This window comes from Paenibacillus sp. PastF-3 (assembly GCF_029893135.1).
Taxonomy (GTDB): Bacteria; Bacillota; Bacilli; order Paenibacillales; family Paenibacillaceae; genus Paenibacillus_AQ; species Paenibacillus_AQ nitricinens.
Genome location: NZ_JARXWM010000008.1, coordinates 57,672 through 173,014, shown reverse-complemented (window position 1 = coordinate 173,014; position 115,343 = coordinate 57,672). Strand labels below are relative to the sequence as shown.

Below are 115,343 nucleotides of genomic sequence, written 5' to 3'. Positions count from 1 at the left end.
ATGTGGAGCTCATTCCGCTTTCGTACCTGGACACGAGACACCGCACTTCTACCGTTGAGGTCTCTGCGGAGGCAACGCAGGAACCCAACTGTGTAGAAGCGGGCGTATCGCCAGGCGGAGGCAGTGTGACGCTTCGCGTAGAGCGCGAATTCGAGGTGGAGTTGGTGGCTGAGACCAAAGTCCGTGTGTATGTCACTGAGCAAAGCGATGATCCGGAAGACAAGGATTATGATTTTGAAGGTGATAGCTTCGATTACGATGATCTGGACCCTGACAATCTGGATGATGAGCTGTAAGGAAGGATACGCCGCCGCTAACTGAGTACTGATGGGTTATGGTCCATTATATGTAGGGAGGGCGGCGGCGTAGAGGGCGAATGCCCTCCTTTTTTTTATTTATTTTTAGAATTAAAAATGGAATCAGAGCGGATTATGAACAACTTGATTCGTATGAATGGGCAAGAAGTGCTAATGCAGGGCTTTCAATCTTAGGCTGCGATGGATGGAGGGTCAGAAGGATGAATGAGGGCTTTAAGGTGTATTCGGGATTATCAACAGCACAGAGAGTGTCCAGATTATTACGGAGTGGGATTGAAGCGGCTCTTACTTCGTCTAGTAAGCAGGAACTATTGCAAATGAAGGGCTCAGAAGTATCTCTGCGGAGAAAACAGATCACTGGTGAAAGAAATCGCTTAGAAGTTACATATGATTCTCTGTCTTCCCATAAGGCCCATAAACAGTGTTATAACATACTCGTGTATAATTTGAGTGTTCTGCAGATCACTCCACTAGGAGCAGGTCCGGGTATGCGCGCAGCCTCCGATGTGCTAGCCGGGGCTGTACCAGGAGAGTGGCGTGGAGTAATGAAATTACTTCAGCGTATTGCGGTCCGGACTTTGTACAGCTTGGGGCTGGATAGCGGTGAGGTCGTGCTGAGGGCAATGGGGAACCGGAGGTATGTCGTGGAGGGAGTCACTCCACTACTACAAGGTTCCGGCAAATCATTGCCAGAGCCTTACCGTTCCGCAGCATTAGCGCTGGAACGTAGCCTTGCTCTGGAGCAGCCAGGCCGCAGCGGCATGCTCATGGGCATGGACCCGGAGTTTATCATCCTCCGGGAGTCCACAGGCCGCGTCGTGCCTGCGTCGCGGTACCTGCCCACGGACGGCGTCGCAGGCTGCGACGCCGGACCTCCGGGAACACGCGGCGCGTTCCCGGTCGCCGAGCTGCGCCCCCAGCCGCGCGGGGAACCGCGCGCGCTGCTGGCGCAGCTGATGTCCGCCGCGGCTACGGCGGACCGGCTTATCGCCGACCGCTCGCTGCGCTGGCGGGCGGGAGGCATGCCGCTGACGGGCTGGGCCCTCGGCGGCCATTTGCACTTCAGCGGCGTGACGCTGACGGCGCCGCTCTTGCGCGCGCTCGACAACTATCTCGCGCTGCCGATGCTTTTGCTTGAGGACGTCCGCGCGGGAGCGCGTCGTCCTCGTTACGGCGTGCTCGGCGATTTCCGGATTCAGCCGCATGGCGGCTTTGAGTACCGGACCTTGCCGAGCTTCCTGGTATCCCCGGTCATCGCTAAAGGCGCGGTCTATCTGGCTCACCTAATCGTGAGCCATTATGAAGACCTGACGCTGCGCCCGCTCGACCGGGAAGAACTGCATATCGCCTACTACGGAGGCGATAAATCCCCGCTGCGCGACGCAGTACCCCCTCTGCTGGCGCAGCTGCGCTCTCTAGGCGGCTACGAGAAGGCAGCCCAATACATAGAGCCTTTATTTCAGTATATCGCCGCTGAACGAACTTGGGATGAATCTCGCGATATCCGTGAGCTGTGGTGCAGCAAAGTTAAAGCTTGAGAATATTAGAAAGTATAAGTTTTTCACATCTCCCTTATATCTAATATTTCTCGCATAACGTTTACCGTCCTAATAAGAACGCCGAGGGCGTTTATGCTTGTCTACATGTACACGATGCTCCAAGAACCGATATCTTGGAATCCAAGTCGTTTGTATATGACCCCGGCATGAGGGTTGTCATAAAAGAGGCATAAAGTTTTCCCTTCAGAGAGTAAGTCTGTGCATAGCTGTGCAACTACGCTTGTAGCTAATCCTTGCTCTCTGAATGCTTGATGAGTGGCAACCCCTACGATCATAGCTGACATGGAATTTTCCGCTGATGTTGAGGCCGTTGTAATCACTTGATCTTCACGTTTCATGTAATATGTGCGGCCAGTGCCAGTAGACAATGTTTTACGTAGGCTTGTCCTCGATCCATCCCGACTGCTTTCAAACTCTTCGATTGTATCTGTAAGCGAACAAATCGCCTCCACATCCTGAATGGTTGCTCTATTAATGTCTTCAGCGGAAGAAGAGTACCGTTTAATTTTGGAGTTCATTTCCTTTAATTCAGCAAAGTACAATTGCTTTTCTTGTTTAAAGTTAATTACTCCGTCAAAGGCTTTTACCACTTCGGTTACACCGGAAATCATATGGATATCGTTATCTTGTCGCATGATTGTTGCGAATCCTTCCACATCAAACGGCCCATCTGCGTAAGGAAGATAGCTTCTATAGAAACGTAATAGAACGGCTTTTATAAGGCCATCAGATGGATCTATCTCTCCCCACAATGCCATAAAATCCTGTTCAAACCCGAAATTCTCTACATCTCCAAGGATGAACAAATTAAGAGCAGGCTCTTTTTGTAGCAACGCCATTAGAAGTTCCCGGTCATCCTCCGTAAGTCTTCGTATCATTTGATATTCTCCTTTGATTTTCTTATGATTTAACGCTCTGTGTTAAGATTCTACAATATTAAAATGCAGAAGAATACACCTCTGTCTAATGAATAATGGATGCTTGAAAGATAAACAAAAGGTACTACCCTTTGAGCTTCAGTAATAGTGTCGGATTTTGTGTTTTTTTGTCTGAGGACCGAGAAGAATGAACTTTTAAGCGGTTGCAGGGTGATTTTGTATAAATTTAAGATAGTATAAGTTTCACCCTATACATAATCCTTATATTTCTCGCACAAACGCTTAACGTCCTTAAAGGGACGCCGAAGGCGTTTTTGCTTGGCCTACTTTCTGTTATAATGGAGGACAGCAATAAATAGGCTTGGAGGTTGACCATGGCACAATATACGCCGATGATTGAGCAATATTTAAAAGTGAAGGAAGGGGCAAAGGATGCCTTCCTATTTTTTAGACTGGGCGATTTCTATGAAATGTTCTTTGAAGATGCCATTTTGGCTTCCAAGGAGCTTGAAATTACGTTGACAGGTCGCGAAGGCGGGGGCGCAGAGAAGATTCCGATGTGTGGAGTACCTTATCACGCCGCCGAGGGTTATATTCAACGCCTGATTGAAAAAGGATATAAAGTCGCTATTTGTGAACAGTTAGAGGATGCTTCTGTCACAAAGGGAATGGTGAAGCGGGATATCGTACGTGTCGTGACACCTGGAACGGTTATGGATGGAAAAATCATTGCCGACAAAAGCAACAATTATCTTGTTTGTGTAACCGAAAGTGATGGGATGATGGCATTAGCTGCATGTGATTTAACTACAGGTGAATTGTATGTTACTTCAGTTTTATCTGGTGCAGAGTGGCTGCGCGATGAGATTGGCATTTATGAACCGGCTGAGATCATCGGGGACCCGACGTTATTGGAGCTTTTACGTAGTGAAACGCCTCTGTTGGCGAAACCTGTTGTGTACACACCTTGGGAGAAACGTGAGGAGGAGCTGGCACGTAGACAATTCGGTGAAGCCGCATGGGTTCGTCTGGAGAAAGAACGTGGACAATGTCTAGCGCTGCTAATCTCCTATCTAAACGAGACGCAACGGCGTTCAATGGGACAACTTAGTCAAATTTCTCCTTATGAACCAGGTAATTATATGATTCTTGATCCCTTCACACGCCGGAATCTGGAGCTGACAGAGACGGTCCGAGAACGTTCTAAAAAAGGATCTCTTCTGTGGCTGCTAGACCGTACCGAAACATCCATGGGTGCGCGATTGTTACGTCGCAGAATAGATAAACCGCTGTTGCAGCGCGCTCCGATCGAACGCCGCCTAGAAGCAGTTGATTATTTGTACAATCAGTTTATTGTTCGAGAGGACCTGCGTTTAGCGTTGAAGGAAATTTATGACTTAGAGCGGCTGGTAGGTCGTATTGCCTTTGGTAGCGCGAATGGTCGTGACATGAATGCCTTAAAGCTATCGCTGGCACAAATCCCTGCTTTGAAGGAATTATGTATGACTTCGGGATCTGCAACCTTACGCGAGATCGGTGCTAGCATGGATGAATGTGCCGAGATACGGGAGGATATAGATCGAGCAATTGTTGAAGATGCGCCGGTGTCCGTGCGAGACGGAGGGATTATCCGTTCTGGTTATCATGCCAGGTTGGACGAGCTGCGGGAAGCTAGCAGTAATGGTAAACGTTGGATCGCCGAACTGGAAGCGAAAGAACGGCAAGCCACAGGTATCAAATCATTGAAGATCGGCTATAACAAAATCTTCGGTTATTTCATAGAGATCACCAAATCCAATCTGGCTTCGTTGCCGGAAGGGCGTTATGAACGTAAACAGACGCTTGCAAATGCAGAGCGATTTGTTACACCTGAGCTTAAAGAGAAAGAGGCTCTGATTCTTGAAGCGCAAGATAAAATGACGGATTTGGAGTACAGCCTGTTTACTGAACTGCGTGATCGAATCAGCGGCCAAATTCCGCGACTGCAGAATCTTGCGGAAAAGGTAGCTGAGATTGATGTGTATCAATGTCTGGCAGCCGTCAGTGCCGAGCATCGCTTCGTAAAACCTGTCCTATCGGATGGGTACGGTCTCCGGCTTGAAGGTGGTCGTCATCCTGTCGTGGAGGCTGTGTTAAAGGATTCGGCATTTATAGCAAACGGAAGCACGCTAAGTAAGGAAGAAGGAAATATTCTTTTGATCACCGGTCCTAATATGGCTGGGAAAAGTACTTATATGCGGCAGGTTGCACTTATTTGTATTATGGCTCAAATTGGCTGTTTTGTTCCGGCCGCCAGTGCGGAAGTTCCGCTTATTGATCGAATCTTTACACGTATTGGGGCAGCTGATGATTTGATCGGAGGTCAGAGTACGTTTATGGTAGAAATGGCCGACATTCAGGTCATGACAGAAAAAGCAACAGCCAGGAGTTTGATTATTATTGATGAGCTTGGAAGAGGAACCTCGACCAGTGAGGGCATGGCGATCGCACAAGCGGTAATTGAGTATGTGCATGATACCATTTCTTGTAAAGCTTTAGTTTCGACGCACTTTCATGAATTGGCCCACTTGGAAGAAAGTCTTAAGGGGCTTAAGAATTACTCTATGGCCGTACAGGAGAGCGGGGATAAAGTAAACTTCCTGCGTAAGCTTGTTCCGGGAGCGGCAGACAGTAGCTATGGGATTTATTGTGCACGCCTAGCAGGGCTTCCTGAAGGGATCATTGATCGTGCTTACGGTCTGCTTCAGAGTATCGAGCAGGCGGCTCATCCAGGTGGTTCCTCTATTCATTATGGGGGTGGACTAGAAAGTCAGGCCGCTGCAAAAGAGATCGCGACTACATCTATCCAACAACCCGAAAATGTCATCGCAGAAACTTCGGGCATTCCTGCGGACTCCTATTCATCAGTAGCAGATGAAGTAGTTCAACTGTCTATCTTTGGCGAGGAAGAACCGCGTAAGAATCGGAAAGGTAATGCGAATCAGTCGGCTGTAGTAACTGAAGTACAAGAGGATCCTGCGATAAAAGAATTCATCACTTCTGTGCGTAACGCAGACCTTATGAATATGACTCCGCTTCAAGCTATGAGTCTGCTGAACGACCTGAAGATGAAAGCAAAGGATCTTTAATTATTGATTGCCTAAATAAGAGGTGAATGAAATTGGCCAAAATTCATATATTGGACGAGCATATTGCCAACCAGATTGCTGCAGGTGAAGTTGTAGAGCGACCAGCTTCTGTTGTGAAGGAGCTAGTTGAGAATGCTATTGACGCAGGAAGCACAAGGATTGAGGTTTCGGTGGAGGAGGGCGGTTTACAGAGCATCCGAGTAAAAGATAACGGCTCGGGGATCGAGCCTGAGGATTGTGAGACCGCCTTTTATCGTCATGCCACAAGTAAAATCGCTAATGGGCGTGATCTATTCCAGATCACTAGCTTAGGGTTCCGTGGTGAGGCACTCCCCAGTATTGCTGCGGTATCCAAAGTCTCTCTTCTAACGGCTACTGCCGATGACGGCAAAGGACGCCTGATTGATATTGAGGGTGGTAATTTAATTCGGAATGAGGATTCCCCTTCGGGCCGCGGGAGCGATCTAGCGGTGCGTGAATTATTTTTTAACACACCGGCACGGCTGAAATATATGAAGAGTATCCAGACAGAGCTTGGTCATATATCGGATGCCATGTATCGAATGGCGCTTGCCCATCCGGGAATCTCTTTTACCTTGCATCATAATGGCAATCAGCTGCTGCACACGCTTGGTAATGGTGATCTGCTGCAAGTGATCGCAGCGGTGTACGGAACCTCCGCAGCCAAGGCTATGCTGCCGATTACGGCAGAGGATTTGGATTATCGTATTTCTGGTTATATAAGCCGTCCGGAATGGACACGCTCAAATCGAAACGCTGTCACTACCATTGTGGGAGGACGATATATTCGCAGCAATGGTCTGAACGCAGCGATCATGCGTGCTTATCATACTTTGCTTCCGATTAACCGCTATCCACTGCTGGTGCTCGAACTGGACATGCATCCTTCACTTGTGGATGTCAATGTTCATCCAGCTAAGCTGGAGGTTCGGTTTAGTAAGGAGAATGAGCTATACACGTTTGTTGAACAAGAAATTCGTAAAGTGTTGTTAGGGCAAAGTTTGATCCCGCGTCCAGGTAAAGAAACCATTGGGCCAAAGGGCAGCAGTTCATTTATACAGGAGCAGTTTGCTTTTTCTAAAGGGTCAGTTCCGGTACCCCCACCGTCTGAGGTAGGCAAGGATTCAGTTCCTCAGGGATCTGGTAGTTCCTTTAGTAGACAACAACCATCAAATGTTGAGCAGAGCGCCAGTGAGTTCAGAAAAGAGGGGCAGATTGATACTCCGATGACCCGTGAAACGGCTCCATCCTATGGGTCAGGATACCCGTCTTCCTCTTCGCAAGGACGTCAAAATAATGTAAGCAACAATTATGCTAATAGCTATCGCCCGCAAGAGAATTTAAGCTCGCCCAAGCAGATTCTTTCTGCGCAAGCGATATGGGCACCGCCAGCCGAGGAAGAAGCTGGGCTTCCTGCCTTCCCGGAACTAAATTATATCGGACAGCATCATGGGACTTATATTATCGCTCAGAATGACGGCGGGCTGTATCTCATTGATCAACATGCGGCTCACGAACGCATAAATTACGAGTTTTTTTACGAGAAGTTCGGTCGTCCTGAAGACGCTTCTCAGGATCTGCTTTTGCCAATTACGCTTGAGTTCACGCCTTCGGAAAGTCGTCAGCTTAGTGAACGTCTACATTGGTTTCAACAGGCTGGAGTGTACCTAGAACATTTTGGAGGTCAGACTTTTCTGATTCGATCTTTGCCGTATTGGTTTCCTGAAGGCGAGGAGAAAGCGATCGTAGAAGAAATGGCGGAGTGGGTCTTGAGTGAACGATTGATTGACCTAGCAAAGCTACGAGAGAAATCGTCTATTCTATGCTCGTGTAAAGCCTCCATCAAAGCCAACCAGAAACTAACAGAACAGGAAGTCGAGGCGTTGTTGTCTCGTCTGGCAGTATGCAGACAGCCGTATACTTGTCCACATGGGCGTCCGATTGTGATTTCTTTTTCATCCTATGATTTAGAGAAATTGTTCAAACGGGTGATGTAATTGTACGATTAGAAATTTGTTGTAAGTATGACTGGAGGCAACATGATTATAACTACGGGTTATAGCCCGATAATGGAAATTGTAGAGCGAGCTCAGCATCTCGCAGAGAGAACGGGCTGTAAATACGCTCCACGCGAGAAATTCTCCATACCCAAGATGGTGGAACATTACGGAGATGAGGATATACTAATTATTTCTCAAGAAGCCGTTCGTTTACACCGTTTAGGGATGGAGCCAATGGAGTTTCACCCAAGCATGGGTTTCGTTCGTGCGAAACGGATTCTGAAGGGTGATATAGAACCGATGCTTGTCGCTGCTCGAATGCTTCCCGGAGATAGCGTACTAGATTGTACAGCGGGTCTAGGCGCTGATTCCTTGCTGTTTGCTGTGCATGGGGGGGAGTCCTCGGTGATAACCGCTCTGGAGAGCTCATTGCCGCTGTACGCGCTGCTCTATGAAGGGATGCGGCACTATACCTCTGGACAAGTAAGGGTAAATGAGGCCTTGCGTAGAATTAATGTCGTGCATAGTGAACATTTAGACTACTTACGTGCGCAACCGGATCGAAGTATAGATATTGTGTACTTCGATCCGATGTTCCGCGTGCCACTGACTGGTTCAGCTTCGATTTCCCCGTTGCGGCAGTTTGCTAATCGTGCAGCGTTATCACCAGAGAGTGTAGCTGAGGCAGTGAGAGTTGCTCGTAAAACTGTTCTTTTGAAAGAAAAGGCTCTGAGCGGCGAATTCGAGAGGCTGGGCTTTACAGAGCTGCTCCGGAGCAACTCCAAAACATCGTACGGGGTGATACACATTGACAACTAAAGAGAGACATAAGGTTCTAGTCTTACTAGGACCAACAGCTGTTGGTAAAACCAGGTTAAGTTTGGAGCTTGCTGCTGCATATAACGCAGAGATTATTTCTGGCGATTCGATGCAGGTTTATCGTGGTATGGATATTGGTACAGCTAAGATTGCTCCAGCTGAGATGATGGGAATTCCTCACCACCTAATCGACATTCATGATCCACAGGACCCATATTCTGCTGCTGAATTTCAGGAACAAGGGAGCAGACTTATCGAGGAGATAAGCAGTCGTGGGAAACTTCCATTTATTGTTGGTGGAACGGGTCTCTATATTGAGTCCTTGTGTTACGGTTTTCAATTCTCTGAAGCTGTGGCTGACGAAGCTTTCCGGAAAGAACAGGATCAATTTGCAGAAGAACATGGAGCGCTTGCACTGCATGCCAGACTTGAAGCCGTTGATCCGGTCAGTGCAGCGAAATTGCATCCGAATGACCGTCGAAGAATTATACGGGCACTGGAAATTCATCACCAGACAAATACCACACTTTCCGCTTCTCATGCAGCTCAAAAGAAGGAGTCGCCCTATGACTTAGGCCTTATCGGTTTGACAATGGACCGGAAAATACTATATAAACGTATTGAGGACCGAATTGATAGCATGCTTGCGGATGGTCTTGTTGCTGAGGTGAAGGGACTGCTGGAAAACGGCTACAGCAGAAGCCTTGTGTCCATGCAGGGATTGGGCTACAAGGAGATTGCCGCTTACCTCGCAGGGGAACTGACGCTTGAGGAGGCTGTGATACTGCTTAAACGCGATACTCGCCGATTCGCCAAAAGACAGTTGTCATGGTTTCGCCACATGAAGGAAATCGAGTGGATCGATGTCGAAGGTGAGCAAAACTTTTCTGAGAATTTCTCGAAAATACGTGCTATAATAGCAGGAAAGTTTCTCTCAGGTCTTGAATATACTTCTGAACAATATAATTGAACCATTGGGGGTACGTCATATGAACAAGTCCATTAACATCCAAGATACATTCTTGAACCAACTACGCAAAGAAAATATCCCTGCTACAGTATATTTGACCAACGGCTTTCAAATCCGGGGAATTATTAAAGCATTCGACAATTTTACAATCGTTATTGACAGTGATGGACGCCAGCAAATGGTGTATAAGCACGCGATTTCCACCTTTACACCACAGCGCAGTGTGTCGCTTATGCAGGACAATAGTAACGAAGAATAACATTAACAAAATTGAAGTGAAACCTTTCTTGTTAATAAATCGTTTGAATAGAGTGTGAGAGAGCAACCTGAGAAGGTTGTTCTTTTCATTCAGAGAAGTCCATACATGATTTATTCAAGGAAGGGAGTCAGGAGGCATCATGTCTAGAGATGATACATCAAGGACGAACAACAATAGAAATAGAGGATCGTCCGGTTCCAATTCAAAACCAAAACCGAAAAGTAAGAAGAAAAAGAAGTTTTTGACTAAAAAGCGTGTGCTGTGGAGCTTGTTCTTTGCTACAGCTTTGGCCATTTTCTGTGCGCTTGGCGGTTATCTGTTCATTATGCTGAATGGGCAAAAACTACTCCTAGAGAACCAAGATAAGCTAACTGTTAATGAAACGACAAAAGTATATGACCGCAATGCTAATTTAATCGGTGAATTATCACTTGAGAAAAGTGATCCTGTAGAGTATGAGAAGATTCCACCGTTATTGATCAATGCCTTTGTGGCTACGGAAGATAAACGCTTCTTTGAGCATTCTGGTGTGGATTTATGGTCAATCGGCCGGGCAGCGGTAAAAGATATTGCTGCACGCAGCATGGTAGAAGGTGGTAGTACCATTACTCAGCAGTTGGCCAAAAACATCTTTTTGACACGGGATAAAACATTTTTCCGTAAAGCCACTGAGGTGTCCATTGCTGTAGCATTGGAGAACCAGAAATCTAAAGAAGAGATCATTACGATGTACCTGAACCGAATAAACTTTGGGGGTACGATCTACGGAATTAAAGCAGCATCGGAAAGATATTTTGGTAAGAGTAATCTGAATGATCTTAAGGTTTGGGAAATTGCGACATTGGCTGCGATGCCTAAGGGGCCGTCGCGTTATAACCCTCTGCGTAATCCAGAGCTTTCAAAGGAACGACGCGCAGTAGTACTTCAGCTTATGAATGAACAAGGGTATATTACGGAACAAGAGAGAGACGAAGCACAAGCCGTGGATTATAATTATAAGCCACCTGAAAAGAAACAGCGTTATCAAGCTTTTATTGACTTCGCTGTGGAAGAAGCAGAAGAAAAGTTTGGACTATCCGAAGATGATCTGAATATTGGTGGTTACAAGATTTACACTACCATGGATAAGCACGCTCAAGAAACCGTAGAGGATGCTTTTGCAGACAGTGATAACTTCGAGAAGAGTGTAGACGATGAGCTGGTACAAGGTTCTATGACCATCGTGAATCAGGAGAATGGCGGCATTGTCGCACTTCTAGGTGGACGGAATTATGAGAAAAAAGGCTACAGCCGTGTAAATGGCAGCCGACGTTCTCCAGGTTCAGCCTTTAAACCAATCGTTGCTTATGCTCCAGCACTGGAAACTGGAAAGTACGACATGTATTCTACGTTAAGCAACGAGAAGCAGTGTTTTTCTAACTACTGTCCAACTAACCTTCACGGGTATTCCAAGAGCATCAGTATGAGTGATGCTATACAGAAATCAGAGAATATTCCTTCGGTCTGGTTGCTTAATGAAATTGGAGTGAATACCGGATTTAAGTTTGCTAAGAAATTGGGGATTGGACTGGAAGATGAGGACAAGAACCTCTCTTTGGCTCTCGGTGGCATGAGCAAAGGAACGAATACACTGGAAATGGCACAAGCCTACAGCGCTTTTGCAAATGGCGGTGAACTTCGAGAATCGTATTCCATTAAATCGATCACTGATAGTAGTGGAGAGACCGTCTTCAAAGCAAATATTTCACCTGAGCGTGTTATGAGTCAGGAGACGGCTTTTCAAATGACCGAGATGATGCAAAAGGTTGTAGAGAGTGGTACGGGCAGAAAAGCAAGGATTGATCGTCCAGTTGCTGGTAAGACCGGTACGACTCAAAGTGGATATTCTGGAATCAGCTCAAACCGTGATGTTTGGTTTGTGGGCTACACACCTGAATGGACAGCTGCGGTGTGGATGGGTTATGACAAGCCAAGCAAGAAACATCTGCTTAAGAATAGCAGTGGGCTTGCCGCAGCATTCTGGGGTAAGGTGATGGAGGAAGCGTTAAGGGATGTTCCTAAGAAGTCCTTCCCACAGCCGGACAATGAAATCCCTCCTGCACCTACAGAAACACCTGAGCCAGCTAAGAATGTTAGTGGACTTACTGCAGCTTATGATCCATCTACGATGACAGTAAATCTAAGCTGGCAGGCAGTTCCTGTTGCAGGTGTAGAATATCGTATTTATCGCAGGGAGACATCCGAGGCTGATTTCGGTTTACTGTTAAATACGGTCACGACTAGTGCAGGAGACTTTAGTGCTATGCCTGGTCTGGTTTACGAGTATTATGTTACTTCCTACGATCCTGCAACCCAAGTAGAAAGTGAACCATCGAATGTGGTAACTGTCGCTGTGCAGGATGAGATGCCAACACCTGAGCCAACCATTGATCCTAATCTTCCGACACCAACCCCTGAGAATGGTGGAGATAATGGCTGGGATAATGGCAACGGTGGTAATAATGGTGGTGGTAACGATGGAAGCGGGAATAATGGTGGAACAGGAACCTTGCCTGAGTTCACTACGCCTCCACCGTCAGCAACACCGATACCTACCGCTCCGCCAGATGTACCTTCTGGAGGCGGAAGTTCGGGGAATGACAGTGGTAATGCAACACAAAGCCCTGATCAAGAGGCTAGTAATGTGAATGGCGATACTTCTGTTCAATAGTGACGCTTTGAATTTATGAAGTTAGCTTTTCTTTTCCTGAGGCTGTCTCAAAAGTAGTGAATGCTACTTATGGGACAGCTTCTTTTTTATAACTCCATATGTTCTATTATGATCAGTGATAAAAATTTGCTGTATTTTGCGGGATGTTTTGAGTGTATCCTCTAAATGTGGTAAGCTGAAGAAACCATACTGGAGAGGGTAATTTCTATGAAACGTAAATTCGGAGACCGGGCCAACTGGCGCCGGATTACGCGTCGCCATTTTGCCTGCCGCTATGTGGAGAGCCGGGAATTCAGCGGATATATTACGCTTTATACCATCTACGGGCTGAAAGAACCACTGTGGAAGAGCTATGGACGGCATACATATCGTATTGCGGATAAAGGTTATTCCTGGCTGCAATATTTCCCCAAAGACAGTCACTATATTGTGACGGCTATGTTCGACGAACGGCAAAATATCATTCAATGGTACATAGACACCTGTAAGGTTCAAGGTGTCACAGACCAAGGCGTTCCATGGTTTGATGATTTGTATCTGGATGTGGTTGTGCTTTGGAACGGCGAGGTGTTCTTGCTTGATGAGGATGAATTAGAGGAAGCGCTGGAGAGGGAAGATATTTCCGAAAGTGATTATAAACTCGCCTGGGAGACAGCCAATACTATTTTACGCGGCATCGATGCTCATGCTTTCCCTTATTTCTCACTATCTTTGAAGCATCGTGCCGAATTATTTCATCATGGAGAATTCAGGAGGAAATAAAGAAATGGAATGGTACGTCTACGGAAGAGGTTCTTCCCCGATTCGGATTGTTTCCAAAAAACGAAAATTCTGGACTAAACGAACGTTGTTTGTTGCTTTAGCGTTTATTGTAATTGCTGGATTGTTGTGGTGTGCTTATGCGTTAAACAATATAAACAAAGCTGCCACGACAGATCCTATGCAAAAGGCGGATGTTGGGATCATTCTTGGCATGTCGATGTGGGGGGATGAGCCTAGCCCTGGTCTGAAGGAACGGCTGGATTACGGGCTGAAGCTTTATCAAGAAGGAATGTTCCCGCATCTTATTGTATCTGGTGGTTTAGATAAACCTGATTTACAATACACCGAAGCTCAAGGAATGCGTAATTATTTGGTTGCTAAAGGCGTGCCAGATAGCGCCATTTACGTAGAAAATGAAGCTACCAGCACTTACGAGAATCTTTTGTTTAGTAAAGAGATTATGGGACGTGAGGGTTTGTCTTCGGCAATAATCATTACGCATACTTATCATGGGTGGCGGGCTCATGAAATTGCTGACGAGCTTGGATTTGTGAATTCTGAGCTGGGACTTACAGAATCCACCGTTCTATCGATGACAAGACATAAAACACGTGAGGTTCTAGCCTATACGAAATGGAAGCTTCAGCAGCTATTCCTGTGATTTGTCCAAAAAATCCCGAATCTTCTAATAACACTTCATTTACTGGAATAGACTTGATTAGAGAAGTCAGCCCTGGATAATGAGGTGATACCGATGAGCGGACGCGTAGCAGCGGCCAGTGGACGGGAGGAAGAAAGACCGTCCCGACAAATCAATATTGTATTGCGGAGTCAAGAGCCTCCGGCTATAACAAACCCTTCTGGAGAGAGTCGGCCGGTACCTCCCAAAAATCACGGCCACACTAGCCTGTTCCAAGAGTTAACGCAAGAATTGGAAGGTTTAGTGGGTCTGGACAATATCAAAGAGCTAGTCTTTGAAATCTACGCCTTGTTACAGATTGCTCAAATGCGAACTGAGGCAGGCCTTGCAAGCGGCGGGCAAGCTTATCACATGGTTTTTAAAGGGAATCCCGGAACTGGCAAGACAACCGTGGCTAGAATCGTAGCTAAGCTGTTCCAGCGTATGGGTGTACTGACCAAAGGACATCTCATTGAGGTGGAAAGAGCCGACCTTGTAGGAGAATACATCGGTCATACTGCACAGAAGACTCGCGACCTGGTAAAAAAGGCTTTGGGCGGTATTTTGTTTATCGATGAGGCTTATAGCCTTGCTCGCGGTGGAGAAAAGGATTTTGGAAAAGAAGCGATTGATACGCTCGTCAAGGCCATGGAGGATCATCGCAGTCAATTTATACTTATCTTAGCAGGGTACTCTGGAGAGATGGAGTATTTTTTGATGAGCAATCCCGGATTGCCTTCACGGTTTCCGATACAGGTCGAATTTCCTGATTATACGATCGATCAACTGCTGCAAATTGCTGAACTGATGGCTAAAGATCGCGACTATATTTTGATGCCACAGGCGATACTCAAATTAAAGCAGCATTTGTTAGTAGAGAAGACGGAGAGTCTTCATGCTTTCAGTAATGCGCGGTATGTTCGCAACGCCATTGAGAAAGCTGTTCGGGGTCAGGCTGTAAGACTGTTAAACCAGTATGAAAGTACCAGCCCTGGCAAGCAGGAATTAATGACGCTTCGAACTGAGGATTTCAAATTATGAACTACAGGATACTATCACCGTCATAAGGAGCATGACATACATGGCAATAACTACGCATGATACGGAAACAGATGTACAAGATCGGGCGATATTGGTAAGTCTCGTCACAGATAAAATTAAAAGAACCGGAATTGATCCGGAACTTTCACTACAGGAATTAGTACAATTAGCTGAAACGGCTGGAGTTGAAGTTCTGGATGTGCTGCGTCAAAACAAGGAAACGCCTGATTCTAGATGGTTTATTGGTAAAGGTAAAGTAGAAGAGCTACGGATGGCTGCAGATGCTCTCGGCGCTAATACAGCTATCTTTGATCAAGAATTGTCCGGAGCCCAAGTACGGAACCTTGAGGAGGCTCTGGATCTTAAGATTATTGACCGGACGCAGCTTATTCTGGATATTTTTGCGGGGCGTGCGAAGACGCGAGAAGGAATTATTCAGGTAGAGCTGGCACAATTGTCCTATCTGTTACCTCGGCTTTCCGGCCAGGGGAAGAACTTATCCAGACTAGGTGGAGGAATTGGTACCAGGGGGCCGGGTGAAAGTAAACTGGAAACCGATCGCCGACATATTCGTGATCGGATTACAGAGCTGAAACGCCAGCTGGATGAGGTTGTTAAGACTCGTGAGCTGCATCGGGAGCGTCGCCGCAAGGCAGGAGCGGTGCAAGTCGCACTTGTTGGGTATACGAATGCAGGGAAATCAACGCTGCTTAAGCAACTAACCGATGCGGATGTCTATATTGAAAACCAGTTGTTTGCCACACTGGATCCTACTTCTCGTGTACTTGAGCTAGCAGGTGGTAAAGAAGTTGTGCTTACGGATACTGTAGGCTTCATTCAGAATCTTCCGCATGATCTTGTCGCATCTTTCCGTGCAACGCTGGAGGAAGTGAATGAGGCCAATCTGGTGCTACATGTGGTGGATGCCTCTTCGCCAATGCGTGAGGAGCAGATGGAGATTGTCCAATCCATCTTGCAGGATCTAGGTGCATCTGGTACTCCGCAAATCGTACTTTTTAATAAAATTGATCTATGTCAGCCTGAGCAACTGGAAATGTTGCCTACAGGTACAGGGTACTTGAAGATCAGTGCATTTAATCCTGAAGATTTAACTCGAATTACCGAAATGATCGCCGATGAACTGGCTGGCGACACACTCAATTTCCGCATTCCCGGAGACCGAGGAGATATTTCTTCCTTGCTCTACAGGGTGGGAGAGGTTTTGGAAACAACTTATGATGAGAACGATGTGCTCTATAACGTTCGTCTCAATAAAGAGGATTATGAAAAATGGGGTTACATGCTTGCTGATTTTGTAGACCAGCAGTAATCTTGTCAGTCATTCCTAAAGTGAAATGCTTCGTTTATAGGTATAAAATAATAGCTAATCTAGAAAGCGTCAGTTTACTGCCGCTTTCTGTCATTATGATGGCAAGTAAATGTAAGGAGCGAATAAGAACGAATGGTAGTTTTTGCAGAGGATATTTTGAGCGCGGCAGAGGCCGCAGAAGTTGAAATAGAAGGCGCTGTCAAAGCCCTTGATCGTATTGTAGATAAGAATCAGTGGAAGGTTATAGAAGCATTCCAGCGTCATCAAGTCAGTGATTTTCACTTTGCCGGTTCAACGGGGTATGCGTATAATGACCGTGGCCGTGAAGTGTTGGATCTTGTCTATGCTGACGTTTTTGGTGCGGAATCTGCTCTGGTGCGCCCGCATTTCGCTTCAGGAACACATACCATATCAACAGCCCTGTTTGGAGTACTGCGTCCAGGAGATGAGCTGCTATACATCACAGGACGTCCGTACGATACCTTACATAAGGTGATTGGTCACCTAGGGGATGGGACAGGTTCTCTCGCAGATTTCGGAATTACTTATCGAGAGGTCGCTCTTACAGCAGATGGTAAAATCGATTGGGATGAGGTAGCTCTCGCTATTAACGAAAATACTAAAGTGATTGGTATCCAAAGATCTCGAGGATATGATTGGCGTGCTTCTTTCACGGTAGCTGAAATTGGTGAAATGACTTCGAAGGTAAAGGTATTAAAACCGGAAGTGATTGTCTTCGTAGACAATTGTTATGGTGAGTTTACTGAGGAGCTTGAGCCACCTCAAGTTGGTGCAGATCTAGTGGCTGGCTCCTTAATTAAGAATCCAGGTGGAGGCATTGCTGAGACGGGCGGTTATATCTGTGGCCGACAGGATCTCGTGGAACTGGCAGCTTATCGATTAACTGCTCCTGGCATAGGTGGTGAAGTAGGCGCTATGTTAGGAACAACTCGTGGGCTTTACCAAGGGTTGTTTATGGCTCCTCACACTGTCGGACAAGCTTTAAAAGGGAGTGTTTTTGCTGCATCCGTATTTCAGCGTTGCGGTTTTGAGACAAAGCCAGCGTGGAATGAGCCTCGTACAGATTTGATTCAGGCGGTTTCCTTTGATGGACCAGAACACTTAATTGCCTTTGTTCAGGGCATACAACGCGCTGCGGCTGTGGACAGCCATGTGGTACCAGAGCCTTGGGATATGCCAGGTTATGAACATCCTGTTATTATGGCTGCAGGTACGTTTATACAAGGTGGAAGCTTGGAGTTATCTGCAGATGCGCCTATACGAGCTCCTTATATTGGCTATATGCAAGGTGGATTAACCTATTCACATGTTAAATATGGCGTTTTGATGGCACTTCAAACTATGCGTGAAAGAAAATTGCTGTAAGAATATCTCACATACCATTGACACGCTGTATTAGGAAATGTACAATGAAATCAGAAAAAGATCATTGGAAGGTTGGATGAGTCATGGGTGATGAAATCCGCAGAAATATGGCACTATTTCCTATTGGAATTGTAATGAAGCTGACAGATTTGTCCGCGAGACAAATTCGTTATTATGAGCAGCACAGTCTGATCGTACCAGCACGTACGTCGGGGAATCAGCGTTTGTTCTCATTTAATGATGTTGAGCGCCTATTAGAAATTAAAGCTCTGATTGAGAAGGGTGTTAATATTGCTGGCATTAAGCAAGTAATGAATCCTGTCTCTAAGGAATCCGAGGAAGCTACTGTTATTACCCCTGACACAGAGGTTAGACGTAGAGAGCTATCCGATTCCCAGCTTCACCGAATGCTGAAGCAAGAACTAGTTTCCGGTAAAAGACCGGGACAAGTGTCTCTGATTCAAGGTGAGTTATCCCGGTTTTTTAATAAATAATAATATATAGAAGTTCGAAAGGGAGAGGATCACATGAGCTTTTCTAAAGAGGATATTATACGCATTGCCAAGGAAGAGAATGTTCGTTTTATTCGTCTGCAATTTACGGATCTATTAGGTACTATCAAGAATGTAGAGATTCCAGTTAGCCAACTGGAAAAAGCACTTGATAACAAAATGATGTTTGATGGTTCTTCCATCGAAGGTTACGTACGGATTGAAGAATCTGATATGTATCTCTTCCCTGACCTAGATACATGGGTAATCTTCCCTTGGGTGACAGATAGTCGTGTAGCTCGTCTGATTTGTGACGTCTACATGCCAGATGGTACACCTTTTGCCGGAGACCCGCGTGGTATCCTCAAACGTTGTCTGAAGGAAGCGGAAGAAATGGGTTTCACAGCTATGAATGTTGGACCAGAACCTGAATTCTTCCTATTCAAGACAGACGAAAGAGGCAATCCTACAACGGAATTGAATGACCAAGGTGGTTATTTCGATTTAGCGCCAACAGATTTAGGGGAAAATTGTCGTCGTGAAATCGTCTTGACCCTTGAAGAAATGGGCTTTGAAATCGAAGCTTCCCACCATGAAGTAGCTTCCGGCCAGCATGAGATTGACTTTAAATATGCTGACGCGATTACTGCTGCTGACCAAATTCAAACCTTCAAGCTCGTCGTGAAGACGGTAGCCCGTCAACACGGCCTGCATGCAACTTTTATGCCTAAACCATTGTTCGGTATCAACGGATCGGGTATGCACGCTCACCAATCCTTGTTTAAAGGCAAAGAAAACATGTTCTACGACGAAAGCGACAAGCTGGGTCTGAGCAAAACTGCACGTTACTACATGGCTGGTATTTTGAAGCACGCTCGTGCTTTTGCAGCAATTACTAACCCAACAGTGAACTCATACAAACGCCTTGTTCCTGGTTATGAAGCACCTTGCTACGTAGCATGGTCTGCAAGTAACCGTAGCCCAATGATTCGTATCCCGGCTTCTAGAGGTCTTAGCACACGTGTTGAAGTTCGTAACCCGGACCCAGCAGCTAACCCATACCTTGCACTTGCTGTTATGTTGAAAGCAGGTCTAGACGGAATTAAACGTAAGCTTGATCTTCCAGCTCCGATTGACCGTAACATCTATGTGATGTCTGAAGAAGAGCGTATCGAAGAAGGCATTCCAAGCTTGCCATCCGATTTGAAAGAAGCACTTAGCGAAATGATCCGCAGTCATGTGATTACCGAAGCTCTCGGCGAACATGCTTTGGCTCACTTCTACGAGCTAAAAGAAATCGAATGGGATATCTATCGCACACAAGTTCACGAGTGGGAAAGAGCGCAATACATGACTCTTTACTAGAATGAATCAGCCCTTGGCGCTCTAAGCGTTAAGGGTTTTTTTCTGTGGGGGGTAAGGTTAGGGTTTTTTGTAGAGGTTTATGAGCGCCCCCGTAATGCCCCCTAAAAATGTAGTTTCATTCGAGGATACTTCTCATATGAGCTTCAAATTTCTCCATACTGCTTTCATTTATTTTCTTTGAAATATGTGTGTATATGTCTGCAGTGATTCTCATACTACCATGACCTAAACGTTCTTGTACGTACTTCATATCGTTACCAGCCTCAAGTAAAAGGACAGCATGAGTGTGACGAAGAGAATGGATCGGCATCGCTGGGAGACCAATACGTTTCAAAATTCGCGAATAAGAATTGAATAGAGAGGATTTCGGCATGAAATTACCATCATCTCTACAAAGTACTAGATTTAAGTTGTGCTTATATAACTCATTCCAAGCTAATTTGTTCTGGTTTTGATGTTTAAAATGTTGTTTCAAATCTTGAATAAGAGATGTGCTAATTTGTATTGTTCGTTCTGAATTAAAAGTCTTTGTATCCCCGAAAAGTTCCTCATCACTATCAGCGGAAAAATCCAGTGTTTTGTTAATGGTTATCATACCTGTTTTGAGATCTACATCATTCCAGGTTAGCGCGGCAGCTTCACCTTTTCTCATACCCGTTTCAATTAATACACGATAGAATATCCAATAAATATAACCATATTGGTGGGCAGCTCTAAGAAACGCAGGTATATTTTCGGATTCTATAAATTTTAAACCTTTAGGTTTTACGGAACCTTTTATTGTGACTCCCTTACACGGATTTTTCTCTAGTTTTCCTATAGTAACAGCTTTCTCTAGTGCACTATTCATGGTATTATGCACAATCTCAACAGTGCTTTTACTATAGCCCTTATCCGCCAATTGATTTAGGAATTTTTGATAAAGAATAGGCTTAAGCTCTGTCAATTTAATCGATTGGAAGAATGGGGCAATATGAGTTTTAATATTGTTCTGATGCTGAATAAGTGTGTTTTTTCGAATTGTTCCCACCTTATATTCCTGAAGCCATTCATTCAAAAACGACAATAACGGTAGATCGCTTTGCTCGTAACCTTCTGCTAACTTTCTCTCAAAAGCTACTGCAGCTATTTGCGCTTCTTTTTTTGTTTCAAAACCTCTTTGAGACTTTTCTTTAATCTTTTGGGTAATCGGGTCTCTATACTTTAATCGAAATTCCCATCCTGTTGGATGTTTCTTGAAATTTGCCATTAGTACACCTCCGTTAGAACTTATGTTCTATTTATGTGTATGTTAAACCGCTTTGCAGCGGTGAGAGCGCAAATACTTAATTAAAAGCACCTTTATAATAAATAACCATTTCTTTAGGGACTTCTATTCTGCTAAAGTACGAAGAAATTGATTCTCCTTGTTCTATGGTGCCTATTGAAGTTAGAAGCATTACTGCAAAAATATTAGCTTGTCTTTCGTATTTTCCTGAAATAAGAAAGGTATGATCATCAATAAAAAAACGATTTGTGCCCGCATGTAGGATATTGTGACCTAATTCGTGGGCACATATCAAGCGCTGCCATTCATGGCTTAGTTGATTGTTAATTACAATGTACTTCTGACGAAATTTGGTATAAAAAATCCCTTTCGTTGATTCGCCAAGATCCTCAAAAATTATTTTAATTCCTAGACCTTTTGCGATTTGAAATGGACAAAAAGTACGATACTTTCGTATGAGTTTATCTACGATTGTCTGCAATTTGAACCATCCTCTACACGCTTAATTATCATCTTTTTTATAGCGTTTATTGGTGAACTTCTCCTTGCTCGTTTTCTTCGCATCCCAAAATAAACCTGTTAGAATGTCCATGACACGTTGTCGTGACTCTCCATCAATTGGCACACCATCAAACATGATTGCACCTTCGCCTTCAAGCAATTTTTTAAAATCCTTAATGTCTTTTGAGTTGGCCCATTCGGGGATATTATTCATGCTTCTTCCAAGAATAAAATCTGTTGACACCTTGTGAATTTCAGCAAGTTTATCAACGAATTCGATGTCTGGTTTAGCGATATTATTCTCCCAAGCATTATAACGGGCGCGCTTAATACCTAACTCTTCTGCTATTTGATCTTGCGTCCAACCCTTCTTGATCCTTAATTCTGTCAATGTTTGACCTATCCTCATTTCGACAACCTCCAACGAATTGATAAATAAAATATCAAAAAACTTATTGACGATAATATAATTATCAAATATAATCAGAGGTACAAAGGAGGTGCATATTGAAATGTCTTCAAAGCGCCATTTCTTCTCGGAATGTCGTAAGTTGAAAGGTACCCAAGCACAAGTGGCTGTGGATAATCGCATTTCAACTGTTTATGTTCGCATGATCGAGAACGGAACATTTACTCCTGGCAGAGACTTGATGTTCCGGTTATCAAGCTATTTTCAACAATCAGCAGAAGATTTGTTTCCTGATTATTTTGACGGGCTTATTTATTATGCCAATAGCGATAATTAAATTATCTATCGCTAGTATAATAGATAAATAAATTATCGTCAATAATTTACAATTGTTTTTTTTAACCTAATTGATAATTAAATTATCAATAAAGAGGGTGTGGTGATATTTAATGCTAACAGTTCAAATTGATGAAGATGCAACTAAAGATTTTATAAAACAACGTATATTTGAACTCGTAAATGCAGTAGATGCAGAACTTGTTTTCTGGGATACGAATGAATTAAGACGTAGGACATGCATGAGCATTGAATCAATTCATAAATCATTCTTCTACGATTCAAGATTTCCTAAACATAAAATCGGTGGTAAATGGTACTTTCCAGCACGGGAAACTCGAAGATTCTTGGAGTTGTGGCTTGAGGAACAGTCTCGTTAGCTCTATCAATCATTCTAAACAACACAATCGGTTTTATGCCGGTGAGGAAAATGCGGGATTTTAAGGAGGTTGTAAATGAATAAAAAACGTTCTGATTTAGATGTAATATTACAAAACTGTCTTGATCGTGGTTGCACAAGACGACAACTACAAGACTTCATCGATCGGGCTCGAATCTACAATAATGATCGTCTGAATGTGTTAGCACTTATAGATGACTTAGAAGTAAGGTATATAACCTCTTTTGATTTACTGGAAGGAGTGGAGGTATGAACCGGGTAGACGAACAGCGTATTCGGGAGATCATCCAAGAAGAGTTACAGAAGGAACGGGAAATCATGCTCGAACTCATTCAAAAGCGAGTTGAAAAAGGAACAGCCGCCGCAGGAACGGCAGCTTTGGATAGGGCCATTAAGCAAAGTATGGAATTGAAAAGTAAAGGGATTTACTAATCAACTTCTTCGTACACCGCAAAACCAATTCTGCGTGCTGGTTTATCTGGGTCCGACTTAGGTCTGGCCATCAATAAAAAACTCAATTGGTTAATGTGCTGGATGAGTTGAGAATATTGGCCATCGACATATCCATAAAAAAGTAGAATTGAAGGCTCGGAATATCCAATTTCCACAACACTCATAAGAATTGACTGGCCGAAAGATGCCAACCGGACACAAACTTCTTCATCGTCATTAAGCTCTGATTCAAAGGCTTTAATCTCAGTAATCAAGATTTCGTATTGATAGTCACTATTTCGGTAATCTCGATGGAGCGAATCAATATCGAAATCAAAATGTGGCTTCGAAGGGTTTAGCATCTTATCTCTTTTTGTTTGAGATTCAAGATATCTTTTCATACCGCCCAAAATTGAAGTCTCCTTTCATTGTTATTAGTGAGTCTGGACAACTACCAATATTCGACAGAAGGAATGAAATACCTACTAGAAAGGATGTGACAGCATGGATAACAGATTGCAAATATTTAATCATTCTGACTTTGGGGCTATTCGGACCGTGGATATTCTAGGGAAACCGTATTTTGTAGGGAACGATGTTGCTAGTGCGTTGGAATATTCTAGACCTTACGAGGCAATATCGACCCATTGCAAGGGGGCGGTAAGTTACCGTGTCCCTACAAATGGAGGAGATCAGGAAACGAGAGTGATTCCTGAAGGTGATATTTACCGTTTGATCGTTAAAGCCGCAGATCAATCACGTAGTCAGGTGATAAAAGCAAAGGCGGAAATGTTTGAACACTGGATATTCGATGAAGTGCTTCCATCCATACGGAACACAGGGATGTATGCTGCTGATGAGCTTCTAGATAACCCTGATTTACTGATTCAAGCAGCAACAAAACTAAAGGAAGAGCGTTCAGCACGGCGAGCTCTGGAGGCTAAGGTTAAAGAAGATCGTCCAAAGGTAGTTTTTGCGGAGGCGTTAGAGGTTTCTAAGGATTCAGTGCTTATAGCTGATTTAGCCAAGATCCTAAAGCAGAACGGAATTAATATCGGAGAAATCAGACTCTTTAAAGAACTGAGAGAGCGAGGATATCTAATTAAGTCCGGATCAGAATACAACATGCCAACACAACGATCCATGGAGCTGCAGATTATGGAAATTAAGGTTGGGCAGCGCGGAAGCGCCAGTGAAGGAATGAAGGTGACTCGTACCCCTAAGATCACGGGTAAGGGTATTGGTTACTTTATCAATAAATACAAAGGAGATTTATCATGAACAGAAAACAACGCATAAGAGTCTGTGGGAACCTGCAACAACTTATCGAAACGGCTCCTTCAACTAAACTTCGGGAACGGTATCGTAAGCAATATGTATCAACCGCAAGTCGTATAAATGAAAAACAGCCCACCGGGGTAGGAGCCGGGGAGCCAGTCACGCACATAACAAATTTAATTACAAGTAGTTTAACATGCAATGGGGGCGAACGCAATGATGATATCACATGCGGATATGTATCGTCCTTATGAAGGCAGCAATACACATCCTTATGCCGTACCATTTTACGATACCTATTTTCACGATCATGAAGAAGGAGTTGTATGGAGTAATTCGTATTTATCAGCAATTGTAGTGGTAATTGCATATTACCATCCTCAGACAGAGGTGGACTTTTCTAAAATCGAATTAACGACTGAACAAATGAGGGTTGTGGAATTAGCCAAGGAAATAAGAAGACGTAGGAACCTTCTTGATCGACATCATAATTTTTGTATTGATGTCCCTTTACATCATTACAAGATGGAAATGCAAAAGATGAAGGAACACCTAGCCTTTTTAGATGAGATTGAACCAAGAGTAAAAGTAAATCTCAAAGAATCATTATGTCCAGGATGTGAAGGGTTACTAAAGTCCGGCGAAAAAAATCTGCACTTACCTAATGGCAATGTATGCTGCAATTATGATTGTTATTCTATCATTCTAGCAAAAGAGCACGATCATGGACATTGATATCAAGCAGTATATCAAGGAAATCAAGACACTACGCGCCCAAGCTGATCAGTACGATGGGAATGCCCCGGGCGCGGACATTATGAAGATTGAACTACTGACTAAAGCACATATGCTCATGGGACGTGTGGCAGCTGTGAGAGAGGGTGAGTATTGGCGGATATATGCACTTCGTAAATCCACCTATGCTCGCGCCAAGATGGAACCAGGGCCCGGAGATAAAGAAACACGCGCTGAAATAGCTGTAGAGGAATTGAGAATGTTAGAGGCTGAAGCTATGGAAGAAAGAAAGATGTGGAAAAACGAGCATGAATCGCTGCTACAACAACTATTTGAACTACACCTTAAGGCTAACCGTGAGAATAGGACTCTAGGAGGTGGGCTTTGATGAAAGATGAATCTGCCATTAAGACTATACAAGTTACGGCCATTAGGAGACGTATTAGAATTCTCAAGGCTGAAATGGATAGAGGAACAAATCTTAGCCGGAATCGTGTGATTCAAATTGAAGGAGAAATTTCTGAGTTAAGACAGAAGTTAAAAGCTCTCAATAAAACACACCGTCCTAAACCTAAACACAAATCTCTTGGAAATTGCATTAACCCCAAGTGTCGCAAAAGAATAATGGTTGGACAATCAGTAGTCAAATACGGTCATTTGGGGCTGTGTTGTGATTTTAAGTGTCTGGTTGGTGCAATGAATGGAAGCTAATGAAAGGGGTCTGACATCATGGCAAGGCCATTAAAAGAAGGCCTAGACTATTTCCCGTTGGATATTGATTTCGATCAGGATGATAAATTGATCGTTCCAATAGCTAAATATGGAATGCAGGGACTCGGAGTTATCGTGAAAATTATGATGAATATTTACCGCAATGGATACTTTTATCCATGGGAGGAGCGTGAGCACTACGCCCTTTCTAGCAAGGTTAATGCTGACATTAACACGGTAAGAGAGATCGTAAATGAGTGCATTAACTGGGGATTCTTCAACGAAAATGTATACAAGAATTACAAGGTGTTGACATCAAGAGGGTTTCAGAAAAGGTATATCGAGGCAGCAAAAAGACGCAAAGAGGTTACTTTATTTGAAGGTCATTTACTCATTGATCCATTAGAAGAAAGTAAAAAGGTCTCACATTCGATCGTGATAGTCAGTGCTGAAAGTATACCAGTTAATGTTTACATTAATCCCGACAAACAAGGGAAAATGTCAACAGAAAGTACACAAAGTAAAGTAAAGGAAAGTAAAGGAGAGGAAAGTAAAGAAAAAGAAAGTGAAATAAAACCAACAGAGATACTAGTGCCGCTGCCAGTAAATCCGTTCCGGATGTTTGAAGCTGAAGGATTTGGCACAATCAGTTCTGTGATATCTGATCAGCTTAATGATTTTATAAATGACTATGGTGAAAGATGGCTATGCGAGGCTATGCGAACTTCGATAATTGCAGGCAAGCGAAATCTTAGTTATGTTCGTGCCATTCTGAAACGATGGAAATCCGAAGGCATAGACGAGCCATGGACAAAGGAAAAAGATATACGAAGCAATGCTGCCAGTAATGGATATAGGAATGGTCGGGGTGGACAAAGCGGGAAACCACAAATTGAAATTACTAAGAACCCTGTTGCTCCTCCTACACAAGAAGAAATCGAACTTCATGAGAAGTCAATGGCTGAACTTCTTGAGAAAAGAAGACGAGCTGAGGAGGAAAAACGGCTATGAAATTTCTAAACTGGAAGACTGACATTGAACTTTTGCAGATAAGCAACAATGACTCTTTTGACTATGACATACGCATCCATGCTACTAAGGAACTTATAGCTAGAGAAAAAATAAAAAAGCTCATAATGGTGCTCGTCGATCGCAAACATGCAGAGGTGTGGTGACTATGATTGCTGCCAAACGGCGAGAAAAGGGAGGAGAGGCTTGAAGTGACACATTACGAGGTAGGTAAGAAATATAAGAAAATCATAACCGTTGCAAAAATGTACGAGGATCTGCCAAGCGTACTTGTGATCGATGACAAGCGATATGTTTTCGATCCGCCGCGTCCAGACGGAAAAGGGGGGCTAAAAGATGGTAGGACAAGGAAACCGCGGGGCGGCGTTCGAAAATCTGATTAATTACACAAATGAATCATACGAGCATCGGGGAGTAGCGGTTATCAATAAACGATCAACCCCAGTAAAGGTAACAAGAAGTAAAGGAACAAAGGTACTCGCTGGATTCTTTGAGGCAAAATCAACTGTTGACTATGATGGGATTTATCGTGGAAGAGCTATCTTCTTTGAAGCAAAGTCAATTCAAGAACTTGATCGATTTGACCTTAAGAGGGTTGAGGATCATCAATATGACCATCTGGATAAGTGTCATAAGTTCGGAGCTCTATGCTTCGTACTAGTCGAGTTTAGAAAACAACGTAAAACATACCTTTTACCCTTCACAGCATTACGTGCATACAAGGTTGAGGCTTCCAGAGGTGGCCGCAAAAGCATGACGTTGGATAACTTCGAGATTGACGCATTTGAAGTTAGGACAGGCCGTGTCCCTCTTGATTATCTGGCTGCTGTAGACCGGGTGTGGTTTACAGAAACAGCGTAGGTACCCAGTATGACAGGGGATCGGGCACCGCCGCAACCAAAAATAGAACTGGTGTACCCATTTATACAAATTTTAGAAAATGGAGGATTTTAATATGAGTAAAGAAATTAACTTTAATAATCTAGCTGAAGGTGCTGTCGGTGAACGTCTGAACATTGAAATGCAGAAACTGGCCGCTAATGTGCTGGACCCAAACACTAACTGGAAGAACGTTCGTAAGTTAACACTGACTATTGCTATAAAGCCGAATGAAAAGCGAGAGATCGGTTCTGTTGATATTGATGTGAAAACAGCATTGGCACCGGCGAAGGGCGTATCTACAACAATTATCTTCGGAATGGATAACGAAGGTAAAGCACAGGCAGCAGAGCTTGTGTCCGGCGTTAAGGATCAAATGATGATCGATAATGACGGGGATGTAGCTGATGATAGAGGCAACAAAGTTAATCATGTAGAGCAAAAGGAAAGCAATGTAGTTAATTTCAAATAATCTATTTATCCCTTAGGAGGAATCATTCATGTTAAAAGAAGCATTTCAATATATCGTCGGACTTGGTAATAAGGAAATTAAAACTGTTGGAGAACAAACCTATGCTACTGGGAATTTGGAATTAGTGGCGGAGGCAACTACAACAACCCTCAAGGTTCGCAATTTATCCGGAATCGTAGAATACATCCAAAATGATTATGATAGTCAGCCACCGGTATTGATCCATATCGAAAGCCCAACGGAAGTTAGGGTCCTTAGTACATTCAACCGGGACAAGCGTCGCAATATCCTTGTTCAAGCAGAAGCGCTATTGCCAACTATCCCCTTCAAGAATTTTATATCTGTCGAGGAATTCATTATCCTTCTGCAATCATGCTTTGTTCAGAGTGTTGATCGAGACACTCTTCTAAAAGTAGTTGGAAATATCAAAGAAGATAACGTAAAAACTACAGGTGATGATGGAATCTCTCAAAGCGTTACCGCGAAAACAGGTATCACAGCGGTAGCAGATGTTAAACTTCCTAACCCCGTAACTTTAAAACCGTTCCGCACCTTTGTTGAAATTTCTCAACCAACTTGTTCTTTTGTCTTCCGTATGCAGGATGGTCCACGAGCGGCGTTGTTTGAAGCGGACGGAGGGGCTTGGAAGTTACAGGCAATGGCGGATATCAAAGAATACCTGACCAAATCACTTGAACAAGAAATTAAGTCTGAAAGAGTAGTAATTATTGCTTAACACACTCATTACGGGGCGGCTTCGGCTGCCCCATCTTAAAAGGAGTGATCCTATATGCCAAATAGAAAGGGATACTTCACAAAAAATGAAATGATGGATACCGGAGCAACGTGTTTTATCCCTGATGCAGCAGGTTCATTGACAGGTAGGTGGTATGGATCAATGCCAGAGGATGGAATAGCACTTACCCGTAAACGATGCGCTGAGCTGGGCGCACCAGTCAAAGACCGTGAAGATGCAATTGCTTTTATATATCGAGTGGAGATCAAAGATGAATACAGGTACGTACCTTTTTATCATAGACAAATTGAAGAGTTAAACTGCAAGAAAATTAACCACTTAGAAGATCGGGTGCTGCAAAGAAAAGTACGTAACAAAACTGAGGCTAATCATGAATAATTTTAGTTGGGATAAGGCTACTATGACAGAGTTGTACGCAGTCCTTCATGATGAAGGGGCTCAGTTAATCTACAGGCAACAGGCTTGTGAAGAAATTCAACGTCGTACAGGTAGGCGATATGCGTTAATAAATTTCAAAATCAAAGAGAAATATTAACTGGACGTCAGGAGGTGGGAAGCAGTGACCCATCAGACTTTTTGGAAGCCTCAGAAGCAAGAGAAGCCCAAGAAGACAAGTAGCTTAGGCCAGCGGAAGAAGGAGAAGAAAGAGGTATCTCCTTTGAAACAAAAGATATTCGTAGATCATAAACCTGGTAAAAGCTCAAAACAGCGTTGTGAGTTCCCAGCGTCAGTAATTAAGGAATTGATTGCAGAGGCTGACGGTAAATGTTCACATTGTAAAACTGCCCCGGATTCAACAACACATCATGTCATGCCACGAGGACGAAAGGGCAGGGGAGTAAAGACAAATGGGTTACGCCTTTGTGGGATGTGTCACGACATTATCCAAACGGATGAAGAGCTCTTACAATACTGGATTTCAGTATTTTGGAATAAGTACGGTGATTACTTTTGGTTTGATGAACAAGACTGGAACGAACATAATCACAAGCTAAATAAGCAGATGGAACTAGAGAAGGTAAAAGAAGAACGATTGCAGCAGATTGAACCTTTAGCTGATTTAATCATAACAGCTGCTGGCAGGGATCTCCGAGCAAAGGAAATTAGATTTCTGGAATCATTAGAAACCAAGGACTTAAATACCTTTACTGCAATGTTTACTGATGCTCTTAATGGCTATGCTGCTCAGGGATCTTTCCATCAAAATGACCGATTTGAAGATTAGATAATTCATATAACAACGTAAAAAGATTTTTTTAAATGAGAGAGATCATCATTAATTACTTGATAAGCCTCCACTGGCAGGGTAGGTATGGCAACAACGGTAGTACTTGCCCAGTAGGGCCATAGCTCATTAATACCAGCGTATCGATGGCACTGATAAGCAGGACCGCCAGAACCTGTACCGTTAGGGCATCCGCCTTTAATAGAAAATTCTATTTCTCATCTTGATGCTTATAGTCAATCACCATAGGAAATGCCGAATCAATCGCTATAGTCATTGTCTCAATACCATATGGAGGATTATGAGGGCCTGTAAAAGTTTTTACTCTGACGGTTACATTGAACAAGAAGGCTCCATTTCGTTCACGTTCGATTTTAATTACCTCTGCGTCATAGAGTCCATATTGCTGAGGAAAGCCATAATATCCATTTACTGCGTTGCTGATAGTTGGGCCCAATGCAGTGAGTAAAGCTTCCTTACAAAGCAGTTCCTTGTCATTTGGGTCAGCACTTATTGTAGGAGATAGCAAAAGGCTACTTAACAATATAACAACAGAAATCTTCTTCTTCAAAAGATCAGCCTCCTTTTGTAACAGTATTTCCGCAACTAATAACTTTTACCAAAAAAAGTGATAAACCATAAATTCTTTAAACATTCGGGCATAGCCCATAAGGAGAGATAAAGAATGCAAGTTAAAATCATTGATCCAAATCATCCATGCTACGGGCAAGAGCTTGGAGGTTCCCGTATCTATTTCGACTATTACCACCGAGGTGGCAAGCCAGACCTATACCAAGCTGAAGCGCCTGAAGGTGGGTTTTATCGCTTACTGACTAACCAGATCGATGAGGAGCATTACGAAGCTCAAGAGCTTGCTCGAGAGGTTGAACGACTTAGTGCTAATGTAGGCGATACGGTGATGATTACACGCATGGGTAGCGGAGGCTCTAAGGCTAATTTCGACATCAAAGAGCCGCATGTAATAACCAAGATTACACCATCGGGAACAGTTTACTTCGATGATGGGGAAGCCAATGGATTCCGACCGGATGTAATAGTCATTTCTAAAGATAAGTTACAGCCATGAGCGAAGGAAAAGTTTCCTTACCAACACCAGAACGGATAGAAGAGATCAAACATTATTTCACGGATGAGCAGTTAGACGAAATGAGTCGTGAGTATCGGACAATGCCCACAGATGGCGAAGGATATGCCATTGAACCAGAGTATGAAGGGATGGTAGCGCGTGGAAATATCGTAAAACTAATATCTGATGTTAAAACTGCGAGGGCTGCTCTAGAAGAGTCACAACAACGTATTGGGAAACTCGAATTGTATGTTAAGTCACTTGAATTTAACCGCGAGGATACTCAAAAACGTGTTAATGAGAAGTTAAGAGAACGCGACACTAAATTAGCAGAGGCACAGCAGACCATAGCCCTCAAGGACGAAGCTCTCCGCGATTATGAGCATAACCGCAAGATATATCAGCAAGAGCTACGGGCTGCATATATGACACTACAGGCATACCAAGTAGATAAGCAGTAGACGAAAACTATTCAGGAAGGTGCGATTTTATGAAATATGTAATATACGTGGAAGGTCTAAGCGAATTTTACAGGGGAAACACATACATTCACCAAGGGGAAACATTCCCCGCAGGGTGTATATTATCTGAGGCTAAACGCTACTCTTCAAAAAAACGTGCAGAAAATACTGTGACGGTACTAGAAAGAAAGTGTGATGATAAATTTTGCGTCCATGAAATTGAAGAATGATGCGCAGTACGAAGATACACCACAATACCAATCTATTAAGGGGTGAGAGGATGATACGTATACACAGTTTCAGCGGTGGCGTTGGCAGTATGGCGGCAGCAATCAGGGATGCTGAAGCTAATGGTACGGCAGATATGATACTGCTGTTCACCGACACTTTGATCGAGGACAAAGACCTCTACCGCTTTATGATCGAGTCAGCCGCCTACCTATTCGGCCTACCTAAGCCCGTTAATCTCTTGAAATTATGCGGAGCTATCCCGGATGTAGATAAGGACATTGACGCGCGGCGGGATTATCTGACGTCACTGGCGGTGAACGTGATGGAATATATTCCGCAGTTTCAATGGATATCAGATGGCCGGGAACCGTGGAAAGTGTTCCGGGATCGTAAGTGGATCGGGAACAGCCGAGTGGCGCAATGCAGCGAAGAACTAAAGCAAAAATTATCACGGCGCTGGGTGAAGGAACGGTACAAGCCAGATGAGGCGATTATATACTTCGGTATCGATTGGACAGAAATGCACCGGATAGGCGGCATAGAGAAGGGCTGGGCACCGTACAAGTGTAAATTCCCAATGACGGAAAATCCGTACTTATACAAATCGGATATGTTGCATGGACTTAAGCAATATGGTATCCCAGCCCCACGGCTGTATAACATGGGATTTGCTCATAACAACTGTGGAGGATTCTGCGTCCGGGGGGGGGACAAGGGCATTTCATAAACTTACTCCAAGAAAACCGGGACTTGTATTTGTACCACGAAGCGAAGGAACAGGAAATGCAACAGTATCTTGAACGTACAGACATAACAATTCTGACCCGCACGATTAACAAGGTTGATTATCCGGTATCTCTTCAGGAGTTACGCGAAGAGTGGGAATCAGGTCTAGGTTTGCAAGTGAGGATTGATTTAAGTGATATAGGCGGCTGCGGCTGCTATATATGATACTCCCCTGGCCGTTAGGCCATCGAATCGACCGAACAAGCCCAAGCCGTATAAGGGGTAGAGAGGAATAATACCTCTCTATCTACACAAGGAGGATACACATGGGAAAGGTACAGAGAATGCCAAAGTATCCATGCACCTTTTGCAAGAAGAACGAAGCCACTCAATTGTGTGATTTTGTAGTCGGTTACTCTTGGACATCAGCTAAAGATGAACGAGGTCGGATGATAGGCGGACATCATGAAACTTGTGATAACGCTATCTGTAAAGATTGTGCAACAACGGTTTCAGGGTTTGAGTTTTGCCCATCTTGCAACAAACTACATGTTCAGGTCCAAAAGCAACACGATCAAAAGCAAAGTGAACATTGATATAGCATTTGGAAGATACGAACCAATCCATGAGGTATAAGGGGGAGAAGAGGATGAGGTATAAGGACACTCAAAATGCATTAGCAGCAGGGCATAGACAGTTTATCTTCACTGCTAGCCCGGGCTTACCTGTAAATGTACTAGCTTGGGGACCAACCTGGGTTAGATTTAAGGATGCATACAACACCTATCCTATTAGCACAAACATGAAGATGTTTTCTATGATGGTGGAAGGTATTTATACAGAAAAAAGCCCTGACGCATCAGGGCAATAGCAGCTTTTATCCTCGACCAAATTATACCACAAAGGGGAATGAGGATGAACATCGCCAATAGCAAGGCTCCTGTAGTAAAGGTAACGGACTTAGGTCCAGCAACTGCCCTAAACTATCAACTCTCCCTCAAAGGCGCGGAGCGAGCATACAGAAAGGCTGACGCTGATGATAAGAAGGTTATCTCAGGTATGAAATCAGATTGCGAGTTTGCCATTGAGTGGCTGTCTACAGGACGGCGACCAGGTAATAAGAGAGGTATAGAACGGCGAGCTGGATATGAGCGCGAAGTACTACTTGATCCAATACGAATGCAGGCTTTCGCTAGTGATTCAAAGGCGGGAAGCCCGGCCAATCTTTCAGACGAACAACGGTTCCAACTAGAATATGCACTTAATCAATTAAGCGAGCGGGAACGAGAATGCTATACATTAGCACATGGTCAATGCTTTCCACATTCTGAGATAGCCAAGATGCTCGGGATTACTTACGGGAGTGTGAGTGAATATGTGCAGCGAGCCCAGCGAAAGATTAGTGACATAGTAGATAACTCTTTGTTTTTTATCTAGATTACACTATATAGAAATATATAAAAGCTATCAGCGATAATATGTTGATAGCTTTTATATATGGAAATTTAAAGTATTTTCCAAAGTTTAACAGGAAAAAATAACATGTTATGCTACTATTGTCCTAAATGCAGTATTATTCGACGGGAGTGGTTAAGATGAGCAAAGATATATTGAGAGATTTACAACCAGAGAGTAGCGAGGAGGCACCAGAAAAAAATGAAAAAAAGAAGCTTTCGAAAGAGGAACGTCGACAAAAGGAGATGAGTAACCTTAATAACGCTTTAGCAAGCGGGAATTTGACTACTCTAATTTCAAAAGTAGCCTCTATTTTGAATAGGTTTGAAGAGACCAGAAATTCAGATATGGCGCTTAAAATAAAGTATTGGGAGATATTCGAAGGGTTTACAGGAAACTTTGTGGATGTTAGTCAGATGTTCAAACTAACAAGAGATACATCAATTTCTAGGGCACGCGCTAAAATTCAAAATGAATATAAGCTTTATCAAGCTAATGATAGAATAAAAGCATATAGAAATGATAAGGAAGAATTAGAAAAAGAAATTCAACTCTCAACCAAACCTGGAACTCCTAGTATTACTCTTTATACCGACGAAAGCGGAAAAAGTAACGCCGATAAATACATGATTATTGGCGGTCTTTGGATTTTGGAGAGTGATAGGGTTGCATCGTTACATAGGCACTTTGCTGAATGGCGTTCAGAAAGAAAGAATGAAAGAAATATGCCTAAAGAGTTTCATTTTACCGAGATGCGAGGTGGACAATTACAGCACTACAAGGATTTTTTCTCAGAAATGATATCAATGTCTGATATGTTAAGTTTGAAGGCAGTTGTTTTTGATAGAACCAGTAGTAAGTTTAAATCCATTGATGAGATGATATATGCACTATATTATCAGCATGTCCATCATGGTGTTCAACATGAAGTCAATTCAGGAAGAATAACATTGCCCAGAACGGTTAACTTTTGGAAGGATCAGGAGATTGGTGCCGATAACCTCTTTATGAATGAATTAGAACAACATCTTGTCACACACTTTGAGGGATACTTTAAAAAGAACTTGACTCTCAATACATTCAGCGCGATTGATTCAAAATGGAGTACATTAATTCAGCTCGCTGACTTATATACAGGGTGCATAAATAGGGCAATAAACTCACCTAAAGACGTAGTGAAAAATCATAAAGATGAATTTGCAGAGTTTGTCTTTGATATTCTTAATCTGGATTTAAGTGATCTCAAAAATCAAGAACAAGACATGGCAATGATTCATTATATATAAACTGTGAGCCGCCTTAGAGTAGGCTGTTTTTGTCTAGTAAACGCCCACTGTATATAGGAGGAACCTATTACATAAGGTTCCTTTATAGCGAATATGCATCATAAAGGGACCCAAATCCCATTATCGCGGTATATAGGATATTCGATCGGTATGTTGCTACTTATTAAGGTTGAGTTAGCGCATGCCGATTATTAATTATCAGGGTGTATTATGTACGAAAAACTCCAATTTCCTTTATCCAGAACGGCTATACTGTATACTTCTGTTTTTCTTATAGGGGGATTACCAACAGAATCTATATACTCATAGGTAACTTTAATTAAAGTTGGATTTTTATTGCTAGCTTTAGTGCTGATTATCTTAAATTGGTATTTGTCTTTTATCTCATTCAATTTTTCATCAAGAACATTTTGTGGATCTGTAATTGATCCACGCATTATCGCGAAGTCAATTACTACTTCATGTTCCAAACTGTTTATATTGTGTTCAAATGTCATTGGTTGTCCAATTAGTTGCTTTACATGTGCTAAATATTCGATATATTCACTATAATATTGCTTTTCTAAGTAGTAAAAACATTGATTAATATATTCATATAATGACTTATCATTGTAGTCTGCTGATTCATCATTAAACTGAGAATCAAAATCATCCTCCTCTAAATAGCTATAAGGTTCAAGTAAGGATCTTAAATTCATTATTTCACTTTCAGTAAAGAATTGTTTGTTTTTAAATTTTTCATCAAACTCTTTTACAATTTCTTTAGAAATTTTAAGCAAGTCTTTACTAACATATCTTTCATATTTCGAAGACAGGTCAAGTGTAAAAGTCAAATCCGAGGTATTCTCGACTTGTGCTGGTAATTCTACTCCTTTTATATCAGCTACCACTTGGAGACTCTTTTGATGAAATGCTTGTAATGGGGAACATCCAGTTGCAATTATTATTGATGAAGTAGTGGAAATGATAAGCAAAGCATTTTTTAATTTCATAGAAAAGATAACTCCCTTTTATGTAAAATAATAAAAAAGACATAGGTCCTACTAGTTTAACATCATTAGTAGGAAAAATGTACCAGTATTATAGTTTAAGATAAAAGAATGGAAACCTTTGATTTCTCTTTAACTCCAAAAGCTGCAGAGGTGACGACGAAGTAAGGTACATGGGTAAATAGTAGCAGGAAAATACTTCCTTTACGTCGAAATATGATGTCGAAGGGAGGTGGAAATATTGTTAGAGGAATTAATAAGTCAGGGGCAAGCATTTACTGAAGAAGTGAGCGGACTTGTAGGGACCCAAAGTCTTTCAATTGAGATAGAAAAGTGGGCTTCCCAATCTGTCATGTATCTCAATAAGGAAATTAAAGTTGATGCTGTGACTGATCGAGTGAATAGTGCTTATAAGACTCTGAATGTTAATGCTCATATGAAGCACTCACAAATTCTTGGTGCATTACTTGCTGCTAAAGAAATAAAGGATAAGCATAATGATTTTGCCAAAAAAATATGGGACATGAACAAATAGTGAGAGCGCCTTCGGGCGTTTTTTTTAGTGTCTTAAATACGGAGGTGGTGATAATGTAATGCCAAGAGCACGCGATCCAAACCGTGACCGCGCACTAGAGATATGGCGTGAACACGGTGGGGAAATAACAAACAGGCAGATAGCGGAGCAACTGGACATTGACGAAAAGAAGGTAGCGGTCTGGAAGCAACGTGACAAATGGAGTGTTGTACAACAATCATCAAATAACGTTGTACAACAGCCAAAGAAGAATGTTGTACAACAAAATAAACCAAAGTCCAGTAAACAGAATAAAGAGGTGGCTCGGGGCGATCCGCCGGAAGTAGAAGCTGAGCTAACTGATAAGCAAAGAATGTTTGTCCTTGAATATATGCGAGACTTCAACGCAACTAGAGCTGCATTAGCTGCCGGTTATTCAAAGAGAGCAGCTTATTCCATTGGATGGGAAAACCTGAGGAAACCTGAAGTTCAGGCAGAAATCACAAGGTTGAAGGATCAGATGGTTGGTGAGCTTGGGTTGAGCGTTCATCGGGTCATAGCCGAGTACCTTAAAATCGCATTTGCTGATACTACTGATTACGTAGACTTCGGTACCACGGAAGAGCCAGTAATCGGTATAGATGGACCTACTTATGATGAAGAGGGCGACCCGGTAACCAAAACAGTTAGTTTTGTTCACTTTAAGTCAGCTTATGAGGTAGACGGTACGTTAATTAGTGAAGTGAAACAAGGACGTGATGGTGTAAGCATCAAGTTTTACGATAAGATGCGAGCGCTGAAAGAGCTGGAGAAGTACCTAGGTTATATGGATGAAGAAACTAAGCTTCGCGTTCAGAAAATGCAGCTTGAGGTTACGGCTATCAGTAAAACGGTAGAATCAGAGGTTGTATTCATAAAGGATGATCTCCATGAGTAAAGTTATTAGCTTACAGGAGACCGTCGGCAAGGGATACGCAAAGTTTTGGCATTTTAAAGGACGTTATCGAGTAGTCAAAGGCGGTCGGGGTTCGAAAAAAAGCGTAACAGCCGCTTTATCTATTATTGCCAAAATGATGGAATACCCATTAGCCAATACTTTAGTTCTACGTAAGACGTTCAATACTCATAAAGACTCCACCTGGGCACAGCTTAAATGGGCAGCTAATAGGTTGGGGGTAGCAAACAAGTGGCAATTCAAGAAATCGCCACTAGAAGCTATATATAAGCCAACAGGACAAAAGATATTGTTCCGTGGTCTTGATGATCCGATGTCAATCACCTCTATTACGGTGGACACCGGCTATTTGTGTTGGGCGTGGTTTGAAGAAGCCTATCAGATCCTTAATGAAGATGATTTCGATAAGGTGGATATGTCTATCCGTGGTCTGTTGCCAGATGGGTACTATAAGCAGCTGACGATAACCTTTAACCCGTGGAATGAAAAACATTGGTTAAAACATCGTTTCTTCGATACCGAGAACCCAGATACATTCGTGGATACTACAACATACCGCTGTAATGAGTTCCTGGGAGACGAGGACCGCAAGCTATTTGAATGGATGAAGAAGCATAAACCAAAGCGTCATAGGGTAGAGGGTGACGGAGATTGGGGTATCGCTGAGGGTGCTATATATGAAGACTGGCGGGAAGAAGAGTTTGATTACCGAGCTATTGCCAAGCAAAAGGGTTACAGGGCAGTGTTTGGACTCGACTTTGGTTATACGAATGACCCTACCGCTCTTGTATGCGCTCTGGTTAACAAAGAGGAGAAGAAGCTGTATATCTTCGATGAACACTATGAGCATGGCATGCTGAACGATGATATTGCCGATATGCTGAAAGAAAAGGGCTACTCTAAGGAGCGTATCATTGCGGATTCCTCAGAGCCAAAATCCATTGCTGAAATCCGCGGTTTCGGGATTGGTAGGATTAGAGCCGCTGAAAAAGGCGGGGATAGCATCAAGGTTGGTATTCAGACCATTCAGCAGTATGAAATCATCGTTCATAAATTCAAATGTCCGAATGTCAGCATAGAGCTATCAAGCTATGTATGGGAACAGAATAAAGCTGGGAAGTTCACGAAAAAGCCAGTTGATGACTTTAACCATGCTATGGATGCGTTACGTTATGCTATGGAGCAAATCCGTAAGCCTGATGCATTCTCATTTGATTAATAGGAGAGGAGGAAACCTATTTGAGTACAACAGAAGAGGTTATCCAGATCATTGAAAAAGGTGCAAAGTCGGCTATGACAGACGAAGAAATTATTAAGCAGGGAATCGATGACTGGTTACCTTCTCAGGAACGTAGGGATATGCTTGCTGGTGAACGCTACTATCAGAATAAGGCAGATATTTTAGAACGTAAGCGAATGACCATTGGAGAAGGCGGGGCGCTAATAGAAGCTAAAAACCTAGCTAATAACAAGATCGTCCATGGATTCTTGCGGAAGCTTATTGACCAGAAAGCTGGCTATCTGTTGAGTAAGGAAATGAGCATACAGACCAAGAACAAAGTTTATGATGAACTTTTGACAGGAATATTTGATAAAGGGTTTAAGCGACTCTTAAAAAGCCTGTTGAAGGAAAGTAGCAAGAAGGGTCGCGCCTGGTTGCATGTTTATTACGACGAAGAAGGCCGTTTCCGGTTTAAGAAGCTGCCATCTGAAGAAATCATACCACTATGGAAAGACGCCGCTCATACCGAACTAGATGCAATTATCCGCGTATATGAGGTTGACGAATATGAGGGGAAAAAGAAAACAACTATCCAAAAGGTTGAATTCTGGCACTCTAAAGGCGTTAACCGCTATGTGATCGGTACGGGTAGTTTAGCGGTACCGACAACAAGCGGACTGATACCGGATGTGGAATTGGGTGAATTCAGCAGTCATTTTGCTGCTATAGACGGGATTGAAAAAGCTGAACATGCCTTAAACTGGGAGCGCATCCCTTTCATTTGCTTTAAATACAATGAGGACGAGTTACCGCTGATCAGCTTACTTAAATCGCTGATAGATGACTATGATAGAAGCAAGTCTGATAACAGCAATAACTTAGAAGACATTCCCAACAGCATATTTAAACTTAAGGGATATGATGGAACTGATCTTGGTGAGTTCCGGAGAAACTTGATGATTTATAGATCTGTTAAGGTAACTGCAGAAGATGGCGCTGATGTCGAAACTATGGATGTCAATATCAACACTGAGGCTTACAAGCTCCATACGGAGATGACCCGGTCTGATATATATGAATTCGGTCGCGGGGTAGATACTCAAGCGGATTCATTTGCAACAGCACCGAGCGGGGAAGCTTTGAAATTCTTATATGCTGATTTGGATATGGATGCTAACGATATCGAAAACGAGTTCCAAGCAGCACTTGAGCAACTTTTGTGGTTCGTTGATAAACATATCTTTAATACCACGGGGAATGACTTCTCAGATGAGACAGTCAATTTCCTATTTAACCGGGATATTGTCATTAATGAGACCCAAGTTATCACTGATGCCAAGAACAGCGTAGGGATCGTCTCTGATGAAACCATACTCGCTAACCATCCATGGGTGACAGATACCAAGGAGGAAATGAAGCGCAAGGAAGCCGAAGAAAAGACTTCTCTGGATCGCGCACAGGAATATGGAGGTTTGACCGATGATAAGCCCCCTGTAGAGGCTGGAGTTGATGAGAAATGAAGTCTGAGGCCTACTGGTCAAAGCGCATGGAACAACTGAATGAGTCACTACTAAATAAGGGTGTACCTTTCACAAAGGCAATGAATAAGGAATACCGTAAGGCTCAGATATCTGTCCAGACGGACGTTAACAATTTCTATCAGCGGTTTGCAGATAATAACGGGATCGTTAGCTTATCCGCTGCCAAGCAAGTTCTGAAAGCTGGAGAGCTCAAAGAATTCAAATGGACCGTTGAAGATTACATTGCTCGTGGTAAAGAAAACGCCATAGATCAGCGGTGGATGGAGGAACTAGAGAATGCCAGCATAAGAGTACGTGTTACCCGCTTAGAATCCATTCAATTGCAGATGAAGCAACATGTCGAGGAATTATCCGCTAAGCGTCTGACGGGCACAACGGAGCTACTAGGCAACGTCTACAAGGATGGTTACTACCGAAGTATTTTTGAACTGGAAAAGGGTATCGGTATAGGAGCATCATTCTCCAAGTTAGATAAGCGGCAGCTTGAAGCTATCCTTTCGGCTCCATGGGCACCAGATGGTAGCAACTTCTCATCTCGTATATGGACTGATCGAGTAAGGTTGAATGGTGAACTGCGGAATATCTTTACTCAAGGACTTATACGCGGGGATACATCAAAACAGATGATTCAACAGCTTCAGGATCGTATGGGTGTATCAGAAAAAGCAGCTACACGACTAATCCTTACAGAATCAGCTTACTTTGCTGGACAATCTCGACTAGCTGGTTATAAAGAATTAGGTGTTGAAGAATACCGCTTTACAGCTACGTTGGATAATAGGACATCTGCTAAGTGCCAGGACATGGATGGAAAGGTATTTGCTATTTCCGATGCAGTGGTTAATGTTAACTACCCACCTCTACATGCTCATTGTCGTTCTACCACTATCCCGCACTATGACGATAACATTAAAGCTCGGGTAGCGCGTGACGAGGACGGTAAGACTGAGACCATACCAGAGGATATCAACTACAAGGAATGGGCGGAGAAATACGCTCCTGAAGCTACAGAGACTGTTTCTGTTGAAACTCCGAGTAAGCAAGCACCAGAGACTCTCTTACCTACTATTGAGATTCCGGGCGGGCCTAGAAAGGATATTCCAATTCCTGAGAAAAGCATCTATACCCTGGAACCTGAGAAATGGTATGATGAAACCGGAAAGACTGCACCACCGCTGATTAATCTCAGTAAGATGGATCTACCGAAGCTGCAGCCGGACATTCCGCGTAAACTAGGTAATATCGATTTGTCTAAACCTGATATCGTCCGCAACTATGTAAAGGATGCGGAGCAAGCCATCAGGAATGCACCGGAAGAACATGCAATAGCTCTCACTAAAGAAGGTGAGGTTATCCATGTTAAGGGTGATAAGGCATCTGTCGATATTACCAAGATCAAACCACCTGATGTACTTAAAAAGAGTATCGTCACCCATAATCACCCTACAGTGGATGGGGAACCAGGCGGTTCGTTTAGCCGTGACGATGTCCTAGCATTCATAAAGAATGGAATCAAGGAATTACGAGCTGTTGATTCTAGTAGCACATACATCCTGAAGAAGTCAGCCCCAATAAACCTGAGTACAGATGAGATTAACCGTTTACTCGATAAAGCAGAAGATTCATATCTTGCATTGCTTACTATTGAGCAGGCACTCACAGGTTATGATGAAAAGCATCTAACTATGGAACAGCTAGTAATGCTTCTTGAATCGCTACAATATACAAAGGAGTGATGATCTTGCGAACTAAAGAAGAGAATAGAGCGGCTATTGCTGAACAGTTTGCCCCGCAGCGTGATAAGCTGGGTGAACGATTCGATGCTTTAGTGGACGAGATCAGCGCCGTTAGGTATGAATACCTTCAGAAGCGTGATAAGTTGCCAAAACAGCCGATAGGAATCATGGATGCTAACGCAGCAGAAGAACGACGGTTAAATCGTGAAGAAGCTATGAAATGGGTACTAATCAAACAGAAATATGGTATATGAAGCACTCTCCAATATGCGAGGGTGCTTTTTATATTGCTGAATAGGAGGGGGCCATGAAGGTCAGTTTCAGTGATTACAGAAGGAAACTACCGGCTGTCGGTTGGATTGTCTGGGAAATTGACCACTGGACACAGACTATACGCTTATGTAGATGGTGGGCTTATCCCTTCAAGCTGATTTACGTATTCTTTCGTTCCCAGCGAGTAGGGCTATATCATTGGTTTAATAAAGTCGGAATCATGAAGACGCCTTTAGGATGCTACATGAGATTTTCGGACATTTGGAAACGCGATAAGAAAAGTTAGGCCGTGGTTGAGACTACCGCGGCCTATTTGCTCATGAACCGGAGCATATCGGTTCACTCCCTAAGCTGGAGAGCAGCTATACAAATCTATGGAGGTAGATTATATATGGATTGGCTGAAAGAGTTGTTGAAGAAGTTGGGCGTTGAAGATTCAAAGATTGACGGGGCTATTGCAGATGCTGGTAAAGAGATTCCGAAGCACTTTGTTCCGAAAAGTCAGTATAACGAAGTTTCTGCGGCTAAGCAGCAGGCAGAGAAGGATGTCGCTGATCGGGACAAGCAAATCGAGGATCTGAGTAAAGCTGCCGGACTGTCAGATGACCTAAAGAAGCAGATTGAACAGCTCAAAACTGATAACAAGACAGCAAAGGAAAAATATGACGCCGACCTGCAACAGATTAAGTTGGACAATGCTATTTCTGCTGCACTCACTGGTAAGGTGCATAACGAGAAGCATGTTACTGGACTAATAGACAAGGAAAGGCTGGTCATCGGTGATGACGGTAAATTGGTCGGCTTAGACGAGCAGCTTAAGGCTTTACAAACATCGGATGCCTACTTGTTTAAAACCGAGGATAAAGGTGGTGGTGGAGGGTTCAAGTTTAAAGGAACCTCTCTATTGGACGGCAAGGATCAATCTAAGGGCGAACAAGGCGATGACAAGGTTGGTAGCTTCGGCAAGCAATTGGCTGAATCTACTAAAGGCAATGAAGGGTTGGATACAGCCCGAGAAAGCTACTTTAAATAAGAACGGAGGATAAACAAAATGAGTAAATTTAAAGAAACTACCTATGGGAATAAGAAAGAAATTCTTAAATTCCCAGATCACTATGTAGCAATTGCCGTCACGGTGAGCGATGCAGGTGTTACAGCTAACGCTGATGGTAAAAAGATTGTGCCAGCTGGAACTATTCTAGGTGGCGGTGTGATTGCTGACGATACTAAACTGGCGGTCAAGGCTACAACCACTACTGGAGTATCCAATGCTGAAGGTGTTCTGTTGAATGATACAGATGTAACAAGTGGTCCAGCACCAGGGGCGATGCTCATTCATGCGTTCATTAATAAAAATAAAATCCTGACTGCTCCTACTGCTGAAGAACTGACAGCATTGAAGCAGATCACATTTATCGACTAAGAAAGGAAAGGTGAAAATTTATTATGCCTAACATTCAAGATTTAGTAAGAGCTCCAGAGATCGCGGCTTATATTGCGGCTAACCCATCAAACGCTATTCCATATCTGGGAGCAACGCTGTTTCCATCAGCAAAAAAGCTTGGTTTAGATATTGGTTGGATTAAAGGAGCAGGAGGACTGCCTGTAGCCTTGATGCCATCAGAATTCGATGCTAAAGCAACCCTGAGAGACCGTATTGGTTTCGGCAAGGTAGAAACAGAGATGCCATTTTTCCGCGAGGCTATGCTGTTGAAAGAAAAGGATCGTCAAGAATTGCTGAGACTCCTGGAATCGAACAATGGTGAATATGTAAAGTCTTTGATTACTCAAATCTATGATGATAGAGCCAATTTGGTTAACGGCGCTGAGGTTAACGCCGAGCGTATGCGTATGCAATTACTATCATCGGGTAAAATCCGAATCACTGCCAACCGAATCGACTATGATTATGACTACAAAATGAAGTCTGGACATAAGACTACTCTTACAGGATCAGACAAATGGGACGATCCAACAGCTAATATCGTGGGTGACATCAAAGAATGGCAGGATACGATTGAAGACGAGCAAGGCGTACGTCCAACTAAGGCGATCGTTACTCGTAAAACGTGGAATAACATTCTAGCTAACGAAAAGGTGCGTTTGGACATGAATCCTCTTGGCGGGCTAAACATCATCATGACTGATGCGCTGATGCGTCAATACCTGGAGTCCAAACTGGGATTGACGGTTGCGGTTTACAACAAGAAATATGCTCTACAAGATGGCAGCTCACACCAATTCTATCCAGACGATTATTTCACACTGATTCCAGACGGTGCTTTGGGTAAAACGTGGTATGGTACTACTCCAGAAGAAGCTGATCTTATGAGCGGGGCAACAAGCGCAGAAGTTTCTATCGTGAATACAGGTGTGGCTATCACAACAATTAAGCAGCCACACCCAGTTAGTGTGGAAACTATCGTTTCTGCAATCACACTGCCATCATTTGAAACTATCGACAATATTTTTATTGCGAAAGTGGTTTAAGGAGGGGCTAACGCCTCTCCTATTTATTTTGAAAGGATGATGAGAGTGTCTGAAGAAAAGAGAATCGAGATATCTCTGTTAACTGGAGCGAAATACAATCGGAAATTCTATAAGGCGAGTGATAAGATTTTGATCCTCCCTAGTGAAGTGGAATCCCTGATTAAGGATGGAGTAATCCGCCGTGAAGATGTTCCTGAATTTGATGATGATGAAGATAAGCAGGATGTGCCGCTGGAAGAAATGAAGCTGCCAGCACTAAAGAAATATGCCAAAGAGCACGACATTGACTTGGGCGAAGCTACGAAGATAAAGGAAGTACTTGCAGTTATTCTGAAAGCAGGTGAAGCAGATGCCGGAGGAGACGGAAAAGTATCTGGACAAGCTGAAGGGACTGCTACTGATCCCGATTGAGGACCTAAGCAAAAATTTCCGGCTACTGTTTGTCTTGGAGACCATCGTCCAGGAGATAAAAACCTACTGCAACATTTCTTCTATTCCTGAAGCCTTAGATAACGTAGTGCTGCATATAGCTGAGGATTACTATCGGACGAAGTACCCGACAGAGTTTGAGCAGACTACACCAGCTGTAACCAGTATCAAGCGCGGGGATGTTACAACAGCGTTCGGATCCGCTAAGGCAACGGTTGTGGTTGGATCTGGGGCAGCTTTTGTGAGGAATTATTCAGCACAGCTAAATGCCTTTAGAAGGCTGAGGTGGTAATATGCCATTCGGAAATGTAATAGATGAACGTTTAGCTATAGAGAGTACCTATGAAGGGTTGGCTACAGTCTTCGAGATCCAGGATGTTAAAGACCCTGTAACTAGAAAGACCCGACAACAGCCTGTTATGGTGCTAGCAGCTGAGCCGTGTGCACTCTCTCAAACTTCCTTGCCTGCTAGTACACAAACTGTAACAGCGGATCAGGTGAACTATGATGCCAAATTGTTTATCTCTCCTGATGTAGTTATTAAGCCAGGTAGTCGAATAACGATCGTGCAGGATGGTATGACTTTTGAAGGTGAGCAAGCAGGTAAACCATTTAGATATCCGACTCATCAGGAGATTAAGCTAAAAGAGGTCCTGAACGCATGAGCATGGGTAAATTCGATTTCTCCGATGTCAAAAAGCTTCAGAAGAACCTTCAACGGATGCAAAATGAATTTCCAGCATTTATGGAGGAGTGTATTCGTGAGCTTGCAGGACGGTTACTGGCGAAGACTATAGCTAGGACTCCGGTAAAATCCGGTGACTTGCGTCGTGGCTGGCAAATTGGTGATGTGGTTCGGCTCCCAGGAGGCGGTGTACACGTTGAGATTGTCAACAATGTGGAGTATGCACTCTATGTTGAGTACGGCCATGTTACCAGACTGCGTACCGGTTGGGTTAACGGTAAATTCATGCTGACCTTATCCGAGCAGGAACTTGAGAGAGAGTTGCCGGGGATCATGGAGCGGAAGCTGAAAAAATACATGGAGAAGTACATGGGGCGGTGAGCATGCAGGATATCAAAGACGCACTTATAAAGAGGCTATCGCTATTTACTCCGGAGTATCCAGTTTATGACGAAGCAGTAGAGCAGGGCATGAAGCAGCCGTGCTTTTTTGTGTTGCGCATCGAAGGCGGCCAAAACAGGGAAATTAATCGGCGGTATCGGCGTTTGAATTCCTTCGATGTTCATTACTTTCCACACAAGGATGCCGCGGCACCCCGGGAAGAATGCGAGCTCATGGCTGAGCGACTGTACTCAGAACTAGAGTATGTGACCGGCGCTGAGGGAGGATACCGCGGTATCGGCATGCGTGATGAAATTGTGGAGGGTGTGCTGCATTTCTTCGTCCAATTTAACTATCATGTCGTGAGGACGAAAGCAACGGATGTAAAAATGCAGACTATGAAGCAAGGAGGCGGTATTAAGTGAGTGAGAAGAGCATTAAGACAGTTGAGACACCGACTGAGGGATCATTTACCAAAGAGCAGTTCTTAGCCTCTGCTAAGTATTCATATAAAGACAAAGACGTCTTATCGGCGCTGCTGGAGCCGGGGGAATTGTATACAGCTTCTGAGGCACAACAAGTGATCGATGATTTTATGAATAAGGAGGTTAAATAGAATATGGAGGTCTGGGTCGATGTAGAAGGATTCGAAAATTTCTATCAAGTATCTAATTATGGAAATGTACGCTCTCTAGATCGGAACATAGTCCAAAATAATGGAGTGACCCGTCTCTATAGAGGTAGAGTACTTAAGCCAAAGGTTGATAAGTACGGATATCAAGTTTTAACGCTTAGTAAACGAACTCAAGGAATCAGGAAGACAATTACTATTCATAAATTAGTTGCCCAGGCCTTCATATTAAACCCGTTTCACAAAGATAATGTCAATCATATTAATGGATGTAAGTCAGATAACAACGTTAATAACTTGGAGTGGGTTACATGTAGCGAAAATACCACACACGCAATTAATGAAGGTTTGATAGACATTGAAGCTTCTAGAGTCCGGATGAGAAGGATGAATGAGGCGAACAAAATCAAAGTAAAACAAATCAAAGATGGTCGAACGATTAGAGTGTATAACAGTATTCAGGAAGCGCTGGAAAGTGTAGCTAACAGGCGTACAGGAAGCATTATAAATGAATGCTGTCGTGGTAAACGGAAAAGCGCTTATGGATATGAGTGGAGATATGCTAATTAGAAAAGGAGTTGATTGATTTGAGTGGAGGCACTTGGATCACGCAAAATAAAGTAAGACCTGGTGTATATATCAACGTGGAAACGAATGGCGGTGCATTGGGTACAGTCGGCAGCAGGGGAATAACCTCTTTAGCACTAACTCTCCCATGGGGAGCGGCTAAGGTCATCACACCGATTGTAGCTGGTGAGGATACAATCAAAACACTTGGGTTTGACATTACGGCTTCAGAACTGTTGCCTGTGCGTGAGGCGCAAAAGCGGGCGCGTACAGTATTGCTCTACAAGCTTAATGATGGAGTTAAAGCAACTGCTACAATCGGCGCCTTGATACCGACAGCAAAATACGGCGGTACTCGGGGGAACGATCTAAAGGTTGTAGTACAAACCAACATTGACGACAGTAGCAAATTCGATGTGAAAACCTTGCTGGATAACGCAGTAGTGGACACGCAGGTGGTCGCTAACATCGCCGGGCTCAAAGCTAATGACTGGATTGTTTGGGGTGGGACTGGGGCTTTGACAGCAAGCGCAGGGGCTCCTTTAGTGGGCGGTGCTAATGGCACTGTGACTAATGCTGATCATACTGCTTTTCTAGCTGCACTGGAGCTGTACGATTTCCAGACAGTTGCACTCACATCCACGGACAACGCACTCAAAGCGGTATATGCTGCCTTTGTACGGCGTTTAAGAGAGTCGGAAGGTAAAAAGGTACAGGCTGTACTTGAAAACTACCCTGTAGCCGATTTCGAAGGTGTAATCAGCGTTAAGAATGGTGTGGTTCTCTCCGATGGGACAACAATAACAGCCGCGCAGGCCACTGCTTGGGTAGCTGGTGCTTCAGCGGCAGCTGAGATGAATGAGTCTCTTACTTATTCGGCATACGACGATGCTGTAGATGTGACGCCACGCTACACCAATACACAGATTGAAGCAGCTTTAAAAGCTGGAGAATTTCTCTTTACACCGTCCGTTAATCGAGCCGTGGTTGAGCAGGATATTAATACTTTCCTCTCTTACACTCCAAAGAAGGGGAAACAACTTCAAAAAAACCGTGTGCTCCGTGTGCTGGATGGTATTGCGAATGATTTGAAGCGTATTTTTGAATCATTTTACATCGGTAAGGTATCAAACAATGTTGATGGCCGAGCTCTGTTTCGAAAAGAGGCTGTTGTCTATTTGGATAGCTTGCAGGGGATTGATGCCATTCAAAATTTTGATGCTCAGACGGATATCACTGTATCTCCTGGCAATGATTCAGATGCTATATATGTCGAAGCTAATATCCAGCCAGTAGACAGTATCGAAAAAGTATATATGAAAGTGCAGGTGAGATAAATGACGTTTTTAGAGGCAAAGGACACAATCAGTGGACAAGAGGGACGAGCTTTCGCCACAATCAACGGTCAGGTAGAGGAAATGTTCTATATTAAGACTATTGAAGCTTCAGTTGAAAAAACAAAGGCAGAAGTGAAGACCCTAGGCCGCCGTGGTGTTCAGCATAAAACAACTGGATGGTCGGGCAGCGGAAGCATGACCATCTATTATGTGACAAGTCGGTTTCGTCAGTTGATGATCGACTATATCAAAACGGGTAGAGATACCAACTTTGATATTACCATTACAAACGAAGATCCGGGATCTACCATTGGTGCACAGACAGTAACACTACTAGGGGTAAATTTAGATAGTGTGGTGATGGTATCCTTGGATACTGAATCAGATGCATTGGAAGAAGATATCGATTTTACATTTGAAGATATTGATATGGGTCAATCATTCACCGCGCCAAACAATTAAACTAAAACGAAATTATAATAGGAGGAATTATTAATATGAGTTTACAAGAATTTTTGAATGAAAATCCTGTGGATGGCTTGACTGATGAAGTTGTAGTATCGTCACGATTTAAGGATAAAGAGGGAAAGGTTCTTTCTTTTAAGATTAAGGCAATGACAGATCAGGAATTCAACGAAACTCGCAAGTCTTGCACGATCCCAAAAAAAGGACGGAAATTTGAATTTGATTCAGGTCGATTTAATCTGCAGACAATCATTCGAAATTGCGTAGAACCCAACTTTAAAGATGCTACCAGTATTAAAAAATTGGGATGCGCTTCCCCTGAAGAGTATGTACAGAAGGTGCTTTTAGCTGGGGAGATTGCAACATTGGCTCAAAAAATCAGTGAGTTGAGTGGTTTTGATGCAGAAATGTCAGACTTGGTTGAAGAAGCAAAAAACTAATACGGGGGGGTGATGCTGATGCGAATTATGCATATTACGCCCTCCATAAGTTCCATAAGTGGCCTCATGAATATATGGCTCTTTCGCGACAAGAAAGGGCCTTTGTTATGGCTGCAGTTAATGAACGTGTTGAAAAAGAGAAGAAAGATGCAGCAAAGGTAAAAGCAAAGAAATAGGAATTATTACCCTCTCACGTTTTTCACTATGTGGTAGAATATAGGGAAAAAGCAACGGAGGTTGTGCATGGGTATCTTTAAGAAGAAAGAGATTAACGGTAGTTTTGGCGCTTCTCTATTCCATACAGAGGGATTGCCGATTGCTGAAAATACTCATTGTGAACTCAGAATAAACGATGGGAAGTTAGTAATCACTGGTGGTGGATCTGAATTTATTGTCAATTTGTCTCAGATCCAAGCTGCTGATTTTAAGACTGATGTTGAGATTGCGCATATCGTGAATAGCAGCGCAGCGAAGGGTATTGCCGGAGGGCTTTTATTCGGTCCTATCGGATTAGTTGTCGGTGCAAGAGCAACTAGCAAAAAGGAGCGAACGGTAACCCCATACTTGATTATGAACTACATTAATTCTGCAAATGAACTTGCTGTATTAATGTTCCGGGACAATCCAAAATCATTTGAAGCGGCAAAATTCATTGATAAAATACGACCTGTAATATCAAATAATCCGAAGCAAACAATTCAACTATAAATAATTTAGAGGTCGCCTATATGGCGGCTTTTATTTTTTTTTAGGAGGTGATAAATGAGTGACAACAGTATCCAGTACCCTTAAAATGCTTGACAGCTTTTCAAGCCCTATGCAACGTGTCGCTAACCAGGTACTAGAAGTTACAGCACGTATGGAGAGGTTGAAGCGAGTTGTAGAATCTCCTATCTCTATAAGGATGGACGCGAGTCAAGCGGTTCAACAAGTTGACCGTCTCAGACAACCTATATTAAGAATTACCATTGACCAAGCAGGACTAATGCAACAAGTAAATGCTGCGAGAGCGCTGATAGAATCACGATTGCGAAACATACAAGCAAGTATCGATTTGGAAATGCCCCCTGCTCTACGTGCTACGTTTACTAGCTTACAGCGCATGGTGTTACGACTAGTTCAATCTATGGACAGATTACGAACAACTACTAGAACCGACTCAAATCAAGCCGCACAGCTATCCTCAGCTTTGCAACGCATAGCCCGACTTGAACAACAAATTGCTGATTTACAGAGGCAAGCTAACGGAGGTCTTCGCGAAGCGGGGAAAGCGAGTAGCGGATGGCTAGGAAACATGAAGAATATCGCAGCGGCATACTTGAGTATTCAAGGTATTAGATTAGGAACGAAAATAAGTGATGATTACATTAACACAATTGCTCGCCTAGATTTAATTAATGACAAAATGCAAACCACGGCCGAACTTCAAGATAAAATTTTTGAGTCCGCTGATCGTGCTAAAGGTAGCTACACAGATATGGCGGCGGTTATAAGTAGAATGGGTACTTTGGCAGGCGAAGCATTTAAGTCTAATAACGAATTAGTTGCTTTTACAGAGTTAATGCAAAAGTCATTCCGTATTGGTGGATCCAGCACGATGGAACAACAAGCTGGGATGTATCAATTATCTCAAGCGATGGCCGCAGGAAAACTCCAAGGGGATGAATTTAGGTCTATAATGGAAAATGCTCCAATGTTGGCAGCTGCGATTGCAGATGTAACCGGGAAGACAAAGGGTCAACTCAAAGAAATGAGTGCTGACGGGACTATCACTTCAGATATCATCAAGGCGGCTATGTTCAACGCAGCCGATGATATAAATGTGAAATTCGCTTCTATGCCTCGTACATTTGGCGACGTAATGAATGAATTGCAAAATTCTGCTCTTCAAACATTCGGACCATTAATCCAGCGCATTAACGATATGTTAAATAGCCCGGGAGGAACGGCGTTCATTGAAGACTTTAAATCAGGAATTGCTGGCGCAGCAGACGCGGCAAATAATTTGTTGACTGCATTAATTAATGTTTATAACTTCATGTCTAGCTATTGGCCAATACTCGAACCTATTGTTTTAGGGATTGTGACTGCATTAGGCTTATATAAAGGTGCACTTATTGCAATTTCTGTATGGAGCGGTATAACCTCAGCGGTTGAACTTGCGTCTGCCTGCATAAAAGCTGTATTGTCTGGTGCTACACTTTCAGCTACTTCGGCTACAGCTGCTCAAACAGCAGCTCAGTGGGGACTTAATGCCGCGATGCTTGCGAGTCCAATAACATGGATTATTCTCGCAATCATAGCCTTGATTGCTCTGTTCTATCTTGTAATAGCTGCAATCAATAAATTTGCAGGGAAATCAATTTCTGCTACAGGAGTTATTGCAGGTGCTTTTACTGCGGTAGGGGCCTTTATCGGTAATCTGTTTTTTGGATTATTAGAATTGGTTTTTGGTGTTGTAGAGTTTTTCTTTGACATTTGGAATAGCTTCGCCAATTTCTTTGGGAATTTATTTAACGACCCAATTGGGGCTGTTATTAATTTATTTGCCGATTTAGCAGATAGTGTACTAGGGATATTGGAAAAGATCGCAAAAGCGATGGATTTTATCTTTGGAAGTAGTATGGCAGATACGGTAGCTGGATGGCGTTCTGGTCTTGGTAGCATGGCAGAAAAAGCCGTAAAAGAATACGGCAATGGTAAATATAAGGATCAAGCAAAAGATCTGGATATAGACAGTATCCTAAATGAAAAGGGAATTGGTCTTGAGCGTTTTAATTATGCGGATTCATATAAAGCTGGTTACGATAAAGGAGCAAATCTTTTTGGTGGTGACAATAAAGCGGCTGATGAAGCACTCAAAGGAGCGAAAGATTCTTTTACGATATTGCCACCCGGAGCAGCGACTACCGCAGAAATGGCATCCGCTGATGATGACAAGAAAAAGCTCAAAAAAGTTGATAAGCTCGGTAAAGTAGAGAAGCCCATTGATATAAGTAAAGAAGACCTAAAGGTTATGCGTGATGTCGCCGAGATGAAGAATATTCAAAACTTTGTGACATTGACACCAACTATTCAAATGAAGACTGGTCCAGTAACCAATCAGGCGAATGTTGATTCGATTGTGTCGAAGATAACGCAGAAGCTTAATGAAGAGATCGCTAGTACCGCAAAGGGTCTCTATAACTAAAAGGGGGCGGTTGTGTGGCCGATGGCTACAGCATCGAACTGAGTTTTAACAACCGTGCTATATGGTTTGAGATCCCTGTCCTTCCTGAAGAAATAGAGATAGGTGGGGAAGGCGATGGGGAGACCTACAATATAACGGACCTTGGCGAAATCAACGTAATCAAAGCTGCTAAGCTCAAAGAGATCAGCTTCAGCAGTTTTTTCCCGGCTATCGCTGTAGGTGGTACCGTACCAAGCTATGTATCATCAAAGAACTGGGGGCAACCCGCTGACTACATCCAACTGATTGAAACCTGGATGAACAAGCGGAAGCCGATCCGGTTTATTTTTACTTCAACGGGTCTTAAAATCAACATTGCGGCCAGTATTGAGGAATTCAAGTATAAAGAGGTTGCTGGATCCCCAGGTGATTTTGAATATGACATAAGCTTGAAGGAGTATGTTTTTTACGCTGCTAAAAAAGTGAAGCTGAAGACAACCGAGACAGCAGCCGGTACAACCACTACAACAAAGAAAGAGCCAGCGAAACGCGCAGATGAACGTACCAAGTCGAAAACAGTTACCGTCAAATCCGAGGATACATTGATGAAGATTGCTAAAAGAGAACTCGGTGACGGCAGCCGGTGGAAAGAGATTCAGAAGTTAAACGGCTTAACGGACGCGCAGCTGAAGACGCTCAAGATCGGTTCCGTCCTGAAGCTCCCGGGGTGATAAAGTGGAACTATTGATTGATAATAAAAACGGATCTGTCTGGGATGTATCCAGCATCGTTACTGATATATCTTGGAAGACGATTCGTATAGGCAAGGCAGCGTCCCTAGAATTCACCCTTGTAGACCGTGGTCCGTGGCAGGATAAGAAATTTCAGTTGAATAATGGTGATGTTGTCCGCTATACGGACGAAGGTCATAAGGTCTTTTACGGATATATTTTCAATATTGACACAGGCACGCAAGAGGAGATAAGCATCCTTGCTTATGATCAAGTTCGTTACCTCATGAATAGCGGAACTTATGTATTTACGAAACAGACAGCGACTCAGGTAGTTCAGAAGATCGCTCAGGACATGCAGCTCAAGACCGGAACGCTGGAAGATACAAAATACATTATTCCTTCTCAGATCCGCGACGACAAAACGTTTATTGATATGATCTGCTTGGCGTTAGATGAGACGTTGGTTAATTACGGGACCAACTTCGTATTCTTCGACGATTTCGGGAGTTTGACGATACGTAATGTTTCCAATATGCGTTTTCCTTTTGTGGTAGGTGATGATTCACTTATGACAGATTACTCTTACAGTCGCAACATAGACGATGAGACATACAATCAAATTGTTTTGTACAGGGACAATAAAGAGACAGGGAAGCGGGAAACTTACGTCACCAAGGACAGCGCCAGCATTGCAAAGTGGGGATTGCTGCAGCTTTACCAGAGTGTGGACGAGAAGCTGAATCAGGCCCAGATAACAGAGCAACTGGCTCAGCAGTTGTTTATGAAGAATCGAGAGAAGCGAACGCTTAGCATAGAGGCCCTTGGAGATTATCGGATGAGAGCCGGCTGCTACGTGAATCTATATATTAAGGCGATGAACATTAATAAATTTTTCTTGGTCGATGAGTGCAGCCATTCAAAAGAGGGCGGCATACATACCATGGACCTCGAATTAAGGCTGGTGTAATTATGCTGGAAGCAATAAAGCGGGCTGCTCAGGAAGCGGTCGAAGCTGCGGGTCCGGTTCAGGTACAACTTGGAGTCGTAACAAATGATAATCCTCTTGAAGTGCTAGTCGATAATCGGCTTTCACTTTCAGAGGATTTTTTAATTGTTCCGGAGACACTTGCAGAATTTAAATTAGCTATAGGGTCAAATGAATACGAGATCAGAAAGCCATTGGCAGCTGGTGACAAGCTCCTGCTTATCCGTATGCAGGGCGGTCAGCGTTACGTAATCATGGATAGGGTGGTGAGTAATTGATACCACAGAGCGATAATGTACTGCTGCTGAATGAGGATATGGAGGATACGCCCCAACCAAGCCTCACCTATAAACTAGACCTTGTAAATGGACGTGTAGGATCCGTGGCGGTGGACGGATTGGATGCCGTAAAACAGGCGGTTATTAAAATTCTCTCGACAACCCGGTTTGAAAATCTGATTTACAGCGACAATTACGGCAGTGAGGCAGATGTCGGAGGGGTGCGGGGCAGAGCGGTGTTTGAGACGGAAGTGGAACGCTGGGCTAGGGAGGCGTTATTGCAAGATGATCGGATCCTGTCCGTCACCAACTTTAGATTTACTTATGAAGGTGATGCAGTGCTCGTTTTATTTGACGTTGAGAGCGACTATGGAAACTATACAGACCGATTGGAGGTGAATGGTGGTGTATGAGAACCAAACATTTGAAACCATCTTAGAACGAATGCTAGATAGAGTACCCGATGGGCTGGATAAGCGAGAAGGCAGTATTATTTATGATGCAATGGCTCCGGCAGCAATGGAGCTGGCTCAGATGTATGTTGAATTGGATATCAACGCGAATTTAATATTTGCTGATACCGCTAGTGGCGATTATCTGGACCGGTCAATTGCTTGGTCTGGTGTGACTCGCAAGAAGGCGACAAAAGCCCAACTCCGAGGGCTGTTTTATAATGCCGCTAACACCTTAATGGATATTCCAATTGGTAGTCGCTTTGCGATAGGTTCAATCAATTATAAGGTGGTTACTCGGCTCTCATTAGGAGAGTATCGCCTTGAGGCAGAGGTTGAAGGAATTGCGGGGAATCAGAATTTCGGTGTCTTAATCCCTATTGATTTTGTTAATAATCTAGCAAGAGCTGAATTGACAGAGTTACTTGTTCCCGGGACTGATAGAGAGACTGACGATGTATTACGTCAGCGGTACCTTAATTCTGCCAGACGCCCAGCGACAAGCGGGAACAAATATCATTACATTGAATGGGCTCTTGAAGTTTCCGGAGTGGGCGGTGCTCGTGTATTTCCTTTATGGTCAGGTCCGAAAACCGTAAAGGTTGTCATCGTAAATACAGAAGGTGCTCCTGCTTCAAGCGTTCTTGTGAATCAAGTACAAGACTATATCGATCCAACTGCTGGGAAAGGCGAAGGACAAGCACCTATTGGGGCAGTAGTCACGGTTACTTCAGCAATCGGTAAGACTATCAATATATCAGCCAAAGTATCTTTAGCACCGGGTTACAGCTTACAGGGTGTGAAGAATACTTTTCTGGAGCGATTGGAGTCTTGGCGTAAGTCTGCGTCTTTTGTATCTACTTATGTAAGTCAGGCCGTAATTGGATCGATCCTTTTAGGTACCGACGGGGTTATTGATTATGTTGGATTGCTACTCAATGGAGCTGCTGGGAACATTGTTCTTTCCGAAGAAGAGGTGCCGGTGATCGGTGCTGTGGAATTGGGGGTGTAACATGGCCTACCCGAATAAAATAGATGTTTTTCAAGCGAAGCTGAACAAAAATCCAACAGGAAACAACTATGTTATTGAGGAAAGAATAACACTTGTTACAGGCGTTTATGAGGGTTTATTGAATCACGATAATATCAATAACACTACTATCCAAGTCTATAGCGGAAGTAAATTAACTGGTGATAAATTAACAAATTGGACTTTAACTATTCCAAGTGATACACCATGGCGCCGGCTAATTAAGATTTTTAGTAGTGTTGCCGAAGTCTATGTAACCTATGATACACCAGGGGATACCGTGGAAGCTGATGATATTAACGCGCTACAGAAAGCAGTAACATCCACACAAACAGAGGTAGAGCGTTATAAATCGAGTGGAATTATAGACGGTGGCTCATTTACGAGAGGGGTATAAGATGGCACAGACGATACAAATAAAACGTGGTACTAAAGCTCAACTTAGCACTTATGGTGCATTGCTTGTTGGCGAAATGGGCTTTTGTACAGATACTAAAGAAATATATATCGGAGACGGTACAACAAACTCAATGGTTGGGCGAGCTTTATCCGGAGCAGAGGCTTCTCGTCCGGTGGCTGCATCGGTTGGACGTCTGTTTTACGTAACGAGCGGGGCGAATAGTGGATATCTTTATTTTGATGATGGGGCAGCTTGGAGGCGAGTGAACGCCCAAGCACTCAGTGATTTAACGGGGTCGCTAGATAATATAGCGGATGGCGCTACTTATGCAAGGATATTAAAGGCTGATGTTAGTGCAGGGCATATCAATAAGGTGTCAGATGGAACGAATACTAAAACGGCGGCTGAAATTAAGAGTCATATTGACGATGCAACTAAACACCGAGTCATTAATGATTCCGGCACAGCCATTACAGATATTTGGTCCGCACAAAAAATAAAAAATGAAATCGAATTGGCAAAACACAATATTGAACCGCAAGCTTCGGTAAAAGATCAACATCTATTAGCTCCACCAGCAAGTCCAGTAGAAGCCGATCGTTACATTATTCCTGCGTCAGCGACAGGGGTATGGGCGGGTAAGACAAACCAGATAGCGGAGTATCAGTCTGGGGCATGGGCTTACTATTCTCCTGCTGTAGGGTGGACTGCATATGTGGACGATGAGCAGAAGATTTATAGCTGGAATGGTACGGCGTGGGTTCGGACAGGCGGCGCTCTTCAGACAATTACAGCGGGTAATGGTCTAACTGGTGGTGGTCAGTCTGATACAGTGACGTTGACAGTCGGAGCGGGTAACGGGGTTGTTGTGGATTCAACTACTGTAGCTGCCAAGCCAGGTAAAGGCATCGTTGTTAACGCGACCGGGATCGAGGCTAATATTGATGCTTCCAGTATCGTTTATGATGCGGCCAATGGAAATAAACTCACGGTCGCTACGATTGATGGGGGCACGTTCTAGGAGGCTTTGAGATGGCGAGAAAAGTATTAATCCAGATACGTAGAGGAATAGAAAGTGCAATCGGGACATTGGCAATAGGCGAGCTCGGCTATTGTACCGATACTAGTAAGCTATATATAGGAACAACAGGTGGTAATGTTTTACTTGTAGCTGCTCAAAGCTCAGGCGACATGCTCAAAAGTATCTATGACACTAACAATGATGGGAAAGTGGATTATGCAGCTAACGCCGATACAGTCCCTTGGTCCGGTGTAGCTGGCAAACCAGCAACGTTCACACCTTCATCACATACACACTCCGAATACATGGGTAAGGGGCCAGTAACGTGGAACCAATTAAAGGGGGTGTGATAGTTGAGCTATGGAGATTCTTTATACAGCACTCTACTTTTTTCGGCTGAAGAAATAGAAGACAGCGATGAGATAAATAAAGTTGATCTTATGAAATACTTACCTTCCTATTACAGGGGAGTACAAGAAATAGAAGAACTGCAGAAACAACTAGGTATTGAAATACATGGCTTAACTACAGGTGTACAGGACGTGCTAGATCAGGCTTATGTTGAAACTGCAACATGGAGCCTTACACGTTGGGAGGCTGAACTTGGATTAAGTTCGGATCCATCAAAGTCTTACGTAAGTAGAAGAGAAATGATTAAGGCTAAACGGCGGGGAACTGGCACAACGACACCCGAAATGATTCAACGAACAGCATCGGCTTTTGCTGGCGGGGATGTATCCGTAGAAGAAGTTCCAGGAGAATACCGGTTCATTATCAGATTTATTGGGATTCTAGGCATACCACCGAATATGGCTGGACTAATTCAGATAATTGATGAAATTAAGCCAGCCCACCTAGCTTATGAGTTTGCTTATACGTATACCTTCTGGGATTCGCTTAAAGCAATATCATGGAATACTGCTGGTACTGGTACATGGAACGACTTAAGAACTTTTGGATAGGAGAGTGACATATGCAAACTACAGGTAATTTGGGATTAAAGAAGCCAGAGGGAACAGATATTGTTGATATAGCCGATCTGAACGGAAATATGGATATCTTGGATAATGCTGTTACTAGTAAGGTCGATAAAGTTACTGGCAAACAACTGTCTACGAACGATTACACCGCAGCTGAAAAAACAAAGCTAGCGGGTATCGCAACAGGCGCAAATAACTACACACATCCGAACCATACTGGAGACGTTACCAGTACCGGTGATGGGGTTACAGCTATCGCAGCGGGGGTTATTGTGGACTCCGATGTTAATGCAGCGGCGGCAATTGCGTGGAGCAAGATCAATAAAGCCGGATCGAGCTTGGCGGATTTAGGCACCAAATCGGCAGGAGACTTGAGCACCGGAACACTTTCGGCGGCGCGGCTTCCGGCTATTTCAGGCGATATTACAATGGCAGCTGGTACAAGTACAGCGGCAATAACTGCTGGAGTAATTGTGAATGCGGACGTAAACGCCAATGCTGGAATTGCGTTTAGTAAGATTAACTCGGCGAATTCTATTATGGATAGTGATATCTCTTCAGAAGCATATATTGACATGCTAAAGATTGGTAGTGGCAGAGTGAACAACGCTCTGCTAGATCAGCTTTACGGCGTAACAAGTCCAATCCAAGATCAATTAAACGCTAGACCAAAACAAACAACAGCAGATATTACCTACTATGTCCGTACAGATGGTAATGATAGTAATACAGGATTAGAAAATACTGCAAGTGGGGCATTTAAGACGATTAAAAAGGCTATTACTATGCTTCCGCAGATCGTAAATCACGCAGTCAATATCAACGTTGCAGCAGGGACATATGCTGAAGATGTTGTTATTTCAGGCTTTATTGTACAAGGCGCGGGTGGGATTGTGCTTAAAGGTGCGGTCTCCGCAACCACGACACACAACATATTGAGTGCCACAATAAGAGATTCTTACGGTAGAGTTGAAATCTCCGGATTTAATGTAACATCAACAACATCATCTGCGCTTATCGCACGTTACGCATACGGATTTATTTTTACAAATATGCGTGCGGTTGGTACTGGCGCACAGAATGGACTTGATGTACAAGTGGGGAATGGTCGGGTGATGAGTTCTGTGTTAAGTAATAGGGCTAACGTCGCTACTGTGGGTTACTATAGCCAAGTTTTTATGCAAGGCATCACAGGTACAGGAAATACAATTGGGCTGTACTCTTTTGTCGGTTCTTTAATCACCAGTTCAGATTTTGCTGCTGATGGCGGAGACGCTATTGGACAAGGTGGAATAGTTACTCGCACTGGAGTTCTTAACCCATGGGGAGATAATACACTATCCACGCGGAGCAATTTTAAAGCATGGCATACAATAGCACAAACCATCACAAGCAAAACAATGGTTAAGCTTGTGTATTCCACGAAAGTATTCGACCCACTTTCTGAGTACAACGCCAGCATAAGCAGATTCACAGCTTCACAGGATGGCGTTTATCTTGTATCTGCCGCGTCTAGCATCACAGGAGCCCCAGCAGGAACGGTATTGGTATTAACAGCGTGGGTTAATGGAGCTAGAAACACAGACATTGGAAGTTCCCCTGTGGGAAGTAACACTTTATACGCGCAAGGCTCTACGCCTATAAAGCTAACTGCTGGAATGTATGTCGAAATCTACACATTTTTAGACACCAGCGCTGGAAGCTTGAATACACTTGGTTCAAACGGTGAATTAAATCACTTTGCCGTTACAAGAATTGCATAGGAGGGCAAAAAGATGAATAGATCCCAAGCAATTATGTATCTATACCCAAATGCTAATCCAACGCAGGACTTTATAGTGCAGGATAATGGAGCTGAACCTGTACTACGCGAAGGAGTAGACGGACGGACGCGCTACGAAATCCGCCCCTTGGATGAAGATGAAACCGAATATATAGAGGATGTACATTATCATTATGTAGTGAACTTTAATAGGCTAATCGAGGGCGTTGACTACGACATTGTAGAGCGAGGGCAATATATCGCCGAGTGGAACCTGGACGAGCCGCAGCCGACAGAAGTGGAATTAGTGGCGGCATGGGCGGCATATCTGGAATCCGAGGCTAATAAGCCACCTGAGCTGACGGAGACCGAGCAACTCCGAGCCGATAACGCTGCTTTATTACTGGAGCTAGTGCAGACACAGGCAAGGCAAGATCAAGCGGAGCAAGATCAGGCAGCCTTACTGTTGAGTCTCGTGGAAGGAGGTGTATTGTAAATGAACTGGTACGCACTGGTTAAGCGATACTTTGACGCAGGGTTGTATACGGGCGAGCAGGTGCAAGTATTTGTTACCGCCAAAAAGATAACGACTGAACAAGCTAAAGAGATTACAGATAGCGCCATATAGTAGGCGTTTTTATTTTGCGATTAGGACCACTGTGGATACAAGTTCCTTCATTTTTGTGTATATCTAGGTGTCGAATAACAGCATCAGACGGTTTTCACTTTTGATTTACATTAAAGGACAACATTTGCGTCGAATTTATAAAATAATGGAAACTTTTGAACTATATGTATGTATCGTGTCGGATGATATTATTAATATGTAATCGGCCGATTAACTTTCTAATCGAAGGATGGAAGCATAGTGAAAATAAAAAAAATTCTATCAGTACTTCTTGTTGCAGCCGTAATTTTGATTCCATCGGCTTCTGCATTTGCCGAAGAAACTGAAACTGCTGCGACTGAAATTAGTCCACGAGTTATAGGTATAGGAGATACACAAGATAGTGCAATAAGTTTAGTTCTAAATGGTGCGGGTGGGGTTCTTGGTGGAGTTGTGTATGATCTCTTTATACAGAGTGCTACTGATCAAGATTGGTTTAAGTGGACAAACACTACCAGCACTTTTAAGAGAATTGGCGTGAGTGTTGGGGGATTTAGCGGTAATGGACCAACAAGAGCTGGTCTGATAGTTCGTCACAATAGCGGCGGGCTTGCAGATACTGGAGTCCTCTATACGGCTAAAGCTAACACTTGGGAGTCACAGGTTTTTTCTAATCTTTTTATACCGCCAGGGGCGACTGTTTATGTGGTTGTAGACGCACCGAACTTTACGACAATGCCATCTTATCATCTCAATTTTGCTGCTTACGAAATATAATTATAGAAAAAGCACCTCTAAATTATGAGGTGCTTTTTTATGGTTTACTTGAACAAATTTTTATGGAGTCTTTTTTGCTCAAATTTAGGCGTTATTTTATTTTGCCCTCGTAGCTATACGGGGGCTATTTATATTGATCAATAGATAGAGAGGGGAGCTGTTTTATGTCTGACGGGGGAGTCAATCAACAAGGAGGGGCTGGAGGTGTAGAGTTGGAAAAGCGAATCGAGGATGTAGAACATGGGTTGTCATCCATGAAGAATGAGTTTGTACGGCTATCTGGTGAGGCAGTAGCAGCAGATAAACGACTGAAAGTTCTGGAAGAGAGTGTTGGCCGACATGAGCAGAGTCTCGCTCAATTAAAGGAAACGACTATCGAGATGAAGGTTCAATATACTAATATCATCGGGAAGATTGATAGTTTAGATACAAGAATATTCAGCTTACTAAGAGACGGCAGGAAGGATAGCGCCGCAGAGCGGAAGATTTGGATGGATCTTGTGAAATGGGTTCTGAGCGGCACGATAATCGCTATTATCGGATACATCTTTTTAGGAGGAGGTAAATAGTCATGCTGACACTTAATCAAGTGAAAAGTAAATCATCTGCGAGATTGATCGGGTTGCATCCGGTTGTTTTGGCTGCTTCGACAGTATTAATTGAACGCTGTTACGCTCGGGGAGTGCCTATTTTGGTAACTCAAGGGTTACGTACAATTGCCGAACAAGACGCTTTATATGCACAGGGGCGCACTAAGCCAGGAAACATCGTAACCAACGCCAAGGGCGGGACCAGTTATCATAACTTTGGACTAGCTATCGACTTCGCATTATTACTCCCAGATGGGAAACAGGTATCTTGGGATTTAAAACGTGATGGTGATGGTGACAAGGTAGCTGATTGGACGGAGGTAGTTCAGGAAGCTAAAGCTCTCGGTTTCGAATGGGGCGGTGATTTTGTTTCTATTAAGGACGCACCACATTTTCAAATGACTTTTGAGCTGACCACCTCACAGTTACGTGCAGGCGCTAAGCCATCAGAAATCGCTATGGCAAAAGCATCAGCTATTATAGAGCGATTAAAAGGGGAGGTAGATGAAGACATGAGTAGAATTGAGGAGTTAGAAGCAATCGTAGTTAAGCAGGATGAGCGCCTAGCAACTATTGAGAAGCGTTTAAATATCTCCGGCAAAGAAACCTATGCCATCAATTATACAGAAGCTATTAGGGCTGCTAAAGCGGTTGGAGCGATAACTACATCAGCAGAAAAGTCAAAGCTAGAACTTAATGTGATTCAAATGTTGTACAACATGGGATTATTTGCGAAGGGGGATAAATAATTAATGGACAATCAAAACCTAACTAATGTACTGGCGTTCTCCTCGGTGATCGCCGTTTTTGTGTTGGCAGGTGTACAGTTCGTGAAGATTTCGGTTAACGTACCCAAAAATATATTACCCTTGATTGGATTAGTTATCGGTCTGTTGATTGGTGTAGCTGCTTATCCGTTTACAGATTTAGATTTAACTCTACGATTGTGGGCTGGAGGGTTAGCTGGACTATCAGCAACGGGACTCTTTGAACTGGCGTTTAGCAAACGGGATGGAACTACAAAAGATTAAAGAAATATGCCCACTTGTCTTAGTTGTTGGGCAAGAGAATTCAAGCAAACCTTTAATTGAGATTCATACTTATTTAAGCTAAGAGGATTATAGTAATCACATGACCCCCTTATAATTTAGACCTTGACCCTGCCGGACGTTGGTAGGGTTAATTTTTAGCATATTCTTTCTAATTTAGTGAAGGATGAAAAAGTCATCTGTTCCTACGTGATTAATTATAAATAAGTTGAAAATAAAGACATTGTATAATGTAAAAAACTTTTAGTTGAACAACACTGGACGGAAATACTCAAATTGAAAATGGAGATTCGTGCTATTTCTAAATTAATCATATCCTTCCTTTAGATCAGATGGTATATTTTAGGTAGTCCATTAAGCATATAAATCTAATTTAAACTATTGCATGTTGTCTTTAGTATAGATTTATTCACTTATTTGGATTAGACAAATAGCTGAGGGGAAAAGGATATGGTCTCTGAAAATGGCACAATACGTGATGAAGATGAAGAACAAGAAGATATTGAAGGTGATAGTGGTGAAATAAGAGTTTCAAGAAAAGGAACATTATCCAAGTTTGTAAAGACAAAAGTTGAGAGCAGAATTTCTGCAGATGCGAAAGAAACATTAATGGCGCAACTAGAGCAAATCACTATGATTCTAGTTAAACGTGCTGAAGAAGTTGGACATGAAAAGGGAAGAAATACAATCTACCCAGCAGATCTTGAGGAAGCGTATGAGGAATTAATGAGTCCACATGCTTTCATAGAAACAGTTCTAGACACGCTTGAAAAGCAAAAAGAAGAGTTGAAAAGACTAGCTGCATCTTCATTAGTTCGGCACATGGAGGTTGACTAGTTATGTCGGATCGAACTTTCTTTTTTAGAGACGGTTATAATCTGAAAGAAATGTTTGAAAGAATTTATGCTCCTGATTTTATCGAAGCTTTTAGGCAGCATGGAAATATTGTTGACGAAGAGGGAGCAACACTGGAAATCAATAAAAATAATTGTTATGTAGGTTTAAGTCAATCCTGTAACAATGAAGAGGATCAGATCTATAGAGAAATGGAAGAGGCTTTTGAAATGTTTGGCCGATTGGGCGATAAATTAAATGTCAAGCTATACAAATTAAGTGGGTTTGATTTTACTCTTACAGATGCAATCAGTAATCGAATTGATGGTTATAAAAATAGAAATCAGAATATGAAGGAAGTCGATACTTTCTCTCCAACTGGTTTGAAATATAATCTTTTTATCGAAGACACTCGATATAAGCAAGGGTTTATGGATGTTAAATTTAAAATTGAAATGAAGAGTTATATATATGAACCGATCCCTGAGGTATCAATTAACACCTTCTTTATAGAAGTTAGGCTGTATCATTCAACTGGCTTAGTAGCGGTTTTTAATCCAAACGGAACTGCGAAGAACTCAACAGATGTATTATACGTCTTATTTCTTTTATTCCACCCTCAAACACCAATTATTAATGAAGTAGTGTTTGATGAGGCGCAGCTTATTATGATTCAATTGAAGTTGAATGGTGAAGTTTCTTCACCACGCCTAAAGACAGACAATGATCTTAAGGTAGATATATATGGCTTAAATAAAATGAACTATGAAGATCCCTTAGTTAAAGCCGTTAATAGCCATGCTAAATTAAGAATTTACGAACTACAATCTACTTGTGTGGTGCAAGGACATCGATTTAATTTGAAAATATCAGAAGATGGTCGAATTCAGATTGAAACATTTGTTGAAACGGATGTTCTTGATAGAATTATTGTGGACATTGAGTGGACCATTCTAAAAAGTCATTACTTTAAACCTACTAGTATGCAGATTGATGAGCTGATGAAAATAAAGAATAAAGGCTCCCTACAAACACAAAGAAGAAAAAAAGAAAAAGAAATTCAGCAAGATCTAGTTTTACTATTAAATAATAATAAGTCAAATTCTTCTTTAGGGGAAAAAGCGATAAACCTAACAACCACAATATTGTTAAATATTGGGCATTTTTTATCTCAAAAAGTGGAAGAGATAGTTGTTGATGGATTAGTTGAATTGGATTTGTCTACTTATTTAGCTTTGAGAGAATATCTGATTGATTATCTGGTTATTAAATTTAGACATAGCAGAACTAGAAGTACAGAATACGCTAATAAAATAATTCGAATTATGCAAAAAATGATTAATCTTTCATCTGGAGATGCAGTGAATTTAATTGAACAATTTGAAAATATGATAAGGACTGATTAAAATGATGGATCAGATTTTATCAGAAGTTGAGGTTCAATTTCTAGACAATCTCTTATCTGATGTCTCGAAATTACCACGAAGTTTTAGAAACTTGAATGATTTCAGGAGAGAATGGCGTAACTTACAAGGGGATGGCTCTGAAGATTGTTCTGAAGAATTAAGAATAAAAGGTATCTTGGATAATACTTGGGTTGATGTTTATGATGTCCACGAAGATAATGGGCTCGAAAATATTCTTCAATCAAAGTTGGAAGTTTGTACATTTAATATTGAAGTTTTTCTGAAATATTGGGTTACTACACTTATATACAAGTCAGGAAAAAATGCTAATGAAATTGATTTTACTCAAATAAGCAGGGGGATTAATGGTTTCTCTCTACCAATTTCAATTGGAACAGATCGCGTAAAGGTTTTTTTTATCACTAATGACATTTCAGGTGGAGAATTAGAGAATAAATCAGATGGTGCTTACGTTTCCTTCATTGGTGATTTGTCCTTACCCAACGAAACTTATATCGATTGGTATGATCCAATTTATCATGATCAATCAGCTACTAGGTTTTTTGTTTGGTTAAAAGAACAAAGTAAGCCTAGTATGTCGAAGATGTACTCCTTTGTGAACCTTCCAACGGACCTTGAAAGTGCACAAAAAGAAGATGTCTTGAAACTGATTAATTCATATCTTTCCTATCTTTCATATAATAGAAGGAATTCTCCGGAAAATTTCCAACCCGAAAGTAATGAGTATTTTTTTCCGGAAAGTACAATTAGGGATTGTTTCGTAAAACATGAAGGTAGTACTAAAAGAAAGATTTTTGTTGTTATTAATGAAAATAGAGTAGAATTCCATACATTTATTGATGGGATCAAATCTTACGATGAAAACCTATCATTAAACATTGAAAATTTGCAAATATGGATTGATAAAAAAACTGCAGAAAACAGAAGAATTCTATTGAAAAAGGGATTATCTTTAATTGATGAACTGATAAAGATTGTTCCGATTTTAATAGTTGCTTTGGCATCTGCAGTATCATCAGTTAAGATACTAGCTACTAATTCAGAATTCTTGAATTTTAAAGAGTCTAAGTTTTGGTTAATTGGACACATTTCTGTTAGTATAATTGCAGTAGTATTTTTGATTGTTATTGGTATAGTCCCTCATTTGAAAATGTGGATTTTCTCATGGGAAAGAGGCTTGGAAAAGTATGCAAAGAAAACGCTAAGGACTCAGGGCACAGCACCTCAACGTTAAAATAGGGGTGCTATTTTCAATGGGAATTCCTTCACAAATATAGATATTACTGATATTTTTTATAAGCGTATAATAATATCTTAAAAAACAGAATTTATAACGCACTTAAAGTGTCCATCAACCTTAAAACACTTGGGAAGGTTATTTCTTTCTGTTAAGGATAACTTTCCTTATCGTCACATACATTGTGTGGAAAATGGTTTACATTAAGAATATACGGAAGCATTGTACCCTGCCATTATGGTCGGGGTACTTCTTTGAGTTCAGGAAAATTTTACTTACCGGTGATATAGAGTACATATACATAATGTTCCAAATATTTTATACTGTTGGTACTTGAATTTTAAGAACCATAATTTTTATTGCTTTTATTTTTGCGAGGTGAGCTGGTGAAAGATCGTCTTTTTGAATTTTACAAAAGCAATGCTGCTTACAGTGTCTTAATTTATCCATATATGAAAAAATTCAGAGGGTGGTACAAAACTACTCTGTGTTTTTTTGTAGCAATTTTTTTGTCTACCATAATATCATTTATTACTTTTTCAATTTTGCATGATTTTTATTTTTGGTGGACGATAATATCGGTATCTGCGTTACTAATTATCATGATTGTGATGACATACATGGTAAAGAGATTTGATTTAGAAGCTGCAAAAGTATTGAATCGGCGATATTCACTAAGGTGTGATCCCAAAAAATGGGGAAGTCTTGCCATGGATGTGCAGGTTCATTTAATAACTGAGTACATAATTGAGAATGGACTATATTCTAAATGGAAATTAGAGAAGTTAGTAGAAGAACTGAAGAACGATAACAACAAGGGAAAGATCCCTCCTTTAGTGGCTCCTAGTTTAATAATTGCCTTTTTAATACCCAATTTAACGCAACTCCTTAATCGCATTTACGGTATTTACTATTCAAATAATTCAGCATCAACTGTAGCTTCCATTAAAGATGTTTCTGCAACAACTACAACATCCATAGATATTTCTAAAGATATTGGTGTATTTGTTACAATCACCGTTGCTACCGTTATTTTAGTATATTCTATATCTGGAATTAACAGGATGAAAGATGAAATTAAAGAGATGTTCACCAATAGAGATGCTATGAAAAGAAATGGATTGATCGACGTCCTGAATAATATTTTATATCAACTAAATGATAAGTCTGATATTAAATGAAATATGTGCACCGTGAACTTTGCGGTTATCTTGGAGCAAGCCTGAAGATTCGTTATTATGCATAGGAGTGATCGTATTGAGTAATGTATACAAAGTCTTGAAGACGGATGCAGAATTTCTAACAGCTGCCTTGTCACAGTCTCAGGTAGATATACTTGAACGGCGTGGTGGTCTAGCTGGCTGCGTAATTGATTGTGAGGGTCCAGTACAAAAATGGAGCCCAGTCAGCGTTAAGGTTGCTGATGCATATTACATGAGAAATGAATTTGAATTTAGAATGGTTTTGGCATAACTGTGTATAAAAAATACCCCGTCAACCTTAAGTGGTTGGCGGGGTTATTTTGTTTATTGAATTGTATACTCACTTACTTCAAAGGTGAGTATCTTATCGTGTACCACATATTCAGTGCGTTTGCTGAAAGGTCCTTTGTTATTATCATGCTTGTTAATTCCAAACTTATCAGATCCCGAAGCACTGTCGTACCAGTTAAGGAATGTAATGACCTCAGACATAGGTAGATCAAATTCCTTTTCAATACCTGTACTTATTGCCAATGTAAGAATTGCACGATCACCATTATGCGTAGCCGTAGGGGTTGGCACAGGTGATATTATGGGTTCGGGAGATTCTGTAGGTATTGTAGTTGGAGTAGCCGTTGCTATCTGCGTTGGTGATGGCGTAGCTGTTGCAGTCGGTGCAAATACATCAAATTCGCTTATTGTAATAAGATTGTTTGTACTATTAAATAAAGCCACCATCGACACGTTATTAACAACTGGTATTTTAGTCTTTACTGCAGTCATCACAAGAGGATCTATAGTGGCGATGGGTATATTGCTTGCATCATAAAAAATAAGTTGTAGTCCAGGAGCAAGAGTAACTGTTTTAAGCTGATAGCTATCGATCGATACTGGTTCTGAGAATTTATACCATCCATAATGATACAAACTACTCAAGATCTCAGTTGTTCCGTCTTCATTATCAGTCCACTTAGTTGTCTGATAGCCCGTTGTAGAACCTAAAGTAGAAGACTGATAAATAGACTTTCCGTTTAATAAACCACTCGGGTAAGCATACGTTGACAAAGAAAACGATGAGATAAATGTGATTAATAAAATAGCGATGAGTGAAAAAGTTGTGATTTTTACCCTTTTGGACACGTAGTATTCCACCTTTTTTAATTTGTTTTGTCAATGATATGGTATATGGAGAGATGTGTCTAAACAATATTTCTTATATTTGGAATATAAAGATTATGTTCATCATTTATACATGTATATTCCAATTGTGGAATATACTAATTATTGTATTTAGAACGTATGTTCTATTATAATACAAACATACGTTCTTGTTTTTTTGGAGGAGATCACATGAAAATGAGCGTAGGTCAAACCATTGAAATCATATACCAGGACAAAGCGGGCAAGATTACACAACGCAAGATTGAGATCCTCGGTATTCGTGATGGTCGAATTAGGGCTAACTGTTTAACCACTGGTGAACCACGTGTTTTTTTAGCAGCTGGGATATTATCCTGGCGACCTCTACAAGAGAAACGCCATGCTTAGTGATACGGCCCGCAAGTTACTAATGATCATGAGGCATTGCTCAGTGCATCACGGGTACATGCCATCACTTGAGATATTGGAGACAAAGAGTGGGCGGACACCAGAAAAGATTCGAGCTGGGCTGCAGGAATTGGCGGAGGATAACTACATTCTGTGGGAGTTCGGGAAACCGCTAGAGAGTGCAGTTGTCGTTGAGGGATGGGAACGAACTGGAGATCGACCAGCATCAGTTACATGGGGCTTGGACGGCGGCCATACAAGTTACTGGACAGATTACTAGGAGGGCAGACAGCATGGTTAAGAAACTGGAGAGCATTTGGGATTGCAGTAGGATGATGCTACCTGAACATAAGATTCGGATTATCAGTGATGAGCGAGGTCAGGAGTGGAGAGACCGTAAAAAGCCGGTGCTTGACGCTCAGGAGTGGGAATTGATTGATCAGTTGCTCGCTTACTCGAAACGGTATCAGGAGCAGATAACAATCACTCAGTATGAACCGGTTCAAGATATTAAGATCCGGGGAGTTGTGATGACCATAGACAGGCATCTAAGACGAATCAAGCTGCAAATGGAAAATGATTATGACTGGATTAATATTGATGATGTGATTCAGGTGAGTACATAAAAAATGCCCCAACAAGAGCTGCTGGGGCATAAGTTTATTCTTCAAACAATTCGTCCATTAAACTATCGATTTCTTCTTTCCGCGAGGCTGTAGCCTCAGTATCAATTATGACCTTGCCTTCTCCGAAAACAAGAGTGTCTCCAGCCTTAACCTCTGCAGGTAGTTCTGATCTAAGGACATCTTCGGTCTTACCATCAAATTCAATGACGGCATATTCACCCTCGATGCGATCAATGATTCCTTTCCGCATTTACTTGGCCCCCTTAGTCGATGTAAAAGTGATTTTATTGCCATCACTTATTGCAGTAATAGTTCCTTTTTGATCAGTTCGTAACGCTGAAGTATTCGCATTTTTTAACCTTGTAAGAATCCCCGAATCTGGATGCCCATAGTTGTTTTTACCGACGCTTATTACTGCGTACTGTGGTTTAACGGCGTCAAGGAATGCTTTGCTGGTTGAACTACTGGAGCCGTGATGCCCAACTTTTAATACATCAGCTTTTAAACTCATGCCATCAGCTAACATGTCGTTTTCTGATGCTTTCTCAGCATCACCAGTATAGAGGAAGGACTTGTTCTTATAAGTGACCTTTAAGACAGCACTCCAGTCGTTAAGATTATCTCCATACGTTCTAATAGGAGCCAGGAACTTCGCCTCAACACCAGTTAAAGGAATGGTAACGCCTTTGGTCACTGGTTTGATGGTACGGCCCTCATTCTTTACAGCGGTCAAAAAATCTTTGTATGTTTCGGTGGTATGTGTAACCTTTGGAGCGTAGACAGATTTAACATCTAGCGCTTTGAGAACATCATCTAGCCCACCAATGTGATCTGCGTCAGGATGAGTAGCAACCATGGCATCAAGTGCCTTTACACCAAGAGCATTTAGGTACTTTACTACATTTTTACCCTGATCGTTATTACCTCCGTCAATGAGGACATATTGATTATTCGGAGTCCGTATTAGGGTAGAGTCACCTTGTCCAACATCGAAAAAGTAGACCTGAAGTGTGCCAACGTTTTGCTTCTTTGGTAAAAGCAAAGTTGGAGCTGGTGTAGCAGTAGGCTTTGCTGTTGGTTTCGCGGTAGGTTTAACAGCTGGTTTAGCAGTGGCAGCCGGTTTTGAATCTGAACTTCCACCATTGTGGTAATGGTATTCTCCGTTTTCTAGCCCCCATTTTGCACAATTGGTACGGCAATAGTGACCGCCATTTGAATCTGTGCGTCCTGGATGTGCCTCAGCAAGTACAGGCATCAACAATAAAACAAGTGACATGAAGATTGGAACAATAATTCTTTTCATAAAAAATAAATACCCCCAATGTATGATTCTGGGAGTAGTCTATCAGAATAAGGTAATATTTTCTACTTCATTTCGTAACTATTCACTTACTTCTGGTTTTGTTTGAATGAAAATTATTTTATTTTATACTTCTATAGGCTCATTGATATAAAGAAAATAGAACGGTGAAAGGGTTGGAATTCCGAGCTTGCTATCTGGAATTATGTCCGAGACGTTCGAAGAGAACAAAAGTTGAAAAAGATTAAGTCCCATCACTGTGACGTTTGTGAATGGATTAAAATAGAGGTGACCACTTAAACGAACGGGCAGGATAGTTGAATGATCTTTCGGAAGAATGCTATGGTAAAATACACTAAAGATGGGTTGTCTTTTATTTTAGGAGGTTATAAAAGTGGTAGGAATAATCGAAAAACAGCGATTTTCAGTTATTGGTAAAATGGGAGAGGGTTTTTCATCTGAGAGTTCAAAATGGATACCACCATTATGGCATGAAGCAGATAAGAACTTTGTAGAGATCAGCAATCTTGCAAAGTTAGATGCCGAAGGAAACATTGTTGGGATTTGGGGAGCAATGAGTGATGTCAGTGGGAATTTTGAAAGATGGAAAGAAGAAGGGAAATATTTAGCAGGATGCGAAGTTACAGACGATGCAACTCCTCCTAATGGATGGACAAAGTGGATTATTCCTGCCTTTAAATATGTTGTAACAAAGTGTACCCAAGATTCGTATCAAAATATTTTGAATCATATGCTTTCGGATTATTTACCTAAGAACAATTATCAAATTGTCGGAGCAATTCAAGAATTCTATAATCCAAAAGATAGTAGTGGAGAATTGTACTTATACTTCCCTGTTGAAAAAATCTAGTACACCCACATATTAAGCTAACGGGCAGTTTAACACAATTCCAAAAAAGGAATGGAATACTTTCCCACGAATATTTAATGTGAAATATCCAATCTTTGGAGGAATGAAATGACTACGATGCTGTCTATTCGGAAATTTAAAAATTATATTTTGGGAGTTGTTAAGATGAGAATAATAAATATGATTGACAACTACAATGAGATGTGCAACATGACAAAAATTCAGGGCAAATTTAACGCTTATAAGTGTTATACTGAAAAATATCCAGATTTATATGACGGTATTTTTAAGTATTTTTATATGACTGATATTAGCAATTTGCAATCAATGATAGAACAGTGTGACTTTAATTCTTGTCTTGCGAAAGCGAAAGAAAATATAGATAACGGTATTGTTGATAAGATTGTCAATGCAGTGAATAAAACCATTAAATTGTTGAATTATCATGGCGATTTTGATTTATACATTGGGCTTGACCTAGGTATGCACGGAGGCGTTGCGCTTCCGGTTAATCACGGAAACCCCTATGCTTACATTGGAATTGACCGAAATATAAGTGAATCAAACGTCGAATCATTAATTCCGCATGAATTAAATCATATGGTGCGCGGTGCTATTTTACAAAACATAGATATGTTTGACTTCACCGAACGGGTAATCTCGGAAGGTTTGGGCACTTATTGTCCTGTCGCTTTCAGATATGGCAGTTGTGATTTTGACTTAACTATTGAGATAGTGGCGGAAGTAATGGGATTGCCAATAAATAAAATAATGGAACTCATGAATAATAAAAATTCGTTAGAAAAGGCGGTTGTAAACGAATTTGGGACACCCTTGACCGCAGAGAAAATGAGTCAGTTTTTTATGTGGAGTGGTGATGATGCTACCGAATATCCTTTAAGCGGATATTTCATTGGTATGTATATAATTCACGATTTAATCACCAAAGGGTACACAATCTGTGAATTAACTGCAATGTCATCACAGGTTATTTATCAAAATTATACAAAATGAGCGTTATCCTTATTCACCTTTGTCTCCAAAAAGTTTAATGATTTTATACATTCTTCAAAAAAACATTTCCATATTTTTGATAAGAAAGTTCAACTAATGGGCAGGATAACTAATAAGATGTGTAACTAAGCGGGGGGGTCTGATGTACGAATTTGTTGTTCGAGGTAAGCAGGGTTGTTATGTGAACATTACTTTAGACGAGGTATTCGGGTACCCGAATGCGACAAGCCATTTTGGTGGCTATGACGTAAGAGGAACCGCAGAATTAAAGAGTGGGAACTATTACGTAAAAGGCGAGTTATGGTTTTCAACGGGTCAAACGTACGAGTTCTATAATCAGTTAGCTCGGTGTTACACCGATTTAATGGGCATTGCAACATTTTGTAATTCAGAAGCAAACCTAAAAATTGACATTAATTTTAATAATCGAGGGCAAGTCGTAATAGAAGGTTACTTCAAGGAATTTGCACATCAAGACAATGAATTGAAATTTGAGATAGAAAGCAATCAAAGTTTTTTTATTGAAACACTGGACGGCTTGAGAGAAATCGTAGACCATTATGGAGGACTTAAAGGCATACACCAAGAGTAAATCGTTATTAAGCTAACGAGGAACGATAGCTCAATAAGACACCTTGCTAATACGATTGTAAAAATCGCCTCGTCAGTGATAATGCTGACGAGGTATTATAATTTGATGGGTCATATATCAAATTCAGCCCATCCTGATGGCAGTGATTCGAAGTCAAATTTCTCGAGTGCTTCTGGTTCAATAATTACTAGTAGTGGTTCATGTATGTCAATTAACGCACCACTTTTCGAATTGAATTACCTATCATATTGAAATATTAACTTTAAACTTTATAGGTACATATTAATAGAAGACATAAACAGGGGCGCCCCCAACATCGCCCCCGTTTTGCCCCCAGATATAACAGTTAATAACCCTATATAACTGTTTCGAAAAAAAAATTCTTCATTAATATAAGGTATTTACGCCCCTTACTACCTTAAACTTAGCGCTGGATCTAAATCGCACACAAGTTCACGAGTGGGAAAGAGCACAATACATGACTCTTTACTAGGACTTTAAAACCCTTGACGCCTTTGGCGTTGAGGGTTTTTTTTGTGGGCAATTTAGCATTTTTTTTCATTGCATTTATTAAGTGCCCACAAAATGCCACGAGCAGAGTTTTCGCCAAACATAGTAAAAGAATTGATAAAAGAAACGGATGGTATCTGCCAGCAATGCTTATCAGAGCCTGGAACAACAACCTATCACGTTTGGCCTCGTGGTTGAAAATACTGCAATATAGGATTGATGTGTTTCGGGAACGGCATGGTGAATACTTATGGTTTGATGCTCTTAATGGCTATGCTGCATAGGGATCTTTTCAAGAAAATGGCCGATCTGAAGATTAGAAAATTTATATAACAACGTTATAAAGGTGGAATGGATCGGGAAGAAAGAACAAATAACTGCAAGGCAACAAGACATGCAAAAAAGAGCTGTTTTCACAGCTCCTCATAATCGTAAATTACTCAGGCATGATCCAAACAATCTCACATATCCGGACAAAGAACTTTCTACCTCTAGCATCTAACACAACATGGTCTGGTTTGACATCAACTACGCATCCGCTGATTCCACCACGAGTAGTTTCTAACACGACTTGTTTTCCAATAACGGATTTTAAGGTTTCTACAACATATGGATCAACAGGGTATACCACGATGGATTGTGGCATTTGGTGCATTTGATGCATTGAGTTCATTTGATTCATTGGATAGTTCAACATATTACCTCCCAATTGGTTATACGTCATCCTATGCTGATGCCTAGCCAATGTACTGGGCAGTAACCCATTTTCAAAATAAGCCTAAGCCATTAATTGGGTATAGCCCATAAGGAGAGATACACGATGCACTCTGAATGTAAGTATTGCGATAACTCTATGCCCAGTAGACGCATACTGCGACATAAAAAAAGATAAAAGTGATTATACACCCTTATCTTTTTCAAGCAATTCTATTATTCTGTCAAGTTTTTTCTCTATGCTAGCAGGTTTATCTGGAACTTTGTCTTTGGTTCCACCTTTTAACAGTAAAACCAAGGGAATTGCCCAAACAAATGCCAACGGTATTAAAAAATAATATTGCAAGATAACACCTCATTAAAATGTTTTTATTTTATTATAACAAATTTCAAAAAAAAGGATCTAATTAAAGTATTTACTGCGCAGTACGAAGATACACCACAATACCAATCTATTAAGGGGTGAGAGGATACAAGAGCAAACTTAAAAGTGTTTCGAAATTGATAAATATTTCATAAATGGACGGATGGAAGTCGATAGCGTTCCATGGAAGATAGAGAAAATCAGAGGATTTAGGGTTGAATATTTGCCACAGGCCCCCGAATCGACCGAACAAGCTCAAGCGGTAAAAGAGGGTTAGAGAGTTAACCCTCTCTATCTACACAAGGAGGATATAAGAGATGAATGAGTTAGGAAAAACTCAAAAAACACCCATGACCTATGAACAGTTGAGGCAGTCTCCTGACGAATGGAGAATGCTTGCAATGAACAATTACGGAGTGGCAATAGCAGCAGAGGGACGGGAACAACGACTGAAAGAGGCAATCGAGAAAAGGTTCGAAAAATTCCAGCATAGCAGTGTAGCAATGATGATTATGATCCTTACAGACGCTTGACATCCTTTACCCAGATACCCCAGCACCCAAGGAGGGCGAATAGATCATGAATGACCTTGAATCAATAAATCATATGCGGAAATATAACGAATGTACAAACTGTGGAAACGACAAAATTATACCATATTTTGCAAACCGAATAATTTTAGTGATCAACCATTAAAGATAAACCATAGTAATCCATAAGCTATTCCGAAGTAAGTAACCACACCAAGTAAAGAGATGGACAGAAGAATAATTATAACTTTCTTGCCGTTCATAAAATTCACCTCGTAATTCGAATAAAACCAATTTTCAGTGTAGGGGAGAGGCCGAGAAAGAAGGATTGGGCACAGCCCTCATCATCCAACTTGATTATAAATTAATAAATACTTACCATCAATTGATTTAATAACTGGAGGTCATACCAAATGAGTGATTTTTTTGAATTAGCATGTCGAGCAGTTTCACAAACGAAGTTTACGAAACTTCGTAAGCGAACTAGGATTAATGACTTCATCTTCCGGCGCTATATCTAAAAAGTATTTCAAGGACATGTCATACTTGGAACGTTCTACGACATCCACATCGGATAGATCAAAGATCGACCTGAGCAATAAATATTTAAACATACGAATCGGAGGCACGGCATTACGACCATTATCAAGGCAATAGTTATTCTGTAATTCTTCATGGATGAAAGAAAAATCCACAAGGTCCATATTATCTTTAGGTACGACAATATCGTAAATGGGCATAAATGGACTGAGGTTAAGGGATTGTTGGTTTGAAATCATCCGGGTCACCACCTAGAATTAATACAATGATTCTACAGCAAAACAGGACCCCCTTCCTCGTAAAGATCGAGGAAGGGGGTCCTGAAATGGAGTTTACACAGCCCTTTATAAGATGCCTGTATAATTTGATTTTAAAAAACATTAGAGGAGGCGTAGCGAAGGAGAAATTTGGAACTGTAGGAGCGATAGCGACCGCCTTTGTCTCCGGATCTCATCTGCGAACAGCGGTACAATTCAAGAAATTCTTACGACAACAGCGGCCGGAAGTCCAAATGTTCTCCGTAGTTATAACTGACTCCTTAGATGTAGGTCTCAAATTAGTGGAAACTTTTTCAATGGCCTCCCTTTGGCGTTGAGGTTTTTTTCTTTGGGGGATTTAGTTATGATGTCCATAGAACTTCGCAAATGTTTATGCTATGAGCAGGCAAAAGGCCACCTTTACAAGTTTAATGATGGTAAGCAGCAAGGGGTTAACGCTAATGCCAAACGCTGAATATACAATGGTAGTATATAGTTTTCCTAGTCATGCTTCATTGCTCCTTTTAAATATACCTCTGTTATAATCGAAGTAAAAGACGCTTGGGATTCTCATTTTCCCTTCGTTCAAAACCCTTTGTTGGGTTTGATTTTCGGGTTCAGTTAGATGAACACGAGGACGATGTTTATAATGGCTGTGAATAAAGTGATGATGACGTCCATCTTTAATCGTACCCTGCCTTTCCTCACTGCGTCTTTCTCTTCTTTTTTATAATTACAATATTTGGTTTAGGATTGCAAATCAAATATCGTCCGGATTACAGTTATTGTTAGGAAATGTTTAGATTACAGATGATATAGTAAATACCGCAACCGATGTGGATACATAAGGGGAATTCATTAATGTGGAAACCTAAGATTCAGCAAATATTTAAGTACGTATTTATAATAATATGTATTGTAGCCTTTGGAATTTTCATCTACCCTGGAATATATAAGTATGATAAACTCAATCAAAAATTTCCGGTATTGATCAATCGAATAACAGGGGAAACAAAGATACTTTTTAGCGACTCTTGGTCCACTGTTGGCAATATAGATGCAAAATTAGGTGAGTTTGAAAGCTATAAGAATGAAATATTAGAAGCGATAAATTCACAGAATGAACAAATCAAAGAAAGAATTATAGAAAGTGTACAGGCAGAATTAGATCATGGGAGAAAGCAGTTGATTACTGAAACTGCAAGCGAACCAAATCCAACATATGAAGATGGAACATCAGTGTTTGATGCAGTAAGGAATAGAGACAGAGGGACAGAATCTGCATCAGAATTCATAGCCAGTAGTAAGGAAGCATCAATTAGCTCAATTGGAATCACAAAGTTTGGACTCGGTGATACTAAAGAAACAGTTAAAAAGTCTATGGGAACACCAAGCTCTATAATTAATGATGGAAACACATGGTTTTTTGGTTCATCTATTGTTAATTTTGACAACGGAATCGTAATAGGATGGGTCGATCCTCTTAATGCCTTAAGTCTAGAATAGATCCTATCACCATACTCAATCGGGTATGGTCTTTTGTTGCGCACCAATACGAAACGGGTCAGGGATGAGTATGTGAGTCGGCTTCATGCCATCGAATGGAAAAGGAGAATACCCATACATCATTTTAACTTTTCCGATTAGTAGTGGAGAATAATGTTAGAATATCTTATATATAGATATACAATACTTTCCTGGGAGGAGCACTAATATGCGCATATTCATATATATAGGACTGGCTTTTTTTGTGATCTCTGGTATATGTGTTGGAGGATTTACGACAGGTACTCAGCAAAGAGGGAATTTTTATTCCGAATCCAAAGAAGACCGTAAAATTAAAAACAAAGTAGCGAATTGGTCTGCTTTAGGAGGGATTCTCTCCTTGGTTATAGCTGGACTCTTATATATCTTGTGATCTTTACCTCACTCAAGTTCAAGCGTGGTGAAGAGTGCAATACATGACTTTTTACAAGAACCTTTAGACCCTTGATGTCTTTGTCGTTGAGGTATTTTATATTTATAGTTCTAGTAAAATGGAATTTAATATAACAGTCACAATTATTCTTATCATCTGACATTATTTTATATTTTTCTTGCAAAGGTATATCTTTCATAGGATAATATGGGTATATTTTCCTAGCAAAAGTTGGAAATGGATATTATCTGAGAGGAAGTAGAATATTGAAAACAAAGAAACCTTTTTTTAAAAAATGGTGGTTTTGGCTTATTATTGTTTTTGTTGTAATAGGGGTGATTGGATCACAGGGGAATGATAGTGAACCTACAGTATCAAAATCAGAACCAGCAGTGGCAAAGGTAGATGATACTGCAGCAACAGAGAAACCGGTCGAAACGGAAAAGCCTACCAGCAAGCCTACTGAAGAGCCAAAAGAAACGATGATCACTGAAGTTGGACAAACCATCACAACTAAGAATTTTAAGCTTACAGTTGAATCTCTTGATAAGCCTAAGGGAAACGATTATGTAAAACCATCAGAGGGTAATGAGTTTGTAGAAATCGGAATTATACTTGAGAATATTTCCAGTAAAGATTATATGGTAAGCTCCATGCTAATGTTCAATGCGTATCAAGACAGCTTCTCCATAAATGAAGATCTCATGGCTCATACTTTGGATAGTCAAATAGGAACAATGGACGGCGCTTTAGCTGCGGGAAAGAAAATTCGTGGCAAACTAGCTTACCAGCTTCCTAAGGATTGGAAAGAACTTGAAATCAATACTGATTTTACAGTTTTAAGTTTTAGTTCAGATGGAGAAATCAAAATCGTTCTTCAAAATAAATAGGATATCTCACATAAGAGTCTCGCCAAAGCTGGCGGGGCTTTTTCATTGTTAAACCTAATAATCATTATTTACATAAAGTACCAAACCGATTATATTGAAAGAACGGCATAAAGGATGAGGGGTGTTATATTTGGCGAAGATTTTTAATGAAAATACAGTATCGTTTAAGCAAAAGTTATCACCGATCCCTGAGTTTGCTTGGCATACGAGTGAGAGGTTAGCTGAGATCGCTAATTCTAAACATCTTGTCTTCGACATTAGATCGCTTGATCCAGATAAGTATTCCTTTCCTTATCATTTTCATAGAAACGCTGAAGAAATATTTGTGATTTTGACGGGAAAAGCGATGTTAAGAACTCCCGAGGGTTTTACTGAGGTTTCTGAAGGTGATGTGCTATTTTTTGAAATGGGACCTGAAGGAGCGCATCAACTTTATAATCATACGGATGCACTTTGCAAGTATCTTGATCTCCGAACGAACCAGGGCATAGATGTTTGCGAATATCCGGACTCAGGTAAAATCAACATTCTCCCCTATCAAGAAATTTATCAGGCAGATCAACAAGCAGACTATTATAAAGGTGAAGAGCAGGTAAGGGAGAAATGGAACGGAATGGAGGTTCATACTTGATTCAAGATCGATGGTTCACAGTCACGAAAATTGATCCACTTACTTATGCAATCAGTGAATATGGACATTGGGAAAAGGTGCACTCTTTTTTGCTGTTAGGGGAAGGGAAAGCGGTGTTGATTGATACGGGATTAGGCATCGATAATATAAAAAGAATAACGGATCAGTTAACGGAGTTACCTATCGCTGTCATCACTACGCATGTGCATGCAGACCATATAGGCAGTCATGGACAATTTGAGACGATCTATGTTCATAAAGAGGATGAGGATTGGCTAATTAATGGAATACGAGGTTTGTCCCTTGCCCAGATCAGAAAAGATATGAGCCGAGATATTACTCTACCTGTTCCTGAGACGTTTGATCCTAATACGTATACGCCTTTTCAAGGGAAACCAACTGCTCTATTGCGAGAGGGAGATGTGCTTGATTTAGGCGGGCGTAGATTAGAAATTTACCACACACCGGGTCATTCACCAGGTCATATTAGCATCTTTGATCATGCCAACAGGTATCTGTTTACAGGAGATTTGTTGTATGATATTACGCCAATTTATGCTTTTTATCCCTCTACTAGCCCGGCAGATTTAGTGGCTTCTTTAGAAAAGATTGCACAAATTCCAAATGTATCTCAAGTATTCGGTTCTCATAATACGTTGGGTCTAGATCCAGTTATTTTGCAAGAGGTTATGAAGGCAGTTCGTGAATTACGTGAACGAGATCTTGTCGCTCATGGTACGGGTATTCATCAATTTAACGGATTTAGTGTGCAGTTTTAAAATAAATGTTGGCTGAAACAAAAACGGCCCTCCCAAAAGGACCGTTTTTTGTCATTCCTTAAGATTTTCAAAATTTCTATTTTGGAAAAGTAAAGTGAAGTAATAAGGGGCGAAAGAGGTGTGTTTATTCGGATACGATCGACCTAAAGAACGCATGCAATTGCTGTACCTGGGAGTAAGCTTCTTTGTACTGATTGTCGGATTGTTGAATGGGCAATAAGCCTGGCAAGAAGGAAATGCTATACATAGGTATTTCATTGCTATTCATGTATATTTTAAGCGTAAGTTCCTCGATAACATCAGCCTCTTCGTCAGCGCTATTAAGCACATTAATATCCGCACTTGAAGCAGTTGTTTTACTGTTTTGTTGTCTTTTAGATACCTTTGAAAGGGTTAGTGCGTTAACGACAATCTCTGAACCCAATACATTTTCGAAGGAGTATAGCTTTGCTATAGCCTTTTTTCTTGTTTTCGGATCGCTGGTGCCTATAGCTATTTTTTTATAAGATTCGTTAAGCGCGATCAAGTGAGATTGATTGGGGGGAATGAATGTTTTGGTGAATATGATGTTAAAAGAGGAGATTGCGTTTAAGAGCTTAGACAGTTCAGAAGAAGTAGATAGTTTTTTCAATTCTAGAATACCGGCACTTAGCATTAAGACTACCCCTAAAATGCCAAACATGTACATCAAAAAAATCAGCATCTAACCACACCTCCAATGATCTCAGTAGAGCAAGGTTTATTGCTTATTGAAAGATATGCTTGAATCCTCTCTACTAGTATCTGTTATAATCGAAAATCGTGGGAATTTAGGAAACGACTACTGATTAGAAAAGGAGAAAGCACCCAGAGTTCTGCCGATTTTGCAAGCTGAATGCAAAATTGGGGCAACTGCTGAGTGCTTTGTTGAGAGCTTTTTAAAATAAATATGTCAAAATCATAAGAAATTGAAGGCTGTGATTTGATCGGTATAAACAATTAGCTGTTTGTATTCGATCGGAGATTCATAGCTAGCATAGGGTCTAACAGAAACATCATTAAGGACTACAAAGTTATAACTGAAATTTTTATCGGGATGTTCCGCACCTAAATAAGATATGTATTCATCTACAATGACATCATCCATTAGAGATTTTAAGTCAAAAACATCCTCTTTATTGGAGGTGGAAGGGGAGATGGTCCCTTGAATACTGCCAAATGAGGTGAGTAGATTTACTTTTTTTCCACTAGCTTGATCGTTATTTAACAATAAGCCAGAGAGTTTAACAAGTGCATCGACTTTAAAATCGACGAGGGTTCTAATTTTTGAGTTGTTCAAAACGAAACACTTCCTTTCAATTTGAAATCCTGTTAACATTATTCGACATATAACCACATAATTCCTATTAGGTCATCAAAAATACATAAATACAAACACGCCCCCTCCGTTAAGCAAGGAGTGAGGCGTGTTTATCTATGGATAGATTTAATTTCTGATCGTTACTAGTGTTCCAATTGGAACAATCGCAGCTAGTGCTAACACATCCTCATTGTACATACGAATACAACCATGGGATACTTCGTGCCCTATGGATGAGGGATCATTATTTCCATGTATCCCATAGTGAGGCTTAGATAGTCCCATCCAAAAGACCCCAAATGGACCGCCTGGATCGGGTTGTTTATTAATGATTGTGAATTCACCGAGTGGTGATTGAGTTAACATTTTACCGATTCCGACTGGGAAGCCCCTGATCACAATGTCGTTATCAAGAAGATAAAGCATACGCTGCGTCAGATCAACTATAATCCGGTAATTTGGCATTGTGCACACTCCTTTCTAATTAAGATATGAGCAGGATGCCTAAACGGTTATTCTTAAAAATGGTCATTTTAGCCTACGGGAACATATGTTCCAGATGGGGTTAAGCTAAATGCATAGAAAAAAAGGCTGCTCCGCATTCGCGGAACAGCCTTTTTGGTAGGAGTGCATACTTAGTGGATATCTCGAAATAATCCGATAACTCTGCCGAGAATGGTCACGCGATTAAGGCGAAGAGGCTCGTACGCCGGATTCTCCGGCTGAAGACGTATATGATCACGTTCTTTATAAAAAGTCTTAACGGTTGCTTCATCTTCTTCGGTCATAGCTACAACGATATCTCCGTTATCAGCCGTTTGTTGTTGACGAACAATAACATAGTCACCATTCATAATCCCAGCTTCGACCATACTGTCACCTTGAACCGATAACATAAATACTTTGTTATCTCCAACATAGTGTGTTGGAAGGGGAAAGTAGTCTTCAATATTCTCAGTAGCAGTGATAGGAACCCCGGCGGTAACCTTACCTACGACAGGAATTCGAGCGACGGTTTGTGCGAAATGGTGCACATTCTCAGAATCCTCTTGGCCAAGCAATTCTATCGCACGAGGCTTCGTTGGATCTCGACGGATAAGTCCCTTCTTCTCTAGCCGATCCAAATGACCGTGAACTGTGGAGCTGGAAGCAAGACCAACAGCTTCTCCAATCTCCCGGACGGAAGGAGGATAACCCTTGCTGCGGACTTCGCTACGTATAAATTCCAGGATCGCCAGCTGGCGACTTGAAATCTTTGACATTGGAATCAACCCCATATAGTAATGTTTGGGAAAATTATAACATAGAACTACCGTTCGCACAAACATAAGTTCTAACTATTATAAATATTAATTCGATAGAGTTAATAAATGGTAGTCTTGTATTGATTACATTTCCTTCATCTAAATGGTAAGAGCAGGTTCTTAGATGAATAATATGGTAAATATTGACCTCTGAAAAAAAGAGAACAATTGTTCTAAAATAGTATTGAACAAAACACATGTTCGTGTTATTATGATTTTGGAAGTGAGAACAAGTGTTTGGAGGATGATATTCATGTTAAAATACAGTACATACCGTAGCATCTACGATAAAGCCCCAGTGGTTGAATCTTTAGGACATAATCCTATTACCCGTTATTCAGCTCAGATTAAAGAAATCACAGAGTTTTTGCTTGAAGGCTTGATGCGTTTGTTCCGTAGAGATTTTGTTATTAAGCTGACATTGATCATTGTGCTCGTACTATCAGGACTTACAGTAGTGGGTAATGTATTTGCAGGATCTACTACTTTAATGAAGGATGAGAAGCGCGTAGTGGTTGAACGTGGAGATACACTTTGGAGTATTGCTCTTGAGAATAAACCTTCTGATATGAAGACGGCTGTATATATAGAAGGAATTAAGAAATCCAATGGCATAAAAGGTAGTCAGATTAATGCTGGAGATATTCTCTCTTTACCTATTTATTAATATTCTAAGAACATATTAAGAGGACATGAAGAGCTTGCAGGGAGTAAACCTTGACAAGCTCTTTTTCTCATGGCAGAGTTAGAATTAATTTATAAGGGGAGGGAAAGTTTTGAATATTGATGAGTTGGTCGCGCGTATTAACGAATTGGCACGCAAACAGAAGAGCGTAGGCCTTAATCAAGAGGAAACGGCGGAACGCGCCAAGCTTCGGGAAATTTATTTGGGGAATATCCGCAATAACTTTCGAGCACAATTGAATACGATTGAATTGGTTGATAATGATGAGCATGAACAAGGTAACAAGGGGCTTAAGCATTAACACCCTGTTCCTTTTCATAGATATTTCTGGATGACTAGGGGGAACGCATATGGCCCGTTCTTGGGAAAGAATGGTTCAACGCAACACGCAGCAAATCAACAAGCAAAGAAAGAAACAGGGGAAGGAAACGATTTACGCATCTAAATCTAAATCTCCTGGGAAGAACACCGAAATCTTTAAAGGCCGTAACATTGCATTTCCAGTAGTGTTATTAGTGCTAGGTACTATGTTTTGGATGATTGGTTCAGTGGACCAAGCCAAAGGTAATGGTATGCTTATGAACTGGTTAGGAGTCGTTTTGTACTACTTACTAGCAGCACTTCTGTTCTTCCGACGTCCGTACTTGAAGGTAGAGAATGCTAGACTATCTACTATAAAATTCAATCGCGAACGCTATCTGCCAGCTTCTGATATTGAGAAAATCATCCTCTCGCGTGGAGCAGTTGTCATTAAGCATAAAGGCAAACGCACGAAATGGATTTTTACCAGACTTATGAATCGTTATGATACAACTGCGATGGGGACTAGACTGGAAGCATTCGCAAAAGCTCACCAAATTGAAGTAATTCACGAATAGAAATTAACCAGCCATGGGAGAGGGAGACCTGTAATGCCAATTTCCGCCGTACTATTTGACCTTGATGATACACTGCTCTGGGATGATCGGAGCGTCAATGAAGCATTTCGTTCTGCATGTGAAGCCGCTGGGGATACGATTGATCCACAAGAGCTGGAAATTGCGGTGCGTAAAGAAGCCATAGGACTTTATGAATCCTACGAAACGAACCCGTTTACAAAAATGATTGGGATTAATCCGTTTGAAGCACTTTGGGGGAACTTTACTGCAGGTGAACAGCCGGAATTTCGTCAATTGGAGCAGCTTGCACCGGGATATCGTAAAGAGGCATGGCGTCGTGGTCTTGCAGCACTTGGTGTAGAGGACGAAGCTCTTGCTGGGACATTAGCAGCCAAATTCGCAGCAGAGCGTAGAAATCGGCCTTACATTTATGATGAAACGATTCAGGTGCTTGAAGAGCTGCAGGGTAAAGTGAAGCTATTGCTTCTGACCAATGGTTGCCCTGCATTGCAACAAGAAAAACTGGATGGTGTACCCGAAATCGTTCCTTTCTTTGATCACATTGTGATTTCTGGAAGCTTCGGCAAAGGAAAGCCGGATAAGGAAATTTTTCTGCATGCCCTAGAGCTTTTGGATATTTCACCTGAGCAAGGCGTTATGGTCGGAGATAAGCTTACAACGGATATTCGTGGTGGGTTGGCAACAGGTTTGACTACGGTTTGGATTAATAGAAAAGGCAAACAGCCAGATCCGGAAATTCAGCCGGATTATGAAATCAAACATCTTGGAGAGCTTCTATCATTAGTCCAATCTTTATAAAATTGAGCTGAGGCTTTCATTCATTTAAGCTTTAAGAAGGCAGTGAGTTCCTAGTTACTAGGAGACTTGCTGTCTTTTTTATATCTAAATCATTTTTAGTACGATAGATGAGATTTACTAGTATATGATCTAGGTCACAAGAGTTTAGCTGAATTGATGCGAAATACTGAAAAACCAATAATAATGTGTATAATAGATGGAGAATGTATAACATGAATTGGTAGATTCTTAGTATTCAAATCGACTGGGAGGAATCTAAATGAAGATTTCAAGAACAATAGTTCCTTTATTATTAGGCGCAACACTTTTAGTATTGGGAGGATGTTCATCAGACCAATCTAAACATTCTGGCGTACATAATATGAACATGAACATGGACATGTCTATGGAGCCTATTAAGGTTGAGTTACATTGGAGTCCTGAAGAGGTTGTTGTAAATCAGAAGGTGACCTTTGAGGCGGTGGTGACGCAAGACAACAAGGCAGTGGATGATGCGAAAGAGGTTCTGTTCGAAATTGTGAGCAAAGATGATAGTGAACAGAAAATTGAATTTAAAGGGAAGCTAGTCGGTGATGGAATCTATCAAGCAGAAGGAACACTTGCGAAAGAAGGACAATATATTGTTACATCACACGTAACTGCAAGAACTCAGCATTCTATGCCTAATAAAGAACTCTCTGTGAAACCATAATTAAAAGAATAGCATTTCCTGTAATTACAGATAATGCAGAGTGGAAAGGAAGGCTTTTCGAAATTCCTTTATTCTGCTAAACTTACTCTAATGTTTTACTGGGGGGACTTTACGTTGGCTAAATATACACTTGAGGAAAGCTTACAACAAAGAATATTAATTCTAGATGGTGCCATGGGCACAATGATCCAACAGGTGCCTTTGACAGGTGAGGATTTTGGTGGGGAAGAATTGGACGGTTGTAATGAAATGCTAGTATTAACCCGTCCAGAAGTCATTCAGACGATTCATGAGCAGTATCTTGAAGCAGGTGCTGATCTCATTGAAACGAACACATTTGGTGCAACGTCTGTTGTACTTGCTGAATATGATATTCCACAGCGGGCTCGTGAAATTAATCTGGTTGCAGCAAAGCTAGCCCGCAATGCCGTTGATAAATATGATTCACCAGATCGTCCCCGCTATGTCGTAGGTGCGATGGGTCCTACAACAAAGACACTCTCTGTTACAGGGGGCGTCACTTTCCAAGAGCTCGTTGATAGCTACGAGGAACAGGCAGTGGCATTGATTGATGGTCTTGTAGATGCATTATTGCTTGAGACCTCTCAGGATACGCTGAACGTGAAAGCTGGAAGTATAGGTATTCGAAATGCATTTGAGAAGACGGGTATCAAATTGCCAGTGATGATCTCGGGAACAATAGAGCCGATGGGCACCACACTTGCCGGTCAGAACATTGAAGCATTCTATATTTCTTTAGAACATCTGAAGCCTATCTCTATAGGTCTGAACTGTGCGACGGGTCCAGAGTTCATGCGTGATCATATTCGTTCACTTTCTGCAATCTCTTCTGCAGCTGTAAGTTGTTATCCGAACGCTGGACTGCCAGACGAGAATGGGCATTATCATGAATCTCCTGATTCGCTTGCGCGTAAAATTGCTGCGTTTGCAGAAAAGGGATGGCTTAACATTGCTGGGGGTTGCTGCGGAACGACACCGGAACATATCCGTGCTATGTCTGAGGCGCTTTCACAATTCCCTCCACGTCCGCTTGCAGGAAATCATCCACCGGCACTTTCAGGGATTGAACCTATTTATATTGAGAACGACAACCGTCCATACATGGTAGGCGAACGTACGAATGTATTAGGGTCACGCAAGTTTAAACGTCTTATCGTCGAAGGTAAATATGAGGAAGCCTCAGAAATTGCCCGTGCACAGGTGAAGAGCGGTGCGCAAGTGATCGACGTCTGCGTGCAAGATCCGGACCGTGATGAGACTGAAGATATTAAGTTGTTTCTAGAATTGGTTGTAAAAAAGGTTAAAGTTCCTTTGATGATTGATACTACCGACCCTAATGTTATTGATCTGGCATTACAGTACTGTCAAGGTAAGGCGATAATTAACTCTATTAACCTTGAAGATGGTGAAGAAAAATTCGAGCTGGTCACTCCTTTGATTCACAAGTATGGCGCAGCTATTGTTGTGGGTACGATTGATGAGACTGGACAAGCGATCAAGGCTACAGATAAATTGGAAGTTGCTAGACGTTCTTATGACTTACTGGTGAATAAGTACGGTTTAGCGGCAGAAGATATTATATTTGATACGCTTGTGTTCCCTGTAGGCACCGGGGATGAACAATATATCGGCTCGGCCAAAGAAACAATAGATGGCATTCGTTTGATCAAAGAAGCTCTTCCAGGTGTTCATACGATCTTGGGGATCAGTAACGTTTCCTTTGGGTTACCGGAAGCTGGACGTGAAGTGCTGAACTCAGTATTCCTCTATGAGTGTACTAAGGCTGGCTTGGACTATGCGATCGTAAATACCGAGAAGGTAGAACGTTATGCTTCTATTCCTGCTGAAGACCGTCGTCTTGCTGAGGAGTTAATTTATAATACGAATGACGACACGCTTGCTGCTTTTGTTGCCGCCTTCCGTGGGAAGAAGATTGAGAAAAAAGAAAAGATTTCTAACCTGTCCCTAGAAGAGCGCCTGGCTTCTTACGTGGTTGAAGGCACGAAAGAAGGGCTCATTCCGGATCTGAATGAGGCGCTTACCAAATCAGGACCTTTGGAGATTATCAATGGTCCGTTAATGGCAGGGATGTCAGAGGTTGGACGATTGTTTAATAACAATGAATTGATTGTTGCCGAAGTGCTGCAAAGCGCTGAAGTAATGAAGGCTTCTGTTGGTCATTTGGAGCAGTTTATGAAGAAGGATGAGACATCGGTAAAAGGTAAAATCATGCTGGCAACCGTAAAAGGTGACGTACATGATATTGGTAAGAATTTGGTGGAGATCATCTTATCGAATAATGGTTATCAGATCATTAATTTGGGTATAAAAGTACCACCTGAGACCATTATCGAAGCGTTTCGTCGAGAAAAAGCTGATGCGATCGGATTGTCTGGACTGCTCGTAAAATCGGCACAGCAAATGGTGCTGACTGCACAAGACTTACGGACGGCAGGGATTGATGTGCCGATTATGGTGGGCGGTGCTGCTCTGACTCGTAAGTTCACCAAAACACGGATACGCCCTGAGTATGATGGTTTAGTACTGTATGCTAAGGATGCTATGGATGGACTTGATATTGCTAATCGGCTGATGAACCCAGTTGAACGGGAGAAAATTGCCGAGGAAATTCGCGTGGAAGCTGAAGCGGCTGTTGCGGTAGCTCCAAAGCAAGAGCTTCCTAAGCTAACAAGAGCAGTACGCTCCAAAATTTCTCCAGATGCTCCTGTATTTGTTCCACCGGATTTAGAACGTCATGTCATTCGTAATTATCCATTAGGGCATATTATCCCTTATGTGAACATGCAAATGCTGCTGGGTCATCATCTGGGACTACGTGGTTCTGTAGAAGCTCAGTTAGCTGCTGGTGATCAACGGACTGTTGAGTTAAAAGGGACTGTGGATGACATTCTACATCAAGCGATGCTGGAAGGTACGATTACTCCTCATGCGATGTATCAATTCTTCCCGGCACAATCCAGTGGTAACGATATTATCGTGTATAATCCACAGAATACAGCCGAGATTCTGCATACCTTTACTTTCCCGAGACAAGGTGTAGAACCTTATCTCTGTCTAGCAGACTTTTTGAAGTCGGTCGACAGTGGAATTATGGATTATGTTGGTTTCTTAGTAGTAACTGCGGGACACGGTGTTCGTGAACTCTCAACAGCCCTTAAGGACAATGGAGATTATTTACGCTCACATGCCTTACAATCTGTAGCGCTAGAGATCGCAGAAGGATTAGCGGAGCGTGTTCATCACATGATGCGGGATACATGGGGTTTCCCAGATCCTGCCGATATGACCATGAAACAAAGACATGGAGCAAGATATCAAGGGATTCGTGTATCCTTTGGTTATCCGGCATGCCCAGATCTGGAAGATCAGGGACCACTATTTAAGCTACTATCCCCGGAGGATATCGGTGTCCATCTTACAGAAGGCTTTATGATGGAGCCTGAGGCATCCGTTTCGGCGATGGTTTTCGCTCATCCAGAGGCGCAGTATTTTAATGTAGAGAAGCTGTAATTCTTTCATTTTTACACCTGGTCTGTAGGGGGATTGTATCCCTATCAGCGGAACCTCCCGTAACTGGGGGGTTTTTTGCTGGAAGAAGGACGTTTAGAATAGATAAGAGATTGTTCAGCCAATAAGAGGAAGGGAGGAACAAGGATGGAATTATATTTTTTGGGTACGAATGCAGGGGTACCAACGATAGAACGCAATGTAACGTCGATTGCATTAAGACTTCTGGAAGAACGCCGTAGCATTTGGATGTTCGATTGCGGGGAAGGGACTCAGCATCAGGTTCTTCGCTCACCGATTCGCCTAGGGAAGCTGGAAAAGCTATTTATTACACACTTACACGGAGATCATCTATTTGGTCTTCCAGGTTTATTATCTAGTCGTGGTTATCAGGGAGGGACTTCGCCTTTAACGGTTTATGGTCCACCTGGATTGAAGGCATACTTAGATATATCCTTAGCTGTGAGCCAATCCCGAATTCCATACAAGATTGAGATTGTCGAGCATACAGGAGGAACGGTATTTGAGGATGATGGTTTTAAAGTGGAGGCAGCATTATTAGAGCATCGTATTGATAGCTATGGTTACCGGATAACGGAAAAGGATAGTCCCGGGAGCCTCAATACGGAATTACTAAAGAGTTATGGCTTAAAACCTGGACCGTTATATGGAAAATTAAAAAAAGGTGAAGATGTTATAACGGATGAAGGTGTTCGTATCTGCGCTGCTGATGTTGTTAGAGAACCTAAAAGAGGGCGTATTGTTACGATCTTGGGAGACACAAGACCTTGTTCAGGAGCTTTAGAACTCTCACTTCATGCAGACCTTATCGTTCATGAAGCTACCTTTGCTCATGATCTGGCAGAAATGGCTTATCAATATCATCACAGCACAGCTCGTCAGGCTGCAGAGCTAGCAAAGGAAGCCGAAGCAGGACAACTATTGTTGACTCATTTCAGCTCTCGTTACAGTTCGTCTGAAGAGTTGATTCCTTTACTGGAAGAAGCTGAGCTCATTTTTCCTGAGACATTGTTAGCTGAGGAATTCAGCACATATCCAATTTATCGAGGTCAAAACGGGCAATTGGGGAAATGATTATTTTCCGGGAAAGCGCAGGAAATGACAGTGCTATGCTAAAAAATGCTGGATGAGTCTCTCGTTCGATTTCATTCGACGAAGTGTGTTAGATTTAAAGTAATCACAGGGTGAAAGCAGTACGAATGGCTGGAAATCTTGCCGAAAACCAAGGGGCAATATCATCAAGGAAAAAGTATTACTAACTATTCTAAATCCAAGCTGAGCCTAGTCTTAGAGTTTATTAATACAATTATTTATTCATTACATTAATTAAATTTCTTATGGAAATAGAGGGATTTATAATGGAACAGATTAAAGGATTATTGATTGATCTAGATGGTACGTTATATCATGGGCATAAAATGATTCCTGGTGCAGATTTACTGATTAAAGGTCTGCGTGAAGCGGGCATTCCATTTCTATTTGTTACCAACAATTCATCGCGTACAGCAGCTAATGTGGCTGCACATTTATGTGGAATGGGAATCGATGCGAAAGCTGAGGAGGTATGTACCTCATCAATGGCGGCCGCACGTTACATAGCTGAGGAATCACCTGGGGCTGCAGTGGCGATACTTGGAGAAGAGGGTTTGCATGTGGCTTGTACCGAAGCTGGGCTCCGCATCGTCAAAGACTCACCCGATTATGTACTGCAAGGCATCGATCGATCTTTCACTTATACTTCGCTATCGCAAGCTTCTCGCTGGATTATGGGAGGTGCTAAGTTTGTACTCACCAATCCAGACTTAATGCTCCCTTCAGATGATGGGGTGATGCCAGGTGCAGGTACGATCGGAGCAGCCATCGAGGCTGCTAGTGGTGTGAGTCCCGTAGTGATTGGTAAGCCGGAATCTCATTTAATCAAGTTTGCAACAGATCTTCTAAATATTGAGCCTGAACATGCTGTGGTAGTTGGTGATAATATGCGTACAGATATAGCTGCTGGTGTAAATGCGGGCTGTCGTACAGTTCTTGTATTTACTGGATTGACTAACGCAGAGAATCTTGAACACTATAAAAACATTACAGGGATCTCACCAGATGAAATTTGTGCCGATTTAACTGAACTTAAAACGTTTCTCGGTGTATAATAGCTAGGATCTTATTACTTCACCAACCTAGAGGGGACGATGAGCTATGCCGGAACTGCCGGAAATGGAGAATTACAAAAAGCTGCTAAGTCAGCATATTATAAATGTGCCAATTTCTGATGTAATCGTGAACAGAGAGAAATCAATTAATATTGAGACAGAAGCTTTTAAAAATGCATTAATCGGTGCCCGTGTTGTTTTTGTTGAGCGGCGTGCCAAGTATATTTTGTTTCATCTTCATGATGGACGAAGACTACTTTTACATTTGATGTTAGGTGGACTCCTTTTTTATGGATCAGAGGAAGAACGGCCGGATCGAAACACACAAGTCGAAATCGTATTTGGAGATCAAATTCTTTACTTCATAGGACTTCGATTAGGGTATCTGCATTTGGTGTCCGTTAAGGAAAGTGAAGCTACAATGGGTAAATTGGGGCCTGAATTGCTGGATCGTAGAATGACGCTAGAACGGTTTACAGGATTATTAAAGGGACGGCGGGGTGCGCTCAAAAGCCTGTTAGTAAATCAGCATGTGATGGCTGGAGTCGGGAATTGCTATGCCGATGAGATTGCTTTTGAAGCTAGGCTGTTGCCTTCTACACTAGTTCAGAATTTAACGTCTGACTCCATAACCCGTCTATATGAGAGCATCCAAAAAGTACTAACTGAGGCCACGGAAATTGGTGGGTACATGGAAATGCCGTTTATGACTGGGGATACGGTTACAGGTTCATATAATAATCAATGTAAAGTGTATGATCGTGAAGGCGAGCCTTGCCTTCGTGACGGGGGAACAATTATCAAAACAGAGCTTTCTGGACGCAAAGTGTTTTATTGCCCAGACTGTCAGCATGACCAATAGTCTTCAAATAGGGGCTCATGTTAGCATTCGCGGTGGATATGGGGGAGCTGCCCGATTCGCTTGGGAGAGCGGTGCAACATGTTTTCAATATTTCCCTAAAAACCCGCGCAGTTTAAAACTTAAACAGTTGGATGTTCGAGATACGAGGGATTGTTTGCTCTTTTGTCAAGAAAAAGGGATCTCCTCGATTGCTCACACACCTTATGGGATTAACATGGCGGCTGGGATAGATGATGTTACTCCACGAAAGGTTTATGTAGCCTCTCTCTTAAATGATCTGGAGATTGCAGAAGCTTGTGGTTCATTAGGCATCGTTGTTCATTTTGGACATTTTGGTGGAATGGAGCCGTTACAAGGCTATCAAAATATTATACAATGTATGAATGAGGTGCTTCAGTCCTGGGATGGTCGTACTAAGCTGCTTATAGAGAATCAAGCCGGCAACCATGGAAATGAAGGGATTACACTTGAAGAACTTGTGAAAGTTCGAGAGCTTAGCCAATTTCCGGAGAAAATAGGATTTTGTTTGGACACCTGTCACGCTTACGCAGCTGGTATCTGGAACCCTGAGCGAACGGAAGACTTCCTTGAACGAGGAGAGAGACTTGGATTTTGGCCACATCTTGTTGCTGTCCATTTAAATGATTCTAAGTTTCCTTTCGACTCAAGACGCGACAGGCACGCTGGAATCGGACAAGGACATATTGGAGAGCAGGGGCTAAAAAGCTTAATGTCCTCCGGGCTTTTACGAAGCTCAGCTGTTGTCATGGAAACGGAGAAGGGTACGGATGGCAGTCACCGAAAAGAAATTGCTACAGTGCGTGGTTGGTTTGAAGCGGAGGCGTAATTGTGATTCATATCTTTATGGATGATCTTCGAAAAGTACCTAAAGGGTTCGCTCTGGCTCGTTCGACGGAAGAATGTCTTCTAATGTTGCGTGAGTGCGAGGTAGATGTTTTATCACTGGATTACGATATGGGGCCGGATGATTATTCGGGTGGAGAAGTTGCCAGACGGATCGTATTGGAAGGATTGTTCCCCCGAGAAATCTATTTGCACACTTCCAGTCTTTGGGGGCGAAAAGAAATGTATGAGATCTTATATACTGCTAAACCTGAGGGGATGCTTTTGGTAAATGGTCCCCTGAGTTCTGATAAGCTTCACGATATCGCCGGGGAGACGGACTTGAAATGAAGGCAATGAATGAAGTGGAATTACTGGAGGCGCTCGAGAGTTCAGGCGAACCGCTTATAATATTTTTACACACTCCACTGTGCGGTACTTGTAAGGCAGCTGAACGGATGTTAGAGGTGGCGGCTCATCTATTGCCTGCTGAACTTCAAATGGTTGCAGGCAACGTGAACATGCTGCCGAATTTAGTACAACAATATCGTATTACGAGCGTTCCTGCACTACTTGTAGCTTCTGCAGAACGGGAAAATGATCCGAATGTTTATTATTCCATGGTTTCAGTTGAGCGAGTACTGGAATACATAAGGAGTGTTATATCATAATCATTTCATTACAACATTTATCTCTCCGCAGGGAAGAAAGCTTAATCTTGGACGATGTGTCGCTAGAAGTTAGAGAAGGTGAGAACTGGGTCATTTTGGGACGGAATGGCTCCGGTAAAACCACAATTTTAGAGATGATGACTGGTTATTTGTTTCCTAGCAAAGGGACTGTAGAAGTGCTGGGTAATAAATATGGGCAATGTGATATACGCGAGGTTCGTAAAGAAATTGGCTATATCGGGCCTTCCTTGATGGAAAAGATGTCATTAAATGATCCGGTGTGGGAGGTCGTAGCAACAGGTGCTTACGCTTATTTGCGTTTCTACGAAACAATCCCTACCGAAGTAAAAGAGAAAGCAATCCGCATGCTGGAAGATATGAATCTAGGCAATATGGCATTTCATCCTTTTGGGACCTTGTCACAGGGGGAACGTAAAAAAGCTATGCTGGCAAGATGTCTTATGGCTGACCCTAAGCTATTAATTATGGACGAGCCATGTGCTGGCCTTGATCTATATGAAAGGGAAAAAATGCTGGCTGAAATAGATAAGCTGAGACAGCGTAATGTTTCTGTAGTGTACGTAACTCACCATGTGGAAGAAATTGTCCCGCTTTTCACGCATGTTGCATTAATTCGTGAGGGTAAGCTAGCTGGATCTGGACCGAAAGAAGAAGTATTAACGAATGAAATGATCTTGGCCACTTATGATATTCCTGTTGATGTTGAATGGGATAGCGGTCGTCCCTGGATTAAAATTAGACCTGGAGGCAAAACGATTTGAACGATTTAAGACAAGATACCGAAGAGCAGAACATTGCTCCGGAAGAAGAAGTATATTCCCGATATATTTGTACAGCTAATCACGGATTTGCGCCTTATGCGCAAGAAGAGCTTCGCCGTTTATTCGGTGCTGTGAAGAGTACCTTGTTACTTCCAGGCGAAATCTTTCTGGCTACATTGCAATGTGAACCAGAGGAAGTAACGCACCTACTCACACAGAATCTTCCCATTTTCCTGCGTCATATACAGCCTGTTCAGTTTCAGGATGAAGGAACCATGGAAGCTCTAGAGCGTTTGGCGGTGTATTTAAGTCGCCACACTGAGCTTGAGGGTGCAAAGGTATCCCTGAACGTTCGTAAAGGTGATCCTTCATTCTGGCAGGACAGTCCGGGAGAACTTCGTGAATGGCTCCAAGAGCAACTGCAGAGCTTAGGCGCAGAATTTACTGTGCAAGATCCAGCCTGGGTTATTTCAGTCTACGCAGACGGGAATGCCTTATATGCAGGTGTGTCCAGACCAGAAGCTAATTTATCTAGCTGGAATGGCGGTGCCATCCGTTTCCGTAAGGAAGATGGACAAATCTCACGTGCCAAGTTCAAACTAATGGAAGCTGAGAAGGAGTTTGATATTCCTTTTTACAGCTTCCGTAATGCGTTAGATATTGGTGCTTCTCCAGGTGGGTGGACTTCTTTCTTACTGGAACGTGGAATGAAGGTTACGGCGGTTGACCCTGCGTTAATGCATGAGTCCCTTCGTAATTATCCGGGCTTGAAAATCCTTCGTAAAAACGCAGGAGAAGTAAAATTCCGGGACAATGAATTTGATCTGCTCGTGTGCGATATGAGCTGGAGTCCTAAGCTGATGGCGAAGCTAGTAACCGGGTTACTCCACAGTCTGTCACCGGGTGGGACAGCCATTGTGACCGTAAAACTGATGCATAAGAAACCACTTGCGATGATCAAAGAAATTATTGCGATGTTTGAAGGGGAGCGCATGCAGATTCAGCGTGCAAAGCAGCTATTCCATAATCGTGATGAAATTACACTTTATATGGTTAAGTACTAAATCAAACATATTCTAAATACTAAGGGAAAGCATCCCGTTATTAACGTTTCCGTATTTTGCGGTAAGAACGTTAATGGCGGAAGCTTTCTCTTTTTTTTGCGAAAAGGGGGAGTTAGATTGTATTTTGAGACGAAGCTTAAGATTGGACAGGTTATTGATGACAGATACAGAATTACGGGCCTGATTGGTTCAGGTGGGATGAGTATTGTTTATCTTGCAGATGATTTGCGTCTAAAGGGTAAACGATGGGCTGTAAAAGAAAGCTTATGCTTAGATGCGCTGCATTCTGACATCCAAGCGGAAGCCGATATGTTAATTACATTAGCCCACCCGCGATTGCCGCGTATTGTCGATTTCTATCTTCCGGATCGAGAAGGGTATTCCTATTTAATTATGGACTATATTGAAGGTGTGAGCTTGAGTCAGCTAATGAAGGATAATCCCGGACCTTTGCCAGGTGACTTCATCATTCAGGCGGCTAAGCAGCTTTTAGAAGTTCTTCAATATCTGCATGGTCATCAACCACCGATTATCTATCGTGATCTAAAGCCTTCAAATATCATGTTGACACTGCAAAAAGAACTGATGTTAATTGACTTTGGGATCGCACGAAGCTACAAACACGGTATCTCTGAAGATACGGTTAAGCTGGGTACGGTTGGCTTCGCTGCACCTGAGCAATATGGAGGTGGACAGAGTCAGCCAGTATCTGATTTATATGGACTTGGAGCATTAATTCTCTATATGGCAACTGGAGGGCAATGTAGCCACTGGGAGTACGGAATGGAAGATCGGTTATATAACCATATGCCAGTTGGGATAATACCAATCGTAAGACGTTTGCTGCGGCATCATCCGGAGGAACGGTATCAGAATGCAGAAACAGTTCTAGAGGCGTTAGTTAAAGTGGAATCCGAAAGGGAGAGAGGAAGTGTTTTAGCAGTCTCACTACCGCTACCGCTTGAAAAGCGAAAATCGTTTGTCATTGCTTTACTCGGCGTAGCTTCAGGTCTTGGAACAACACATACTTCTTTTGCGCTGAGTAGCTTTCTTGCACAGAAGGGGGCAACGGCTTGGGTTGATTGTTCACCCAATTCATCGGTTTATGACCGCATTCGCAACCTATTGTACACACAGATTACTCCTGTCCCATCTAAGGAGGAACAAGCTGCTTTTTCATGGAAAGGGGTGCATTATTGGAAACGTCCTATTCACGGAAAAATGGCTGATTTGCTGAGAGGGGATTATCAATTTGTAGTGTTGGATCTTGGCGTTGGGGAATATGAAGGGGCGCTTGCTGAGTTCAAATATAGCGATATGCCAATTCTAATTACTTCTGGTGCAGATTGGCGACTCGAAGATTTACTTCTGTGGATTAGGCGTAAGGGTTTACAGCCTGAGACGAATTGGAGGGTAGGGTTACCGCTAGCTGAACACTCGTCTGCACAACTGCTACAAGCGGCTATAGGTACAGATAAGGTTTTTGCACTACCTTTTCAGCAAGATCCATTCAAGCCTAAGGGGAAATTGATAGAAGTGATCAATGGAATGTTTGAGGAAGTATTAGATTTACCAAGTAAGGGGAAAGGCCGAAGTTTTTTTAAAAGAAAGGCTGAATGAAGCGGTTCTCTATGCTTCCTCTTTTCACTCAACTAACTTTTAGTTCAGTGTTGCATTAAAGTGTGTTAAAATATATATTTATACGTGTTTTTAAAAAAAATAAGAAAGTATAAGTTTAAGTATAGACAGGAGCTTGCGGAGAATTTATGAGTTTACTTAGTGTAGAAGACGTTTCCCATAATTTTGGGGATCGGACGTTGTTTAAAAATGTTTCTTTCCGGTTGTTACCGGGTGAGCATGTGGGAATCGTAGGAGCAAATGGCGTAGGGAAATCGACGCTTATGAATATTTTGACAGGAAAACTGTTGAAGGATAGTGGAAAAGTAGAGTGGACGCCTCGCGTCCGTTATGGTTACTTGGATCAGCATACGATCTTAACGCCAGGGAAAACCATCCGTGATGTATTGAAGGACGCTTTCTTGCCGCTTTTAGAGCTGGAACAGGAAATGCTAACTATAACTGAAAAGATGGGCGACGCTACTCCTGAAGAGTTAGAGTTGTTACTTGAGCAAATGGGAGACATTCAGGAACAGTTGGACATCGGAGATTTTTATCTTATTGATGTAAAAGTGGAGGAAATGGCGAATGGCCTCGGCCTATCCGTTATTGGACTTGACCGTGATGTTGCTTCACTAAGTGGGGGTCAGCGCACAAAAGTTCTGCTCGCGAAGCTTCTGCTTGAGAAGCCGAATGTACTATTGCTGGATGAGCCTACTAACTATTTGGATGTTGAACATATCGACTGGTTAACAAACTATTTGAAGCAATATCCATATGCGTTTATATTGATTTCTCATGATACGGAATTCATGAATAAAGTCGTAAATGTGGTCTATCACCTTGAGTTCGGTAAACTTACTCGATACACTGCGAACTACGAGAAATTCCTGAATATGGCCGAGATGAATAAAATCCAACACATTGATGCTTATGAGAAACAACAGGATTTTATTAAGAAACAAGAGGATTTCATTCAGCGTAACAAAGCTCGTGCCTCCACTTCTGGACGGGCGAAAAGCCGTGAGAAACAACTAGATCGTATGGATCGAATTGATCGTCCAGAAGAAGCTGCTAAGCCTACCTTTAAGTTTAAAGAGAGTCGTGCCAGCGGTAAAACAGTCTTCGAAGGCATTGATTTCGAGATCGGATATGATCGTCCGTTGTTACCTATGCTAAATATGACCATTGAGCGTGGAGAGAAGATCGCTATAACTGGTTGCAATGGTGTCGGTAAATCGACGCTCCTGAAGACTATTCTTGGCGTGATTCCTACGTATAGCGGTAAAACGTATCTAGGAGATTATCTGAACTCCGCGTATTTCCAACAAGAAGTGAAAGCAGCTAATCTTACACCTATTGAGGATGTCTGGAATGAATTTTCTAGTCTAACCCAGAATGAAGTGCGTGGACATCTAGCTCGCTGTGGTCTGAAAAATGAGCATATTACCCGACCGCTTAGCATGCTGAGTGGTGGTGAACAAGCTAAGGTCCGTCTTTGTAAACTGTTGATGCGTGAGAGCAACTGGGTTCTGTTCGATGAGCCTACCAATCACCTTGATGTTATTGCCAAAGCTGAGTTGAAGCGGGCATTACAAGAATATAAAGGCACAGTTCTGCTCGTCTCCCATGAACCTGATTTCTATGAAGATTGGGTTACGAAAATTTGGGATGTTGAACAGTGGTCAGCAGTACAAGTATAGAATCATCATACTCCCGGGGAATAGCAGACGATCTGCTGTTCTCCGGTTTTTGGATATGGGGAGGGGATCGAATGATCCATAATGATGGGCGTGAAGAACGTTATTCGCGGCAGGTCCGCTTTGCCCCATTTGGCGTAGAAGGACAAGAAGAGCTCGCGAAGTCTAGTGTATTAGTCGTTGGTGCAGGTGCGCTTGGTACGGGAATTGCAGAGACGTTGGTACGCTGCGGGGTCGGTAAAATTATTTTAGCTGACCGTGATTATGTAGAGTGGAGTAACCTTCAGAGGCAGCAGCTCTATACTGAGGCAGATGCCCAAGAACGTATACCTAAGGCTGCTGCTGCGCAGAGCAGACTTCAACAGATTAATTCTGAGGTCGTTATTGATGCTCACGTTATAGATGTTCGTGCCGAAGAGCTGGAAGGGCTCATTTCAGGGGTTGATCTGATCATGGATGGTACAGATAATTTTGATACTCGGCTCATTATTAATGATATGGCGCTTAAGCACGGTATTCCTTGGATCTATGGTGCATGTGTAGGCAGTTATGGAATAACATATACGATTTTGCCTGGGGAAACTCCATGTCTTCATTGTCTTCTAGGCACAGTCCCACTAGGAGGTGATACCTGTGATACGGCAGGTATACTACCGCAGGCAGTCCAACTAGTTACGGCAAATGCAACGGCAGAGGCGTTGAAAATACTAGGTAAGCGTAAAGCTCAATTAAGAAACAAACTGTTAACGTTTGATGTGTGGCGGAATGAATACCATGAAATTGGAGTAAAAGCTGCCAAAAAGAAAAACTGCCCTTCTTGTGGGAGTCATCCGATCTATCCCTATCTAATGGCAGCGAATACCGGACGAGGCGATGTTCTATGTGGGAGGGATACAGTGCAAATTCGCCCTGCGCGACCACAGAAGCTTAATTTGCAGGAAACTGCGGATCGGTTGTCTCGTTTAGGAAGCGGAAGCGTGGACAGCAACGCTTATCTGGTTTCTTTTATAGAAGGACCTTATCGGTTAGTTATTTTTGCTGATGGTAGAGCGTTGATTCATGGGACAAAAGATATTGCTGCTGCTCGAAGCTTTTATCATCGATATTTTGGATAAAGAAGCTGTAAATAGGTGTTGAGGCCATTTCTCAGGAATGGTCTTTTTGTTTTCCGGGAATTCTATATGTACCGCTGTGATGCTGGTGCAAGTCATATGGATATGGGGGGACTTTGTGATTGAACAAATAATATGGTATATGGCTGATAGCAGTAGTAGAGAAGAAGATCGAGCCGTTATAGAAAGTGTGCTACAAGATATTGGACTTGAAGCAACAAAAAGCGAAGATCCCGAGGATCTCCGCTTATCCATATCAAAAGTAGAACCGGTACTGCTGCTTGCTGAGTTATGCGAGGTGGGGACTTGGGAAGGCTGGGACATAATTTCCGCTGTAAGAGCTGAGGGGATGATACTACCGGTAATGGTGATTTCCGGTGAACAATCTGAATCGGGAACTGGGGCAGTTTCGGCGTTCTCAGCCGGGGGTAATGAATATATGACAAAGCCTTTACATACCGGTGAATTCAAACACAGAATTCTAAATTTGTTAACCCTTACTGGACGGCGTCGAAATTTAAACCAAATACTGAGAGTCGATGGTTTAATGCTCGATCCCAGCCGCAGGTTTGTAAGTCGCGACGGGATCGAGTTAAAAATGACGCCCAAAGAATTTGATCTATTGTATTATCTCGCTGCGAACCAAGGAATGATATGCTCCCGCATCGAGATACTTAAGGAAGTATGGGGTTACCAATTTCACGCAGATACCAATGTTGTAGATGTTTACATTAGACATATCCGTTTGAAAATGGATAAAGGACACCGGAACAAGTTAATTCACACTGTTCGCGGAACAGGATATGTAATGAGGGCGCCCGAAGGCGGCACCACATCCTGAGACTAGTTCTCTCTTATAGTTATGACTCTACCACAGAGCGATTGTTTACAGTACGCGGCGAGCCTTTAAATATGTTTTTTTCCAATTACCGGAGTTAAGATCGGAAATCGTAACACCTGGTTTACCGTAAGTGTGCAGAATTTTGCCATTGCCTGCATAAACAGCAACGTGAGTTACATTTTTACCGTTTGCTCTGCTACCGCTGGAGAAAAATACTAGATCACCTACACGAAGATCAGCTTTTGATACAGCTGTGCCTACTTTGGATTGATCTACGGATGTACGAGGCAATGTTACATTATATTGTTTAAAGATGTATTTTGTAAAAGAAGAGCAATCAAAAACTTTAGTAGTAGAAGTGGATGCACCGAACTTGTAAGGCACGCCCATATATTTCTTCCCTAAATTCACTACACTTTGACCTTTAGACACGGTAGCTGCTTCAACTTTCGTTGCGCCTACGCCTGTTGCCATCATTGTACCTAAGCCCATTGTAGTAACCATTCCTATAACAATCGCTTTTTTAATCCATTGTTGTTTATTCATGTTGTAGTACCTCCAAGGTGTTAGTCTTTGTTGTTGAATTTGTTTGTCTTGCTTGCCTGATTCGTAGTATAGCAGGTTATCTATTACATAAAAATTGGTAGAGGTGCAATAAAGTGAGGCTGGGCATGGGTTGTAAGCGTTTTATTAAAAATTCATTAAAAGTTACAAAAAATTAATAATTTGATATATTGGGATCATAAAAAAGCCGAAAAACCCTTGGTACTAAAGAGTTTTCACGGCTTTTTCGAATTTGAGATAAAAGTTACAATGATGTTTCTAAACTATAAAAAAGTAGCATTTTTACGTTAATTATGTTCCCTATGTATCTAGTCTTTACTCTGAATGATCAGCAGCAATCCACTTCGAATGTTAACCGTTCCTGAGGACGAAATCAGTTTGTTACTCACACCAAGTGATTGTCCAAGCTTCAGGGTAGCGTCAGTTAATGGATATTGAAACCCTTCTAAGGTAATACCTGATACTTCTGGGGTTAAAGGCAGTAAAGAAACATACGTGTAGCCTAAATCGTTGATCACTACCTTGGAACCTGTAAGGGTTATATAGTTATGAGTGTCCATGACGTAGCAGTTGATTTGACGTTGCAGAGCTCTTGTCATCATTTGAATGCTAGCCAGGGAATGGTCAATACGAGTACCAGTAACACCTAATAGTAGAATCGACTCCGGTTGCAGATCCATCGCAATATCGAGCGCCATCTCGCTATCTGTCAAATCCTTGTTCACGGCATCACAGGTAATGGTCTTCTTACTTTTCTTTTCAATATTTTGAAGTGCCTCAGGTGAAACGGAATCAAAATCACCTACTGCTATATCTGGTGTATATCCGTGCGAAATGAGAAACAATGCTCCTTCATCCGCACCGATAATAAAATCATCTTCATCTAATAGATTGAAATAATCAGGAGATAATGCTCCACCGGCAAAAATAACGACTCGTTTGGATGACATAACATCCATTCCTCCTTTAAACCTCTTGTTGAGTATCCTGTCCAGTATAATGCAGATCGAAAGGTTGCACAATTGACCTCGAGAACGCTAAAATGATAGTGTGCGATCTTTTGAGTATAAATTCACATATAATTAGGTTTAACAACTGGGAGGTGAACGAAATCGTAAGCGTACTGTTTGTATGTCTGGGTAATATTTGTCGGTCACCAATGGCAGAGGCTGTTCTGCGGCATAAGATTAATGAACGAGAATTATCTGATAAGATTCTTGTAGACTCAGCGGGAACTGGAGATTGGCATATTGGCAAGGAACCACATGAAGGAACAAGACTTATTCTTGATCAGCACAGCATTAGCTATGAGAATATGATGGCGCGTCTAGTTAGCAGCGAAGACTTCCAAAAGTTTGATTACATCGTCTGCATGGACAAGTCTAATGGAGAGAATGTTCGAAAGGTTTCAGGCGGGGAAGACGCCAAACTAATGTTCTTCATGGATTTATTGCCTGAGGAGGAACTGCGCGAAGTGCCCGATCCTTACTATACAGGTAATTTTGAGCAGGTATATGACTTGATTAACGCGGGCTGTGACATCTTGCTGGAAAGAATGATAAGAGAAAAGCTGTAACCTCTTTGGATTACAGCTCTCTTTGTATGTTTTATATTGTAAATCGAGTAAAGTTGCTGGATTATACTGTAAGCGCCATCAAGTAATCTACATACTGTTCTTTAGATGTTCACTATTTACAACTATCAATAGGTCTTTATGTGTTTAAAAAATAGAGTAGAGATTCTGGGAGTTCTTTCTGCCAGAAGCCCCAGAGATGGCGTCCGTCTTTCTCTCGGTAGGATACGGTTGCTCCACGTGATTCAAGCAATGTTTTTGTTTCTCGATTCATCTGAACAAAATCATAAATACCAGTATCCGTTTTGTAGTCGGTCTCCTGCAGACCAACGACCATATTAATGTTGAGCCAGGATAGATCCACTTCCTCAGCCAGCATGTCGCGGGATTCAGGATAGAATGCACCTGAAAGGCTGATGATACGGGTAAAGATCGCTGGATAAGCAAGGGCAAGATGGAGTGATACACTGCCCCCAAGGGAGTCGCCAGCTAAGATACGTTCGTCCGGCGTACGGCGTACAGGATATTTTTGTTCAATGAAGGGAATAATCTCTTCGGAAAAGCAAGATAAGTACTGTTTGAATCGGTTGCCAAAAGGAGCATATTCTTGGGTTCGCACCGCGACGTCTACTTCGACACCAACAATGATGAAGGGCTCCACGTCTTCTTCTATTATAAGACGTCCAGCAAGTGTAGCAATGCGGCCAAAGTTAAAGAATTCTTCACCGTCTTGGCAGTACACCACTGGGTAGCTTAAAACTTCGTTGTAGCCGGGAGGGAGGTAGATGCGTAACTTGCGTTCCTCCTGCAGATGTTCACTCCAAAGCGTTTCTTTTACAATTGTGCGTTTCAGAAAAACAGAATCGCTCATAGTTGCCACGTCACCTTTCTTGTCGAATTTTGCAATACACACGGATTTGCTCTAAAATGAATAGCTGAGTAACTGTGTGATTAATCATTTACTTGTTCCAAAAGCTTTAAACTGTTATATAAAAATAAATCACCTGTTATACATACAAAATTTAAAGGAATATAAATTTTATAAGTATTTCTTTGACGAAAGTAACCAAACAGGTGTATAATAATATTATAACAGAGGCAGCTGATATTCAAATTTTTTTATTGAGGTGAAGATAATGAGTAAAGTTCCTTATGAAGTGTATACAGAGGACGTCGAGGCTCTAACGGTACTTTCCCCGGATGGAGAAATTATCAACAAGGATAAAATGCCTGATTTAACCGACGATCAACTGAAAGAAATTATGTATCGTATGGTATTTACCCGTACTTGGGATGATCGTGCAGTAAATCTTGGCCGTCAAGGCCGTCTTGGTTTCTACGCACCGGTATCCGGTCAAGAAGCTACTATGATTGGTAGCGAGTACGCTTTGGAGAAAGAAGACTTCTTATGCCCAGGCTACCGTGATATTCCGCAGCTAGTATGGCACGGACTTCCATTGTACCAAGCATTCTTATATTCCCGTGGACACCAGCATGGTGGAGCGATTCCTGATGGCGTTAATGTATTGATGCCACAAATCATCATCGGCGCGCAAATCCTGCACGCTACAGGAATTGCAATGGGCTTTAAATTGAAAAAACAAAAGAGTGTTGCAATTACTTACACTGGTGATGGCGGTTCTTCAGAAGGCGACTTCTATGAAGGCTTGAACTTTGCTGGTCGCTTTAAACTGCCTGTTATCTTCTTTGTTCAAAACAATGGTTATGCGATTACGACTCCGTTCGCAAAACAAACAGCTTCCAAGTCGATCGCTCACAAAGCGGTTGCAGCTGGTATTCCAGGAATTAAAGTTGACGGCATGGACATCTTTGCAGTAATCAGTGCTGTTCGTGACGCTGCTGAGCGTGCACGTAATGGCGAAGGTGCTACATTGATCGAAGCTGTAACTTACCGTTTCCGTCCACACTCCCTTTCTGACGATGCAAGTAAATATCGTTCGAAAGAAGAAGAGGGACAATGGAGTGAAAAGGATCCAATCAACCGTCTTGCCAAGTATTTGGAGAAGAAAGGTCTTTGGACTGAAGAAGATACGCTGCGCGTGAAAGATGAAGCGAAAGCTACAGTTAACGAGCAGATCAAAAAAGCTGAACAAACCGAAAAAATGACAATACCTGGCTTGATCGACAGCATGTTCGAAGTAACACCTAAACATCTGGAAGAGCAAAAAGCCGATTTTGAATAAGGGGGATATCAGGCAATGGCACAAATGAATATGAAAGAAGCGATTCGCGACGCGATGCGCGTTGAACTGAATCGTGACCCTAACGTTCTTATCTTCGGAGAGGATGTTGGTAATGTAGGTGGCGTTTTCCGTGTAACAGAAGGTCTGCAAAAAGAATTTGGCGAAGATCGTATTTTTGATACTCCACTAGCTGAGTCCGCTATCGGTGGTCTGGCATTTGGTCTTGGTGTACAAGGCTTCCGCCCGATTGCTGAAATTCAATTCGTAGGTTTTATCTTTGAAGCACTGGATCAGATCGTTGTTCAAGCGGCACGTCTGCGCTGGCGTTCTGGCGGTAAATATAATGCTCCAATCGTATTCCGTACTCCTTTTGGTGGCGGGGTTAAAGCTGCTGAACTTCACACAGATTCACTTGAAGGTTTGATTGCGCAAAGCCCGGGTATTAAAGTAGTAATTCCTTCAAACCCATATGATGCTAAGGGACTTCTAATCGCGTCTATCCGCGACAATGACCCTGTATTCTTCATGGAGCATTTGAACCTTTACCATGCTTTCCGTGCTGAAGTACCAGAAGGTGAATACACTGTTGAACTTGGCAAAGCAAACGTAGTGCGTGAAGGTACAGACGTATCGATCATTACTTACGGGCTGATGGTACATACAGCTACCAAAGCAGCCGAGCAACTCGAAAAAGAAGGCGTTAACGTTGAAATTATCGACCTTCGTACTGTAAGTCCAATCGACATCGACACTATCGTAGCGTCTGTGAAGAAGACTAATCGTGCAATCGTAGTACAAGAAGCTCAAAAGAGCTCCGGTGTGGCTGCTGAAGTTATTGCACAAATCAACGAAAAAGCTCTGCTGCACTTGGAAGCACCGGTTCTGCGTATCGCAGGTCCTGACACCGTGTATCCATTCGCACAAATTGAAGATACATGGCTTCCAAACCCTGCGCGTATTATTGCAGGCGTGAAGAAAGTTTTGGATTTCTAAAATATTTCCTATGAGAAACGGTTGTCATCCTTTAGGGATGACAACGTCGTTTCTTCTTCTCTAATCATAAGGTCAGTCCCAATTTCACAAGGAGGTTTTCAAAGTGGCAAAGTTTGAATACCGATTCCCTGAACTAGGTGAAGGTTTGCATGAAGGTGAAATCATCAAAATGCATATCAAAGCCGGTGACAAGGTAACGGATGATGATATCGTAATGGAAGTTCAAAATGACAAGGCGGTAGTTGAGGTACCTTGTCCAGTGAACGGTACTGTGTTGGAAGTTTTGACTAAAGATGGTCAAGTATGCCGTGTTGGCGAAGTTGTAGCGATTATCGAAGCTGAGGGCGACGTTCCTGAGCAAGAAGGTCATGCTGCTGAAGAAGCTCCGGCTCCAACTCCAGCTGCTGCTCCTGCATCTTCGAATGCTAAATCAGCAAATTTTGAGTATCGTTTCCCAGAACTAGGTGAAGGTCTGCATGAAGGTGAAATCATCAAAATGCATATCAAAGCCGGTGACAAAGTAACCGATGATGATATCATCATGGAAGTTCAAAATGATAAGGCTGTTGTTGAAGTTCCTTGTCCAGTGAATGGTACTGTGTTGGAAGTTCTGACTAAAGATGGTCAAGTATGCCGCGTTGGCGATGTTGTAGCTATCATTGCAGCAGAAGGTGACGTTCCTGAACAAGCAGGTCATGCCTCTGCTGAAGCCGATGCAGCACAAGGAAGTGCAAATACTACTTCTTCCCCTGCAGCAACTAGCCCATCTGATGCTAAACAAGGCGGGTCTGCAAGTGTAACACCAGCTCCTGACCGCGATGTATTGGCTACACCAAGCGTTCGCAAATTTGCTCGTGAGCAAAAAGTCGATATTTCCAAAGTGAACGGAACTGGAAAAGGCGGCAAAATCACACGTGAAGATGTAGAAGCATTCTTGAAGGGTGGTTCAGCACCTGCTGCAGCACCGGCAGTAGCGGCTACTGAAGCTCCTAAGGCTGCTAAGACCGAAGCTAAAGCAACATCTGCAGCAGCAAGCGGTAATGTAAGTCTTGAAGAAGAACGTGTACCATACAAGGGCATTCGTAAAGCGATCGCTAACGCAATGGTTAAATCTGCTTACACTGCACCACACGTTACCATTATGGACGAAGTAGATGTTACTGAACTGGTAGCATTCCGTACACGTATGAAACCTATCGCTGAGAAAAAAGGCGTTAAGGTTACTTACCTTCCGTTCATTGTTAAAGCTTTGGTTGCGGCTTCCCGTCAATTCCCAGCGCTCAACGCTATGATTGATGAAGAAGCAGGCGAAATCGTCTACAAGAAATACTACAATATCGGTATCGCTACTGATACTCCTAACGGTCTGATCGTTCCAGTTATCAAAGACGCTGATCGTAAGAGCATTTGGATGATCGCTAGCAGCATCACTGACCTTGCTGTTCGTGGTCGTGACGGTAAATTGTCTGCTAACGAAATGAAGGGTAGCACGATCTCCATCAGTAACATTGGTTCTGCTGGCGGCATGTTCTTTACTCCAATCATTAACTTCCCTGAAGTGGCTATCCTCGGAACTGGCCGTATCAGTGAAAAAGCAGTTGTGAAAAATGGTGAAATCGTAGTTGCTCCTGTAATGGCGTTGTCACTCAGCTTTGACCACCGTATTATCGATGGTGCGACTGCTCAAAACTTTATGAACTACATTAAATCGCTGCTCAATAATCCTGAGCTGCTGGTTATGGAGGTATAATTATGGTAGTAGGAGACGCTTCTCTAGATATTGACACATTGGTCATTGGTGCAGGTCCTGGTGGGTATGTAGCGGCAATTCGTGCCGCTCAGCTCGGCCAAAAAGTCCTCATCGTGGATAAATCGGAACTCGGCGGTGTATGTTTGAACCGCGGATGTATCCCTTCTAAAGCACTGATTGCAGCAGCACATCAGTTCGAATCTGCTAAGCATGGTGAAGTTTTCGGTGTTACAGCTGAGAACGTTAAAGTGGATTTTGCCAAAACTCAAGAGTTCAAAAACGGCGTTGTTAAGAAAATGACTAGCGGCGTGACTAGCTTGATGAAGGGTAACAAAATTGAAGTATTTAACGGCGAATGCATGTTTATCAGCGACACAGAAGCACGTGTGTTCAATGATCATGAATCCCCACGTTATCGCTTCAAACACTGTATCATTGCTACAGGTTCCCGTCCGATTGAATTGAAACCTTTCCCATTCGGTGGACGCATTTTGTCTTCGACTGAAGCTCTGGAACTTCCAGAAATTCCGAAGAGCATGATCGTAATCGGTGGTGGATACATCGGCGCTGAACTTGGCCAAATGTACTCCAAATTCGGTACTAAAGTAACCATCATTGAAGGTTTGGATACTGTACTTCCAGGCTTCGATAAAGATATGACTCGTTTGGTTGCGAAGAACATGGCTAAAACTGGCATCGAAATCGTAACTAACGCTAAAGCTGAAAGTGCTGTACAGAACGACAAGGAAGTTACTGTGAAGTATTCTGTTGGTGGCGAATCCAAAGAAGTAACTGCGGATTACTTGCTTGTTACTGTAGGCCGTCGTCCTAACACTGACGGTGAACTTGGACTAGACCTGATTGGTCTTGAGCTCGAAGAGCGTGGATTGATCAAAGTCGATCACCAAGGTCGCACTAGCATTCCTAACATCTTCGCTATCGGCGACGTTGTTCCAGGTCTGGCGTTGGCTCACAAAGCTTCTTATGAAGGTAAGATTGCCGCAGAAGCGATTGCAGGACTTACATCTGTTGTTGACTACAAAGTCATCCCAGCAGTTGTGTTTACAGATCCTGAGTGCTCAAGCGTTGGTTTGACTGAGAAAGAAGCGAAAGACAAAGGCTACAAAGTGAAAGCTGGTAAGTTCCCATTTGCAGGGAATGGCCGTGCCGTATCTTTGAACAGCCCAGAAGGTTTCATCAAAATTGTTGCTAACTCCGAGAACAATCTTGTGCTTGGTGCACAAATCGTTGGTATCGAAGCTTCTAACTTGATCGCTGAACTTGGTTTGGCTATCGAAATGGGCGCAACACTTGAAGATATCGCTTTGACTATTCATGCGCATCCAACCCTTGGCGAAATCGTCATGGAAGCTGCTGAATTGGTTGAAGGTCACCCTATTCATGTAATGAAATAATTTCTTTACCCAATTGCTCTAGCAGGCACTGAAAGGCGGAACGCATTTGCGTTTCGCCTTTTTGAGTTTTCCACTTTTTTTGAAAATAGATATAATGGAAGGAGATGAAACAAATTGATCGAATACTCTATAAAATCATTCATCCGTATTTTAAAAACTTATATAGGGAGGACAAATGATGAAACCCAATAAGTTAAAGCCTGGTGATGAGTTGCGGATCATCTCACCTGCCAGAAGTCTGTCATTAATCGCTGCTGAACAAAGGAAAATTGCCAAAGAACAGCTGCAAAAATTAGGTTTTCGGATATCATTTTCCGTAAATTCCTTTGAGAAGGATGATTTTGTCTCCTCATCGATCGATTCTAGAATAGAGGATTTGCACGAAGCTTTTTTAGATCCGAATGTTAAAGGGATTCTTACGACGATTGGAGGCTTTAATAGCAATCAGCTGCTACGTTATATCGACTATTCCCTCATTGCTGAGCATCCTAAACGATTATGCGGGTATTCGGATATTACGGCTTTAAGTAATGCGATCTATGCTAAAACAGGATTAGTTACATATTCCGGACCACATTTTTCTAGCTTCGCAATGCTTCACGACAATGAATATACAACCGAATATTTCCGTAAGCTGATGATGGACAACAAAGAAATAGTGGTGAGGCCTTCGAAGCATTGGAGTGATGATGAGTGGTATCTGGATCAGGAGAACCGTGTATTTATCAGAAATGAGGGCCCATTCATTATCAATGATGGAGAAGCAAAGGGGACAATTATCGGTGGGAACCTTTGTACATTAAATCTTTTGCAGGGAACGGAGTATATGCCAAGTTTAAAAAATTCGATATTATTTGTAGAGGATGATTATGAATCATCGCCTGCAACGTTTGATAGGGATTTACAATCGCTGATTCATCAACCGGATTTTCAGCATGTTAAAGGATTGGTTATTGGCAGATTCCAACAAGGATCACGCATGACTAAAGAACTGTTGATCAAAATCATAACTTCGAAAGAAGAGCTATCAGACATTCCTGTCATTGCAGACGTGGACTTTGGACATACATCCCCTATGATTACTTTCCCTGTAGGTGGACAAGCCTCACTTCGTGCTTATGGGGTTAGAGTAGAGTTAAGGATATCGGAGTAGTGAACTCCCCAGATTATTAAATAAATTTAAAAAATATCTTACCTTCTACAAAAATCGGATTTTTCAGATATAATATATGAGGTGAAATATTACGGAGGTGCAGTAAATTGAATAATGAGTTAGAACAAACCTATTTGAATTTTTTACAATATATTTTAGATCATGGTGTAAAAAAAGAAGATCGTACCGGAACAGGTACAATTAGTGTATTTGGTTATCAAATGCGATTTGATTTATCCAAAGGCTTCCCATTATTTACAACAAAACGGACACCGTTCCGTTTAATCGCAAGTGAATTATTATGGTTTATTAAAGGCGACACAAACATCCGTTATTTATTGAAAAATAATAATCATATTTGGGATGAATGGGCTTTCAAAAGATGGGTTGAATCAGACGAATATGCAGGTCCAGATATGACGGATTTCGGGAATCGTTGTTTAATTGATGAAGAATTCAATCAAGTTTATCAAGCAGAGATGAAAGCATTTTGTGATCGTGTCTTAGAAGATGATGCGTTCGCAGCGAAGCATGGTGACCTAGGGAATGTTTATGGTAAGCAGTGGCGAAATTGGACATCTTCTACGGGTGAATCCATTGACCAATTACAAGATGTAATTCATCAGATCAAAACAAATCCTGATTCTCGTCGTTTAATTGTAAGCGCATGGAACCCGGAAGATGTTATAAATGCTGGGGCAAAAGGAAGTAAAGCAGCGTTACCCCCTTGCCACGTTATGTTCCAGTTCTATGTTGCCAATGGTAAATTAAGCTGTCACTTGCTGCAGCGCAGCGCTGATTCTTTTCTTGGCGCTAACTTCAATATCCCGTCTTACTCATTACTTACACATTTAATAGCACATGAATGTGGTCTAGAAGTAGGTGAGTTTGTATATAGCATTAGTGATGCACATATCTATTCAAACCATGTTGATCAAGTAAAAGAGCAATTATCAAGAGACTTAAGACCATTGCCTACATTGGTCATTCATTCAAATCAGAAATCACTTTTTGATATCGAGCTGGAAGACCTTATCATTGAAGGGTACAACCCGCATCCTTCGATAAAAGCGCCGATCGCAGTCTAACCTCATGTTTATAAAACAGGATTTGTAAATGAATGTAGAGAGGGGTGTGTTTAATGAGTATTACTTTTATATGGGCAATGGGCACCAATCATGTCATTGGTAAAGATAATGATATGCCTTGGCATTTACCGCTGGATTTTGCTTATTTCAAAGCAGAAACACTGGGGAAGAGAATGCTTATGGGCCGCAAAACGTGGGATTCACTCGGAGGGAAGCCTCTAAAGGGCAGAACAAGCTTAATTATGACTAGAGATACTGGTTATTCTCCTGAAGGTGCAGAGGTTGTACACACGCTTGAGGAAGCTCTCAGCGAGGGTAGAAAAGGCGATGAGCTGATGGTGATCGGCGGTGCGGAAATTTATAAGCTGATGTTGCCATATGCTGACAAGCTGATGTTAACACAAATTGAACAGGATTTTGAAGGAAATACCCGGTTTCCTGATATTGACTGGAGTCTGTGGAAAGAGGTTTCCAATAAGAGGGGAATTCGTGATGAAAAGAATCCGTATGATTACCGTTTTCTTGTTTATGAACGTACGGAATAGCAATAAAACGTTTTCTCTGACATAACATGTGAAATAGTACAAAAAATCAGTAGATTAATCCATTACTGTGCAAAAGTAATGAGTGCTACTATAATTAAAATTAGAAATGATAATCTACAGGTATAGAATGTGCAGGTACTTCATTGCGCTGCTCACAACCATACGAAGCCGCAATATGCTACAATGTACTATACTTCAACACGAAGAGAACGGATGGGGGAAACGTAAACATGTCTACACCTACAGGTTTTATGGAGTATAAACGGCAGCTCCCAGGTGATCGGGATCCTGAACAGCGGGTAAAAGACTGGGAGGAGTTCCACCATCATTTATCCGAGGACGAGCTTCAGACACAAGGAGCGCGCTGCATGGATTGCGGAACGCCTTATTGTCATACAGGAATTGATATGGCTGGTGGAACCTCGGGTTGTCCAGTTCATAATCTAATTCCCGAGTGGAATAATTTGGTGTACCGCGGACTCTGGAAAGAAGCACTGGAACGTCTGCATAAGACGAATAATTTCCCTGAGTTTACTGGAAGCATTTGTCCTGCCCCTTGCGAAGGCTCTTGCACAGTGGGTCTAATTGGACAGCCGGTGACCATTAAGACCATTGAGCTAGCTATTATTGATAAGGGCTTTGAAGAAGGCTGGGTTGTACCTAATCCTCCAGAGAAACGTACAGGCAAAAAGATTGCAATCGTAGGTTCTGGACCTGCTGGACTAGCAGCAGCAGCTCAACTAAATAAGGCTGGACATACTGTAACTGTATTTGAACGCAGTGACCGCATTGGCGGACTGCTGACATATGGCATTCCCACTATGAAACTCGATAAGAGAGTTGTACAACGTCGTGTAGATTTATTAGCTGCAGAGGGCATTAATTTTGTGGTGAATACAGAGATTGGTAAGGATATTCCTGCTCAACAGCTAGTGGATGAGTATGATGCGGTTGTTCTGTGTGGTGGGGCTACAAAGGCACGTCGGTTTAACGTTGAAGGCAGTGAGCTTAAGGGTGTTATGTACGCCATGGATTATTTAAATGGTACAATTAAGAGCTATCTAAATTCCAATCTTGAAGATGGCAACTATGTATCTGCAGAAGGTAAAGACGTGATCGTCTTGGGTGGCGGTGATACTGGTTCTGACTGTGTTGCTACAGCACTTCGTCATGGCTGCAGCAGCATCACTCAATTTGGTACACATGAAAAAGCACCTCTTCAGCGTGATCCGATTGCTAATCCATGGCCTCAATTCCCGAATGTATACAGCCTGGATTACGCGCAAGAAGAAGCTAAAGCCATTTTTGGAGATGATCCGCGTGAATTTTCTATCATGACTACTAAATTTGTTGGGGATGAAGAGGGCAACTTGAAAGAGCTTCACACCGTACAGATCCGCCGGATCGTGGATGAGACAGGTCGTAAGATCTATCAACCTGTTCCAGGCACTGAAGCTGTATATCCTGC

The 115,343-nt window shown here is 42.1% G+C and carries 140 protein-coding genes and 1 pseudogene (2 of these 141 cut by a window edge); 121 read left to right on the top strand and 20 right to left on the bottom strand.

The window, feature by feature from the left end:
• Both M2444_RS17825 and M2444_RS17820 read left to right on the top strand, forming a co-directional pair.
• Positions 1-296, top strand: the 3' portion of a protein-coding gene (locus M2444_RS17825; RefSeq protein ID WP_036687755.1) for an outer spore coat protein CotE. 262 nt of this gene lie to the left of the window's left edge; 296 of the gene's 558 nt are visible here — the last part of the coding sequence; the start codon falls outside the window, past its left edge; the stop codon is at positions 294-296.
• A gap of 566 nt (positions 297-862) precedes the next feature.
• Positions 863-1,855, top strand: coding sequence for a putative amidoligase domain-containing protein (locus M2444_RS17820; RefSeq protein ID WP_179283561.1), 993 nt, complete (start codon positions 863-865; stop codon positions 1,853-1,855).
• 101 nt (positions 1,856-1,956) lie between these two features.
• Here M2444_RS17820 and M2444_RS17815 read toward each other — a convergent pair whose 3' ends face one another.
• Positions 1,957-2,754 (bottom strand): GNAT family N-acetyltransferase, encoded by a 798-nt coding sequence (locus M2444_RS17815; protein ID WP_280787654.1) that lies wholly within the window; start codon positions 2,752-2,754, stop codon positions 1,957-1,959.
• Positions 2,755-3,128: 374 nt separating this feature from the next.
• Between M2444_RS17815 and mutS the strand changes: the two genes are divergently transcribed.
• The 13 genes from mutS to glnA all read left to right on the top strand — a co-directional run bounded on the left by mutS (position 3,129) and on the right by glnA (position 19,715).
• Complete coding sequence (mutS, locus tag M2444_RS17810) at positions 3,129-5,882, top strand: DNA mismatch repair protein MutS (protein WP_280787653.1); 2,754 nt, start codon at positions 3,129-3,131, stop codon at positions 5,880-5,882.
• Positions 5,883-5,914: 32 nt separating this feature from the next.
• Positions 5,915-7,900, top strand: coding sequence for a DNA mismatch repair endonuclease MutL (mutL, locus tag M2444_RS17805; RefSeq protein ID WP_280787652.1), 1,986 nt, complete (start codon positions 5,915-5,917; stop codon positions 7,898-7,900).
• A gap of 42 nt (positions 7,901-7,942) precedes the next feature.
• Positions 7,943-8,722 carry a class I SAM-dependent methyltransferase gene (locus tag M2444_RS17800; protein ID WP_094868910.1) on the top strand — a complete coding sequence of 260 codons (780 nt, stop codon included), beginning with the start codon at positions 7,943-7,945 and terminating at the stop codon, positions 8,720-8,722.
• Positions 8,712-9,692: a tRNA (adenosine(37)-N6)-dimethylallyltransferase MiaA gene (gene miaA / locus M2444_RS17795; protein WP_280787651.1), complete on the top strand. Its 981-nt coding sequence runs from the start codon at positions 8,712-8,714 to the stop codon at positions 9,690-9,692. The genes M2444_RS17800 and miaA overlap by 11 nt, the downstream gene beginning before the upstream one ends.
• Positions 9,693-9,711: 19 nt before the next feature.
• Positions 9,712-9,951 carry an RNA chaperone Hfq gene (gene hfq / locus M2444_RS17790; RefSeq protein ID WP_042128368.1) on the top strand — a complete coding sequence of 80 codons (240 nt, stop codon included), beginning with the start codon at positions 9,712-9,714 and terminating at the stop codon, positions 9,949-9,951.
• A 139-nt stretch (positions 9,952-10,090) separates the two neighbouring features.
• Positions 10,091-12,661 (top strand): transglycosylase domain-containing protein, encoded by a 2,571-nt coding sequence (locus M2444_RS17785; protein WP_280787650.1) that lies wholly within the window; start codon positions 10,091-10,093, stop codon positions 12,659-12,661.
• 207 nt (positions 12,662-12,868) lie between these two features.
• Positions 12,869-13,423, top strand: coding sequence for a ribonuclease FAU-1 family protein (locus M2444_RS17780; RefSeq protein ID WP_042128364.1), 555 nt, complete (start codon positions 12,869-12,871; stop codon positions 13,421-13,423).
• A gap of 4 nt (positions 13,424-13,427) precedes the next feature.
• Positions 13,428-14,084, top strand: a complete 657-nt coding sequence (locus M2444_RS17775) for a YdcF family protein (RefSeq protein WP_280787649.1) — start codon at positions 13,428-13,430, stop codon at positions 14,082-14,084.
• A 93-nt stretch (positions 14,085-14,177) separates the two neighbouring features.
• Positions 14,178-15,143, top strand: a complete 966-nt coding sequence (locus M2444_RS17770; protein WP_042188887.1) for an AAA family ATPase — start codon at positions 14,178-14,180, stop codon at positions 15,141-15,143.
• A 40-nt stretch (positions 15,144-15,183) separates the two neighbouring features.
• A complete protein-coding gene (hflX, locus tag M2444_RS17765; RefSeq protein WP_094875167.1) occupies positions 15,184-16,473 on the top strand; it encodes a GTPase HflX in 1,290 nt (429 codons plus the stop codon).
• Between the two features lie 132 nt (positions 16,474-16,605).
• Entirely contained in the window at positions 16,606-17,859 is a 1,254-nt protein-coding gene (locus M2444_RS17760; protein ID WP_094875166.1) for a methionine gamma-lyase family protein, read from the top strand.
• Between the two features lie 83 nt (positions 17,860-17,942).
• Positions 17,943-18,353: a MerR family transcriptional regulator gene (locus tag M2444_RS17755; protein WP_042128355.1), complete on the top strand. Its 411-nt coding sequence runs from the start codon at positions 17,943-17,945 to the stop codon at positions 18,351-18,353.
• A gap of 33 nt (positions 18,354-18,386) precedes the next feature.
• Positions 18,387-19,715: a type I glutamate--ammonia ligase gene (gene glnA / locus M2444_RS17750; protein WP_094875165.1), complete on the top strand. Its 1,329-nt coding sequence runs from the start codon at positions 18,387-18,389 to the stop codon at positions 19,713-19,715.
• A 115-nt stretch (positions 19,716-19,830) separates the two neighbouring features.
• On the opposite strand, the gene M2444_RS17745 is transcribed toward glnA, so the two are convergent.
• From M2444_RS17745 to M2444_RS17735, 3 genes are all read right to left on the bottom strand, one after another.
• A complete protein-coding gene (locus tag M2444_RS17745; protein WP_280787648.1) occupies positions 19,831-20,964 on the bottom strand; it encodes a site-specific integrase in 1,134 nt (377 codons plus the stop codon).
• Positions 20,965-21,040: 76 nt separating this feature from the next.
• Positions 21,041-21,463 (bottom strand): ImmA/IrrE family metallo-endopeptidase, encoded by a 423-nt coding sequence (locus tag M2444_RS17740; protein WP_280787647.1) that lies wholly within the window; start codon positions 21,461-21,463, stop codon positions 21,041-21,043.
• A 21-nt stretch (positions 21,464-21,484) separates the two neighbouring features.
• Positions 21,485-21,892, bottom strand: a complete 408-nt coding sequence (locus M2444_RS17735; RefSeq protein ID WP_280787646.1) for a helix-turn-helix domain-containing protein — start codon at positions 21,890-21,892, stop codon at positions 21,485-21,487.
• A 103-nt stretch (positions 21,893-21,995) separates the two neighbouring features.
• On the opposite strand from M2444_RS17735, the gene M2444_RS17730 reads away from it, so the two are divergent.
• The 3 genes from M2444_RS17730 (at position 21,996) to M2444_RS17715 (ending at position 23,060) form a co-directional block, all read left to right on the top strand.
• Positions 21,996-22,229 carry a helix-turn-helix transcriptional regulator gene (locus M2444_RS17730; protein WP_280787645.1) on the top strand — a complete coding sequence of 78 codons (234 nt, stop codon included), beginning with the start codon at positions 21,996-21,998 and terminating at the stop codon, positions 22,227-22,229.
• Positions 22,230-22,683: 454 nt separating this feature from the next.
• Positions 22,684-22,881, top strand: a complete 198-nt coding sequence (locus tag M2444_RS17720; protein WP_280787643.1) for a hypothetical protein — start codon at positions 22,684-22,686, stop codon at positions 22,879-22,881.
• On the top strand, positions 22,878-23,060 hold the full coding sequence (locus M2444_RS17715; protein ID WP_280787642.1) for a hypothetical protein: 183 nt from the start codon (positions 22,878-22,880) through the stop codon (positions 23,058-23,060). The genes M2444_RS17720 and M2444_RS17715 overlap by 4 nt, the downstream gene beginning before the upstream one ends.
• On the opposite strand, the gene M2444_RS17710 is transcribed toward M2444_RS17715, so the two are convergent.
• The gene (locus M2444_RS17710; protein WP_280787708.1) at positions 23,057-23,461 is read right to left on the bottom strand and encodes a DUF6173 family protein; all 405 of its coding nucleotides are present in this window, start codon (positions 23,459-23,461) and stop codon (positions 23,057-23,059) included. The genes M2444_RS17715 and M2444_RS17710 overlap by 4 nt on opposite strands.
• A gap of 103 nt (positions 23,462-23,564) precedes the next feature.
• Between M2444_RS17710 and M2444_RS17705 the strand changes: the two genes are divergently transcribed.
• The 13 genes from M2444_RS17705 (at position 23,565) to M2444_RS17645 (ending at position 30,146) form a co-directional block, all read left to right on the top strand.
• Positions 23,565-24,341 carry a phage antirepressor KilAC domain-containing protein gene (locus tag M2444_RS17705; RefSeq protein WP_280787641.1) on the top strand — a complete coding sequence of 259 codons (777 nt, stop codon included), beginning with the start codon at positions 23,565-23,567 and terminating at the stop codon, positions 24,339-24,341.
• Entirely contained in the window at positions 24,338-24,592 is a 255-nt protein-coding gene (locus M2444_RS17700; RefSeq protein ID WP_280787640.1) for a hypothetical protein, read from the top strand. The genes M2444_RS17705 and M2444_RS17700 overlap by 4 nt, the downstream gene beginning before the upstream one ends.
• Complete coding sequence (locus tag M2444_RS17695; RefSeq protein WP_280787639.1) at positions 24,555-25,073, top strand: hypothetical protein; 519 nt, start codon at positions 24,555-24,557, stop codon at positions 25,071-25,073. Before M2444_RS17700 ends, M2444_RS17695 begins: the two co-directional genes overlap by 38 nt.
• Entirely contained in the window at positions 25,063-25,461 is a 399-nt protein-coding gene (locus tag M2444_RS17690; RefSeq protein ID WP_280787638.1) for a hypothetical protein, read from the top strand. The genes M2444_RS17695 and M2444_RS17690 overlap by 11 nt, the downstream gene beginning before the upstream one ends.
• Complete coding sequence (locus tag M2444_RS17685; protein WP_280787637.1) at positions 25,461-25,784, top strand: hypothetical protein; 324 nt, start codon at positions 25,461-25,463, stop codon at positions 25,782-25,784. Before M2444_RS17690 ends, M2444_RS17685 begins: the two co-directional genes overlap by 1 nt.
• Positions 25,785-25,802: 18 nt before the next feature.
• Positions 25,803-26,795: a Lin1244/Lin1753 domain-containing protein gene (locus M2444_RS17680; protein ID WP_280787636.1), complete on the top strand. Its 993-nt coding sequence runs from the start codon at positions 25,803-25,805 to the stop codon at positions 26,793-26,795.
• Entirely contained in the window at positions 26,792-26,959 is a 168-nt protein-coding gene (locus M2444_RS17675; RefSeq protein WP_280787635.1) for a hypothetical protein, read from the top strand. The genes M2444_RS17680 and M2444_RS17675 overlap by 4 nt, the downstream gene beginning before the upstream one ends.
• 45 nt (positions 26,960-27,004) lie before the next feature.
• A complete protein-coding gene (locus M2444_RS17670) occupies positions 27,005-27,196 on the top strand; it encodes a hypothetical protein (protein ID WP_280787634.1) in 192 nt (63 codons plus the stop codon).
• Positions 27,150-27,674, top strand: a complete 525-nt coding sequence (locus M2444_RS17665) for a Holliday junction resolvase RecU (protein WP_280787633.1) — start codon at positions 27,150-27,152, stop codon at positions 27,672-27,674. The genes M2444_RS17670 and M2444_RS17665 overlap by 47 nt, the downstream gene beginning before the upstream one ends.
• Before the next feature lie 94 nt (positions 27,675-27,768).
• Positions 27,769-28,164 (top strand): replication terminator protein, encoded by a 396-nt coding sequence (locus M2444_RS17660; protein WP_280787632.1) that lies wholly within the window; start codon positions 27,769-27,771, stop codon positions 28,162-28,164.
• A 28-nt stretch (positions 28,165-28,192) separates the two neighbouring features.
• Complete coding sequence (locus tag M2444_RS17655; RefSeq protein WP_280787631.1) at positions 28,193-28,900, top strand: hypothetical protein; 708 nt, start codon at positions 28,193-28,195, stop codon at positions 28,898-28,900.
• A 54-nt stretch (positions 28,901-28,954) separates the two neighbouring features.
• Positions 28,955-29,299 carry a hypothetical protein gene (locus M2444_RS17650; protein WP_280787630.1) on the top strand — a complete coding sequence of 115 codons (345 nt, stop codon included), beginning with the start codon at positions 28,955-28,957 and terminating at the stop codon, positions 29,297-29,299.
• 181 nt (positions 29,300-29,480) lie between these two features.
• Positions 29,481-30,146, top strand: coding sequence for an HNH endonuclease (locus M2444_RS17645; protein ID WP_280787629.1), 666 nt, complete (start codon positions 29,481-29,483; stop codon positions 30,144-30,146).
• 211 nt (positions 30,147-30,357) lie between these two features.
• Here the strand turns inward: M2444_RS17645 and M2444_RS17640 are convergent, their stop codons facing one another.
• On the bottom strand, positions 30,358-30,717 hold the full coding sequence (locus M2444_RS17640; protein WP_280787628.1) for a DUF3888 domain-containing protein: 360 nt from the start codon (positions 30,715-30,717) through the stop codon (positions 30,358-30,360).
• Between the two features lie 114 nt (positions 30,718-30,831).
• Between M2444_RS17640 and M2444_RS17635 the strand changes: the two genes are divergently transcribed.
• From M2444_RS17635 to M2444_RS17605, 7 genes are all read left to right on the top strand, one after another.
• Complete coding sequence (locus tag M2444_RS17635; RefSeq protein ID WP_280787627.1) at positions 30,832-31,233, top strand: hypothetical protein; 402 nt, start codon at positions 30,832-30,834, stop codon at positions 31,231-31,233.
• The gene (locus M2444_RS17630; RefSeq protein ID WP_280787626.1) at positions 31,230-31,694 is read left to right on the top strand and encodes a hypothetical protein; all 465 of its coding nucleotides are present in this window, start codon (positions 31,230-31,232) and stop codon (positions 31,692-31,694) included. Before M2444_RS17635 ends, M2444_RS17630 begins: the two co-directional genes overlap by 4 nt.
• A gap of 280 nt (positions 31,695-31,974) precedes the next feature.
• Positions 31,975-32,652 carry a hypothetical protein gene (locus M2444_RS17625; RefSeq protein WP_280787625.1) on the top strand — a complete coding sequence of 226 codons (678 nt, stop codon included), beginning with the start codon at positions 31,975-31,977 and terminating at the stop codon, positions 32,650-32,652.
• Between the two features lie 56 nt (positions 32,653-32,708).
• Positions 32,709-32,876: a hypothetical protein gene (locus M2444_RS17620; protein WP_280787624.1), complete on the top strand. Its 168-nt coding sequence runs from the start codon at positions 32,709-32,711 to the stop codon at positions 32,874-32,876.
• A 424-nt stretch (positions 32,877-33,300) separates the two neighbouring features.
• Entirely contained in the window at positions 33,301-33,522 is a 222-nt protein-coding gene (locus tag M2444_RS17615; protein WP_280787623.1) for a hypothetical protein, read from the top strand.
• A 44-nt stretch (positions 33,523-33,566) separates the two neighbouring features.
• On the top strand, positions 33,567-34,088 hold the full coding sequence (locus M2444_RS17610; protein WP_341134998.1) for a sigma-70 family RNA polymerase sigma factor: 522 nt from the start codon (positions 33,567-33,569) through the stop codon (positions 34,086-34,088).
• A 158-nt stretch (positions 34,089-34,246) separates the two neighbouring features.
• Positions 34,247-35,392: a DUF3800 domain-containing protein gene (locus M2444_RS17605; RefSeq protein WP_280787621.1), complete on the top strand. Its 1,146-nt coding sequence runs from the start codon at positions 34,247-34,249 to the stop codon at positions 35,390-35,392.
• A gap of 191 nt (positions 35,393-35,583) precedes the next feature.
• Here the strand turns inward: M2444_RS17605 and M2444_RS17600 are convergent, their stop codons facing one another.
• On the bottom strand, positions 35,584-36,384 hold the full coding sequence (locus M2444_RS17600; RefSeq protein ID WP_280787620.1) for a hypothetical protein: 801 nt from the start codon (positions 36,382-36,384) through the stop codon (positions 35,584-35,586).
• 238 nt (positions 36,385-36,622) lie between these two features.
• Here M2444_RS17600 and M2444_RS17595 point away from each other — a divergent pair, with 238 nt between their 5' ends.
• The 43 genes from M2444_RS17595 (at position 36,623) to M2444_RS17385 (ending at position 68,852) form a co-directional block, all read left to right on the top strand.
• Positions 36,623-36,916 carry a hypothetical protein gene (locus tag M2444_RS17595; protein ID WP_280787619.1) on the top strand — a complete coding sequence of 98 codons (294 nt, stop codon included), beginning with the start codon at positions 36,623-36,625 and terminating at the stop codon, positions 36,914-36,916.
• A gap of 58 nt (positions 36,917-36,974) precedes the next feature.
• Complete coding sequence (locus M2444_RS17590) at positions 36,975-37,832, top strand: terminase small subunit (protein ID WP_280787618.1); 858 nt, start codon at positions 36,975-36,977, stop codon at positions 37,830-37,832.
• Entirely contained in the window at positions 37,825-39,069 is a 1,245-nt protein-coding gene (locus tag M2444_RS17585) for a PBSX family phage terminase large subunit (protein ID WP_280787617.1), read from the top strand. The genes M2444_RS17590 and M2444_RS17585 overlap by 8 nt, the downstream gene beginning before the upstream one ends.
• A gap of 20 nt (positions 39,070-39,089) precedes the next feature.
• Positions 39,090-40,592, top strand: a complete 1,503-nt coding sequence (locus M2444_RS17580; protein ID WP_280787616.1) for a phage portal protein — start codon at positions 39,090-39,092, stop codon at positions 40,590-40,592.
• On the top strand, positions 40,589-42,349 hold the full coding sequence (locus M2444_RS17575) for a minor capsid protein (RefSeq protein ID WP_280787615.1): 1,761 nt from the start codon (positions 40,589-40,591) through the stop codon (positions 42,347-42,349). Before M2444_RS17580 ends, M2444_RS17575 begins: the two co-directional genes overlap by 4 nt.
• A gap of 5 nt (positions 42,350-42,354) precedes the next feature.
• Entirely contained in the window at positions 42,355-42,603 is a 249-nt protein-coding gene (locus M2444_RS17570; protein WP_280787614.1) for a hypothetical protein, read from the top strand.
• A gap of 53 nt (positions 42,604-42,656) precedes the next feature.
• On the top strand, positions 42,657-42,908 hold the full coding sequence (locus tag M2444_RS17565; RefSeq protein ID WP_280787613.1) for a hypothetical protein: 252 nt from the start codon (positions 42,657-42,659) through the stop codon (positions 42,906-42,908).
• A 105-nt stretch (positions 42,909-43,013) separates the two neighbouring features.
• Positions 43,014-43,655, top strand: a complete 642-nt coding sequence (locus M2444_RS17560; protein WP_280787612.1) for a phage scaffolding protein — start codon at positions 43,014-43,016, stop codon at positions 43,653-43,655.
• An 18-nt stretch (positions 43,656-43,673) separates the two neighbouring features.
• Positions 43,674-44,045 (top strand): hypothetical protein, encoded by a 372-nt coding sequence (locus M2444_RS17555; RefSeq protein ID WP_149647222.1) that lies wholly within the window; start codon positions 43,674-43,676, stop codon positions 44,043-44,045.
• Positions 44,046-44,068: 23 nt separating this feature from the next.
• Positions 44,069-45,112 (top strand): major capsid protein, encoded by a 1,044-nt coding sequence (locus tag M2444_RS17550; protein WP_149647223.1) that lies wholly within the window; start codon positions 44,069-44,071, stop codon positions 45,110-45,112.
• A gap of 45 nt (positions 45,113-45,157) precedes the next feature.
• Positions 45,158-45,523: a hypothetical protein gene (locus tag M2444_RS17545; protein WP_280787611.1), complete on the top strand. Its 366-nt coding sequence runs from the start codon at positions 45,158-45,160 to the stop codon at positions 45,521-45,523.
• Positions 45,462-45,833, top strand: coding sequence for a head-tail connector protein (locus M2444_RS17540; RefSeq protein ID WP_280787610.1), 372 nt, complete (start codon positions 45,462-45,464; stop codon positions 45,831-45,833). Before M2444_RS17545 ends, M2444_RS17540 begins: the two co-directional genes overlap by 62 nt.
• Before the next feature lies 1 nt (position 45,834).
• On the top strand, positions 45,835-46,206 hold the full coding sequence (locus M2444_RS17535; protein ID WP_280787609.1) for an ABC transporter ATP-binding protein: 372 nt from the start codon (positions 45,835-45,837) through the stop codon (positions 46,204-46,206).
• Positions 46,203-46,607 carry an HK97 gp10 family phage protein gene (locus tag M2444_RS17530; RefSeq protein WP_280787608.1) on the top strand — a complete coding sequence of 135 codons (405 nt, stop codon included), beginning with the start codon at positions 46,203-46,205 and terminating at the stop codon, positions 46,605-46,607. Before M2444_RS17535 ends, M2444_RS17530 begins: the two co-directional genes overlap by 4 nt.
• Before the next feature lie 2 nt (positions 46,608-46,609).
• Positions 46,610-47,032 (top strand): phage tail terminator family protein, encoded by a 423-nt coding sequence (locus M2444_RS17525; protein ID WP_280787607.1) that lies wholly within the window; start codon positions 46,610-46,612, stop codon positions 47,030-47,032.
• Positions 47,029-47,223: a hypothetical protein gene (locus tag M2444_RS17520; protein ID WP_280787606.1), complete on the top strand. Its 195-nt coding sequence runs from the start codon at positions 47,029-47,031 to the stop codon at positions 47,221-47,223. The genes M2444_RS17525 and M2444_RS17520 overlap by 4 nt, the downstream gene beginning before the upstream one ends.
• A gap of 3 nt (positions 47,224-47,226) precedes the next feature.
• The gene (locus M2444_RS17515; RefSeq protein WP_280787605.1) at positions 47,227-47,808 is read left to right on the top strand and encodes an NUMOD4 domain-containing protein; all 582 of its coding nucleotides are present in this window, start codon (positions 47,227-47,229) and stop codon (positions 47,806-47,808) included.
• 17 nt (positions 47,809-47,825) lie between these two features.
• Positions 47,826-49,142 (top strand): phage tail sheath family protein, encoded by a 1,317-nt coding sequence (locus M2444_RS17510; RefSeq protein WP_280787604.1) that lies wholly within the window; start codon positions 47,826-47,828, stop codon positions 49,140-49,142.
• Positions 49,143-49,604 (top strand): phage tail tube protein, encoded by a 462-nt coding sequence (locus M2444_RS17505; protein ID WP_280787603.1) that lies wholly within the window; start codon positions 49,143-49,145, stop codon positions 49,602-49,604.
• A gap of 35 nt (positions 49,605-49,639) precedes the next feature.
• Entirely contained in the window at positions 49,640-50,047 is a 408-nt protein-coding gene (locus M2444_RS17500) for a phage tail assembly chaperone (RefSeq protein WP_149647231.1), read from the top strand.
• A gap of 243 nt (positions 50,048-50,290) precedes the next feature.
• Positions 50,291-50,755, top strand: a complete 465-nt coding sequence (locus tag M2444_RS17495) for a hypothetical protein (RefSeq protein WP_280787602.1) — start codon at positions 50,291-50,293, stop codon at positions 50,753-50,755.
• Between the two features lie 58 nt (positions 50,756-50,813).
• Positions 50,814-53,237: a tape measure protein gene (locus tag M2444_RS17490; RefSeq protein ID WP_280787601.1), complete on the top strand. Its 2,424-nt coding sequence runs from the start codon at positions 50,814-50,816 to the stop codon at positions 53,235-53,237.
• Between the two features lie 14 nt (positions 53,238-53,251).
• The gene (locus tag M2444_RS17485) at positions 53,252-53,947 is read left to right on the top strand and encodes a LysM peptidoglycan-binding domain-containing protein (protein ID WP_280787600.1); all 696 of its coding nucleotides are present in this window, start codon (positions 53,252-53,254) and stop codon (positions 53,945-53,947) included.
• A gap of 4 nt (positions 53,948-53,951) precedes the next feature.
• On the top strand, positions 53,952-54,917 hold the full coding sequence (locus M2444_RS17480; protein WP_280787599.1) for an XkdQ/YqbQ family protein: 966 nt from the start codon (positions 53,952-53,954) through the stop codon (positions 54,915-54,917).
• 2 nt (positions 54,918-54,919) lie between these two features.
• Positions 54,920-55,213: a DUF2577 domain-containing protein gene (locus M2444_RS17475; RefSeq protein ID WP_149647236.1), complete on the top strand. Its 294-nt coding sequence runs from the start codon at positions 54,920-54,922 to the stop codon at positions 55,211-55,213.
• The gene (locus M2444_RS17470; protein ID WP_280787598.1) at positions 55,210-55,626 is read left to right on the top strand and encodes a DUF2634 domain-containing protein; all 417 of its coding nucleotides are present in this window, start codon (positions 55,210-55,212) and stop codon (positions 55,624-55,626) included. Before M2444_RS17475 ends, M2444_RS17470 begins: the two co-directional genes overlap by 4 nt.
• Positions 55,613-56,677, top strand: a complete 1,065-nt coding sequence (locus tag M2444_RS17465; RefSeq protein WP_348536924.1) for a baseplate J/gp47 family protein — start codon at positions 55,613-55,615, stop codon at positions 56,675-56,677. Before M2444_RS17470 ends, M2444_RS17465 begins: the two co-directional genes overlap by 14 nt.
• A 1-nt stretch (position 56,678) precedes the next feature.
• A complete protein-coding gene (locus M2444_RS17460; protein WP_280787596.1) occupies positions 56,679-57,092 on the top strand; it encodes a phosphoglucomutase in 414 nt (137 codons plus the stop codon).
• Between the two features lies 1 nt (position 57,093).
• The gene (locus M2444_RS17455; protein ID WP_280787595.1) at positions 57,094-58,116 is read left to right on the top strand and encodes a DUF2793 domain-containing protein; all 1,023 of its coding nucleotides are present in this window, start codon (positions 57,094-57,096) and stop codon (positions 58,114-58,116) included.
• A gap of 11 nt (positions 58,117-58,127) precedes the next feature.
• Entirely contained in the window at positions 58,128-58,466 is a 339-nt protein-coding gene (locus tag M2444_RS17450) for a hyaluronate lyase N-terminal domain-containing protein (protein ID WP_280787594.1), read from the top strand.
• A 3-nt stretch (positions 58,467-58,469) separates the two neighbouring features.
• A complete protein-coding gene (locus tag M2444_RS17445) occupies positions 58,470-59,078 on the top strand; it encodes a putative phage tail protein (protein WP_280787593.1) in 609 nt (202 codons plus the stop codon).
• An 11-nt stretch (positions 59,079-59,089) separates the two neighbouring features.
• Entirely contained in the window at positions 59,090-60,859 is a 1,770-nt protein-coding gene (locus M2444_RS17440) for a hypothetical protein (protein WP_280787592.1), read from the top strand.
• A 12-nt stretch (positions 60,860-60,871) separates the two neighbouring features.
• On the top strand, positions 60,872-61,354 hold the full coding sequence (locus M2444_RS17435; protein WP_280787591.1) for an XkdW family protein: 483 nt from the start codon (positions 60,872-60,874) through the stop codon (positions 61,352-61,354).
• Positions 61,355-61,486 carry an XkdX family protein gene (locus M2444_RS17430; protein WP_280787590.1) on the top strand — a complete coding sequence of 44 codons (132 nt, stop codon included), beginning with the start codon at positions 61,355-61,357 and terminating at the stop codon, positions 61,484-61,486. It abuts the gene before it with no gap.
• A gap of 240 nt (positions 61,487-61,726) precedes the next feature.
• Complete coding sequence (locus M2444_RS17425; RefSeq protein ID WP_280787589.1) at positions 61,727-62,242, top strand: hypothetical protein; 516 nt, start codon at positions 61,727-61,729, stop codon at positions 62,240-62,242.
• Between the two features lie 164 nt (positions 62,243-62,406).
• A complete protein-coding gene (locus tag M2444_RS17420) occupies positions 62,407-62,811 on the top strand; it encodes a hypothetical protein (RefSeq protein ID WP_280787588.1) in 405 nt (134 codons plus the stop codon).
• Between the two features lie 2 nt (positions 62,812-62,813).
• The gene (locus tag M2444_RS17415) at positions 62,814-63,581 is read left to right on the top strand and encodes a M15 family metallopeptidase (RefSeq protein WP_280787587.1); all 768 of its coding nucleotides are present in this window, start codon (positions 62,814-62,816) and stop codon (positions 63,579-63,581) included.
• 3 nt (positions 63,582-63,584) lie between these two features.
• Entirely contained in the window at positions 63,585-63,863 is a 279-nt protein-coding gene (locus tag M2444_RS17410; protein WP_280787586.1) for a holin, read from the top strand.
• A gap of 468 nt (positions 63,864-64,331) precedes the next feature.
• Entirely contained in the window at positions 64,332-64,718 is a 387-nt protein-coding gene (locus M2444_RS17405) for a histone-like protein (RefSeq protein ID WP_280787585.1), read from the top strand.
• A 2-nt stretch (positions 64,719-64,720) separates the two neighbouring features.
• Positions 64,721-66,121: a hypothetical protein gene (locus tag M2444_RS17400; protein ID WP_280787584.1), complete on the top strand. Its 1,401-nt coding sequence runs from the start codon at positions 64,721-64,723 to the stop codon at positions 66,119-66,121.
• A gap of 1 nt (position 66,122) precedes the next feature.
• Positions 66,123-67,376, top strand: a complete 1,254-nt coding sequence (locus M2444_RS17395; protein WP_280787583.1) for a hypothetical protein — start codon at positions 66,123-66,125, stop codon at positions 67,374-67,376.
• 389 nt (positions 67,377-67,765) lie between these two features.
• Positions 67,766-68,560, top strand: a complete 795-nt coding sequence (locus M2444_RS17390; RefSeq protein WP_280787582.1) for a hypothetical protein — start codon at positions 67,766-67,768, stop codon at positions 68,558-68,560.
• Positions 68,561-68,636: 76 nt separating this feature from the next.
• On the top strand, positions 68,637-68,852 hold the full coding sequence (locus M2444_RS17385) for a hypothetical protein (RefSeq protein ID WP_481857506.1): 216 nt from the start codon (positions 68,637-68,639) through the stop codon (positions 68,850-68,852).
• 53 nt (positions 68,853-68,905) lie between these two features.
• On the opposite strand, the gene M2444_RS17380 is transcribed toward M2444_RS17385, so the two are convergent.
• Complete coding sequence (locus M2444_RS17380) at positions 68,906-69,721, bottom strand: hypothetical protein (protein WP_280787581.1); 816 nt, start codon at positions 69,719-69,721, stop codon at positions 68,906-68,908.
• A 210-nt stretch (positions 69,722-69,931) separates the two neighbouring features.
• On the opposite strand from M2444_RS17380, the gene M2444_RS17375 reads away from it, so the two are divergent.
• From M2444_RS17375 to M2444_RS17365, 3 genes are read left to right on the top strand one after another with little or no spacing between them, the layout of a single operon-like run.
• A complete protein-coding gene (locus M2444_RS17375) occupies positions 69,932-70,129 on the top strand; it encodes a hypothetical protein (protein ID WP_280787580.1) in 198 nt (65 codons plus the stop codon).
• Positions 70,122-70,409 (top strand): helix-turn-helix domain-containing protein, encoded by a 288-nt coding sequence (locus M2444_RS17370; RefSeq protein WP_280787579.1) that lies wholly within the window; start codon positions 70,122-70,124, stop codon positions 70,407-70,409. The genes M2444_RS17375 and M2444_RS17370 overlap by 8 nt, the downstream gene beginning before the upstream one ends.
• Positions 70,410-70,422: 13 nt before the next feature.
• On the top strand, positions 70,423-70,755 hold the full coding sequence (locus tag M2444_RS17365) for a YolD-like family protein (RefSeq protein WP_280787578.1): 333 nt from the start codon (positions 70,423-70,425) through the stop codon (positions 70,753-70,755).
• Between the two features lie 34 nt (positions 70,756-70,789).
• On the opposite strand, the gene M2444_RS17360 is transcribed toward M2444_RS17365, so the two are convergent.
• Both M2444_RS17360 and M2444_RS17355 read right to left on the bottom strand, forming a co-directional pair.
• The gene (locus M2444_RS17360) at positions 70,790-71,005 is read right to left on the bottom strand and encodes a DUF3006 domain-containing protein (RefSeq protein ID WP_280787577.1); all 216 of its coding nucleotides are present in this window, start codon (positions 71,003-71,005) and stop codon (positions 70,790-70,792) included.
• The gene (locus tag M2444_RS17355) at positions 71,006-72,058 is read right to left on the bottom strand and encodes an MBL fold metallo-hydrolase (protein ID WP_280787576.1); all 1,053 of its coding nucleotides are present in this window, start codon (positions 72,056-72,058) and stop codon (positions 71,006-71,008) included.
• A 391-nt stretch (positions 72,059-72,449) separates the two neighbouring features.
• On the opposite strand from M2444_RS17355, the gene M2444_RS17350 reads away from it, so the two are divergent.
• From M2444_RS17350 to M2444_RS17340, 3 genes are all read left to right on the top strand, one after another.
• The gene (locus M2444_RS17350) at positions 72,450-72,926 is read left to right on the top strand and encodes a GyrI-like domain-containing protein (protein ID WP_280787575.1); all 477 of its coding nucleotides are present in this window, start codon (positions 72,450-72,452) and stop codon (positions 72,924-72,926) included.
• 108 nt (positions 72,927-73,034) lie between these two features.
• Positions 73,035-73,940, top strand: a complete 906-nt coding sequence (locus M2444_RS17345) for a DUF2268 domain-containing putative Zn-dependent protease (RefSeq protein WP_280787574.1) — start codon at positions 73,035-73,037, stop codon at positions 73,938-73,940.
• Between the two features lie 142 nt (positions 73,941-74,082).
• On the top strand, positions 74,083-74,532 hold the full coding sequence (locus M2444_RS17340; protein WP_280787573.1) for a WapI family immunity protein: 450 nt from the start codon (positions 74,083-74,085) through the stop codon (positions 74,530-74,532).
• Between the two features lie 946 nt (positions 74,533-75,478).
• Here the strand turns inward: M2444_RS17340 and M2444_RS17335 are convergent.
• On the bottom strand, positions 75,479-75,739 hold the full coding sequence (locus tag M2444_RS17335; protein ID WP_094868916.1) for a DUF2642 domain-containing protein: 261 nt from the start codon (positions 75,737-75,739) through the stop codon (positions 75,479-75,481).
• 201 nt (positions 75,740-75,940) lie between these two features.
• Entirely contained in the window at positions 75,941-76,102 is a 162-nt protein-coding gene (locus M2444_RS17330; protein ID WP_280787572.1) for a DUF4083 family protein, read from the bottom strand.
• A 335-nt stretch (positions 76,103-76,437) separates the two neighbouring features.
• Here M2444_RS17330 and M2444_RS17325 point away from each other — a divergent pair, with 335 nt between their 5' ends.
• Positions 76,438-76,653, top strand: coding sequence for a hypothetical protein (locus M2444_RS17325; RefSeq protein WP_094875163.1), 216 nt, complete (start codon positions 76,438-76,440; stop codon positions 76,651-76,653).
• A gap of 449 nt (positions 76,654-77,102) precedes the next feature.
• On the opposite strand, the pseudogene M2444_RS17320 reads toward M2444_RS17325, so the two are convergent.
• Positions 77,103-77,429 (bottom strand): annotated as a pseudogene (locus M2444_RS17320) (transposase); the annotation flags it as partial.
• Between the two features lie 86 nt (positions 77,430-77,515).
• On the opposite strand from M2444_RS17320, the gene M2444_RS17315 reads away from it, so the two are divergent.
• From M2444_RS17315 to M2444_RS17290, 6 genes are all read left to right on the top strand, one after another.
• Positions 77,516-77,785 carry a hypothetical protein gene (locus M2444_RS17315; protein ID WP_280787571.1) on the top strand — a complete coding sequence of 90 codons (270 nt, stop codon included), beginning with the start codon at positions 77,516-77,518 and terminating at the stop codon, positions 77,783-77,785.
• A 523-nt stretch (positions 77,786-78,308) separates the two neighbouring features.
• On the top strand, positions 78,309-78,953 hold the full coding sequence (locus M2444_RS17310) for a hypothetical protein (RefSeq protein ID WP_280787570.1): 645 nt from the start codon (positions 78,309-78,311) through the stop codon (positions 78,951-78,953).
• Positions 78,954-79,161: 208 nt separating this feature from the next.
• Positions 79,162-79,365, top strand: a complete 204-nt coding sequence (locus M2444_RS17305; RefSeq protein WP_280787569.1) for a DUF5316 family protein — start codon at positions 79,162-79,164, stop codon at positions 79,363-79,365.
• A gap of 266 nt (positions 79,366-79,631) precedes the next feature.
• The gene (locus tag M2444_RS17300; protein ID WP_094877461.1) at positions 79,632-80,255 is read left to right on the top strand and encodes a DUF4352 domain-containing protein; all 624 of its coding nucleotides are present in this window, start codon (positions 79,632-79,634) and stop codon (positions 80,253-80,255) included.
• 130 nt (positions 80,256-80,385) lie between these two features.
• Positions 80,386-80,886, top strand: coding sequence for a cupin domain-containing protein (locus tag M2444_RS17295; RefSeq protein ID WP_280787568.1), 501 nt, complete (start codon positions 80,386-80,388; stop codon positions 80,884-80,886).
• Positions 80,883-81,665 (top strand): MBL fold metallo-hydrolase, encoded by a 783-nt coding sequence (locus tag M2444_RS17290; RefSeq protein WP_373455837.1) that lies wholly within the window; start codon positions 80,883-80,885, stop codon positions 81,663-81,665. The genes M2444_RS17295 and M2444_RS17290 overlap by 4 nt, the downstream gene beginning before the upstream one ends.
• 124 nt (positions 81,666-81,789) lie before the next feature.
• On the opposite strand, the gene M2444_RS17285 is transcribed toward M2444_RS17290, so the two are convergent.
• The 4 genes from M2444_RS17285 to lexA form a co-directional block, all read right to left on the bottom strand.
• Complete coding sequence (locus tag M2444_RS17285) at positions 81,790-82,368, bottom strand: hypothetical protein (protein WP_094872974.1); 579 nt, start codon at positions 82,366-82,368, stop codon at positions 81,790-81,792.
• A 234-nt stretch (positions 82,369-82,602) separates the two neighbouring features.
• Positions 82,603-82,983: a hypothetical protein gene (locus M2444_RS17280; RefSeq protein ID WP_094872972.1), complete on the bottom strand. Its 381-nt coding sequence runs from the start codon at positions 82,981-82,983 to the stop codon at positions 82,603-82,605.
• Between the two features lie 147 nt (positions 82,984-83,130).
• Positions 83,131-83,469 (bottom strand): L,D-transpeptidase, encoded by a 339-nt coding sequence (locus tag M2444_RS17275; protein ID WP_094872971.1) that lies wholly within the window; start codon positions 83,467-83,469, stop codon positions 83,131-83,133.
• 170 nt (positions 83,470-83,639) lie between these two features.
• Positions 83,640-84,266, bottom strand: a complete 627-nt coding sequence (gene lexA, locus M2444_RS17270) for a transcriptional repressor LexA (RefSeq protein WP_042188849.1) — start codon at positions 84,264-84,266, stop codon at positions 83,640-83,642.
• A gap of 295 nt (positions 84,267-84,561) precedes the next feature.
• Here lexA and M2444_RS17265 point away from each other — a divergent pair, with 295 nt between their 5' ends.
• The 18 genes from M2444_RS17265 to M2444_RS17180 all read left to right on the top strand — a co-directional run bounded on the left by M2444_RS17265 (position 84,562) and on the right by M2444_RS17180 (position 102,590).
• On the top strand, positions 84,562-84,975 hold the full coding sequence (locus tag M2444_RS17265; protein WP_179281700.1) for a LysM peptidoglycan-binding domain-containing protein: 414 nt from the start codon (positions 84,562-84,564) through the stop codon (positions 84,973-84,975).
• Positions 84,976-85,084: 109 nt separating this feature from the next.
• Positions 85,085-85,294: a DUF896 domain-containing protein gene (locus M2444_RS17260; RefSeq protein ID WP_042128334.1), complete on the top strand. Its 210-nt coding sequence runs from the start codon at positions 85,085-85,087 to the stop codon at positions 85,292-85,294.
• Positions 85,295-85,343: 49 nt separating this feature from the next.
• Positions 85,344-85,871 (top strand): hypothetical protein, encoded by a 528-nt coding sequence (locus M2444_RS17255; protein WP_280787567.1) that lies wholly within the window; start codon positions 85,344-85,346, stop codon positions 85,869-85,871.
• 33 nt (positions 85,872-85,904) lie between these two features.
• On the top strand, positions 85,905-86,690 hold the full coding sequence (locus M2444_RS17250) for an HAD family hydrolase (RefSeq protein ID WP_094872967.1): 786 nt from the start codon (positions 85,905-85,907) through the stop codon (positions 86,688-86,690).
• A gap of 259 nt (positions 86,691-86,949) precedes the next feature.
• A complete protein-coding gene (locus tag M2444_RS17245) occupies positions 86,950-87,381 on the top strand; it encodes a FixH family protein (RefSeq protein WP_094872965.1) in 432 nt (143 codons plus the stop codon).
• A gap of 174 nt (positions 87,382-87,555) precedes the next feature.
• Positions 87,556-90,933: a methionine synthase gene (gene metH / locus M2444_RS17240; RefSeq protein WP_373455838.1), complete on the top strand. Its 3,378-nt coding sequence runs from the start codon at positions 87,556-87,558 to the stop codon at positions 90,931-90,933.
• Between the two features lie 144 nt (positions 90,934-91,077).
• Entirely contained in the window at positions 91,078-92,025 is a 948-nt protein-coding gene (gene rnz, locus M2444_RS17235) for a ribonuclease Z (protein WP_280787566.1), read from the top strand.
• 284 nt (positions 92,026-92,309) lie between these two features.
• Positions 92,310-93,098: an HAD-IIA family hydrolase gene (locus M2444_RS17230; protein ID WP_094877456.1), complete on the top strand. Its 789-nt coding sequence runs from the start codon at positions 92,310-92,312 to the stop codon at positions 93,096-93,098.
• Between the two features lie 46 nt (positions 93,099-93,144).
• A complete protein-coding gene (locus M2444_RS17225; RefSeq protein ID WP_094877455.1) occupies positions 93,145-93,960 on the top strand; it encodes an Fpg/Nei family DNA glycosylase in 816 nt (271 codons plus the stop codon).
• Positions 93,950-94,807: a deoxyribonuclease IV gene (locus tag M2444_RS17220; RefSeq protein ID WP_280787706.1), complete on the top strand. Its 858-nt coding sequence runs from the start codon at positions 93,950-93,952 to the stop codon at positions 94,805-94,807. The genes M2444_RS17225 and M2444_RS17220 overlap by 11 nt, the downstream gene beginning before the upstream one ends.
• A 2-nt stretch (positions 94,808-94,809) precedes the next feature.
• Positions 94,810-95,154 carry a cyclic-phosphate processing receiver domain-containing protein gene (locus M2444_RS17215; RefSeq protein ID WP_094872953.1) on the top strand — a complete coding sequence of 115 codons (345 nt, stop codon included), beginning with the start codon at positions 94,810-94,812 and terminating at the stop codon, positions 95,152-95,154.
• Entirely contained in the window at positions 95,151-95,474 is a 324-nt protein-coding gene (locus M2444_RS17210) for a thioredoxin family protein (RefSeq protein ID WP_094872951.1), read from the top strand. Before M2444_RS17215 ends, M2444_RS17210 begins: the two co-directional genes overlap by 4 nt.
• A complete protein-coding gene (locus M2444_RS17205; RefSeq protein ID WP_094877453.1) occupies positions 95,474-96,256 on the top strand; it encodes an ABC transporter ATP-binding protein in 783 nt (260 codons plus the stop codon). The genes M2444_RS17210 and M2444_RS17205 overlap by 1 nt, the downstream gene beginning before the upstream one ends.
• The gene (locus M2444_RS17200) at positions 96,253-97,320 is read left to right on the top strand and encodes an SAM-dependent methyltransferase (RefSeq protein ID WP_280787565.1); all 1,068 of its coding nucleotides are present in this window, start codon (positions 96,253-96,255) and stop codon (positions 97,318-97,320) included. Before M2444_RS17205 ends, M2444_RS17200 begins: the two co-directional genes overlap by 4 nt.
• A gap of 117 nt (positions 97,321-97,437) precedes the next feature.
• Positions 97,438-98,940 carry a serine/threonine protein kinase gene (locus tag M2444_RS17195; protein WP_280787564.1) on the top strand — a complete coding sequence of 501 codons (1,503 nt, stop codon included), beginning with the start codon at positions 97,438-97,440 and terminating at the stop codon, positions 98,938-98,940.
• 146 nt (positions 98,941-99,086) lie between these two features.
• Entirely contained in the window at positions 99,087-100,640 is a 1,554-nt protein-coding gene (locus tag M2444_RS17190; protein WP_280787563.1) for an ABC-F family ATP-binding cassette domain-containing protein, read from the top strand.
• A 71-nt stretch (positions 100,641-100,711) separates the two neighbouring features.
• Complete coding sequence (locus M2444_RS17185; protein ID WP_280787562.1) at positions 100,712-101,752, top strand: ThiF family adenylyltransferase; 1,041 nt, start codon at positions 100,712-100,714, stop codon at positions 101,750-101,752.
• Between the two features lie 115 nt (positions 101,753-101,867).
• Positions 101,868-102,590, top strand: a complete 723-nt coding sequence (locus M2444_RS17180; RefSeq protein WP_179281698.1) for a response regulator transcription factor — start codon at positions 101,868-101,870, stop codon at positions 102,588-102,590.
• A gap of 45 nt (positions 102,591-102,635) precedes the next feature.
• Here M2444_RS17180 and M2444_RS17175 read toward each other — a convergent pair whose 3' ends face one another.
• Both M2444_RS17175 and M2444_RS17170 read right to left on the bottom strand, forming a co-directional pair.
• Positions 102,636-103,136 carry a C40 family peptidase gene (locus M2444_RS17175; protein WP_094872940.1) on the bottom strand — a complete coding sequence of 167 codons (501 nt, stop codon included), beginning with the start codon at positions 103,134-103,136 and terminating at the stop codon, positions 102,636-102,638.
• A 326-nt stretch (positions 103,137-103,462) separates the two neighbouring features.
• Positions 103,463-104,104 (bottom strand): thiamine diphosphokinase, encoded by a 642-nt coding sequence (locus M2444_RS17170; RefSeq protein WP_280787561.1) that lies wholly within the window; start codon positions 104,102-104,104, stop codon positions 103,463-103,465.
• A 161-nt stretch (positions 104,105-104,265) separates the two neighbouring features.
• Here M2444_RS17170 and M2444_RS17165 point away from each other — a divergent pair, with 161 nt between their 5' ends.
• Positions 104,266-104,730 (top strand): low molecular weight protein-tyrosine-phosphatase, encoded by a 465-nt coding sequence (locus M2444_RS17165; protein ID WP_280787705.1) that lies wholly within the window; start codon positions 104,266-104,268, stop codon positions 104,728-104,730.
• 136 nt (positions 104,731-104,866) lie between these two features.
• On the opposite strand, the gene M2444_RS17160 is transcribed toward M2444_RS17165, so the two are convergent.
• Entirely contained in the window at positions 104,867-105,598 is a 732-nt protein-coding gene (locus tag M2444_RS17160) for an alpha/beta hydrolase (RefSeq protein ID WP_280787560.1), read from the bottom strand.
• Between the two features lie 265 nt (positions 105,599-105,863).
• On the opposite strand from M2444_RS17160, the gene pdhA reads away from it, so the two are divergent.
• From pdhA to M2444_RS17120, 8 genes are all read left to right on the top strand, one after another.
• Complete coding sequence (gene pdhA, locus M2444_RS17155; protein ID WP_042188812.1) at positions 105,864-106,931, top strand: pyruvate dehydrogenase (acetyl-transferring) E1 component subunit alpha; 1,068 nt, start codon at positions 105,864-105,866, stop codon at positions 106,929-106,931.
• A gap of 15 nt (positions 106,932-106,946) precedes the next feature.
• Positions 106,947-107,924 (top strand): alpha-ketoacid dehydrogenase subunit beta, encoded by a 978-nt coding sequence (locus tag M2444_RS17150; RefSeq protein ID WP_094872934.1) that lies wholly within the window; start codon positions 106,947-106,949, stop codon positions 107,922-107,924.
• A gap of 103 nt (positions 107,925-108,027) precedes the next feature.
• Complete coding sequence (locus M2444_RS17145; RefSeq protein WP_280787559.1) at positions 108,028-109,674, top strand: 2-oxo acid dehydrogenase subunit E2; 1,647 nt, start codon at positions 108,028-108,030, stop codon at positions 109,672-109,674.
• Between the two features lie 2 nt (positions 109,675-109,676).
• Positions 109,677-111,089: a dihydrolipoyl dehydrogenase gene (gene lpdA, locus M2444_RS17140; protein ID WP_094872930.1), complete on the top strand. Its 1,413-nt coding sequence runs from the start codon at positions 109,677-109,679 to the stop codon at positions 111,087-111,089.
• A gap of 178 nt (positions 111,090-111,267) precedes the next feature.
• Positions 111,268-112,242 carry a S66 family peptidase gene (locus M2444_RS17135; protein WP_094872928.1) on the top strand — a complete coding sequence of 325 codons (975 nt, stop codon included), beginning with the start codon at positions 111,268-111,270 and terminating at the stop codon, positions 112,240-112,242.
• A 107-nt stretch (positions 112,243-112,349) separates the two neighbouring features.
• The gene (locus M2444_RS17130; RefSeq protein ID WP_094872926.1) at positions 112,350-113,330 is read left to right on the top strand and encodes a thymidylate synthase; all 981 of its coding nucleotides are present in this window, start codon (positions 112,350-112,352) and stop codon (positions 113,328-113,330) included.
• A 53-nt stretch (positions 113,331-113,383) separates the two neighbouring features.
• Entirely contained in the window at positions 113,384-113,875 is a 492-nt protein-coding gene (locus M2444_RS17125; RefSeq protein ID WP_280787558.1) for a dihydrofolate reductase, read from the top strand.
• A gap of 230 nt (positions 113,876-114,105) precedes the next feature.
• Positions 114,106-115,343 carry the 5' portion of a glutamate synthase subunit beta gene (locus M2444_RS17120; RefSeq protein ID WP_094872922.1) on the top strand. 250 nt of this gene lie beyond the right edge of the window, so the window shows 1,238 of its 1,488 coding nt (coding positions 1-1,238); its start codon is at positions 114,106-114,108; the stop codon falls past the right edge of the window.

Bases quoted from the DNA above. Each gene is read 5' to 3' on its own strand.
- M2444_RS17255 (WP_280787567.1), top strand. From the start codon at position 85,344: ATGGCCCGTTCTTGGGAAAGAATGGTTCAACGCAACACGCAGCAAATC.
- M2444_RS17760 (WP_094875166.1), top strand. From the start codon at position 16,606: ATGGTAGTTTTTGCAGAGGATATTTTGAGCGCGGCAGAGGCCGCAGAA.
- M2444_RS17745 (WP_280787648.1), bottom strand. From the start codon at position 20,964: ATGGCAAATTTCAAGAAACATCCAACAGGATGGGAATTTCGATTAAAG.
- M2444_RS17495 (WP_280787602.1), top strand. From the start codon at position 50,291: ATGGGTATCTTTAAGAAGAAAGAGATTAACGGTAGTTTTGGCGCTTCT.
- M2444_RS17565 (WP_280787613.1), top strand. From the start codon at position 42,657: ATGAAGGTCAGTTTCAGTGATTACAGAAGGAAACTACCGGCTGTCGGT.
- pdhA (WP_042188812.1), top strand. From the start codon at position 105,864: ATGAGTAAAGTTCCTTATGAAGTGTATACAGAGGACGTCGAGGCTCTA.
- M2444_RS17410 (WP_280787586.1), top strand. From the start codon at position 63,585: ATGGACAATCAAAACCTAACTAATGTACTGGCGTTCTCCTCGGTGATC.
- M2444_RS17505 (WP_280787603.1), top strand. From the start codon at position 49,143: ATGACGTTTTTAGAGGCAAAGGACACAATCAGTGGACAAGAGGGACGA.
- M2444_RS17530 (WP_280787608.1), top strand. From the start codon at position 46,203: ATGAGCATGGGTAAATTCGATTTCTCCGATGTCAAAAAGCTTCAGAAG.
- M2444_RS17450 (WP_280787594.1), top strand. From the start codon at position 58,128: ATGGCGAGAAAAGTATTAATCCAGATACGTAGAGGAATAGAAAGTGCA.
- M2444_RS17535 (WP_280787609.1), top strand. From the start codon at position 45,835: ATGCCATTCGGAAATGTAATAGATGAACGTTTAGCTATAGAGAGTACC.
- M2444_RS17305 (WP_280787569.1), top strand. From the start codon at position 79,162: ATGCGCATATTCATATATATAGGACTGGCTTTTTTTGTGATCTCTGGT.
- M2444_RS17225 (WP_094877455.1), top strand. From the start codon at position 93,145: ATGCCGGAACTGCCGGAAATGGAGAATTACAAAAAGCTGCTAAGTCAG.
- M2444_RS17700 (WP_280787640.1), top strand. From the start codon at position 24,338: ATGAACAGAAAACAACGCATAAGAGTCTGTGGGAACCTGCAACAACTT.
- metH (WP_373455838.1), top strand. From the start codon at position 87,556: ATGGGCACAATGATCCAACAGGTGCCTTTGACAGGTGAGGATTTTGGT.
- M2444_RS17415 (WP_280787587.1), top strand. From the start codon at position 62,814: ATGCTGACACTTAATCAAGTGAAAAGTAAATCATCTGCGAGATTGATC.
- M2444_RS17430 (WP_280787590.1), top strand. From the start codon at position 61,355: ATGAACTGGTACGCACTGGTTAAGCGATACTTTGACGCAGGGTTGTAT.
- M2444_RS17175 (WP_094872940.1), bottom strand. From the start codon at position 103,136: ATGAATAAACAACAATGGATTAAAAAAGCGATTGTTATAGGAATGGTT.
- hfq (WP_042128368.1), top strand. From the start codon at position 9,712: ATGAACAAGTCCATTAACATCCAAGATACATTCTTGAACCAACTACGC.
- M2444_RS17315 (WP_280787571.1), top strand. From the start codon at position 77,516: ATGGAGTTTACACAGCCCTTTATAAGATGCCTGTATAATTTGATTTTA.
- M2444_RS17785 (WP_280787650.1), top strand. From the start codon at position 10,091: ATGTCTAGAGATGATACATCAAGGACGAACAACAATAGAAATAGAGGA.
- M2444_RS17675 (WP_280787635.1), top strand. From the start codon at position 26,792: ATGAAATTTCTAAACTGGAAGACTGACATTGAACTTTTGCAGATAAGC.
- M2444_RS17435 (WP_280787591.1), top strand. From the start codon at position 60,872: ATGAATAGATCCCAAGCAATTATGTATCTATACCCAAATGCTAATCCA.
- M2444_RS17455 (WP_280787595.1), top strand. From the start codon at position 57,094: ATGGCACAGACGATACAAATAAAACGTGGTACTAAAGCTCAACTTAGC.
- M2444_RS17275 (WP_094872971.1), bottom strand. From the start codon at position 83,469: ATGCCAAATTACCGGATTATAGTTGATCTGACGCAGCGTATGCTTTAT.
- M2444_RS17500 (WP_149647231.1), top strand. From the start codon at position 49,640: ATGAGTTTACAAGAATTTTTGAATGAAAATCCTGTGGATGGCTTGACT.
- M2444_RS17705 (WP_280787641.1), top strand. From the start codon at position 23,565: ATGGATAACAGATTGCAAATATTTAATCATTCTGACTTTGGGGCTATT.
- hflX (WP_094875167.1), top strand. From the start codon at position 15,184: ATGGCAATAACTACGCATGATACGGAAACAGATGTACAAGATCGGGCG.
- M2444_RS17540 (WP_280787610.1), top strand. From the start codon at position 45,462: ATGCCGGAGGAGACGGAAAAGTATCTGGACAAGCTGAAGGGACTGCTA.
- M2444_RS17800 (WP_094868910.1), top strand. From the start codon at position 7,943: ATGATTATAACTACGGGTTATAGCCCGATAATGGAAATTGTAGAGCGA.
- M2444_RS17630 (WP_280787626.1), top strand. From the start codon at position 31,230: ATGAGCGAAGGAAAAGTTTCCTTACCAACACCAGAACGGATAGAAGAG.
- M2444_RS17560 (WP_280787612.1), top strand. From the start codon at position 43,014: ATGGATTGGCTGAAAGAGTTGTTGAAGAAGTTGGGCGTTGAAGATTCA.
- M2444_RS17265 (WP_179281700.1), top strand. From the start codon at position 84,562: ATGTTAAAATACAGTACATACCGTAGCATCTACGATAAAGCCCCAGTG.
- M2444_RS17710 (WP_280787708.1), bottom strand. From the start codon at position 23,461: ATGAAAAGATATCTTGAATCTCAAACAAAAAGAGATAAGATGCTAAAC.
- M2444_RS17780 (WP_042128364.1), top strand. From the start codon at position 12,869: ATGAAACGTAAATTCGGAGACCGGGCCAACTGGCGCCGGATTACGCGT.
- M2444_RS17685 (WP_280787637.1), top strand. From the start codon at position 25,461: ATGAAAGATGAATCTGCCATTAAGACTATACAAGTTACGGCCATTAGG.
- M2444_RS17460 (WP_280787596.1), top strand. From the start codon at position 56,679: ATGGCCTACCCGAATAAAATAGATGTTTTTCAAGCGAAGCTGAACAAA.
- M2444_RS17575 (WP_280787615.1), top strand. From the start codon at position 40,589: ATGAAGTCTGAGGCCTACTGGTCAAAGCGCATGGAACAACTGAATGAG.
- M2444_RS17420 (WP_280787588.1), top strand. From the start codon at position 62,407: ATGTCTGACGGGGGAGTCAATCAACAAGGAGGGGCTGGAGGTGTAGAG.
- M2444_RS17815 (WP_280787654.1), bottom strand. From the start codon at position 2,754: ATGATACGAAGACTTACGGAGGATGACCGGGAACTTCTAATGGCGTTG.
- lpdA (WP_094872930.1), top strand. From the start codon at position 109,677: ATGGTAGTAGGAGACGCTTCTCTAGATATTGACACATTGGTCATTGGT.
- M2444_RS17600 (WP_280787620.1), bottom strand. From the start codon at position 36,384: ATGAAATTAAAAAATGCTTTGCTTATCATTTCCACTACTTCATCAATA.
- lexA (WP_042188849.1), bottom strand. From the start codon at position 84,266: ATGTCAAAGATTTCAAGTCGCCAGCTGGCGATCCTGGAATTTATACGT.
- M2444_RS17335 (WP_094868916.1), bottom strand. From the start codon at position 75,739: ATGTTGAACTATCCAATGAATCAAATGAACTCAATGCATCAAATGCAC.
- M2444_RS17465 (WP_348536924.1), top strand. From the start codon at position 55,613: ATGGTGGTGTATGAGAACCAAACATTTGAAACCATCTTAGAACGAATG.
- M2444_RS17605 (WP_280787621.1), top strand. From the start codon at position 34,247: ATGAGCAAAGATATATTGAGAGATTTACAACCAGAGAGTAGCGAGGAG.
- M2444_RS17405 (WP_280787585.1), top strand. From the start codon at position 64,332: ATGGTCTCTGAAAATGGCACAATACGTGATGAAGATGAAGAACAAGAA.
- M2444_RS17375 (WP_280787580.1), top strand. From the start codon at position 69,932: ATGAAAATGAGCGTAGGTCAAACCATTGAAATCATATACCAGGACAAA.
- M2444_RS17355 (WP_280787576.1), bottom strand. From the start codon at position 72,058: ATGAAAAGAATTATTGTTCCAATCTTCATGTCACTTGTTTTATTGTTG.
- M2444_RS17610 (WP_341134998.1), top strand. From the start codon at position 33,567: ATGAACATCGCCAATAGCAAGGCTCCTGTAGTAAAGGTAACGGACTTA.
- M2444_RS17585 (WP_280787617.1), top strand. From the start codon at position 37,825: ATGAGTAAAGTTATTAGCTTACAGGAGACCGTCGGCAAGGGATACGCA.
- M2444_RS17550 (WP_149647223.1), top strand. From the start codon at position 44,069: ATGCCTAACATTCAAGATTTAGTAAGAGCTCCAGAGATCGCGGCTTAT.
- M2444_RS17555 (WP_149647222.1), top strand. From the start codon at position 43,674: ATGAGTAAATTTAAAGAAACTACCTATGGGAATAAGAAAGAAATTCTT.
- mutS (WP_280787653.1), top strand. From the start codon at position 3,129: ATGGCACAATATACGCCGATGATTGAGCAATATTTAAAAGTGAAGGAA.
- M2444_RS17665 (WP_280787633.1), top strand. From the start codon at position 27,150: ATGGTAGGACAAGGAAACCGCGGGGCGGCGTTCGAAAATCTGATTAAT.
- M2444_RS17590 (WP_280787618.1), top strand. From the start codon at position 36,975: ATGCCAAGAGCACGCGATCCAAACCGTGACCGCGCACTAGAGATATGG.
- M2444_RS17360 (WP_280787577.1), bottom strand. From the start codon at position 71,005: ATGCGGAAAGGAATCATTGATCGCATCGAGGGTGAATATGCCGTCATT.
- M2444_RS17220 (WP_280787706.1), top strand. From the start codon at position 93,950: ATGACCAATAGTCTTCAAATAGGGGCTCATGTTAGCATTCGCGGTGGA.
- M2444_RS17755 (WP_042128355.1), top strand. From the start codon at position 17,943: ATGGGTGATGAAATCCGCAGAAATATGGCACTATTTCCTATTGGAATT.
- M2444_RS17695 (WP_280787639.1), top strand. From the start codon at position 24,555: ATGATGATATCACATGCGGATATGTATCGTCCTTATGAAGGCAGCAAT.
- M2444_RS17720 (WP_280787643.1), top strand. From the start codon at position 22,684: ATGAATAAAAAACGTTCTGATTTAGATGTAATATTACAAAACTGTCTT.
- M2444_RS17400 (WP_280787584.1), top strand. From the start codon at position 64,721: ATGTCGGATCGAACTTTCTTTTTTAGAGACGGTTATAATCTGAAAGAA.
- M2444_RS17625 (WP_280787625.1), top strand. From the start codon at position 31,975: ATGATACGTATACACAGTTTCAGCGGTGGCGTTGGCAGTATGGCGGCA.
- M2444_RS17170 (WP_280787561.1), bottom strand. From the start codon at position 104,104: ATGTCATCCAAACGAGTCGTTATTTTTGCCGGTGGAGCATTATCTCCT.
- M2444_RS17250 (WP_094872967.1), top strand. From the start codon at position 85,905: ATGCCAATTTCCGCCGTACTATTTGACCTTGATGATACACTGCTCTGG.
- M2444_RS17515 (WP_280787605.1), top strand. From the start codon at position 47,227: ATGGAGGTCTGGGTCGATGTAGAAGGATTCGAAAATTTCTATCAAGTA.
- M2444_RS17135 (WP_094872928.1), top strand. From the start codon at position 111,268: ATGAAACCCAATAAGTTAAAGCCTGGTGATGAGTTGCGGATCATCTCA.
- M2444_RS17690 (WP_280787638.1), top strand. From the start codon at position 25,063: ATGGACATTGATATCAAGCAGTATATCAAGGAAATCAAGACACTACGC.
- M2444_RS17680 (WP_280787636.1), top strand. From the start codon at position 25,803: ATGGCAAGGCCATTAAAAGAAGGCCTAGACTATTTCCCGTTGGATATT.
- M2444_RS17125 (WP_280787558.1), top strand. From the start codon at position 113,384: ATGAGTATTACTTTTATATGGGCAATGGGCACCAATCATGTCATTGGT.
- M2444_RS17775 (WP_280787649.1), top strand. From the start codon at position 13,428: ATGGAATGGTACGTCTACGGAAGAGGTTCTTCCCCGATTCGGATTGTT.
- M2444_RS17730 (WP_280787645.1), top strand. From the start codon at position 21,996: ATGTCTTCAAAGCGCCATTTCTTCTCGGAATGTCGTAAGTTGAAAGGT.
- M2444_RS17475 (WP_149647236.1), top strand. From the start codon at position 54,920: ATGCTGGAAGCAATAAAGCGGGCTGCTCAGGAAGCGGTCGAAGCTGCG.
- M2444_RS17820 (WP_179283561.1), top strand. From the start codon at position 863: ATGAAATTACTTCAGCGTATTGCGGTCCGGACTTTGTACAGCTTGGGG.
- M2444_RS17190 (WP_280787563.1), top strand. From the start codon at position 99,087: ATGAGTTTACTTAGTGTAGAAGACGTTTCCCATAATTTTGGGGATCGG.
- M2444_RS17230 (WP_094877456.1), top strand. From the start codon at position 92,310: ATGGAACAGATTAAAGGATTATTGATTGATCTAGATGGTACGTTATAT.
- M2444_RS17150 (WP_094872934.1), top strand. From the start codon at position 106,947: ATGGCACAAATGAATATGAAAGAAGCGATTCGCGACGCGATGCGCGTT.
- M2444_RS17185 (WP_280787562.1), top strand. From the start codon at position 100,712: ATGATCCATAATGATGGGCGTGAAGAACGTTATTCGCGGCAGGTCCGC.
- M2444_RS17365 (WP_280787578.1), top strand. From the start codon at position 70,423: ATGGTTAAGAAACTGGAGAGCATTTGGGATTGCAGTAGGATGATGCTA.
- M2444_RS17340 (WP_280787573.1), top strand. From the start codon at position 74,083: ATGTACGAATTTGTTGTTCGAGGTAAGCAGGGTTGTTATGTGAACATT.
- M2444_RS17525 (WP_280787607.1), top strand. From the start codon at position 46,610: ATGCAGGATATCAAAGACGCACTTATAAAGAGGCTATCGCTATTTACT.
- M2444_RS17655 (WP_280787631.1), top strand. From the start codon at position 28,193: ATGTTAAAAGAAGCATTTCAATATATCGTCGGACTTGGTAATAAGGAA.
- glnA (WP_094875165.1), top strand. From the start codon at position 18,387: ATGAGCTTTTCTAAAGAGGATATTATACGCATTGCCAAGGAAGAGAAT.
- M2444_RS17210 (WP_094872951.1), top strand. From the start codon at position 95,151: ATGAAGGCAATGAATGAAGTGGAATTACTGGAGGCGCTCGAGAGTTCA.
- M2444_RS17245 (WP_094872965.1), top strand. From the start codon at position 86,950: ATGAAGATTTCAAGAACAATAGTTCCTTTATTATTAGGCGCAACACTT.
- M2444_RS17440 (WP_280787592.1), top strand. From the start codon at position 59,090: ATGCAAACTACAGGTAATTTGGGATTAAAGAAGCCAGAGGGAACAGAT.
- M2444_RS17395 (WP_280787583.1), top strand. From the start codon at position 66,123: ATGATGGATCAGATTTTATCAGAAGTTGAGGTTCAATTTCTAGACAAT.
- M2444_RS17345 (WP_280787574.1), top strand. From the start codon at position 73,035: ATGACTACGATGCTGTCTATTCGGAAATTTAAAAATTATATTTTGGGA.
- M2444_RS17650 (WP_280787630.1), top strand. From the start codon at position 28,955: ATGCCAAATAGAAAGGGATACTTCACAAAAAATGAAATGATGGATACC.
- rnz (WP_280787566.1), top strand. From the start codon at position 91,078: ATGGAATTATATTTTTTGGGTACGAATGCAGGGGTACCAACGATAGAA.
- M2444_RS17770 (WP_042188887.1), top strand. From the start codon at position 14,178: ATGAGCGGACGCGTAGCAGCGGCCAGTGGACGGGAGGAAGAAAGACCG.
- M2444_RS17660 (WP_280787632.1), top strand. From the start codon at position 27,769: ATGAGTAAAGAAATTAACTTTAATAATCTAGCTGAAGGTGCTGTCGGT.
- M2444_RS17370 (WP_280787579.1), top strand. From the start codon at position 70,122: ATGCTTAGTGATACGGCCCGCAAGTTACTAATGATCATGAGGCATTGC.
- M2444_RS17310 (WP_280787570.1), top strand. From the start codon at position 78,309: ATGTGGAAACCTAAGATTCAGCAAATATTTAAGTACGTATTTATAATA.
- M2444_RS17325 (WP_094875163.1), top strand. From the start codon at position 76,438: ATGAATGAGTTAGGAAAAACTCAAAAAACACCCATGACCTATGAACAG.
- M2444_RS17635 (WP_280787627.1), top strand. From the start codon at position 30,832: ATGCAAGTTAAAATCATTGATCCAAATCATCCATGCTACGGGCAAGAG.
- M2444_RS17615 (WP_280787623.1), top strand. From the start codon at position 33,301: ATGAGGTATAAGGACACTCAAAATGCATTAGCAGCAGGGCATAGACAG.
- M2444_RS17715 (WP_280787642.1), top strand. From the start codon at position 22,878: ATGAACCGGGTAGACGAACAGCGTATTCGGGAGATCATCCAAGAAGAG.
- M2444_RS17735 (WP_280787646.1), bottom strand. From the start codon at position 21,892: ATGAGGATAGGTCAAACATTGACAGAATTAAGGATCAAGAAGGGTTGG.
- M2444_RS17160 (WP_280787560.1), bottom strand. From the start codon at position 105,598: ATGAGCGATTCTGTTTTTCTGAAACGCACAATTGTAAAAGAAACGCTT.
- M2444_RS17620 (WP_280787624.1), top strand. From the start codon at position 32,709: ATGCAACAGTATCTTGAACGTACAGACATAACAATTCTGACCCGCACG.
- M2444_RS17285 (WP_094872974.1), bottom strand. From the start codon at position 82,368: ATGCTGATTTTTTTGATGTACATGTTTGGCATTTTAGGGGTAGTCTTA.